This is a genomic window from Microvirga pudoricolor, from assembly GCF_016892705.1.
In the GTDB taxonomy this organism is placed as follows: domain Bacteria; phylum Pseudomonadota; class Alphaproteobacteria; order Rhizobiales; family Beijerinckiaceae; genus Microvirga; species Microvirga pudoricolor.
The window spans coordinates 225,305-339,581 of sequence record NZ_JAFEMB010000002.1 but is presented as its reverse complement, the minus strand read 5'-3'; the positions used below and the strand labels follow the sequence as shown (position 1 = coordinate 339,581).

Genomic DNA, 114,277 nt, shown 5'->3' with positions numbered 1-114,277 from the left:
GCTCAAGGGCGTCGCGTAGCCTCCGATCTTGGACGTCTTGAGCCCAAGTCCGACCAGGCCCTCCAGCAGCTTGATCGCGCAGGCCACGCCATCGAGAACCGGAAGCCCGTGGCGCTCCGACAACTCCGCCGTGAGATCGGCCATTCCGGCGCACCCGAGCACGATGGCTTCGCAGCGGTCCTCGCGCATGGCCGCCTCGATTTCGGCGGAGATTTTCGCCCGCGCATCCCCGGCCTGGTCTTCGAGGGCGAGAACAGGAACCTCGCAGGCTCTGACGCGGGCGCAGCGGGCGGCCAGCCCATACTTCCCGAGATTGTGCTCGATGGCCGGTACGGAGCGCGACAGGGTCGTGATCACCGAGAACCGGCCCGCGATCAGGCTCGCGCAATGAAAGGCGGCCTCGCCGATGCCGATGACGGGTCCGGCCGCCAGCGACCGGGCGGCTTCGAGGCCCGTATCGTCGAAACAGGCGATCGCGTAGCCGTCGAATCCCGCCCGCTCCCCTCGGCTGATCTCCATGAGGAGGCCCGGCACCGAATAGGCCTCGTCGAAATAGCCTTCGATGGAGGCCGGACCGTCTTCCGGATTCACCGCGACAACCTCGGTTCCCGGAGCGGCGGCGGCGGAGGCGGCCAGCCCGATCTTGCGGGTCATCGAGGCCGTTGTGTTGGGATTGACGACAAGAATGCGCATGGGATTCACAATAGGCCCTTGCCGGCGTCCGATCCATGCCTCGCGCGTCGTTTCTGGGCGAAGAGCACCGCGGCGAGCGCCAGGATGATCACCGCGAAGGAGATGCCGGTCGTCACCGTGCCCAGCGCATAGATCACCGGCGTCGTCACGGTGGTTGTCAAACCCTGGAGGGTCAGGGGAAGAGTGTTGTCGGAGCCGACCGCCTGGCTGGACCGGGCGATTTCGTCCCAGGACAGGGTGAAGCCGAACAGGACGACGCCCACGAGGGACGGCGCGATGATGGGCACGAGAACGTGCAGGAAGGTCTGCCAGGACGTGGCGCCCAGGTCCCGCGCCGCCTCCTCATAGGCCGGATTGAAGCGGTTGAAGATCGCGAACATGATCAGGAGGCCGAAGGGCAGGGTCCAGGTCAGGTGGGCGCCGAGACCGGAGGACATGAGCCCCATGGCGGTCTGATAGCCGCTCTGGATGGCGTCGATCTCGTAGCTGTCGCCAAGAGCCTTCACGCTCTGGTCAACGATCTGGAACTCGAGCGCGATGCCGAGGGACACGATAATGGATGGCAGGATAAGGCTTGCGATAGCGGTGTAGAACAGGAGGCTCTGGCCCCTGAAGCTCCTGCGGAAGGCAAGGCCTGCCATGAGCGAGATCGCCACGGTGAGAACGGTGACCAGAGCCCCGAGCTTCAGCGAATTCAGGAGAGCGTCCATGACGTAGGGGACACCGATCCCAGCCCAGAGGTTGCGAAACCAATGGAGCGAGACCCCGTTCAGCGGGAACGTCATGCCGCCGTTCGGTCCCTGGAACGATAGGGTCACGATCGTGATGGTGGGGCCGTACAGAAACAGCACGTACAGCCCGAACAGAAACGACAGCACGTAGAAGCTGCGGGAGCGCCCTTCGCTCATGGTCTTAGAGCTCCTTGCGAATGTCGATGAAGCGAACGAGGAGGGCGATGATCATCAGCACGACCGCGAGCAGAACGACCGCGTTCGCGGCCGCGATGGGGAATTGCAGCGCGCCGATCTGAGTTTGTATCACCTTGCCGGCCGATGCGATCTGCTGGCCGCCCATGATGCCGATGGTGATGAAGTCCCCCATGACCACGGTGATGACGAAGATCGAACCGATGGCGATGCCGGTTTTCGAGAGCGGGATGATCACGTTGGACAAGATCTGCCACCCCGTCGCCCCCGCATCCCGGGCGGCCTCCACGAGGGACCGGTCGATGCGGGACATGGAATTGGCGATCGGCACGATCATGAACACCGTGTTGATGTGCACGAAGGCCAGGATGACCGAAAAGTTCGAATAGAGCAGCCAGTCGAGAGGCTGCTCGACCAAGCCCGCGCCCATGAGGGCTTGGTTCACGAGGCCGTTGCGGCCCAGGAGCGGCACCCACGAGATCATGCGGATCACGTTCGACGTCCAGAACGGGATGGTGCACAGAAGCGCCAGCACGAGGCGCACCGTCGAACTCCTGATCTCGAACGTCAGGTAGTAGGCGATGGTGAACCCGATCACCAGTGTCAGGAGCCAGACCGTCAGACAGAATTTGAGCGTCGACAGATAGGTGCGGAACGTGGTGCACAGGTCCGGCAGGGATTCGACACAGCGGTCGAATGCGTCCCTGTAATTATCCCAGATGAAGGCGGGCTCGATTGAATAGCCGGTGTAGCTCCAAAAGCTGACGACGAGGGTGACGATCAACGGCAGGATGAAGAAGGCCAGGAAGACCGCAGCCAGGGGTGCGGCCTGCCAATAGGACGTCCAACGCGCGTGGTGAAGCATCGCCTGCCTGTCGTCTCAGAAGCGGAGGAGGCGGGGCCGGATTCTCCCGGCCCCGTGGAGCGCGGCGCGGTCAGGCGGCGATGAACTCGTTCCACTTGCGGACCATGTACGCGTTCTCATCCATGATGGAGTTCCAGCAGGCCACGGCGCCCATTCGCTCGCTGTAGGATCCGCCGTCGCGAACCGCACCCGCCTTCTCAAGAAGGCCGCCATCGGGACCTTTGATGTCCTTTTCGGCAGGCTTGCCCTCCATCCAATAGGCCCACTCATAGGGCTCCATGTTCTCCTTGGCGGTGTCGAGGACGGCGGAATAATAGCCCTGCCGGTTGAGATGAGCGCCCGCCCAGCCGGACAGGAACCAGTTCACGAACTCGTAGGCGGCGTCGAGTTCCTTGCCCTTGAGGGTCCTGGGCAGACCGAAGCCGGATGCCCAGGCGCGGTAGCCCTCCTTCAAAGGTTGGAACTTGCACTGGATGCCCTTGAGGCGAACCGCGGTCACGGCCGGCGACCACATGGACTGGATCACCGTTTCGCCCGAGGCCATCAGGTTGACGCTCTCGTTGAAGTCGGTCCAGAACGCCCGGAACTGGCCCGCTTTCTTGGCCTCGATGAGGGTCGCGATGGTGAGGTCGATCTCCTCCTTGGTCATGTTGCCCTTGTCGGCGTATTTGTGCTTGCCGGTGGCTTCCATGACCATGGCGGCATCCATGATGCCGATGGACGGGATGTTGAGGATCGAAGCCTTGCCCTTGAACTGAGGGTTCAGCAGCTCCGCCCAGCTCTCGATGGGGCGACCGACGAGATCGGGCCTAATACCTAAAGTATCCGCGTTGTAGGTTGTGGGAATGAGGGTAATCCACTCCGTCGGCGAAGCGGCGAACTTTTTGGAATTCTGACCTTCCAGATACATCACCTTATTGGGCGCCGTGCCCTGGTTGCCGATCTTCTTGCCGCCGATCTCGCCTTTGGTGATGGCGGGAGCAAGCTTGTCGACGAGCTTGATCTTCTTCGCGTCCAGGCCCATCAGGTTGCCGGACGGGACGAGGTTGCGCAGGCTGAAATACTCCGTATCGACGAGGTCGAAGGAGTTCGGTTGGGTGATGATACGCTTGGTTACGTCGTCCGTGGTGACGGTGACGTATTCGATCTTGATGCCGAGATCCTTTGCGGCGCGCTCGGCGATGGCGGGTGACTGGTTCGTGGCGGTCGATAGGTAACGCAGCGTCACTGGCTCCGCCGCGATGACGGCAGGGAAGCCCGTGATCGCGGTGCCGGCGGCTGCTCCCGCAAGCGCCGCGCCGCCTTTCAGGATCTGTCGCCGGGACAGATCGGTGGTCTTGCCGGTTGTCTTCATCCTGATCCCCTTTGCCTTATTGGGTGTTGACTGGCGGATTTATCGGGCCCCGCCTTCGAGAACGTGGGCGGCTTGAGGCGCCCAGGTGGCCCGGACCCGTTCGCCTTCGCTGATCGGCGCCCCGCGAAAGTCCTGCTCGGGCACGAGTGCGGTCAGGTCGCTTCCGCGATCGTCCACGAGCTGGATCGAGAAGCCGGTCCCTGCATATTCCACCGTCTTCACGGTCGCCTCGCGGGTATTGGAATCGTCCGAGTGACCGGCAATGAGCCTGGTCTGGTCGGTGCGGACTGCGATGGCGCGGTCGCCGAGGTCGATGACGTTGTGGGCGCCGATGAACCGGGCCACGAAAGCGGTTCTGGGCCGGGAGAACAGATCCTCGGCCGTTCCCTTCTGGACGATCCTGCCGCCATTCATCAGGACGACGAGGTCAGATAGAGCCAATGCCTCGTCCTGGCTGTGCGTGACATGGACGAAGGAGATGCCGAGGCTCTTTTGCAGTCGCTTGAGCTCGCCCCGCACCTTCAGGCGCAGGAACGGGTCAAGGGCCGAAAGGGGCTCGTCGAGCAGCAGCACCGATGGGCTCGTGATCAACGCCCGCGCCAGGGCAACCCGCTGTTGCTGGCCGCCCGACAGCTGGGAGGGCCGCCGCTCCGCAAAACGTCCGAGATCGACGATCTCCAGCATGTCCTTTGCCTTGAGCAGGCGCTGCACCTTCGGCACGCCCTTCATCTTGAGGGCGAAGGCGACGTTTTCGGCGACTGTCAGATGGGGGAAAAGCGCGTAGCTCTGGAACATCATCGCCGTTCCGCGCCGGGCAGGGGGCAGAAGGGTCACGTTCGCGTCGTCGAGGAGGATGTCGCCGGACGTCACCGCTTCATGCCCGGCCAGCATGCGCAAGCTCGTGGTCTTGCCGCACCCGGACGGTCCCAGGAGGCAGCAATAGGTCGAGGCCGGGATCTTCAGGTCGATCGCATCCACGGCCAGCGAAGGCCCATAGGCCTTCGTCACATGAGCGAACTCGACCTCGCCTCGGCCTGCCTCTTGAGCCATCAACGCCTCATGGATTGTCGGCTAACCCGGAAGCGTCTTTATAAATCCTGGTTGAAGGTCTTCTCCAGAAGAGGCAGGACCAATTCTAATCAAACGCCTGTATAAAGAATGAGCACTCGCCCATCGATTTTGCACGGCGACGACGAATGCTGGCTTCTACGCTCGATACGTTACGGAATGAGCGCCTCAAACGGTGGCGATGGGGGTGGCCGGCGATCCCACGGCGCCTGTGAGACGTAGGGGAGGGGCAGTCAAGAGAAAGCTGGTCTTGCCGTTCTGGCGCAGCCACCGTGCAAGTTCGCCGAAATACCAGAGCTCGCCGAGATTGAGACCGAGCTTGAACAGGCAATGAGCATGCAGCGGCAGCCCGGGATAAGCGTCGCCTTCGCCAGGCCGAGCCGGATAGGCCTCCACGGCGAAATTGTCGGCGCAGATAGCCACGATGCCGGAATCGGTGATCCAGTTCAACAGCCGGCTATCGCGTCCGTCCAGAACCGGGCAGGATTTCGCCAGGACTTCCCCATCGGGTTTCTTGCCCATTTCCAGGATGAGGTCGGCAAAGCCCGTATAGAGGCAGAGGAAGTCGCCTGTCTCGACGCTCGCCTTCTGGTCGTCGATCATTCCCATGAGGCCGTCATACCCGACGAGTACGCGCTCGCGGCCGTGAACCTTTTCCAGATCGACCAGCACGCCCCGGCCCTGGACCCCGGCCGTCGCCAGGTTCTCGATGCCGATTGCATGCGCCCCCAGATCGCTCTGCGCATCGTCGGGCCCGACCACATGAACGCCGCCCTGGAAGCCATTGTAGTAGACCTTCTCGGCCACCCCGTCCCCGTCGACATCGAACATCTGGCCCACATGGCCCAGGCCGTCCCACTGGGTGGAGTACTGGGTGTAGAGCATGACGGCGTCGTCGGACACCACGTCGGAGAAGCAGCCGCACACCTGAGAGAGGCGGAAGTTGTAGTTGTGCCCGGTCCCACGCTTTTCGTAGAAGAAGCGCGGTTCCTTGCGCAGCGCGAACAGCTCGTTGCCGCCCGGATAGTCCAGCGGCAGGCTCAGGCAGAACGTGAGACCGTGCTCGACCTCCCGGATCGCCTTGAGACGCCGCTCCGGGGTCAGGAGGTTCATGCGTCCGATTTGGTCATCCGGGCCGAAGTCGCCCCAGTTGGATCCTTCGGGGCGCTGCGTCCATCGTTGGTTCGACAAGGTTTCCTCCCTGGGTCGGCGCACGTCTGTCCGGCGCCTTGGTGTCATGCTGCGAGGGGCGGCAGGATCCGCTTGTCCCGGAGGATGCGGAACCAGTCGCGGAACATGTCCTCGGTATCGATGCAGTCCCCAAATCCCGCCTGCCGCAGCTTGATGGTGCTGACAAGAGCGGGAGGCGGCGCGGAGGACTTGGCAAAGGTCGCGAATGTGAAGTCGGCATAGTGGTGCGACTCGCCCAGGACTTCCTTCAGCGCCAGGGGGCGTAAGCCGTACTTGACGACGATGCGGTCCCAGACCGCGTCCTTGCCCTCGAGGAAGGCGGCCAGCGACCGGCGATCCTCCGGCCCGGGCGCGATGCCCAAAGCATCGGCGATGGCCGGCCATACATTCTGCCAGACAAAGACGTCGCCATTGGCGATGTTGAAGGTCTCATTGCGTGCGCCCGGCGCTGTCGTGGCCCAGGCGAGCGCTTTGGCGAGAAGCCGTGCATCGACCGCCTCCAGCAGGTAGGCGGGTCCGCCCGGAAATCCGAAGGGCAGCCCTTCTTCCCGGCAGATGGCCGCATAGACGCCCAGGATCGGCGTGATATTCATGGCGACGCCGACGACGTCGCCGAAGATCACTTGCGGCCGCCAGATGGTGAAGCCCAGATCGGCCGTCGCGGCGATGGCGCGAATGTAGTCTTCCTGAAGCCAGTAGAAATTCTCGTGTGGGTCGCGGGACCAGCTTTCCCGTGCCGGAACGGCGATCGGGTGAAGGTGGACACCATAGGCCTTCGTGCCCTGGAGCAGGCTCATGTGCCGCAGGCCGCGCGCGTTTGCGAGCAGCGACTCGGTGAGGTTCCGCAGCATGGAGAGGTTGATCTCCATCTGTTCGGGGTCGCGCCAGCCCCGCACAAGTCCCGGCTTTTCGTACAGGGCCGTATAGACCACGTGCGTGATGTCCTCCAGCCCGGCAGCCGCCATCCGGCAGGACCCCGCGTCCCGCAGGTCGACAGGCAGGTGACGATACGGTCTCGATGGCATCACGTCGGGAGGCCGGCGCGACAGGGCGACGACGTCCCAGTCGTCGCGTCCGAGGAAATGCTCAAGCGCGGCTTGCCCTACGACGCCGCTGGCTCCCGCGATGAGAACGGTCTTCCTCGCCATCGGCCCGCTCGGCTATCGGCGCTGGTCGAAGCGGCGGCCCACAAGCCCTGCCGCGATGTTGATCTTCTGGATATCAATGGCGCCACCGGCGATGCCCCAGCCGTAGGAATCGCGAAAACGGCGCTCCATTCCGTACTCCTTGGCGTAGCCGTAGCCTCCCATGAGCTGCAGCGCCGCGCCCGTGACCTCGCGGGTTACCTCGTTGACGTAGCATTTGGCCATGGCGGATTCCTGTGCGTCCGGAAGACCGGTCCCCGCATTGGCGGCGGCCCGGTGAATCAGCAAGCGCGCAGCCTCGACCTTGAGAGCCATCTCGGCGAGGCGGATCTGCACGGCCTGGAAGTCCACGATGGCCTTGCCGAACTGCTTGCGGTCCTGGACATAGGCCGTGACCTGTTCCAGCGCGCCTGCCGCCACGCCCAACGCCATCGTGGCGTTGCCCAGCCGCTCGATGTTGAACAAACCCATGAGGCTTGGGAACCCGCCAGGCCCGACCAAGAGGTTGTCCACGGGAACCCGCACATTGTCGAAACTCATGTCGGCCGAGGGCACCCCCCTGAAGCCCATGAGTTCCTCCTGAGCCCCAAAGGTGAGGCCGGGCGTGTCCTTGTCCACGAACACGGCCCCGATTCCCTTGGCGCCGGGTGCGTTGTCAAACCGGCAGAACACCACATAGCCTTCCGAGTGGCCGGCGCCGGAGCACCACCGCTTCGATCCGTCGATAACGATCTCGTCGCCTTCGATGCGCGCCTTGGTGCGAAGGTCGGTGAGGGCCGTTCCCGCGTCCGGCTCGGACATGGAAATGGCCACCAGCATTTCGCCCGCGACGACCTTTGGCACGACCCTCTCTCTGAGGGCAGGCTTGCCGAGCCGCTCCACGATCCGCACGGGACCGGCGCAGCATTCGAAGATCGGGAAGGCGACTCCGACCGACACCTTGGCGAATTCCTCCATGACGATGAAAGCATCGAGATGGGGGAGGCCAAGGCCGCCGAGGTCGGGGTCGGCGTTGATGCCGAGAAAACCCATCTCGGCATAGCGCTTCATCCAGGCCTGGGGCACGGGATGCGCGGTGTGCTCGACCTCCTGAGCGAGCGCGGGCAGCTCGGTCTGCGCGAAGCGCCGGGCGCTTTCTTGCAAGGCGCGCTGGTCGTCGGTCAAGTTGAAGTCCATGGTCCACCCTTCTGGAGTTTTTTGATGTCAATCGCCGCCTGGGACGGTCTTACGATGCGAATTCGCAGCGTCCGTTGGTGAGCACCACCACGTCCCGGGCCTTGATCCTGGCCCGGAAGGCCGCCTGTCCGGCTCCCTCGCGCCAGATGTCGACGGTAATCGTCTCGCCGGGAAACACGGGAGACGAAAAACGTCCGTCCATGAAGGTCAGGCGTTCCGGGGCGTAATCGCAAAGACCAGCGAGGAGCGCGTGCCCCGCGACTCCATAGGTCGCCAAGCCGTGGAGGATCGGCCGGTCGTAGCCCGCCTTGCGGGCGACGGCGGGATCGGAGTGGAGCGGGTTGAAATCACCCGACAGGCGATACACCAGAGCCATCTGCGGGTGGGTCGGCATATCCAGGCTCAGGTCGGGCTCCCGATCCGGGAGAGGATGCGGCGTCCGGGGCGAGGTGGAGCTTCCGCCGAACCCGCCATCCCCACGGCAGAACACTGTCTGCAGGAGGGTGGCGAGCGTCTCGCCCGTGGCGGCGTCGCTGATTTCGCGTTCGGCGAATACGAGCGCGCCCTTGCCGGGCCCCTTATCCACGATGTCGACGATGCGGGTCCGTCCCACGACGTCACCCTCGGGCGGGATCGGACGGTGCACGCGCATGGCCTGCTCCCCGTGAACGACCTTGACCCAATCGATGCCCGTGTCGAGATCACGCATCCAGAAGCCCGGATAGGCGAGCACGTTGGCCATGGTGGGCGTGGCCACGAGCTTCGTCTCGTCCACGAAACGCAACTGGCGTTCGTCGGTCGGATCTAGCCCAAAACCGAGACCGAGGCCGTAGACGACCGTGTCACGCCATGTATAGGCGTGGCGGATCTCGGGGAAGGGAAGTGCGTAAAGCTTGTCGGGATCGAGAGGCATGGTCAGACGGGGTCCCAGGAAAAGACATCGGCGGAGCGCTCGAGCGGGGTCAAGGACGGTCCGAAAGCGCCGGGAAGCTGGTCGGCCAGAGCCTCGGGGGTCCAGCCTCCGCCGCGATGCAGGCCGCGGATCGGGCGCGGTTGGCTCATCAGGAAGATTTCATTGTTCCTCACCGCGAAGACCTGGCCGGAGACGTCCTTGGCGGCGTCGGATCCGAGAAACACCACCATGGGGGCGATCTTCTCCGGCGTCATCTGTTTCAGCTTCGCCACGCGAATCTTGTCCGCCTCCGTCTCCGTCGGAATGGAACTCACCATCCGACTCCAGGCGAAGGGCGCGATGCAATTGGACCGGACGTTGAAACGCTGGAGGTCCATGGCAATGGCGCGGGACAGGCCGACGATTCCGAGCTTGGCCGCCATGTAGTTCGCCTGGCCGAAATTGCCGATGAGCCCGGCCGTCGACGTCATGTGAACGTACGAGCCGGATTGCTGCTGCCGAAAATACGTCGCGGCCGCGCGGCTGACATTGAAGCTCCCGTGAAGGTGGACGTCGATCACGGCGCGCCATTCGTCGGGCGTCATGCGATGGAAGATCGCGTCGCGCAGGATGCCCGCGTTATTCACGACGATGTCGATGCGCCCGAAAGTGTCGAGAGCCGCCTGCACGATCTTCCCGGCGCTCGCGGTGTCGGCAACCGAGTCCCGGCTCGCGACCGCTCGGCCGCCCCGCTCGTTGATGGCCGCTGCAGCCTCGTCGGCTGCCGAGGCATTTTGGTTCTCGCCCGTCAGGGTGACGCCTACATCGTTGACGACAACAGCGGCACCGGCCTCCGCGAGACCGTTCGCAATGGCTTGTCCTACGCCCTGTCCGGCGCCCGTGACGATGGCGACCTTTCCGTCCAACATTCCTGGCATGATCTCAAAACCTTGTTCGTTAAAGAGTTGTGGCCGTCCCCAGGATGGCCGTCGCCTGGCTCGATAGCACGCCGCCATTGGCGTGGGCGAGGGCGAGCTCGGCACCCTCTACCTGTCGCTCGCCACACCGTCCGCGCAGTTGCTCGACCGCCTCGATCACCGTGAAAAGTCCATACATGCCGGGATGATTGCAGGAGAGCCCGCCGCCGTTCGTATTGACCGGCAGGCCCCCGCCCGGCGCGGTAGCGCCGCTCGACACGAAGGCCCCGCCATCCCCCTTGGCACAGAAGCCGAGATCCTCGAGAAACAGGAGCGTCGTGATCGTGAAAGCATCGTAGACCATCACGTGGTCGATATCCGTCGGCTTCACACCGGCCATCGCGTAAGCCCGGCGGCCCGACTCGACCGCCGCCGTCGTCGTGAGATCCGGCATCGCGGCGATCTGACGGTGGCTGACCGCAACTCCCGTGCCGAGAACATAGATCGGCTGGCTCTTCAGGTCCTTGGCGCGATCCGCCCGCGTGATCACGAGCGCGGCTCCTCCGTCCGTCACGAGACAGCAATCGGCGCGGGTCAGTGGATCGCTGACCATGCGTGATGCGAGGATCTCCTCGCGGGCGAGCGGGCCGCGCGCGAAGGCGTCCGGGTTGAGATTGGCCCAGGCCCGCGCCGCGAGCGCTACATCGGCAAGATTCTCCCGCGTCGTGCCGTATTCGTACATGTGCCGCGCCGCCGCGAAGGCATAGCTGGAGATCGGATAGCGGGCTCGGTAGGGCGTTTCGTAAGGTTGGGGGTCAGGCATGGACACGAGACGCCCGCCCGCGCTCAATTGGTTCGAGCCGTAGCAGATCAGGGCAACGTCGCAGAGGCCGTTCTCCAGGGCAGCCACGGCCGACTGAAGGTGGAACAGAAAGGACGCGCCGCCGACCATCGTGCCGTCCGCATGGCGCACCTTGAGACCGAGCCGCTCGGCGACGTTGAGAACGGGCAGGCCCGAGGACGAAATGGCGCAGAAGAGCCCGTCCACATCTTTCAAGCCAAGCCCGCAATCCTCGAGGGCCAGCACGACCGCTTCCTGAAGCTGATCGAAGGGCGTCCGGCCGGGCGCGTTCCAGCGTTTGGTGTTGCCGACGCCCGCAATGGCCGCGCGTCCGCGCAAGGACGAACTCATAGGACGCCTCCATCGGTGGCATGGAACAGGAGGATCGGTTCCGGTGCGGTCTCGATCCGGGCCGTCACGCTCATGCCGATTCGAACGGCCTCGGGAGCCAAACCGTCCACGCGGCTCATCAGGCGCGCGCCTTCGGCCAGGTCGATGAGCGCGACGTTGTAGCTGCCCTCGCGCTCACGGACCACGGTCGACGCATAGACGACACCCCGCCCCGATGCCTCCACCCATACGAGGTCCGATCCGCCACAGGCGGCGCAGACGAGGGCAGGCGGAAAGCGATGGCGCTCGCAATTCCTGCAGCGCTGAATCAGGAAGCGCTCCTGCCGCAAGGCATCGCGCCAGACGTCGTCGGGCCCAGGTCCGTCGAAGCGGGAATCCGTGCTCATCGTGTTTCGTCTCCGCTTCGACCGTGAAGCCAGCGGTCGTAGTTCAGGGCTTCCCGGAACGGGAGTTCCGCAGCCGCCTTCAAGGCTCTCTTGGCCATCGAGGCGGATCTGCCGCCCAGTCTGGACAGGATCGAGTCCAGGCTGCCACCGGGATCGTCCGCTTTTTTGGCGATGCCGGCATCGGCAAGGATATCGAGAAGATCCGTCCGGTCGTCGAAGAAGATCGCTCTGGCCAGAAGCGGGCCGAGGCGGCGATGGGCCAACGCAGCGAGACACGGACCGTCGCGCCAGTGTCCGGAAAGCGCCGCTCCCGCCTCGAGGACAACTTGGTCGCACAAGAGCAGGATCGCGGCACCTTGCGGCCCGATGGAACCCGACGGGGCGGCGATCACGGGGAGGTTCGCGTCCGTCAGGACGCTGATCAGGTCGTTCGCCTCGGATGGATCGGCGAAGGATCCGGAGAAGTCGCCGTCGATCACGAGGACCTGCGGCGGCGCCGCTACGCGCAGCAGACGGCGCAACTGCGACGGCGCGTCGGTCGCACCGGTCGACAGGGTGAAACGGATCGCCTGTTCAGAGAGCGGCGGGGCCATGGCGTTCAGCGTCCCTTAAATTGCGGCGGACGCTTCTGGAGAAAGGCGTTGGTGCCCTCCTGAGCATCCTCCGTGGCCAGAAGTCCCGCCATTAAGGTCACCTCGTATTCCAGGGCGGACTGCATGGACATCCGTCCAGCACTCTTGAGGGCAGCCTTGGCGGCCCGGCTTGCCAGCGGAGCCTTGGCGGCGATCGTCCTGGCCTTGGCGAGTGCCGCGTCGATGACGGCTTCCGCAGGAACCACTTCGTCGACAAGACCGATGCGCCTTGCCTCCCAGACGTCGATGAGTTCGCCCAGAAGCGCTGCATCCGCTTGGGCGCCAGCGCCTGCACGGGGCCGCCATAGCTGTGTTCCCCCGGCACCGGGAATGAAGCCCAGGTTAATCTCCGGTTGGCCGAACACGGCGTTGTCACCCGCAACGACCAAGTCGCAGGCGAGGGCCAATTCGCAGCCTCCCCCCAAACAATAGCCGGCGACGGCTGCGACGATTGGCTTCTCCGCCCGCGCGATGCTCTCGAACGCCCTACGGGTCGGCGAGGCCAGATAAGTCGCCGGTGAGTGTCCCGACAAAACGTCGATATCCGCACCGGCCGAAAAGTTGCCGGGGCCGCCGGTCAGCACGGTGGCACATATTTCGGGGTTCTCGTCGGCCGCGGCGAGACTGGCGGCGATTGCCGTCAGGATCCCAGGATTGAGCGCATTCCGAGCCTGCGGCCTGTCGATCAAGACGACCAGGACCGCGCCATCGCGGGTGGTTCGAACGAAAGAATCCGGCATCCCATCCAAGCTCGCCAAGTACATATTCATTTCCCGTGAGGTTAGATACTCAGCAGTATGTTTGCAAGCCGTTTTGACATTTTGCGGCCCGTATGTCCGACATGACCGCATCGCGGTCCATAAAGCCCATGCGTGTTCCGTGCCTACTTTTGTGCGGTGTGTCGACAATCGAGCACCTGTGCGTTTCCAAGCACAGTAGCTCGGGGAGAACGAAATTATTTATCATCTTTTCAAACGGATAGCTATTCATTCCAATGTGCCGGTTTGTGGGTGGGAGGCTTAAATCCACCATGCGGCGGCGCTGCAGCGCAGCGAGAAAAATCTGGATTATGCGATGTGCGACGAGTTTAGACGTTGGTCTAAGGTCGCTCACGAAACCGCGAAGTGGGTTGACGAGTCTCCATACCCATCAGTATCTTTATCGTAATGAGTGGCCGACCAACGGCGCCTGATCATGGGAGAACATCAATGAGAGCTCTTCGGTTTCTGGCCGTTGCCGCGATAGGCATCCTGGCCGCGACAAATGCCAGCGCCCAACAGAATGCAATCAAAGTCGGCGTGATCCTTCCGCTAAGCGGCGGCGCAGGCCCGCAGGGTCAGCATGTGACGCAGGCCATCCAGGCGATGGCGGCCATCATCAACGAGTCAGGCGGCGTCATGGGCCGTCCCATCGAGATCCTGTCGCGGGACGACGAGTCCACACCGGCCGTCGGCGTGTCACGCGCCAACGACCTGATTTCTTCCGGCGCGTCGGTGATCATCGAGGGCTGGAACAGCCCTGTCGCCTTGGCAATGCAGCCGGTGATCAACCGGGCCGGCATTCTCGACATCACCGCGTTCGCCAGCGCCGACTCCATCCTGTCCGGGGAGGGCAATCCTCTCGCCATCCGCCTCAATGCATCGAACTCCCAGGGCGGCGCGGCCGTGGCAGCCTTGATCGCCAACAAGCTGAAAGCCAAGCGCATCGCGTTCCTGACGGAGAACGACGCCTATGGCAACGGAACCCAGGAATCCATCGAGGCCGAACTCAAGCGTATGAATTACGCCTACGAGAAAGTCGCCGAGGAGAAGTTTCCCTTCAATCAGTCCGACTTCCGCATCGCGCTCACCAACGTGCGTGCGGCCAATCCCGATGCGACAATCGCCATCAACGCCAATGAAGGCCTCGGCATGCCGGCCTTGATCCGCCAAGCCAAGCAGAGCCGCCTTCCAGGGCAGCTCGTCGCCGCCCTTGGAACGGTAGCGCCCAGTGTCATCTCGGTGGCCGGAGACGCCGCAAACGGCGTCATGGGGGTCGACATCTATTTCCCGAATGTCGAGCCGTTCACCTCCTACGAGGCGAACAAGAAGTTCGTGGCGAAAACCGAGGAGATGTTCAAGTACACGCCCGACAAGTTCATGGCGGTTGGCGCCTTCGCCTTGCAGGTCTGGGCCATGGCCGCCAACGAATTGAAGACTCTCGACAAGGAGCCGCTGGCCAAGCGCATTCGCGGCGGATCCTTTAAGGATACGGTCTTCGGTGACGCGACCTTCGAGGCCAATGGGCAGCTCAAATCCCGTATCTATCCCTTCACGGTCCAGGATCAGAAGATCGTCGTCGATCTGGCGCGATAGTACCGATCCGTTATGACCCCGGTCCGAGATGGGCCGACAACGAGGCCATCAAGAAAAGCAAAAGCCGATGAACGGCGCTTTTTCCAGGGAGAGAACTCATGAAGACCATTACGATTCTCGTTGCCGCAGCGATCAGCACCTTCGCGCTCACGGCAGCACAAGCACAGCAGAACCCGGTCAAGGTTGGTGTCATCTTCCCGCTGAGCGGCGGCGCAGGCCCGCAGGGTCAGCACGTGACGCAGGCCATCCAGGCGATGGCGGCCATCATCAACGAGTCAGGCGGCGTCATGGGCCGTCCCATCGAGATCCTGTCGCGCGACGACGAGTCCACACCGGCCGTTGGCGTGTCGCGTGCCAACGACCTGATATCGGCCGGCGTATCGGTGATCATCGAGGGCTGGAACAGCCCTGTGACGCTTGCCACCCAGCCGGTGATCAACCGGGCCGGCATCCTCGACATTACGGCTGTGTCCAAGGCGGACCCCATCCTGTCCGGGGAGGGCAATCCGCTGGCGATCCGTCTTAACAGCTCGAACTCGCAGGACGGTGCCGTCATCGCCAACTACCTCGCCAAGACCGCGAAAGCCAAGCGCATCGCGTTCCTGACGCAGAACGATGCCTACGGCAATGGAGCGCAAGCCTCCATCGAGGCCGAGCTCAAGAAGCTCGGTTATGAATACGAGAAGGTTGCCGAAGAGAAGTTTCCCTTCGCCCAAGCCGATTTCCGTGTTGCGCTCACGAACGTCAAGGCGGCTAACCCCGACGTGACGGTCGCGATCAACGCCAACGAGGGCCTCGGGCTGCCGGCCCTGATCCGCCAGGCCAAGCAGAGCCGCCTCCAGGGCCCGTTCGTGGCAGCGGTCGGAACGGTGGCGCCCAGCGTCGTCTCCGTGGCGGGCGATGCCGCAAACGGTCTCATCAGTGCCGACATTTATTTCCCCGATGTCGAGCCTTTCGCGTCCTTCGATGCGAACAAGAAGTTCGTGGCGAAGACCCAGGAGATGTTCAAATATACGCCTGACAAGTTCATGGCTCTGGGCGCCACTTCCCTTCAAGTCTGGGCGATGGCCGTGAATGAGCTCAAGACCCTCGACAAGGAACCTGTTGCCAAGCGCATTCGCGGCGGCTCCTTCAAGGGCACGGTGTTCGGCGACGTCACCTTCCAGGCCAACGGCCAGCTTCAAAGCAAGCATCTGCCCTTCACCGTGGAAGGCCAGAAGATCGTCATGCTGCCGGCTTCGAACTGAGCGGGGTCCGACGGATGCAGGCGCGAACCCAACCTGTGCTTAAGGTCGAAGATCTCGGCGTCAGCTATGGCGCCCTCGTGGCCCTGGACGGAGTCAGCTGGCAGGTGGCCGCTGGGGAAATCCTCGGCATCATCGGCCCCAACGGAGCGGGCAAGAGTTCGTGCTACGATGCGGTGACGCATCTCGTGCGGCGGCGCGGCAAAGTCGTTCTCCTCGGCGAGGACGTCACTGCCGTTCCGCCCGACCGCCTCGCCGAGCGCGGACTGAAGCGGGCGTTCCAGCAGAACGCCTCGTTTCATGACCTGACCGTCCTCGAAAACATGGTCGTCATGCTCCATGACCGCTACGGCACGGGGCTCCTGCCGTCCATCGCGCTTCCTTTCCAGGAGGCGCGCCGGCGGCGCCGTGCCATGGAGGAGGCGGCCCAGAGGCTTGTCCGCTTCGGCATCCCGGCGGAATTCCATGACCTCAAGCCGGGAAGCGTGCCCTATGGAACGCAGCGGATGCTCTCCATCGCGCTTGCTTACGGCAGCGGCGCCAAGGCCCTGCTGCTGGACGAACCGGCCGCGGGCCTCGGTGGAGCCGACATGAACCGGTTGATCTCACTTCTCAGGGACCTCAAGGCCGAGGGGCTCGCCCTGGTGGTGATCGAGCATCACATGGATCTGATCATGTCCGTGGCGGATCGGATCGTCGTCCTGGAGCAGGGCCGCCCGATCGCCTCCGGGACGCCGAAGGAAATCCAGGCCGACCCTCGTGTCCTCGAAGCCTATCTGGGACGTGTCCAATGAGCACCACACCCGTCATTGAGGCGACCGACCTGAAGGTCGCCTTCGGAGGCAACCTGGCCTTGAACCTGCCACGCCTTGCCGTGCAGGAGAAGGAACTCGTGGGCGTCGTGGGCGCCAATGGGGCGGGCAAGTCCACCCTGGTCAATGCTCTTCTGGGCTGGTCCCGGGGAGCCCCCAAAGTGTCCGGTAACGTCCGGCTCGACGGGCGCGAAATCTCAGGCCTGGAGACCCATGAGCGCGTGAATTCCGGACTCCTGCTGATCCCGGAGGGCAAGCTTGTTTTCGGACAGCTCACGGTGGAGGAAAATCTCGCGGCCCTCGGTGACGTCAAGGTTGGTGACGGACGCAGGGCGTACAGCGTCGATGAGGTTTATTCGCTCTTTCCCCGCTTGCACGAACGCCGCCACCATCTCGGCTCGCAACTCTCGGGCGGCGAGCGTCAAATGCTCGGGATCGCCCGTGCGCTGAGGCTTGGACCGCGGGCGCTCCTCCTCGACGAGCCGTCCATCGGGCTCGCGCCTCGGCTCGTCTCGACCGTGCTCGAAACGGTCCGCTCCCTCGTCAATTCCGGCCTGACGGTGCTGCTCGTCGAACAGAATGTGCGGGCCGCCATCGAGGTCGTTGACCGCCTGATCCTCCTGGAGCGCGGCCGCATCGTCGCCGAAGGACCTGCCGCCGCCATGCGGGACGATCCCCGCATCGCAGAGGCCTATCTCGGAGCCCACGCTGGATGAACCTGACACAGCAACTCATCAACGGCCTGGTTCTAGGCCACGCCTACGCCCTGGTCGCGATCGGCTGGACCGTGCTTCTCGGCGTCGCCCGGCTCGTGAACTTCGCGCACGGGCAGATGTACATGCTCGGAGCCTTCGTGTCTTGGTACACGATCTCGCGGCTCGGGTTGCCCTACGTGGTGGCGATCCCGATCGCCATGCTGGCGGGTGTCATCGTCGGCTACATCATGCAGAGGGTTCTGCTCCAGCTGACCCTCAAGCAGGATCTCGTCTCGATCATGATCGTGACGCTCGGCTTCGGCTACGTGATCCACGGCTGCGCCGCTCTGTTCTTCGGGTCCACGGGCCAGATTCTCGAGACGCCTCTGTCGCTGCAGGACATCTACATCGGCGATCTCTGGTTCACCTATCAGGACATCGCCATCATCATCACGGCGATCCTGTTCTTCATCGCGCTGAAATATGTAATCGACCGCACCCGGATCGGACGTCTGACCCGCATGGTGGCGGAGGATCCGCAACTGGCGCAGCTCGCCGGGATCAACGTGAAACGCGTCTATCTGGCGGTCTTCGCCTTCGAGGGCGCGGCGGTCGCACTCGCGGCAGCCCTCGTGGCGCCGCGCACCCCTATCCTGACATCGATGGGATTCGAGGAAGTCATCATGACCTTCGTGGTGGTCGTGCTGGGCGGGATCGGCAGTGTCCTGGGCAGCTACGTGGCCGGGCTCGCGCTCGGGCTCTTCACCGCCTTGTTCGGCGCCCTCGTGTCTCCGGCCTATACGACTGCGGCAGCCTTTGCCGTTCTCATCGCCGTGCTGGTCCTGCGCCCGGGTGGTCTAGCCGCTAATCCGGGAGGGCGTTGACATGAACTCGGCTTTTCGTCCCGTGCTCATCGCCGTTCTCGCCCTGGCCGGTTTCTTCGTGCCCACCCTCCTGGGAGGCTCGGGAGCGGTCTACAGCGCCTGCGTGCTGATCGCGATCTTCGCGGTGATGTCCTACGGCCTCGACACCGTCGTGTCCGATCTAGGTGAGGTCAGCTTGGCGCACACGGTCTTCTTCGCCGTGGGTGCCTACACGACGGCTCTCCTGTCGACCGGGCCGGGATTCGGGCCCATCGCAACGCTCCTCGGAGCTCTCGTAGTGGTGTCCCTGATCGCCGCTGCCCTCGGCTACATCACCTTGGGCTTGCGAGAGTTCGCATTCTCTCTCGTCACTTACGCCGTGGCGGTGGTTGGCGCGAACCTCGCTCAGAACTGGTCCTTTCTGGGCGGTTCGGACGGGCTTCGCGGCATTCCGGCCTTCAATCTCTCGCTCGGTCCCTTGGCGTTCTCGGCCAAGAACGACCAGGAACTGTGGCCGATCGCCTATATCCTCCTGTTGATCGCCATCTACGTCGTCTATTGCTTCCGGCGTTCGCGCCTCGGACAGGCGGCCATGATGAGCCACCTCAACCCGCGCCTCGCCACCATGTCGGGCATCGACCTGCAGCGCACCCGGCTCCAAGTCTTCCTGTTCTCGGCCCCTGTGACGGCCTCGGCCGGCTGGCTCTACGCCTACCAGCGTGCCTACGTGAGCGCCGACGTTCTTGAAACCTACTTCCTGATCCTCATGCTGACGGCCGTCGTTCTTGTCGGACGGCGTGTTCTGCTGGGCCCTCTGATCGGGGTCGCGCTGATCCAGGTCCAGGAGAAGTTCCTGTCCTTCGGCGGGTATACCGACAAAATCATCCTGGGCAGCGTGTTGGTCATCACCTTGGCGTTCCTGCCGAAAGGTTTGTTGGGGCTGTTCCAGCCCCTGACCGGCCTCTTCGCGCGCCGCCCATCCCCCGTTTCGGAAACAAGACTCTAAGGAAGACGTCCATGGCCGTGATCTGGCAACCCGCCCTCGACGAAGACGCGCAGCGCTGGCAGGCTCTTGCGGCCAGCCTGACCGCCGAACACTTCGAGCCCTTGGCGGAGGAACTCGATAGGGATCAGCGCTATCCCTGGGAAAATGTCCGCAAGCTCGTGGAGAGCGATCTGGCCGGGCTCTTCATTCCCAAGGCTTATGGTGGGCAGGGCGCCAGCCTGCGTTCGACTGTTGCCGTCGTCGAGACCGTCGGGACGGGATGCGGCTCGACGGCCGCCATCCTGTGCGCCGCTCAGCTCGGCGCCTTTCCTGTCCTCCTGGCCGGCCGCGAAGATCAGAAGGCCTTCTATCTCGGCGAGATGGCCAAGGGCACCGGCACCAGCTTTGCCTTGTCGGAGCGCTCGACCGGCTCTGATGCCGCCGCAATCGAAGCGACGGCCGTTCGAGAGGGCGACGGCTGGCGCATCCGAGGCGAAAAGTACTGGATCGGAAACGGCGGCGCTTCCCGCTACTACGTCGTGTTCGCCAAGACGGACCCGAGCGCTGGAGGCCGCGGCATCTCCGCCTTCATGGTGGACAAGGAACAGCCCGGCGCCGTTATCGACGAACTGTCCGACAAGATGGGGATTCGTGGCACTCAGACGTCGAACCTCAAGCTCGACGTAGTCGTGCCTGACAGCGCCAGGGTGGGTGAGGTCAACCGAGCCTTGCGCTTGGCATTCCAGACGCTGAACGTCGGGCGCATCATGGTGGCGGCTCAGTCCCTGGGCATCGCGCTTGCGGCCTATCGCGAGGCGTCCCGGCGCGCCGTGGAGCGGCAAGCCTTCGGCCATCCCATTATCGAGAACCAAGGTATCGGCTTCAAGCTGGCCGACATCGCGACGGAAATCTCCGCCGCCCGTATGATGGTCTACGAGGCCGCTCGGGCTTACGACAGCGGCGAGGACGTCGCCAATCTCGGCGCCATGGCCAAGCTCTATACGTCCGAGGTCGCCCATCGCGCGGCCGACGCAGCGGTGCAGATCTGGGGCGGGTACGGCTATTGCAAGCCCAATGTGGCCGAGCGTCTCTACCGCGACCAGAGGATTTTGGAAATTTACGAAGGAACCTCCGAAATTCAGCGTCTCGTCTTGGCCAGGGCGGTGCGCAAGGAGGTTGAGGATGCTAGAAACAACGTTTCCATCCCAACCCCTAATCGATCGGTCGCATGATGCACAAGAAGGCCCCCATCCCCCTCGACGTCGGCAACGAAGCACGGGAAGAAATCATTCGAGCGGCCGCCGAACTCTTCATGGAGCTCGGATTCACGGCGACCAGCATCGATGCCGTCGCGGAGCGGATGGGGGCCACCAAGGGTCGGGTTTACCACTATTACAAGAGCAAGGCGGACCTGTATTTCGACATCCAGACGGTCGCGATGGAGCGCCTGACGCGCGAGATCGAGCCCATCGCGGAAGGGCCGGGCAGGGCATCGGACCGATTGAGCAGAATGGCCCTGCGGCATACGGAAATCCTCCTGATGGAGCTGCCGATCCAGAAAGTGGCCGTGCAGGGCCTCGAAAAGCAGCTGCTGGCCGCCGGCGCTTCGCGCCATGCCCAGACGCTGCGGTCGGTCATCCGGCTGCGAGACGATTACGAGCAGATCTTCGCGGAAGTCATCGACCAAGGCGTGAGGGAAGGCGACTTCGTCGAGTTGCCCGCGCGCCTGGCCACCAAGCCGTTTTTCGGAGCGCTGAACTGGGCCACGGTCTGGTACACGCCGCGCCGCCTGCAGAAGCACGACGATATCATGGTCATCGCGAAGACGCTTGCCGATTACGCGATGCGGGGAATACTCAAGGAGCAGCCACGTGATGCAAGCCAAGCAACGCCCTTTTTCCGGGGAAATCTGGGACGAGGTTGAGACCTGGTCGAGGGATAAGATCGAGGATCACCAGCTCGCCGCGCTCCGCCGCCAGCTCGAGCGTGTGCAGGACAAAAGCGCCCATTACAAGAAGGTCTTCCAGGACGCCGGATTCGCGGCCGGAGACTTCAAGAGCTTCGATGACATCCGTAAGCTGCCCCTGACCCGCAAGTCGGACTATGTCAAGGGGCTCGACCGGGATCCCCCCTTCGGCACTTTCAGCGCCGTCAGCACCACCGAGGCCGTTCGGGTTCACTTCTCCTCCGGCACGACAGGCCAGCCGTCGCCGGTTCTCTGGACCCAAAGGGACATCGACCGCTGGGCCGACATCTATGCCCGCTATATGTACGCTCAAGGCCTTCGCGCCTCCGACGTCTTTCAGTGCATGTTCAACTACTCGTGGTTCGTGGGTGGCCTGGGCGCAACGCTCGCTGCACAGAGACTCGGAGCTCTCGTGATACCGGGCGGTGCCGTCGATACCAAGCGCCAGCTCGAGACGATCCGCCAGTACGGCACCAAAGCAGTCATGGGCACGCCTTCCTTCATGGCGCATGTGGCCGAGGCCGCGGAGGAAATGGGCTTCGACCTAGCCGGGTCGAGCGTCAAGATGGTCTGCGTCGGCGGTGAGCCTGGCGCGAGCATTCCAGGCACCCGCGAGCGCCTCGAGCGGCTCTGGGGCGCCAAGATGTTCGACTGCTACGGCGCCCTCGAATGCCAGCCCATCGGATGGGAGACCGCGCTGCAGATCGGCCCCCAGCTCGCGGAAGACTATATCTATGTCGAGATTCTCGATCCGACGACCGAGGAGCCGGTCGCGGACGGGGAAAGAGGCGTTCTCGTCCTCACCCATCTCGATAAGGAGGCCTGCCCGCTGGTCCGCTGGTGGACCGGCGACATCGTGGTCCGCGACCGCACGCCCGCTCCGGACGGTCGAACTCATGCGCGGCTCGTCGGCGGAGTCATGGGCCGTGCCGACGACATGCTGATCGTGCGTGGCGTCAACCTGTTCCCGTCCGCCGTCGAGGATATCGTCCGCGCCTTCCCCGGCACGACGAACGAGTATGTCATCGTCATCGACGATTCCGTGAAGGATCCAAAGTCCGGGTTCTTGACCGGTGTCAAGCTTCGCGTCGAGCGGGCCGAAGGTGCGCCTGACGATCTCGGCGAGAGACTCTCCCACAAGCTTCGCGAAGCCCTCCAGGTGCGTTTCGTGGTCGAAGCCTTGCCGGCCGGTACCCTGCCGCGAACCGTCCATAAGGCGAAGCGTGTCATCACGGAGTAGGCCATGCCCCTGCCACAGCCCCTGCGGGGGAAGCGCGTGATCGAGCTGTCGCAGTTCATCGCGGGCCCGACGGCAGCGCAGCTGCTTGCCGATTTCGGTGCCGATGTCATCAAGATCGAAGCCCCATCCGGTGATGGCTCGCGAGGTCTGCCGGGGACCGAATTCGGAAGCGTCTATGCCCGTTCGTTCAACACCTCCAAGGAGAGCGTCGTCGTCGATACGCGTAGCGAGGAAGACCGGGACAAGCTGTTCGCGCTCCTCGCCGATGCTGACGCCATGGTGTGCAACCTGGCGCCAGGCGGTCTTCGTCGTCTCGGCCTTGATGCCGCCTCTATCCGCCAACGGTTTCCCCACCTGATCGCAACGCTCGTGTCCGGCTACGGCCAGGATGATGACCGCACCTGCATGGATACCATCGCGCAATGCGAGAGCGGTTTCGCGTGGCTGAACGGGGCCGAAGACGGAAGCCCGCGCATCTCGACGAGCTGGCCCACTGATTTTTTCTCCGGGATGTATGCGGGGCTGTCAACCGCCATGGCTCTGGCCGACCAAGACCGCGTCGGCGGGACGATCATCGACATCACGATGATGGAGGTCGCCTCCGCGATGCTCCTGGGGCCCGCTGCGCTCATGGTATCGGAGGGCGGCAAGCTTGTCCCCCCAACGGGCAATCGTGACCGCGCCTCGGCGCCGTCCAACATCTATCGATGCCGGGACGGCCACGTCTACATCTATGGCGGGCTCGACTCCTACTGGTCGAAGCTCCGTGACGTCGTCGGTGGCGAAATGCTGACCCTCAGTGAGCGCATCGCCCGCGCGGCCGAATTCGACGCATTGGTATCGGCCTGGACCGAACCGCGAGACCGCAAGGATGTACTGGACGTCATGCGGGATCTGCAGATCCCAGCCGGAATCGTGCGGGAGCCGGGAGAGGCGGTGGAGATGATCAGGGCCGTTCGACCCGGGGCAGTCAGCCGAAGCCTCCCGTCCGGCGAGAACATTCCGGCTTATCCGGCGCTGTTCGACGGCGAGCGCATCTCGCGCTCTCCCGCACCGCAAGTCGGCGGCCAACGCCGCCACAACGACCTGAAGAACCTGGAGACGCCCGCATGAGTGAGCCTGAATTCGACCCCAAACAAGTGTCCGTGTTGCGGAAGGGCCTGTTCGCCGGTCGATCCGCCTTCATCACCGGAGCCGGTTCGGGCATCGGTCGTGCCATCGCGGTACGCTTGGTGGAACTGGGCATGACCGTGTTCGGAACGGGCCGGCGCACGGAGATGCTCGAAGAAACGGCGTCCCTGGTGTCCGGAATGACCGGCACATTCAACCATAAGGCCTGCAATGTTCGCGAGGTGGATGCGATCGAGGCGCTGATCAAAGAGCAGGGCGATGCCAATGGGATCGACCTTCTCGTGAACAATGCGGGCGGACAATTCTTTTCACCGGCGACTGGAATCTCACGGCGCGGCTGGGATTCCGTCATCGACCTCAATCTCTCGTCGATCTTCACGGTCACCAAGGCGGCTTATCCGTACCTCAAGGCCAGCCGCGGCTCGGTGGTCAGCATATCCTTGTCGGGCGTCGACCGCGGCTCCATGGGCCTGTCGCATTCCATCGCCGCCCGCGCGGGGGTTCTCGGCCTCACGCGTTCCTTGGCTCTCGAATGGGCGCAGGACGGCATCCGCCTGAACTGCCTTGGCCCTGGAACCGTCGTGACGGACGGACTGGCGGGGGAGGCCGCGCGGCCCATGCTGGAGCGGCTGGTAGCCGCCACGCCCATGCGACGGCCGACATCCGTGGAAGAGGTCGCCGAACTCGTGGCCTATCTGGCGAGTCCGGCGGGCGCCCTGATGACGGGGCAACTCATTCAGATCGACGGCGCCGCGCACCTTGGGCCAGGGCTTCACATGATGGCGGCCGAGTAAACCCATGCACCCTCTCGATGGAATCAAGGTCCTCGACCTTTCACGCGTTCTCGCCGGTCCCTGGTGCACGCAGACCCTTGCGGACCTCGGCGCCGAAGTGTGGAAGATCGAGGAGCCGACCCGAGGCGACGATACGCGGAGCTGGCGGCCACCCGAGATCGATGGCGAGTCCACGTATTTCATGTGCTGCAACCGTTCCAAGCTGTCCGTGGCGGTAGACCTTCGCCGACCGGAAGGCCAGAAGGCCGTGCGGGAGTTGGCCGCGAAGGCGGACGTGCTCGTCGAGAACTATCGCCGGGGAACGCTGTCCCGCTTCGGGCTTGATTATGAGCAGCTTCGTGAACTCAATCCGCGCTTGATTTATTGCTCGATTTCCGGCTACGGGCGAACAGGATCCCGCGCAGACGAAGCTGGCTACGATTTCGCCATCCAAGCCGAGAGCGGCCTAATGGCGATCACAGGTGAGCCGGACGGCACGCCGATGAAACACGGTGTCGCGATTACCGACATCATCACAGGCATGAACTCCGTCCAGTCCATCCTGGCCGCGTTGATCGCGCGGGAAAAGACGGGAGAGGGACAGCTCATCGACGCGTCGTTGTTCGACTCCGCCGTGGCACTGCTCGCCAATGTCGGCTCCGGTTACCTGCAGACCCAGTCCCCGCCGAAGCGCTACGGCAATGCTCACGCGACAGTCGTGCCTTATCAGCTCTTCGACACCGCTGACGGCGTTCTCGCGCTTGCAGTGGGCAACGATCAGCAATTCCGCGCCCTATGTGTTCAAGTGCTCGAAGACCTGGAATTGGCTGACGACGAGAGATACCAGAAGAACCGCGAGCGCGTCATGAACCGTGAGACGTTGATCCCGCATCTTGCGAAGCACTTCCGGTCGCGCACCACCCTCGACTGGATCGCGCGTCTCAAGCGGGCAGGGGTACCGGCCGGGCAGGTGAGATCGGTGCCAGAGGTTTTCAACGCGCCCGAGATCGCCGAGCGCGGCTTGGTATCGGATGTGTCCGATGCCAAGCATGGGCATGTGCGTTTGACGACGTCACCCCTGCGTCTCATGGGAACACCCGTGCGGATGCCCGAGGCGCCGCCACGACTGGGGGAGCACACGCAGGAGGTTTTGCAGCGTGAGCTTGGAATGAGCGATGCCGATCTGGCGCGGCTGCAATCCGAGACCCAGAGAACATAACAGGCGAGCGGGCGAGACCTCGATGGACGACGCACCCCTCTTCGATCCCTCTCTCGACGGCTGGGTTCAACGCAATGATGAGCCAGGGTTCATCGAGATGGCCGGTCCAATTTGGGAACGACGCGGAGACGATGGGCTTATCCTCGGGTTCGTGGTTCGCCCCATGCATTGCAATCGGCGTGGCGTCTTGCATGGCGGCATGCTGATGACGTTCGCGGACCAAGCTCTAGGCTTGTCGGCCTGGGAGGCCAACGCTGGATCGCCGCAGGCGACGATCCAGCTCGACACCCATTTCATCGCCGCCGTGGATGTCGGGGAGTTCGTGCAGGCTGAAACGCGGATCACGCGCAAGACTCGCTCACTGATCTTCATGAGCGGTAGCATCCATGTGAGCGGTCGGGTGGTCGCTACGGCTCAAGGGATCTGGAAGACTCTTCAAAAGGAAAGAAACGAAAATTGAAAACATTTTCGGAGTAAATTATTGGTTCAATAGTTGCTTTATAGCGCTAACATCGGAGAAGTATTATCGTTGACGGGCTAATATTGTTGATCATAATTTGATGTTCTCTTGGCCTCTTGAACTGAAAGTGGCCGCGTTTGGTTTGACATCAAGGATCAGGATCGATGCCCCAGGACGTTGCTTTGCTTGAGCCGGCTGCCGCCACCAGGCCGGCCAAAGCATCTTCCGCGCCAGCGCGCGTGGCCGTGCTTTGGCGATCACCCTCACTGGGACTCTATGCCAACGCGTCGTTCGACGAGCTTTATACCGGAATCGGTCACAACAACGGCAATTTGGCCTTTGTGTATGCCATCGCCAGTCAGATCGCGAATCCCGTAAAGTTCTTCGGATGGAGTGTCACGGCGGAAACGCTCCAGAAGAACGCCGATATCGTCGTGATCCCGTGTGCCAATCAACTGGGGCATCACACGGATTACGGGTCGATGGCCGAGAATCTTCACAAGTCCGGCCTGCCGGTCGTGGCAATCGGGCTCGGCGCCCAAGCAAACAGCTACGATCACGACATCGAGCTGAGCGAGGGCACATTGAGGTGGGCGCGGGTGATCGCAGCCTCCAATCCCTCCTCGTCCTCATCGAACATCTATACGCGTGGCGCCTACACGAGTGGCCAACTCGACAAGCTCGGTATCACGGGCTCGCTGGCTGGAGGATGCCCATCCCATTTTATCAATCAGGAGCCGGGCCTCGGGCAGAAGATCGCCGCGAATTGGAAGCAGCGCGAACTTCCGCGCGCGATCGCGGTCGCGGCCGGACATCAGGCCTGGGCGAAAACAAGGGAGATCGAGCACCAGCTCATCAGCCTGATGATGGATCCTGTCGCGCCCGGCCAGTACATCGTGCAGTCCATGGGCGAGATGATCAAGATCTCGCGCGGGATCTTCGATGAGAGCGACGCCAAGGCCCTAGCCGAGATCCACAAGCATACGGTCCCGCACTATACGGCCGAAGAGTTCAGGAACTGGTGCCGCAATTACGTCCGCTCCTACTACGACGTTCCGGCCTGGATGGATGTCCTTCGCCAGCATGACCTGACGGTCGGATGCCGCTATCATGGCGTGGCCCTTGGGCTTCAGGCCGCTCGTATGGGTTTGACGATCACCATCGACTCCCGAACACGGGAGCTCTGTGAGAATACCGGCGTACCCTATGTCGATGCGGGCGAGTTGACGATGCCACTGACCCGTTCGCGGCTCAACAAGCTGATCGCTTTCGACCCGGACACCTATGATCGGCATAGAGCCGAGGCCGCGGCCCGCTATGTAGGCTTTCTGGAGGCCAACGGGTTGAAGCCGGCGCAATTCCTCAAACGGATCGCATTGAGTCGATAGTCGGCGCGCGACCCGAGGAATGCGACAAGGCCCCGAAAGGGGCCTTGCCATGGGGGGCGATGCAAGGGTTCAGCTTGCAATTGGCAGAGGAGCTGCAGTCTCGAAGCCGGCGGGGTGGGCGGAGCGCCATCGCCATGCGGTTTCGACGATCGCTTCAAGCTTGTCGAAGCGGGGTTTCCAGCCTGTGTCCCTGATCAGTCGCTCGTTCGATGCAAGAAGAACAGGTGGGTCGCCGGGACGCTGCGGCCCGATCTTGTGGGGGACCTTTCGGCCCGACACACGCTCCACGGCCTTGATCACGTCCAAGACCGAATAGCCCGTTCCATTCCCGACATTATAGCGTCCGCCCTGACCCAACGCGAGACGGTCGAGGACGCGCAGATGAGCATCCGCCAGATCGGTGACGTGCACATAGTCCCGTACGGCGGTGCCGTCAGGCGTCTCGTAAGTGTCGCCAAACACCGTCAGCTCTGGTCCCAAGCCGAGAGCCGCATTGATCGCGAGGGGGATAAGATGGGTTTCAGGCGTGTGATCTTCGCCCAGCCGCCCCTCCGGGTCGGCGCCGGCGGCGTTGAAGTAGCGTAAGGCCGTCCAGTGGAGGCCATGGATCTTCCCGGCCCATTCTAGGCCCTTCTCAGCCATGAGCTTGGATTCGCCATAGGGCGAAATCGGCGACAGGAGCGATTCCTCGTCGATGGGAATACGATCAGGCATCCCGAACAAGGCGGCGGTGGAGGAAAGAACGAAGCGCTTGCAGTCCGACTTGATCGCCGCCTCGGCGACTCGCAGGGTGTTGTTGACGTTCTCGGCAAGATAGTGGAGCGGCTCGCGCATGCTCTCGCCGACCAGGGAGCGCGCGGCGAAATGCAGGACGCCGTCGAACGTCCAACCGGCGAAGATTTCGCGAAGTCGGGATTGATTTCCCAAATCCTCGACAACAAGTTCGACTCCCTTCGGCACCGCGCCCCGGTGACCCATGCTGAGGTCGTCCACCACTACGACGTCGTCGCCGCGCTCATGGAGTGCGAGAACTGTATGGCTTCCGACATAGCCGGCCCCACCTGTAACCAGAAAACGTGCCATAAGAATTGTCCTGAAGCTCACAAGGCGACACCGGGTGCAGCCTATTATAGGGTTGCATCAGCCGGAAAGAAGGTGTTGTCCGTCAGAGGGGCTGGGTCTCGCCGTAGCGGAGGGTACTCGTCCAGGCCTGCTCCAGGCGCCTCAAAGTCTTGAAGGCGATCTCGAGTTCCCGGGCCTCCTGCGAGGTCCGTGCGACGAGGCGCTGGTAGGACTCATCGAGCTTGCGCACATCTTCGCAGAGCTTGCGACCCTTGTCCGAGAGCCGGATGCGGGCGGAGCGTCTGTCGCGCTCCGAGGCATTGCGGTCCACATAGCCGGTCTCGACGAGCCGCTTCAGGTTATACGACGCATTGGAGCCGAGGTAATAGCCTCGGTCGATAAGGTCGCGAACCGACAATTCATCATTGCCGATCGTGAATAGCATCAGGACCTGCGACGGACTCAGATCGTCGACGCCGAGCCGGCCGAGATCCAGGCGGAAGAGATCGAGATAACGGCGGTGGACACGCTCGACCAAACGCACCAGGTCGAGATGTGCAACGGAAGTGGTGTCTTCAACCGTTTCCATGGGCTCCTTGGGGGCATCCTTATGAACTGCCGCCGCAGCCGGGACGGGCTGCGAACCGGACTGTGAGTAAGAGGGAAAGTTCGCAGCCGAGATCTGTACCAGAGCGGTAAGCTCGTCGATAGACTTATGTTCCATTCTGTACCTGCCACGTCTCGAGTGATTGGTTCGAAATTCGAACTATTTCCGAGGCGTTTCCCAAAGATAATGTCTTCTATATTTTGTTATTGATTATCACCGCATTGATCTATTCTAGGGTGACAATCGAGAAAATTAACATATGCTAGTAACGTGATTTGTCGAGCGCTAAATAGATCCGGACAAATTCCTACCTCAGTGCGGTCGATTTGCCTTTCGATTGCCGACTATGCTTGCATTTTGTTCAAAAAGGGGCTTCTCGAATGAGCACCGTTCGAGCTGCAGACATTATTCGGAACGCCCGCAAGGCCTTCTGGTTGGGCCTCCTCTATGCCGGGCTGCTCAGCGCGGTGATCAATATTCTTCAGCTGACCGTTCCGCTCTTCATGCTGCAAGTTCATGATCGGGTGGTGAACAGCCAGAGCATCGATACGCTCGTCATGCTGATCGTCGTGGCCGGCCTTGGGCTCATTCTCTTCGGGATCCTGGATTATGTCCGCGCGCTCACTTTCCAGGTGATGGGAAGCGTTCTCCTGCGCAAGTTGAACCTGCCCGTTCTTCAGGCGGCGGTCGCGGCCTCCCTTCAGCAGGGCGCCGCCCGGGCCGGTCAGGCGGTTCGGGATCTGAACGACATCCGCAGCTTCCTGACCGGCAATTCCATCAGCGTCCCGCTCGAGGCGATCTGGTGTCCGATCTTCCTGGCGGTTCTCTTCGCCCTGCACCCCCTTTACGGTCTGGTTGCCCTGGCCTCGGCCGTCATCCTCTTCGTGCTCAGCCTCTGCTCGGATTTTCTAACCCGCCACACGCTGAAGGCCGCCAGCGAGGCATCGATCAGCGGCATCGCGGATGTCAGCGCCACGCTCCGGCATGCGGAAGCCATCGAGGCCATGGGCATGCTCCCCGCCCTGGCCCGCCGTTGGCGCGGCGGACAGATCCGCGCTCTGGATCTCACGGACATTGCGGCCCGCCGTGGACGGATGATGTCCTCCATTACACGAACGTGCCGTTACATGATGCAGATTGTGGTGCTGTCGGTGGGGGCCGTCCTGGTGATCCGGCAGGAGGTGAGCCCCGGCACCATGGTGGCCTCCAGTATCATCATGGGTCGGCTGCTGCTGCCGTTCGACTCGATGGTGGACGGTTGGCGACAATGGGTGCTCGCCCACGCTGCCTGGAAGAGGGTTTGCAGCCTTCTGGAGAACGAAACTCCGAAACGGGACACCACGCCCACTCCGCGCACGAGCGGAGACCTCACGGTCGACCGGTTGGTCTATGCGGCGCCTGGAATGGATGTACCGATCCTCAAGGGAATTTCCTTCACGCTCTCGCCAGGCGATGTGCTGGGAGTCGTAGGCCCCTCGGCCGCGGGGAAGTCGACCCTCGCGCGCTTGCTGGTGGGCGTGCTCAAACCGACGGCGGGCGGCATCTACCTCGACGGTCACAACGTGTTCCTCTGGGAGCGGGGCTCGTTCGGCGACATGATCGGTTACCTGCCCCAGTCCATTTCGCTCCTGGACGGAACGATCCGGGAGAATATCGCCCGCATGCGAGAGGCCGACCCCCGGCTGGTCATCGAGGCGGCCCGGCAGGCGGACGTGCACGACATGATCGGGCGCCTGCCGCTGGGCTACGACACGCGGATGGGGGACAGCGGCTATCTGCTGTCCGGAGGCCAAAGGCAGCGTCTCGCCCTGGCGCGCGCGATCTACGGCAAGCCCCGTCTCGTGGTGCTCGATGAGCCGAACGCCAATCTCGACACCGAAGGAGAACGCGCGCTGATCCGGGCCATCGATGCGCTGCGCGCCGATGGGACGATCGTCATCCTCATCGCTCATCGCCCATCCATCATGCAAGTCGCAGACAAGCTCCTGGTGCTTCAGGACGGCCGCATCAGCCAGTTCGGGCCACGCGCCGACGTCATCAATCTCGATCGCAAGGACGGAGGCGCGATGGTGACGGAAGCGGACGCGAGCCGGAGAAAGGTTCGTCATGGCCAAAGCTGAGATCGTGGCTCAGGCGTCTCGGTCCGTCATCCCGTCAAGGCCGGACGACAACCGGAACTGGGTCGAGCGCTTCGAGGCGGAGGAGCCGAAGGGCCCCTCGCTCCGCATGCCCGTCATCGCCGGCCTCGTGGCGATCATCGGCGGCGTGGGCGGACTGGCGGGCTGGGCCTTCGCGGCCCATCTCGACAGCGCGGCCATCGCCAACGCGACGGTCATCGTCGATTCCAAGCGAAAGACGGTAAGTCATCTCGAGGGCGGGATTCTCGAAAAGCTGCTGGTTCAGGAGGGTGACGTCGTCCGGGTTGGTCAGCCGCTCCTTCAACTGGACGGAACGCGGGCCAAATCGGAGCTGGAGCAATTACGGGCCAGGCGACTCGGACTGGAAGCCCGGCTCGTTCGGCTCCGCGCAGAGCAGGGTGGCCTGACGGAGTTGGATTTCCCCGCAACTCTCGATGAATCACCGAGCCCGATCGCGTCCGCGGTGGTCACGGCTGAACGGAATGTCTTCCAGGCCAGGCGGGAGATGTTCAGGCGGCGGGTTGAGATCCAGCAGAAGACCGTCGAGCAGCAGAACGCCGAGTTGACCGCCATCAAGGCACAGACGGAGGCCAATACGCGACAGGCCGATCTTCTGGCCCGCGAGATTTCCGCTGTCTCCGGCCTTGTCGAGAAAGGCTATGCGCCGCGTCCCCGGCTCACCGAGCTTCAGACACGGGAGAGCGAACTGGTCGGGCGGGCTGCCGAACTCGTCGGGCGCAAGGCCAAGGCAGAGCAAGCCAGGAGCGCGGCTGAGCTGGAAATTCTGTCGCTCGGAAACGACTTCCAGCAGCAGGTAGCGTCCGACCTTCAGACAAGCCAGCTCGAGCTGGCAGACACCATGGAGAGGATCAGCGCCGCGGGCGACGTCCTCAAGCGCGTGATCGTGGTCTCGCCCCAGAACGGCGTCATCACCGACATCCGGACCCGAACTCCAGGCGGCGTCATCGGGGCCGGGCAGGCGATCCTCGACATCGTGCCGGAGCATGAGCCGTTGATCGTGGAGGCGAAGGTCGGTTTGCGCGACATCGACTCGGTGCGCACCGGTGCTCCGGTCCAAGTGCGCCTCACGGCCTACAATAACCGCAGTACGCATCCTCTGACCGGCGAGGTGACCTACCTCTCAGCCGATCAGCAGATCGACGAGCGAAACGATTCCGCATTCTACATCGCCCGCGCATCGATCTCTCCCGAAAGTCTGGCAGCCAATCCCGACGTCAGGTTGTATCCGGGGATGTCAGCCGAGGTTCTGATCATCAATAAACCGCGCAGGGCGATCGACTACCTCCTGTCGCCCATCACCGAGAGCTTCAATCGATCCTTCCGCGAGGAGTGAAGGCTCACTGAGCGCAACCGCTCATCGTTCCCCCACCTTGCCCCGACAGCCCCGCTGCCGGGGCCTTTTTAATTTTGAAGGATCTAAAAATACTACATAAAACATGTTTCGAATTTCATATTAATATAGATACAAAATATAAATTTAAATATAGCGTATTGTACCAAGTACAACTGCTTCAGAAAACTATCCTTAAGGATGATTTTATTGATGGATTGCGCTTTACAACCTATAAATGTTCCTGCAGTGTTGCGTTGCGGTAGGCATTAAATACTGATTCAGGTCTCTCGGAACTGAAATCTACTCACAGCCTGGCCGTACAACCAGTCAGACCAAAACACCGGCGGATCGGTTCCGCACGGCCAGACTCCAAGGAGACAGGTATGGCAACTCTAGAGGGCGGCGCATACGACGACGTTCTGCTCGGCACGCGTTCCCCGGACGTCATCTTCGGCCACGGCGGCGATGATTTTGTGTTCGGCGGCGGCGGCAACGACGCGATCTTCGGCGAAGCCGGCGACGACATTCTGTTCGGCGGCGATGGGAACGATGTGCTCTTCGGCGGCGCGGGCAACGACATTCTCTTCGGCGGCGCCGGAGCCGACCTGCTTCAGGGCGGCGCCGGCGACGACATCATCTTCGGCGGCAACGACGCCGACATACTCCAGGGCAACGCGGGCGACGACTACCTGCGCGGCGGCAACGGCAACGACATCCTCCAGGGCGGCGACGGGAACGACATCCTCGATGGCGAGTCCGGCGATGACCTGCTTCAGGGCGGTGCCGGCGACGACATCCTGCGCGGCGGCTCGGGCGACGACATCCTTCAGGGTGGTGCCGGGGACGACATCCTCTCGGGTGGCCTTGGCAAGGACGTGTTCGCGTTCTCCGGCGGCGGCGGCAACGATGTCGTTCTCGACTTCAAGGTCGGCGAGGATATCCTGCAGATCTCGAAGGGCATCAACGGCACGGACATCCAGTCGGCCGACGATTTGGCGGGCCGCCTGCATCAAGTGGGCGACAATACGCTCGTGGACCTGGGCAACGGCGACACGATCACGCTCGTCAATGTGGACGCCGACGACGTCCAGACCAATCCGGGCGATTACTTCACCGTCCATTGACAATGATCCGGGGCCGTCGCTCTCCGCGACGGCCCCGTCCCAACGGGGCTTACGCATCGCATGGCGCTGCTTGACGCAATCGAGACCGAACACGACGTGGATCATCAGGATGGACCACGGGCCGCGCTCCTAGGCCAGGGCGTGGTTCTTGTCGTCTGGGATGTCGCCATGCCCGGCTTGCTCTTACCCTCGCTCGCGGCGGATAACGGGACGGCCGTTGCGCCGACAGCGTCCCTCAAGCTTCCTCTCGTCAATGGCGGAACGCGACTTGTTTGGGTTCTGCGCCGCCACGTTGCCGGTCTGTCCCTGACCCTGTCCACGGGGCCGAAGGGCCTCACCAGCGGCATCCATCTTCGCGCGAGCGGAGACCTCGATGCTGCTTCTCCATTCTCGCTTCTGAGCGATACGACAGCTCCCGGGCAAGCAGCCCTGCTATCCGCCCTCGTGGGCGTTTGGAGCAATCTCTTCAAGCTCCAGCGCGATCCCGTCTACAACCGGACCGTTCGCGCCCTGCTGCGGGCGCTCGCATCGGACACCCCCATGGCGTCGGTCGTTGCACGTGCGCCCGAAGACGCGGTCGTGCTGCGGGCGGTGCTGGACAAACCTGGCGCCGCGGACGATCAAGTCTATCTGGTGTCGTCCAGCGGCATGGCCCGCATCCGCTCGCGCCCCCATCGCATGCGGGGCCGGCAGGGCTCGTCCGACGTCTTCCATTGCCTGGCGCCTTCCCCCTTGGCTACGGGCAAGGACGCTTTCCTCGCTTTCGCCGGTCAAAGCGGGCTTCGCGTCCGGGCGGTGCAGCCGGCTCAGGCGGCCGTTCACCCGCTCGCCCAATGGCTGAGGGAGCACGCCAAGGGCGCGCCGGGCTTGCGTGAGCATCTCCTGGCCGAGATCGCCGCACAGTCCGAAGCCGGGCGTTCGGCCGCCATCGAAATCCAGATTTCGGCACCCCTCGACCCGCAACGTGTCTCGGGAGGCGCTTCCGGCCTGTCCGCCGAGGTGACATGCGCCCTCGCGACAGAGGCCGGAACATTGGTGGCGGGGTGGGTGCACGACCCCTCCCAGCTGACATCCGGATTGGCCGCCGCCGGTGCGGATGGGGCGATGCGCGAACTCACGCCCGCTCTTCATCGCTACCCTTTGACCGTGCATGCGGCTGACCGCCCGCCATTCGCCGCCTCCGGCTTCGTGGCGCTGTCTCCGGCGGACCGGCCGTCAGGCGTGCCCCTGCTTCAACCGCGCTTCCGGCTGCTCATGAAATCGGGTGCCTACCACCCTCTCGTGCCGAGGCGTCAGCCAGCCGACCCCGTTGAGGCCCGCGCGCAGGCGCTCCGGGCGGTTCCGCCCCAGTTCGTCGACGAAAGGCTGCTTGCGGACGTCATCGCGCCCGTGGTGGCGAATCTGCACGCCCGGGCCGGAGCCCAGCGGCCGGCCCCTCGGCTCATCGCGATCGGGACACCGTCGAGTCGGCCCAGGATGTCCGTGGTCATTCCGCTCTACAAGGTTCTCGACTTCCTGCGATTCCAGATCGCATCCTTCGCCACGGACCCGTCGTTCCGGCGCTCGGCCGAATTGATCTACGTGCTCGACTCTCCCGATCAGGCGACCGAGGTCGAGCAGATCCTGAGGGGCCTCCATCTCATCTACGGATTGCCCGTCACACTCGTGGTGATGGCCCGCAATGCAGGGTACGCCCATGCCTGCAACACGGGCGCGGCGTTCGCGAAGGGCGACGTGCTGGCTCTCGTCAACTCGGACATCATTCCGACCGCCCCGGGCTGGCTCGACGGACTGGCCTCCAAGCTCGACGCCCGCCGACGGATCGGGATCGTCGGGCCGAAGCTGCTGTTCGAGGACGGGTCGTTGCAGCACGCGGGCATGTACTTCGAGCGTGACCATCAGGGCCGCTGGCTGAACCATCACTACTTCAAGGGAATGCCGCGCCACTATGCCCCCGCGACGCAGGAGCGTCTTGTGCCGGCCGTGACCGGTGCATGCCTCGTCATGCCGCGGTCGTTGTTCGAGCGGGTGAATGGGTTCACCGAGGATTACGTCATCGGCGACTACGAAGACAGCGACCTTTGCCTGAAGGCCGTCAGCCTGGAGCGCCGGATCCTCTACGTGCCGGATGTGGAACTCTACCACCTCGAGCGCAAATCCATGGCCCAGAACGCCGATTACATGCGCGGCATCGCTTGGCAGTACAATTGCGCACTCCATGGCGCCCGTTGGGGAACGCTCATTACCGACATCATGAAAGGGCAGGTCCGCGCGGGCCGGCCGAGGAGCAAAGCTGCATGAACGCGCAGGCCGGCATCAAGAATGCATCCCAAGAGGCTTCGTTGCCGCAGGACGAGAACCAGCGGCTCTCCTGGCTGATGCGATCCATCGAAGGCAACCGCTTCCTGCCCGCGCCGGATCCGGAAAACGTCTTCGTCGGGGACGGGGACTACCGCGCCATCGGGGCCGAGTATCTGGGGCACTTCGTCAGGATCGGTGGATTGCGTCCTTCCGACCGCGTCCTCGACATCGGCTGCGGCATCGGCCGCATGGCCGTTCCCCTCACGCAGTATCTCGATCCCATGAGCGGCCGCTACGAGGGCGTCGATCCCGTCAAGGAGGGGATCACGTGGTGCACGCAGAACATCACGCCCGTCTACCCTCACTTCCGCTTCTGCCAGATCGACTTGGCGCACGAGTTGTATAATCCGGGCGGATCTCTTGCGGGCCAAGATGTGGTGCTGCCGTTTGCCGACGCCAGCTTCGACTTCATCGCGATGGTGTCCGTGGCGACTCATCTTCCGCCGAAGGAGATCGACGCATACGCCCGGGAAGCCGCACGACTTCTGGCACCCGGCGGGCGCCTTTTCATGACGGCCTTCCTGGTCTTGCCCGAGGATCTCGAGCGGGCCGGCGCGCGGCCGAAGTTCACGGCCGGCAAGGACGAGGGAACCTGGTACGGGGATCCCTCGGCTCCGCTGGGCGCGATCGGCTTCGATCCCCTGATCGTGGACGGTGCCGTCGAGAAGGCCGGCCTGGAGACGCTGAGCATCGGGCTCGGCCACTGGCGCGGAACCGAGAGCACTCACTACCAAGACATCGTCGTCGCCGGCAGGCCTGGGAAAGCGGCTTGACATGCGGGTCCTGGTCGTCGCCCACAACCACCCCGACCTGCATCCCGGCGGAACCGAGATCTTCGCCCACGATCTTTTCCGCGTCTATCGGACGCGGCCGGACACGGACGCTCTCTTCCTCGCGGCCACAAACCGCGTCCATCGCGAACCGAGGCCCGGAACGAGTTTCCAGGCGGTCGGAGACGCGCCCGACGAGGTCGTGCTCTGGTGCGGGCATTTCGACGCCTTCTATCTCAGCCAGATCGACACCTTCGGTGTCGTGCCCCATCTGGTCAGCCTCTTGGAAGAGTTCCGGCCCGAGGTCGTCCACATCCATCATGTCCTGCTGATGGGAGCGGAGTTCATCGCCCTCGTACGACGCATCCTCCCGGATGCCCGGATCGTCATGACCCTCCACGATTACTACGCCATCTGCGCGCATGACGGGCTGATGATGCGCACCAAAGGGCGCGAACGCTGCGATAGGTCCTCTCCCAACCGGTGCCAGTCGTGCTTTCCGGAGTTGTCGGCGGATCGCTTCCTGCTTCGGGAGACCCACCTCAAGACTCTGTTCGCCCAGGTCGACCGGTTCATCGCACCCAGCGCCTTCATCCGGCAGCGCTTCATCGAATGGGGGCTGTCGCCCGCCAGGATCGAGGTTCAGCCCAATGGCCGGCCCAAGGCAGAGGTTGCGCCGCATCGTACGTCCCACGACGGCCGCCGCGCGGTTTTCGGCTATTTCGGCAATCTCAATCCCTGGAAGGGCGCGTCCGTGCTGCTTCAAGCGAGCCGGAGGCTCATCGCCGAGGAACTGGATGGTTTCGAATTGCGCATTCATGGGGGCGCGCCCTTCCAGGCCGAGAGCTTCTTGAGCGAGATCGACGCACTGGCGCAGGAGACCGCCCCGAACGTCGTTCGCCTCGGCGCCTATAAACCCCGCGATATTCCCAGCCTCATGACCATGGTGGATTGGGTGGTGGTTCCCTCCATCTGGTGGGAGAATGCGCCCCTTGTCATCCAGGAGGCCTTCCATCATCGCCGGCCCGTGATCGTCAGCGGGATCGGCGGGATGGCTGAAGCCGTGCGCGACGGGGTCGACGGCTTGCACGTCCGCCCCGACGATCCGATGGCGTTGGCCCGGACGATGAGGGTCGCGGCCGACACGCCCGGACTCTGGGACCGTCTGGTCTCCTGTATCAAGCCGCCTCCATCGATCGAGGAGGTGGCTGAAAGGCATCTCGCCCTTTACGGCGAACTCGCCGGAACCCCGCAATCGCAAGCGAGCGCCGCATGAGCACGGCTGAAAACAAAATTCCCGTGGCCGCTCCGGTTGCCGGGCCCGACATCCAAGGGCGACTCGATGCCGTCGACGGACGAAGGCTCTACGGATGGGTTTGGGACCGGACCCAGCCCCAGGAGCGTCTTCTCGTTCGTGTCCTCTTCCGCGGCAGGACGATCTCGTCCACCACGGCCGACAGGCCGCGCATCGACCTGAGGCGCAACGGGATCGGCGACGGCGGATATGCCTTCGAGGTCGAACTGCCCGAAGCGGCCGCCGCGGAGCCGGAGGGGCTGGAGGTCGTCGCGGTGTCGCGTTCGACCGGCGAAGAGGTCGTGCTGCCCGTGCCGAGCCAGAACGAGCGCGTGACGGAAGCCGCCATCAACGCCCCGCTCAGCCGGGTCATGGACCAGCTCGAGGTACTCATCGCGGCCCAGCGCCGTTCGCAGTTCATCCTGCGCGAGGCCGCGGAGTTGATGCGGGGGACCGCCGAACAGGTGGAGAAAATGTCGTCCAAGGAGGATGGCATCGGCGCCGCCCTCGACGTGACCCGGGCCGGGCAGGGCGAACTGGCCCAACGCATCGCCGATATCGAAGTTTTCCTGATGCGGTTCGACCGGATGATCGCGGGCTTCGACGACCGGATCAAGGACCTGACCAAGACCGCCGACCGGCCCATGCGCCGCGCCGTCGGCCTCATCGTGGCGCTCACGGTCATATCGGCCGCCAGCGCCGTCTCCACTCTCGCGATCGCGCTTCGCTAGGACGGCTCATGACCCTATCAGCACGGCCTGCTACCCCACGTGACCCGGATATGGCCCCCTCCCGCAGCGAACTCCTGGCCGGCGTCGCCCTGGCCCTCGACCAGCTCGGGCTTCCGACGGACGGCGAGACCGCGATCGCGTCTCCCATCGGGGAGGACCTCCTCCTGGTCAGTGGGGTCACGGACGCGATGCCGGACATCGTTCCGGTACTCCTCAACGGCGACCCGGCTCTATCCATGAAAGCCGGGGTCGTGACGTGGCCCCGGCCTGACGCTCCCGCCGAAGCCAGGCTGGGATTCGTGGCTATCGTGCCCGTGAAGGTCGTCGGCCGGGTGCGCGTCCGGTCCATCGTCATGCGTCGGAAGGGTTATCCGGCGCGCTACACCCTCGTGCGACGGGCGCTGCCGCTTCCGAGCCTCATGACCATCCTGTCGCAGGACGCCGCCGCCGGTTTTCCCCAGGTCGCCGACGGCGTCGCCCAGGCGCTCATATCGGGCAAGCCGAGCCCCAAGCGGCTGGCGGCCGCGCTGGCGGTCCTGACCGCCGCCGCCCGGGACGACGGCTTCATCGAAGTCATGGGCGCCCTCGACACCGGCGACGTGTTCCTGCAGGGGTGGTGCAACGAACTTCCGGCCGACAAGACGCGGCTCCTGATCGCCCATGACGGGATCGTGGCCGCAGACTTCCGCAGCGCGCGGGTCGAGCGCCAGGATCTCGGCGGGGCAGGGCATGGCTTCGCGGGCATCCTGCAATCCGGTGAGAAGCCCCTCGACCCCCGAAAGATCGACCGGGTCTTCTTCCGGGGGAAGGACGGCTGGCATGCGCTGGACGTCTACGAGCGCCGGGTCCACCTCGTTCCCACCGATGTGCCGGCCCATATCAGGGACGTCCTGCCCCGAGCCGCCGCAGGGCCCGACACCATCACGGTGCTTCGCCGGGCCGGAGAACGCTTCGACGGCCGCGATACCGTGTCGACCTCCGGAAAACCCGTTCGGATCGGCATGGACATGGTGCTGGAGCTCCCCTCCGGCGGCATGCTGGTCGGCGGCTGGATGCTGGACCCAGGGCGGCTGGTCGCCTCCGTGACCCTCCATGCGGGCGGGCAATCGGGGGTGGTCGACAGGACTTGGACCCGTCTTCCGCGCACGGACGTCACCACGTCGTTCCAGCATGACCATGCCTTCATGGGCCTCTTGGACCCGCAGCGGCACGACCATGGCTTCCTCGCGTTCGTCCCAGGCTTGGTCAGTGCGGGCGGGCCGGTCTACTTCGAACTGTCCCTGGGCGAGGACGGTGCGACCTTCTACCCATTGAAGCCGACCCTCACGCCGTCCCGCAGGGCCTTGGACCGGGTGATGGCGGCTCTCGATCCGCGCTCGGCCGCCGCCACGATGGCGATCGAGACCCATATCGGCCCGATGATTCAAGGGGGAGACCACCCACGCCCGAGCGTGGTGGACGTTCGGGATTTCGGGTTCGACGAGACCGCGAGCGGCACCGGCCTCATCGTCGGGGGAGGCAGCGACGCGGAGGAAATTCTCATAACCCTGTCGCTGCTCGCCCTTGATCCCGATACCTGCGCGCTGCCGATCATCGTGTCCGCGCCCTTGGAGACCTTCGGCAGGATCGCCGCCGAGGTCCAGCGGATGGCCGGGTTCTATGGGCTGGCGGTCCGGCTTGTCGCTTGCGAGGGCGCACAGGATTCCTGCGATGGCCTGGAGGCCGCGACGACCCGCGCGGGACAGCTCGACGCCTTCCTGTTCCTGTCGGCGGGCGTCCTGCCCCGCCAGAAGGGATGGTTCTCGCTTCTCGAACAGGCTTACCGGGGACGAAGCGGCAAGGCTCTGGTCAGCCCTACGATTGTGTTCGAGGACAACTCGATCTGCTTCGCGGGAACGAGGCTCGATCCGGACAAGCGGCAGCTCATGGACCAGTTCCTCGGCTACCCGCGGGACGTGATCCAGGGGGCCGAACCCGCCGAGGTGATCGCCGGCTCCGCGTCCTGCTGCATCCTGTCTCGAGGCGCGTTCGAGAAGATCGGTGGGTTCAGCCGCTCCTACGTGAGCGCGAAGGAGAAGGGCCGCGACCTCTGCCTGAAGCTCAAGCTCGCGGGGACGCCCTCCGTCTGGCTTCCGGATGTCGAAATGGTCTCGGCGGACGGCTCCGCCACGGGTTCCGGGCTGCCCTGGCAACGCCTGACCCAGCGGGTGGACCGGTGGAGCTTCGACCGGCGCTGGTTGCTTCTCATTGCCAATATGCGAGGTGCAGAATGAGCAAACGTCCCTTCCGGGTCCTAGTCGTTTCCCACGGCCACCCGAGCCTGTCCCTCGGGGGAGCCGAGATCGCCTCCTACAACCTGCACAAGGGCCTCAATGAGATCGAGGACGTAACGTCACGGTTTCTCGCCCGGGTGGGCCACCCCGTGGTGCGGCACGGCGAGACCGCGCTCCTGAGCCTGCGCCAGAAGGAAGGCGAGATCCTCTACCACGCGGACGATTACGACCATTTCCTGCTGTCCAACCACAATACGGAGGAAGTCGAGCGCGATTTCCTGCGCGTCGTCCGGGAATTGAAGCCCGACGTCATCCATTTCCACCATTTCATCGGCCTGGGGCTCGAATGCCTCTATGCGGTGCGGCGAGCGCTGCCCGACACGATCATCGTCGTGACCTTCCACGAGTATCTGTCCATCTGCCATCACCACGGCCAGATGGTGAAAACGCGAAACGCGGCCCTGTGCAAGCAGGCCTCGCCTGCCGATTGCAACGCCTGCTTCCCGGAGATTTCCCCGGCCCGCTTCCTTCGCCGGGAGCATTTCGTGCGCGGGATGCTGGAGGTGGCCGATCACTTCATCTCGCCGAGCCATTTTCTGGTCGACCGCTATGTCGAGTGGGGACTCGAGCGGGCGAAGTTCACGGTTATCGAGAACGGCCTCGACATCGTCGAGCCGGCCGCCCCGCGACCCTTGGCGCCGGGGGGACGAAGGTCGCGCTTCGCCTATTTCGGCCAGATCACGGCCTTCAAGGGCGTCGATGTGCTGCTGGATGCGGTATCGCGCATCCCGGACGCGGTCTGGGGCGACGACGCGCAGCTCATGATCTTCGGCGGCAACCTGGAGCGACAGCCCAAGCCGTTCCAGGACAAGGTGGAAAGACTGATCGAGCGCGCCGGATCCCGCGTCCGTTTCTACGGGGCCTATCAGAACGGCGAGATGCCGCGCCTGATGCGCTCCATCGACTGGACCATCATCCCATCGATCTGGTGGGAGAACTCTCCGATCGTGATCCAGGAATCCTTCTTTCACGGCCGCCCGATGATCTGCAGCAATATCGGTGGCGTGGCGGAGAAGATCACGGACGGGGTCAACGGTCTTCACTTTCGTGTCGGCTCGTCCGAGGACCTCATCGACCGCATGGTCGAAGCGCTCACGGACGCAACACTTTGGGATCGTATGCGGGCCGGAATCCGGCGGCCCATCGGGTCGGACGAATGCGCCCGCCAGCATTTGGATCTCTACCAGACCATCGCCGAAATCCGGCAGCTCGACAACCGCCCTGCGCTGTCCGCGTAAGGTGCGCAACCCATCCCATCGAACCAGGAGATCAACCCATGGCTAAAATTCTCGTCATGAGCCCGTCCGGTGAAGTCTACGACCACGACAATGTGCGCTGGTACGGCTACAAGGACATCCAGAACCACATCAACCACTACCACAACATCGGCGACGCCTTCGTGTTCGATTCGTCGCTCAAGTTGCTCAACTTCGAAAAGCTCAGCCCCCTGAAGATCATGGAGCCGAAGCTCGACGACATCGACCGGATCAACGAGGAATACGACTACGTCTTCCTGCGCGGCTCGAACTACGTTCATAACGACATGCAATGGGATCAGGCCGTGAGCGTGCTCAAGCGCCTCAAGATCCCGGTCATCGCCTTCGGCATCGGGGCTCAGGCTCCCGTGAAGGGCAAGATCGAGCTGTCCCAGGATACCAAAACGGTCCTGAGGCTCATGGCGGATTCGACGACGTCCATCGGCGTTCGGGGTGCGTACTCGGCCCAGGTTCTATGGGATCTCGGCATCCGCAACGTGCGCATCATCGGCTGCCCCACGGCCTTCCGGCGCAACAACCCGAACATGCAGATCAAGTTGCCCGCCTTGGACAAGATCCGCACAGCCGGCATCACCATGCGGCGGGAGGTTTCGCCCTCCTACGCCCAGAACATCGAGCGCTACCTCACCTTCCACCGGGACCTGGTCAAGAATCTGGCCGAGCGGTTCGATGTGGTTCTCATGGCTCAGGGTGAGGTCGAGGAGAAGAAGATCGTCTTCGGCTCGCCGGAACAACGGGAAGAGGCTTTCGCGGCGCTCCGGGCGAATAAGTGGGTGGCCGACTGGTACCTGGACGAGACCATGGAAAAGCTCCACCGGGAGCGCCTGTTCTACTCCGACGTGGTGGCCGACTACGAAGACCTCGTGCAGCACAAGGATCTCGTTCTGGGATATCGCCTGCACGGCAATCTCATGGCGCTGGCCAATGGGACGCCGTCGATCTACTTCACGTACGACAGCCGTACGGTGGAGTTTGCGGAAACGTTCCAGATCCCGAGCTTCGACGTGTTCTCGGGCAAGGAATTCAGCCTGGAGCAATATTGGGACCAGTCCCTGTTCGACAAGTTCAACCGGGCCTATCATCACACCTATCGCGAGATGCGCCAGTTCCTGGTCGAGAACAATGTCGACAACAAGATGGTCGACGTCATGCAAAAGGTCGAAGAGCCGGTGCGAAAGGTGGCCTAATGGCCGTGCAGGCAAGATCCCTCATCGGGCTCGCGGCCTTCGTGGCAGCGAGCCTGGTTTGGGGAGCGGTGCGGGCCGGGGAGGGCTCTCCCCTGCGCATTGTGCCGACGGGAGACGTAGAGACGGTCTTCGACTGGTCTCGCGATGCGTGTGTCCGAACGAACGTTCCGGATGCCCCGGCGCGAGCGTTCAAGGACTCGCAGGGGACCGTCAACCTCATCATCAGCCACAACGACAACAGGCTCATGGCCGGGCCGGCCTTGGGCGCCGTGAAGCCCCGTTGCGGCGTCATCTACGAGGGCCGGGAGTCCAAGCGGCTCTCCGATTTCGACGACCTCAGCTGGATCGGAGGGGTCCATACCCGCGACGGGCGAACCGTGTATGCGCTGGCCCATACCGAACTGCGAGGAGATCGAACGCCGGGCCAATGCCCCGCGGGCCGCTACAGCCCTTGTCTGCTCAACACGGTGACGGCCCTGGTGTCGCGGGACGGCGGCCGCCTCTTCGAGCCGATCAAGGGCGACAGGCCGCCCGTCGTCGCCACGCTGGGCTATGGCTTTCCGACGGATCGTTCCGCCCGGGTCGGATATTCCAATCCGACCAACATCATCGAGCGGGACGGTTGGTACTACGCCTTCATCTTCGCCGATGCCTATCGCGGCCAGAAACGCGGAAACTGCCTGGTCCGCACGCAGGACCTCGGCGATCCTGCGTCATGGCGGGCTTGGGACGGAAGGGCCTTCACCGTCTCTTTCACCGACCCCTTCCAGGGCGAGCGTCAGCCCCCCTTGGAGCACGTCTGCGAGCCCGTGGCGCCGCATCTGATCGGCCGCATGATCGGCGGGATCGCCACGCATCGCGGGACCGGGGCGGTCATCGCCGTCTTCGGCGACAGGCGACGCAGCCCGGACGGGTCCGTCACGGAAGGAATGTTCGCCTCCGTCTCGAGGGATCTCGTGACCTGGAGTCCGCCGGCTCTCGTGATGGAGGCGCGCCTGCTTTGGAGTCGGCCTTGCCCGGCCTCGACGAGCTATTTCTATCCGTCGATCATCGATCCCGACGCCCGAACGCCGTCCTTCGAGGATGTCGGCGACTCGGGCTATCTCTACATGACCCGCTATCAACTGCGCGACTGCAAGGTCACTTGGGACCGGGATCTGGTTCGCGTTCCGGTGGCCGTGCGCTAGCCTGCCCGGCGAGACTCACGGCATCCCAAACGAAGATGGATCCGTCTGGTTGCCGCTCCGCCTGCCACCGGTAGACCCCCGCACGCCCTTCGAGCCTGAGTTGCCTCAGCGCGAGCCACGCATCCTCCTCACGTTCCGTCCAGACATAGACGTGCCGCCTTCCAACGGAAAACTGAACGAATGCACCGTTCCCGGAATCGATGTCTCCACTGTGATTCATGCGGGGCAGCCTAAGGCGCGATCCTTAAGGGCAGGTCATCGGCGGGCCGCGTCAGACGAGGGCGACGGTCTTCACGGCGGGAAGCTTTCGGAGTTGCTCGGCGATGTGCATGGCTTCGTCGTGCGAAATGCGCTCGAACGCGACGGTAATCTCATCGGTATCGCTCTGGTCCAGCTGGCAGGAGATGAACTGGCGAACGGAGTCGGAGCGGTACCCGAGCGCCTGGCGCACGGCGTCGATCGTGAACGCGCCGTGCTGAGCCTGTATCTGGATCTGAACCGTCTGCCGCTTCTGCCTGTACCAAGCTTCGAGCGGCTTCAAGACCACGAGGATGACCAGGATGATCACGGTCGCGGCCGTTGCGGCCAGGTAGAGGCCTCCTCCGACCGCAAGCCCGATACCCGCCACCGTCCAGAGGCTCGCGGCTGTCGTGAGGCCCCGGATGATCTCACCGCGCAGCAGGATCGCCCCGGCGCCCAGGAAGCCGATGCCGGAGACCACCTGGGCGGCGATGCGGGACGGGTCGAGGGATACGTTGGGCGTCCCGAGCACATCCGAGAAGCCGAAGGCCGAAACGATCATGATGAGGCAGGAGCCCACCGCCACGAGCATGTGCGTGCGCAGGCCGGCCGCCCAGAGCAGGCGCTCCCGTTCGAAACCGATGGTGCTACCCAGAACGGCGGCCAGGAGCAGGCGGCCTACCATTTCGAGATCGGAGAGTTGCATGGATGTGCCTCGCGACAGGTCGGCTTCAGTTCCGGGGCCCCGGAGATTCCGGTCGATACGAAACGGGGGCTACGGCGTTCGCGTCGATCCCGGCCGCAAGGGCCTTCGTGAAATCGGAAAGCCCGCAGGCGGCAGGCGCCGGCGGACATCCCGCAAGGGTGAGCGCAATCGTCTCCGGGCCCGCGGATGCGCCCGTGAGCGGCGTCAGGTTCCGGATCTGATCCAGGTTCTGGGCCAGATAGGACAGGCGCACCGAGAACGAACCGGTGGCGGTATCGCGCAGGCGCTCGAACAGGTAGGCCCCGGCCGGAGGCGTGTCGTTGTCGGGATAGCCCTGCAGGGACCACCGGACTCCCATGGCCGCCTGCATCGTGGCGATGTTGGTGTCGTGCCCGACGATGAGCACGAGCTTCGACGAGGGTGGACCGCCCGGCTGAGCGAGGGGCGTGTCCTGCCGCAAGGCCAAGGAGACCTGATTCAGGAGTTGGGATGCGTTCGGCCGGGCGATGGCCGGTATCCGCAGGCTCGCGTCATAATAGGCCGTGTGGAGTGCCAGAATGGCTTTCACGGCATTGGCGTCGGGCACACGTCCCCAGGCCACCCGGTCCAGGGGAAAGCCGTTGGCATATTCCATGCGAACCACCTCCCCGACCGTACCGGCCCAGTCCAGGGGACCCTTGAGGGCCACGGAACGGCCCTTGCTGACGGTTGCGATGGACCAGGGCAGGTCGACCAGGGAGCATCCGGCCTGTAGCTTCGCCTTCGCGCAAGCCTTCGGGGTCGGCCCGCGCAAGACCTTGGCCAGGCGCTGGAAATCGTCCGCGTAGCGCTCCTTGGCGGCCTCAAAACTTCCGCCGAGGGCCAGCATCATTTCGGCCTGCGCTTTGGCCCGGTCAACAGGCGCAACACCTGACGCGATTGGGTGGAAAAGAGGACCGGCCTCTTTGGCGTTGAATCCCGCCTTCAGTCCACACCCTGGGTACAAGCCTTCCAGCAGCGCATTGGCCGTGGCCTTGGTGCGCTCCGACTTGTCGGCCCAGGCGAAGACCTCGCCGGCGGAGGGACATCCGGCTGCCAGGAGGCCGGACTCGCCGAGGCGGGCTCTGTAAAACCCGCCCATGAGGGTTGCCGCAGTGGCTCCGCGCGGCGTCAGATCACCGTCCGGGACGGGCCAGGACGGCCATGGGTCGACCGATAGCGGATCGAGCGCCTTCTGGCTGGTGGGCGGACGCACGCCGTGCCGGCTGACAATCACGGCCTTGTCGACGAAGGGTTCGGCGCGGACGGGAGTAGTCGGGCTCAGGCAGGCGAGGCCCGAGGCCGCGACGAACATCCATCCAGATCGCATCACAGGCGCCTTCCGATACGGGAACGCGGGGACATTGGCATGGGTCCCGTGAAGGGGCAATCGTGTATCGGCCCATGGAAGAGGCCCGGCCTCGGGCCCACAGCCGCCGACGCCCGTGAGATCGCTGACGAAGAGGAATGGCCCGTCGCGGCGCGGTGAGTAGGACAAAAGCCCAACTGGACACAAGCTCACTTCGTGTGGTTATGTACCGTTATTATGAATCATGACGGCTATCACCTTGATTTCAGCCTCAAGTTTGCTGCCCGACTCTATGGATGGGCCGCAACGATTGCTGTGCCGACAGTTCTGGGCTGGCTGTATTTCTGAAGGCAGTGCCTGCCGGGCGATCGGCCGTGGCCTGAGACCGCCCTGGGCATGAGGCCGCCCGTGTCGCTTCTCGAGAAGGCAGGAGGCGGCTATTTCTGCTCGCGCTGCAATTCGCGCTCCACCCGGCGCAGAGCGAGGAGAAGTTCTACATGGTGGTCGGGCAGGGGGCCTTTTTCGATTTCGCTAAAGGTGTTTTGGAGTTCGCTGCCGATATGGCGTTGGACGTCGAGGTCGAGAGGGCGATGATCCGTGCCACGGTTTGCGCCGTCATAGTTCATCTTGAAAACTCACTGCCTGATACGCGTTCATCATTCGGTTACCATAGTTTGCATTTCATATAGTAAACAAAGAGTTAACGCCTTCTTCCTTTTGGGAAGGTATTGATCGTCGGAGAGACGCGGCCCCTTCGTGAGGGGCTGGACGCTCGAGGGCTCCGGTCGTGGCGTTTCAGGGCAGCAGATCCCGCTCGAAGCTGAAGCGCGAGCAATTCCGCCCGGCTGCCTTGGCGTCGTAGAGCGCCCGGTCCGCGCGGTAGAGGATGGTCGTCCGGTCGTCGTGGGGCAGCGCTTCCGTAACCCCCGCGCTGAAGGTGTAGGGAAGGTCCAAGGCGCCCTCGATCAGCTTGACCGGGGGCAGGCTGCCGCGGATATCCTCGACGATCCGGACGGCGTCGTTCAGGCGTGCGTCGGGCAGGAGTATCAGGAACTCCTCGCCGCCCATGCGGCCGAGCCGGCCCTGCGGCAGCCTGTCCGCGCATCCGTCGGCAAAGTGCTGGAGAACCACGTCGCCCGCGTCGTGACCGTAGGTATCGTTGACGCTCTTGAAATAATCGAGGTCGATCACGGCCAGGCAGAGGCCCGCTCCCGAGAGCTTGTTGGCCGCCAAGCTCTCGTCCAGCAACTCCAAGATATGCCGCCGGTTGGCCAAGCCCGTCAGGGGATCGGTGCGAGACGCCAGCAGCGCCTCCTCGTGAGCATGCCGAAGCGTCTTCTCGTTGTGCTTCAAGGCGGTGATGTCGGCCCCGACCGTCAAAACCCAGCCGTTCGCCAGGGTCGTCTGGTCCATCCAGAACCACCGACCGTCCAGGAGGTCGGTCTCAAAGGATTTGCGCGTGTCGCTGCGCCGCCTCAGGTAGGTGCGGGCAATGAGAGCCTCGACGTCACCCCCATCGACCTTGACTCCGATGCCTTGACGGGCGCCGTAGCGGAGGATGTCGGAAAAGCTGTAAGATCCCTCGAAGTCCTTGATGAAGATGTCCCAATAGGTCTTGTTGGCGTAACGAAGGCAATCGTCCGCATCGTAGATGGAGATCGCCTGTCCGCTATCCGTCAGGGCATCCAGGAGATGCGCGAGGGATCGATCATCGAGGTCGGTGGGATGCCAGGGCATGGTTAGTCTCTCGTGAGAGAGGCTATACCATTGGATCGGGATGGGCTGTCAAACGGTCGATGCGGACCGATGCGAGCTGACCTCGCTTCTCAGGACATGGCCCCCAGGACCAGCGCGACGCCGAGGACGGCCGCCGCCGCAAGGCTGATGTCCCTTACAATCAAGACCAGCTCGGATCGGTCCAACATTACAACGCCCACGAGAACGAAACCGGCGATTCAACACCTTTTCACCGCCTAGGTTCCTGCTCAGCTTATAGACCTTCGTCGGAGCTTGGCGGCGTGCGGCAGGGCACAACCCTGAAGGCAAGAAAAAGGCCGCTGGGGGCAGCGGCCTGAAGTCTATGAGGGGCAGGACAGCCCTCCAGAGGAACGATGCGTCAGGGAGGAAACGCATCAAAAGCGAAATGGGGATGTCACCTCGCATGTTCATCCTCTCACAACGCGACCCAGCCATGTGTGCGCTGCATCACATGCCGATCTCGTCAGGTCATGCTGCCGGAGCCGAGCGCCGTGGCGGGGCACCTCCCACGGATTGAACGGAAAGCGAGCCGGAGCGAATCCCCGAGGCCAAGCCTTGGCCGATGTCGCGGGTCTGCAGCCAGGCATGGAGGAAGCCGGCATTGAAGGCATCGCCCGCTCCTGTGGTGTCGAGCACCGGGACGGCTGGGGCGGCGGCCGCATGCCGCGCGGAACCCAGGGCGGCTCGGGCGCCGGCCGCTCCCAGCTTGAGAACCGTCAGCGGGAAGGCCTCTTGAAGCGCCTCGAGCACCGGGGCATGCCCCCGTTCGCCCGTCAAGGCCTCGCCCTCTTCGAGGTTCGGCAGGAACACGTCGATGCCGCGGCAGGCTTCGAAGAACCCGGAGCCTGTACGGATCAGCTCGTCGTCCCAGCTCGGGTCGAGCGAAACGGTCAGGCCGTGGGCATGAGCCAAGGCCACCAGATCGGGATTGTCCTTGAGAGTGGCATATTCCGCGATGTGGAGATGCTTGGCGCCCGACGACGCGAATGCGCGCTCCAAGGTCGAGGGCCGGGAGAACCCGGCGCGCCGGGACACGAAGGCGCGCTCGCGATCCTTCACGAGGGCGACCGTGGGCTGCGGGCCCGCATCCTCGGAGTGCTCCACGTAGGCGTGATCCACGCCGCTGGCCTGGATCTCCTCGTGGATGCCCCTCGACAGCAGGTCCGTTCCGAGCCGCGTCAGCAGGATGGCGGGCCGCCCGAGCGCCGCGAGGTGTGCGGCCGTGATGTAGGCGCCGCCTCCGGCCGCGATGGCGACGTCATCGGCGAAGCGCTCGCGGCCCAGGGAGGGCAGGTCGCGCAGGCCGGTGAAGATGATGTCGCAATAGGTCCGCCCAAGGCACAGGATGGGCGCGCCGGCCGTGCCGGTCATCGGGCCGCCAACGCTTTTTCCGACGCCTTGTCGAAATAGTAGAGGCGGTCCGCGGGTGCGTGAAGGGTCAGGTGCTCCCCGATGGCGGGGATCTGCCGGCCTGGGGCCGAGCCGATCACGGTCTGCCCTCCCTCTTCGAGATGCACCAGGGTCTCCGAACCCAGGGTTTCCACCACGGCCACGGTGCCGGAGACGGTCAGGCCGCCATCGGTCGCGGGACCGGGAACGAGATCCTGCGGACGGGCGCCCACGAGGATGTCGGAGGACGGAGCGACGGTTCGGGGAACGGCAACGGATCCTCCGCCCGCCAGGACCGCCTTGTCCTCCCGCAGGTTGGCGGGCAGGAGGTTCATGGTGGGGCTCCCGATGAAGCGGGCCGTGAACACGTCGACCGGCTTCTCGTACAGTTCCAACGGCGTGCCGACCTGGAGGATATGGCCGTCGCGCATCACCACGATCCGGTCGGCCATCGTCATCGCCTCGACCTGATCGTGGGTCACGAAGACGGAGGTCGTGCCGAGCTTGTGGTGCAGGCGCTTGATCTCGATGCGCATCTGCGTGCGCAACTGGGCGTCGAGGTTCGAGAGAGGCTCGTCGAACAGGAAGGCGGCCGGATCGCGCACCATGGCGCGCCCGATGGCGACGCGCTGGCGCTGGCCGCCGGACAGCGCCGAGGGGCGGCGGTCCAGAAGGTGCGTGAGACCGAGGGTCTGGGCCACCTGCTCGACGCGGGCGCGCTTCTCCGCCTTCGAAAGCTTGGCGCGATACAGCCCGAACGCGATGTTGTCGGCAACCGACATGTGCGGATAGATCGCGTAGTTCTGGAACACCATGGCGATGTTCCGGTCCTTCGGCTGGAGTTCATTCACCACCCGGCCGTCGATGCGGATCTGGCCGCCGGTGATCTCCTCGAGGCCCGCGATCATGCGAAGGGTCGTGGACTTGCCGCAGCCGGACGGCCCGACGAGAACCACGAACTCGCCGTCGCGGATCGACAGGTCGATGCCGTGGACGACCTGGGTGCGCCCATAGGCTTTGACCAGTCGGTCGATGTCGATGGTCGCCATCAGCGAGCTCCCAGTAATGCGGAAAATCGGGATTGAAGATCCTGTGCCGACGCGGCCTCGCGCTCCTGAGCGGAGAGCATGCGGTCGCGGATGCCCGCGATGGTCTCGCCGTAGCCCGCGAGCGCTTCGGAGAGCGCTTCGGGGGCGGGCCCGCCGAAGCGATCGCGCACGGCCACGAAGTTCTCAGGGGACACGATCTCGGCGAACCGGGCCTGCTCGACGGTGGGCGCCCGGCCCGCGCATGCCTCGAAGGCGTCCAGGAAGGCGTCGAATCCGTCCGTCGCGATGTCGCCGCCGATCTTGACGACGGCCCGGGCCACGTCAGAGGCGATCTCATGGGCCTCGCGGAAAGACAGGCCTTCGAGCCGCACGAGGCTGTCGGCGAGTTCCGTGATCGTGATGCAGCTCCGGCGGATGTTCTGCCGCACGCGGTCCTCGTTCACCTGAAGGGCCGGAACGATGGCCGCCAGCAGATCGAGCACGCGGCCGCCGCTCTCGAAGGCGCCATAGCCGAAGCCCTGGCTTTCGCCTTCGCTGTCGTTCATGTCGGTGAAGGGGGTGTTGTGCATGATGGTCAGCACCGCGTGGGCCCGGCCGACGGTTTGGGAGGCGAGGTGCCGCATGTGCTCGATCGGCACGGGGTTGCGCTTCTGGGGCATGATCGAGCTGATCTGCACGAAGGCGTTGGGCACATAGACCTGGCTGACCTCGAAGCTCGTCCAGAACTGCAGGTCCTGGATGAAGCGGCCGAGGTGAAGGAAGGTCAGCTCGATGGCCGCGTAAGTCGACGTCGTGTAGTCGACGGACGCGATGCAGCCGTAGGAGTTCTGGAGCGGCTGGCTGAAGCCCAGCAGGTGAGCCATCAGATGCCGGTCGATGGGAAACCCGCTCGTGGTGATGGCAGCGGCCCCCATCGGGCTGCGATCGACGATATCCCGCGCGGCCTCCAGGCGGGCGATGTCGCGCAGCAGCGTTTCGAGCACGGCGCAGAGATAGTGGCCGAAGGTCGTGGGCTGTGCGGGCTGGCCGTGCGTATAGGCCACGATCAGAGTGCTCTTCTCCCGTTCGGCCACGGACGCGAGCGTCTCGGCCAAATGCAGGAGACGCTTGAGGAGCGGGTCGATCCTGTCCTTCAACCCGAGCTTGAACAGGGTGTGGTCGATATCGTTGCGCGAGCGGGCCGTGTGAAGGCGTCCCGCAAGATCGGGGCCGAGGCGCTTGCGCAATTCCTTCTCGATCAGGAAGAAGAAGTCCTCGACCTCTCCCGTATAGGTCAATTCCTTCGGGTCCACCTCCCGGTCGATCGCCACAAGGGCTTCGGCGATGGGCCTTGCCTGTTCGGTGGAGAGAATGCCCGTCTCGTGAAGCATCACCAGATGAGCGCGGTCGATGGCTCGGAACGCGTCCACATGATGGTCTTTCGCACCGTCGAAGAGAGGGCGCAGCACGGTTTCCTTGTAGACCGGATCGGGGAAGGTCGAAGGATCGTAGGGAGGGGGTGCGGTCATCGGCTCAGCCCTTGAGTCCCGCCAGCATGACGCCGCGGACGATGTAGCGTTGGAGGAACAGGAAGATGATCAGCGTCGGCAGCGTGGCGATGCTCGCGCCGGTCATGATCTTCTCCCATTGGATGGATTGCTCGACCGCGAAGCTGGAGAGCCCCACGGGCAGCGTATAGAGTTCGGCGCTCGTGGTGACGATCAGGGGCCAGAAGAAGGCGGTCCAGTTTCCCAGGAAGGTGAAGATAGCCAGTGCCGACAGAGCCGGCGTGACGAGCGGGAGCGCAATTTTCCACCAGATCGTGAATTCGTTGAGGCCGTCGATGCGCGCGGCCTCCAGGAAGTCGTCGGGCACGCCCTCGAAGAACTGCTTCATCAGGAAGGTCCCGAAGGCGGTCATCATGCCCGGGAACATGATGCCCCAGTAGGAATCGAGCCATCCGAACTGGCTTGCCATGAGGTACCACGGCAGCACGAGCATCTCCGTGGGGATCATCAGCGTCGACAGGATCGCCACGAAGACGATGTAGCGCCCCCGGAACCTGAACTTCGCCAGCGTGTAGCCGACGAGGCTGTCGAAGAAGACGTTCGAGACCGTCACGGAGAGCGCCACGATGGTCGAGTTGGCGAGCCAGCGCAGGAACCGTCCGTCGCCCAGGATCTGCCAGTAGTTCTCCAGGGTCGGCGCCGCCGGGACGATGCGCAGGTCGTAGACCTGGGAGGCATCCTTCAGGGATGTGGACAGCATGAAAAGGAGGGGCGTGACCATGATGACGCCACCGATGAACAGGAGCGTCCAGGCGACGACCCGACCAGGCTTGACCTTGCTCATGGGCAGGGCCGGAAGGGATTGGGCGGCGGCCATCAGCGATCCCTCATGATGCGCAGTTGGACTAGGGAGATCACCAGGAGGATCAGGAACAGCACCACGGTCTGCGCGGCCGCATAGCCCATCTCGTAGGAACTGAAGGCCGTCTGGTAGATCATCAGCACGAGGGGCTTGGTGGAGTTGAGCGGGCCGCCGGGATCGTTCGAGTTGATGTTGTAGACCTGGTCGAAGATGCGCAGGAACCCGATCGACGAGAACACGACCAGGAACACCAGCGTCGGCTTGAGGAGCGGGATCGTGATCTTGCGCAGGATCGCGCCTTCCGACAGCCCGTCGATGCGCGCGGCCTCGTAGTAGGTGGACGGGATGGCGCGCAGGCCGGCCAGGAAGATGATGATCTGGAATCCCAGGCCCGCCCAGATCGCGGGCGCCAGCACGGCCGGCAGGGCCTGCGTGGTGGAACGCAGGAAGGGCTGCTGCGGCAGGCCGAACGTGGCGAGAATGTCGTTGATGACCCCGATGGGAACCGGCTGGTAGAACCAGCGCCACACCCAGGCCATCGCGGCCGCCGTCGTGAGGAACGGCAGGAAGTAAAGGGCGCGGATGAACGAATGCATGAACCGCACGCGGTCGAGATAATAGGCGACGACGAAGGAGAGCAGGAGGCTGATCGGCGTCCCGAGAAGCAGGTACGCGAACGTATTCCGAAACACCTGCCAGAACAGGGGATCGCTCCAGAGCCGCCGATAGTTCTCGAAGCCCACATAGCTCGCCGGCCTCATGACGTTCCAGTCCGTCGCGGACAGGTAGAAGGCCTGGACCGTGGGCCAGAAACGGATGACGGTATAGAACAGCACCGGCACCGCAAGGAAAGCCCAAGCCCAAAGGACTTGCTTCTGGCTGAGGCTCAGCCTCGACCAGAGGCCGCCTGCGGCGGCCTCCGTTCCCGTTGCGCTCATGGGATTTTCCTTGGGGTCTGCCTCAAGATGCCCTCGCGGGCGGATCGACCAGCGCTCAGCGCTTGGCCGCGCGATCCAGGATCGCCTGCTCGGCCGTTGCCGCCTTCGCAAGTGAATCCTTGGGCGTCTCGCCGCCGATCAGCACACGGTTCACCATGTCGATGGCGACCTGGCGCTGCGCCATCTCGTCCTTGAACTCGGTGGTGTGGGCATATTCCAGGCCCTTGAGGAACGGACCGTAAATCGGGTTCGCGAGATTCTCGGGCGTGAGCGCCGCGGCGCGCCGGGCCGGCAACTCGCCTACCACCTCGAGCCAGACCTTCATGGCCTCGGGCGAGGAAATGTAGGCCAGGAACTTCTCGGCGGCCGCCAGTTTCTCGCCCTGCGCCTTCGTGGTGATGGCGTTGGCGAAATAGCTGGCATAGTTGCTGCGCTCGCCCTTCGCGTTGGCGGGCAGTTCCGTGACGCCCCATTCGAACGCCTTGATGGTGTTGAAGGAGCCGAGGCGGAAGGTGCCGTCGATGGTCATGGCCGCGAGGCCGCCGCGGAACGCCGCCTGGCCTTCGTCCATGAAGCCCACCTGGCCGACTTTCTTGGTCTTCTGCAGATCGATGTAGAACGTGAGAGCCTTCAGGCCCGCCTCGTCGTTGTAGGCGACCTTGGAGTCGTTGTCCGTGTAGGGCTGGCCGCCGTTCTGGCGGATCAGAACCTCTCGCCACCATTGGTGATCCTGGCCCGTCATGTCCATGGTGACGCCGGCCTGGGTGAGGTTGCCGCCGCCGTCGCGCTTGGCGGTCTTCTCGGCCGCCGCGACGAACTCGTCGAGGGTCTTGGGCGGGTTCGCGGGATCGAGCCCCGCGTCCTTGAAGATCTTCTTGTTGTAGAACAGGGCGAGCGAGCGCACGGCGGTGGGCAGGCCGTAATAGTCGTTGCCGCGCTTCATGGCGCTCACGATCGGGAAGAAATCACGCTCGATGTCGGCCGCCGGGAAAGCGGAGGCGCGAAGGGGCTGGATCATCTTTCCGGAGATGAAATTGTCGGTCCAGCCGTAGAAGAGCTGCACGACGTCAGGGCCCTGGCCCGCCATGATCGAGGCCGCCACCTTCGTCTGGTAGTCGGCATAAGGGAAGGTGGTCTGCTTGACCTTGATGTCGGGGTTCGCCGCCTGGAACTTCTGGATCAACTGATCCATCGCCTTCACGCGGGTCTCGAAGACGTATTGCCAGTATTCGATCTCGACCGCTTTCGCGCCCGTGGCCGCCAGGACCGTGGCGCTCATCGCGACGCTCGCGAGCAGATGTTTCAAACGCATTTCCCTCTCCGTTATTGCCGAGCCTGCGGCTGCATCGGTCATCGTATGGGCGACCGCGTGGAATGCCGAGCCGGCCCGAAGGCTCACCCAGAGCCGTGGCTCTGTCAATAACATAATTCACTTGAGTTATTCTTTGTTGGGGTTCATCTTCCGGCCTGGGAGAGCTGAGATGGCAAAGAACAAGGCCGCGGCGCAGTCGACGATCGGGACCAACCCCGAGCGCAATCGTTCCCATAACCGCCGCGTGGTTCTCGACGTCGTCCGGCAATGGGGTCCTCTTGGCCGCATGGAGATCTCCCGCTACGCGCATCTGAGCACGCAGGCGGTGTCCAACATCGTCGACGACCTCGTCACGGACGGCCTCCTCATCAAGCTGGGGCGGTTGCGGGCCGGGCGCGGCCTTCCCCCGATCCAGTTCGCGGTGAACCCCGACGGCGGCATGACCGCCGGCATCGAGGTTGCTGCCGACCATATCGCGACGCTTCTGGTGGATATCGGCGGCAAGGTGCGGGCGCAGCGAACGAAGTCGCTGGATCGCAACGATCCGGCAACCGTCCTGCCGGCCATCCGGGCGGAGATCGCGGCGGCGCGGGCCCAGCTCGCGGGCACCGTCCCACAATTGCTGGGGGTGGGTGTCGTGATGCCGGGTCCCTTCGACGTGGACGGCATGACGTCGGTCGGTCCCACCACCCTGTCGGGCTGGCTCGGCTTCGACGCGGCCGCCGGCCTGAGCGATGCGCTCGGCGCACCCGTTACGGTCGACAACGACGCCAATGCGGCCGCCGTCGGCGAGCGGCTTCACGGGGTCGCCCGCGACCTCAAGACCTTCTGCCTGATCTATTTCGGACGCGGCCTCGGACTTGGCATCGTGATCGACGGGCATCCGGTGCGTGGGGCGCGCGGCAATGCGGGCGAGATCGGTCATATTCCCGTCGCGCGCGACGGCGAACCCTGCTCCTGCGGCCAGCGTGGATGCCTGGAGGCCTATGCGTCCGTCCACGCGCTCACGGGGCGTCTCGAGCGGGCCGGCATTCGCAACGCCGCCTATGCGGATATCGAGCGCCTTCATCGCGAGGGGCATCCGGTGGTCGCCACCTGGATTCGCGATGCCGCCCGATATCTGGCGCCGCAGGTCGCGATGCTGGAGAACCTCCTCGATCCGGAGGCCATCATCCTCGGAGGCGCGCTTCCCACCGCGCTCCTGGAGGACCTCGTCCGGGCGATGGAGCCGCTGCCGCTCTCGGTGGCAAGCCGCCGCAACCGCAGCGAGGCGCGCCTCCTGCTGGGCCGCACGGGCCGCATGACAGCCGCCCTCGGCGCCGCGGCCCTTCCTCTTCTCGAGACGATGACGCCGCGCCTCGACACGGCCCGCGCGCGGGCCGCAGAACTGCAAGACCAGGAGAATCTCATTGCCGGATGACCACCGCCGCCTTGCCCGAGCCGTCCACGAGCCCGCGCTGGTCCGCCTTCACCGCCACCTGAGCCGCCTCGCATCCGTGGTCACGGTCATGAACACGGGCGCCCATCCGGACGACGAGGCCAACGGCCTGCTGGCGGCCCTGCGCTTCGCCTACGGCATGCGGATCGTCGTTGCCTGCTCCACACGGGGGGAGGGCGGACAGAACGCCCTCGGGCCGGAGAGAGGCGGCGCGCTGGGGGTCTTGCGCACCGCCGAGATGGAGGAATCCGCGCGCCGGATCGACGCCGACATAGCCTGGCTGGGCCATGGACCGGCTGATCCCGTGCACGATTTCGGCTTCTCCAAGAACGGCCCGGACACGCTTCGGCGCTGGGGCGAGGAGCGGCTCCTGGAACGGCTCGTGCGCGCCTACCGCCGGTACCGGCCCGACATCGTGATCCCGACCTTTCTCGACGTGCCGGGGCAGCATGGACACCACCGCGCCATGACGCAGGCGGCGGAAGCCGCCCTCGCGATGGCGGCTGACCCCGCCACGTTTCCGGCGCACGCTGCTGAGGGCCTGGAGCCGTGGCAGGTCTCCAAGTTCTACCTGCCCGCCTGGTCAGGGGCGGGTTATGCCTATGACGACGAGGTGCCGCCGCCGCCGGCCACGCTCGCTGTCGAGACGGCGCGCGATGCCGTCACGGGCCTCACCTTCCGCCAGCTCGGGGAATGGTCCCGTGCCGCCCACGCATCCCAGGGCATGGGCGTCTGGCGGGACAGCGCCACCGACCGGTGGGAGTTGCATCTCAAGCACCGCGCCGGGGGGGCACCGGTTCGCGAGACCGACATCCGCGACGGCTTGCCGGCGAGCATTGCCGACCTCGCCGGCGAGGGGGGGCTGACCGGTTCTGGGACCGCCGAGCTCCGGGGGGCCGAAGACCGTATCCGCGAAGCGGTCGGATCCTTTCCGGATCGTGGGCGGATCGCCGCCTCCCTGGCCCATGCGGGCCGGCTGATCGGATCGGCACTCGCGGGAGCGGATCCTGTCTCGCTGGGGTGCATCGGACATCGCCTGCGCCGCAAGCAGCGGGAGATCGACGCTGCCCTGTTGGAGCTGAGCATGGGCTCCGTGCGCGCCGACGTCACCGGCCCGGCCCATCCGGGCGCGACGCTCACCCTGGACGTCCATGCTGACGCTCCCGGCTGGTCGGATCTCCGGATCGCGCCGCGCCTTCCGCATGGTTTCCAAGCCGTTGAAACAGGTGGCAACGGCGGGTTTCGGCGGTTCGCGATAACGATCCCGGCGGATGCGGCGCTCACGGGCAACTACGCCGAGACCTTCGATCCGATGGGCGGCAACGGGCCCATCGGTCTTGGGATCACGGGCACGGTCGACGGCCATCGAATCGCGGTGGACCGCGACCTGGACGAGGCCGTCTCGGTCGTGCCCCGGCACTCGCTGTCCATCGACCCGGCTCTCGTCGTGCTCCGGCAAGGCGGAGGGCAGGGGCCCTTCGCGGTCGAGACCGAAGGGACGCCCGCGACCGGATGGGACACGCCGCCCGGCTGGGAGGTTCGCCAGGAGTGCGCCCGGTGGATCGTAGAGCCCCCGCAGGCTGGGCCTGTCGGGCTCGCGAGCCTCGTTCCGCTGGTGGACGGCACGCCTGCCAGTGCAGTCCGGCCCTTGTCCTACCCTCATATCCGGCCGGCCGCGTTCGTCGCTCCGGTGGACCTCAAGGTGCTGACCCTGGATGTGGCGCTGCCCGGGGGCGTCCGCATCGGCTATGCGGGCGGAGGCAGCGATGGGGTGGGCGACCACCTTCGGCGGCTTGGCCTCGACGTGACCGACCTCGACGCCGCGGACCTGTCCGCGGGCGACCTGTCAGAGTTCACGACTCTCGTGGTCGGCATCTTCGCGTTCGGCCTGCGCCCGGACCTGAGAGCCGCCACGGACAGGCTCCGCCGCTTTGTGGAGGCGGGGGGCCATCTGGTGACTCTCTACCATCGGCCGACGGATGCCTGGGACCCGGACCATACGCCGCCCCGCCGTCTCGTGATCGGAAGCCCATCCCTGCGCTGGCGCGTGACGGACCCATCGGCCCCCGTCACGATCCTGGCTCCCGATCACCCGTTGCTGACCTCCCCGAACCGGATCGGTCCCCAGGACTGGGCCGATTGGGACAAGGAGCGGGGCCTCTACTTCGTGTCCGAGGCGAGCCCCGAATATGAATCGCTCATTGCCGTGAACGACCCGGGCGAGGCTCCGCTGAAGGGCGGCCTCGTGTCGGGGCGCATCGGCCGTGGCCGCCACACCCATGTGGCCCTGGTCCTGCACCACCAGATGGACAAGCTGGTTCCGGGCGCCTTCCGGCTCATGGCCAATCTGGTCCAGCCCGCCTGAACCCATGGCCGAAGCCCCGGAAACGGTTGCAGCCGAGCCCTCCGTGCCGCTCTGGCAAAGCGCCGGTTGGCTGCTCATGGACATGGCCTTGGTCACCACCATGCAGGCTATCGTGAAGGCCGAAGGGGCGACCTATCCGGCCGTTCAGCTCGTCTTTCTGCGGTCCCTGGTCGGGCTCGTGTCCGTCGCGCCCCTGGCCTGGCGCCATCGCCGGGAGCTGGCCCGGCTGTCCCATCTGCGAAGCCATCTGATCCGGGTGGCGTCCAATTCGGCCGCCCTGACCTTCAGCTTCGCGGCTTTCGCGTCGCTGCCGCTTGCCCTGGTCACGGCCATCGGGTTCACGCGTCCGCTTCTTCTTTTGGTGTTGGCGGCGTTCCTGCTGGGCGAGCGCGTCAGCCGGATCCGGTACACGCTGACGGCCGTCGGGTTCGTCGGGATCCTCGTGATGGTCGGGCCGAGTTCCGTGCCCTGGAACCTCGGACTGGCCGCCGCCTTCGCGTCCGTTCTGTTCGGCTCCATTGCGGTGATCCAGACCAGACGCCTCGCGGGCGAGAACACCGTCATGCTGATGCTGTTCTACACCATCGGCCTGGCGGCCCTCACATCCGTTCCGGCGGCCTTGGTCTGGGTGCCCATCCCCTGGGACAGGGCGCCCGGCATCCTCCTGGTCGGGATCCTGGCCCAGCTCGGGCAATATTGCTGGCTTCAGGCCTATCAGAAGCAGGAGGCGCGGCTCCTGGCTCCCATCGGATACCTATCGGTCGTATTCTCGGCCTTCGCGGGCTGGCTCTACTTCGGAGAAGTCCCGACCCTTTCCCTCTGCATCGGCGGCGCCATCGTCATCCTGACCACGGCCCTGGCGTCGCCCCTGGAGCGCTGGATCGGCAAAGCCTCCCGGTAGGATTGCCCAGATGCCGCGCTCCCTCGGTCTGGCCGCAATTGCCTGTCAGTGGTACACCTCACCCGGTTTCTTCGCCCTAGGCATCGCTCGGACTGAATGCTGTTCATGTTCTCCAGGCTCGGACGCGCCCTCACGCCCGCCCTCGCGCTCGCGGGGATCGTCCTGGCGTCCGCCCTCGCAGGCACGAGCGTGCAGGCCGCCGCGAGCACCGGAGTACCGAAGCACGAGGCGCCGATTCCGCCGGCGACCCTGGCGCTGATGCAGACCAAGAACACCGGCCCGGCCAGCCCGATGCTGATCCGCCTCTACAAGCGGGAAGCGGAGCTGGAGGTTTGGAAGCGTGGCGCGGACGGCCGGTACGGGCGTCTGAAAACCTTTCCGATCTGCCGGTGGTCGGGTCAGCTCGGGCCGAAGCGCAAGGAGGGCGACAGGCAGGCCCCGGAGGGGTTCTACGCCATCACGCCCAAGCTGATGAATCCGAATTCCAGGTACTATCTGTCCTTCGACACGGGTTTTCCCAATGCCTACGACCGGGCGCAGGGCGCGACGGGCACCGCTCTGATGGTGCACGGCACCTGCTCGTCGATGGGCTGCTACGCCATGACGGATGCGGGCATCGCCGAGATCTACGCCCTCATGCGGGAGGCGTTCAGAGGTGGCCAGAAGGCGGTTCAGCTCCAGGCCTTCCCGTTTAGGATGACGGCCGAGAACCTCGTCGCGCATCGCCTGGACCCCAACATCGCGTTCTGGCGCCAGCTCAAGGAAGGCTCGGACCGCTTCGAGGCGACGCGCCAGGAGGTTGATGTGCGGGTCGCGGCGGGCCGTTACGCGTTCCAGCCGTCCAAGGACCCGGACAGTGAGGCGAATATCCTGGCTTGGCGCGCCATGGAGGAGGATCACGACGCCGTCCTGCTGGAGGAGGGCCGGGCGGCGATCCGGACCACCTATGCGGATGGCGGCCAGCACCCGACCTTCGCGGCCTTGTGGCGCCGCGGTGTCTCTCTCGGCGAGGTCAGCCGGCCCGAAGCGCTCGCTTTCGCCGGGCAGGTGAGGGTGCTCCAGCCCGCCCGTCCCCTGCGCCGGGACTGCCCCGCGGACGGGCCTTGCCCAAATCCCTCGACGCAGGCCGGCATCGTGCTGGCCACCGCCGCGCCGGATGTCTTCCCCGTCGCCTCCCTGGCGCAGAGCCCGGTCCTGTGGATGCCGGAGCTGCCGTCGCTCCTGTCGGCCTCGACGGCGGGCGGCGATCCCGCCATCTTGCGGCCTAGCCCCCTCATGATCGCCGGAGCCCCGCCGATCATGTCCCCCGGCTGGACATCGCCTTGAGCCTGGCTCAGGCCTGACGGACGATGAGTTCGTGCGGCAGCAGGTCCTCCGAGGGCCCTTCCCCCGCCCAGAGATTCTTCAGCTGATCCACCACCTTCTCGCCGAACGCGACATAAGGGATGTGAACCGAAGTCAGCCAAGGCGCGATCCAGGCGTTGAGAGCGTTGTCGTCGACCCCGACAAACCTGCAATCCTGGGGAATGCGGATGCCGTTTTCCTGCGCGAAGCGGTACGCCCCGTAGGCCATCAGGTCGCTCGGGCAGAACAGGCCCGCCGGCCAGTCCTGTCGCCCGGCTTCGCCTTCGACGAGGGCCCGGACGGCGGCATAGCCCGCCTCGAGATGGCGCAGGCCCGGGGCCGCCGCGCTGCGGATCGATGGCCGCGGACATCCCAGTTCGGTCAGGCGCGTGACGAAGCCCTCGACGCGGTCGCGCGTGGCGGATGATCCCTGGCTGGGGTGAATGAGAGCCAGATCCCGGATCCCCCTGGCCCAGAGATGGTCCGCCGCGTCCGCTCCGGCGCCACGGTTGTCGATGCCCACGAAGGAGCCGCCGCCATCTGGGTTGCGGCGGCCGACGAAGACGACCGGATCGCCGCGGGAGACGGCCTCCGACAGGCCTTCGCTTCGCACTGCGTTGACCACCACGTAGCCCTGCACCACCTGCGAACGCATGGCATGCAGGTACTCGTCCTGGAGGTCGGCCCTGTCATGGGTATCGCACAGGATCATTACGTAGCCCGCCGAGCGCAAGGCCGTCTCGACGGAATCCGCGATGGCCGCCATGGCGGGGTTGTCGAGATTGGGGGACAGCATGGCCACGATCCGGCTCTCGCGCCGGCGAAGGGTTCTGCCGATATGGTTCGGCCGGTAGCCCAGCGCCGCCACCACCTTCTGCACGCGTTCCACGGTTTCGGCCGAGGCGCGGCGGGTTTCCCCATTCACGATCCGGGACACCGTCGCCATGGACACGCCGGCCGCGCTGGCCACGGTGGCCAGCGAAACGGGGTTTTGCCGGAGCGGTCTCTGCTTGGTCATGCGACCTTCTTCACCACTTTGAGCGCCATGTCGACGCCGCAGGGCCCATCGTCCCAAGGCCTAGCCTAAAGGATAATAGACGGTTTAGGCAAACGTTTGCCAAAACATGACCGGACATGGGTGGGACCGGCCGTGCGGATGGCTTCGCCGCCCGTTCGCGTGCCTAGGGCTGCGCATTCGCCCGCGCATCTCGCGCCCCTATGGCGCCACAGATTCAAGACAAAGTCCGTCACAACGATAACGAACGGGAGGAATTGATGAAGGCAACAAGAAGGATGCTTCTGGGCTGCGCCCTCGTGGCTGCAAGCCTGGGCTTCAGCCAAGCGCAGGCGCAGACGACCCTGCGCATGACCTGGTACTCGGACGGCAACGAAGGGGAGGTGATGAACAGCCTCCTGCGCCGCTTCGAGGAGCAGAACAAGGACATCAAGGTCGTTCTCGACCAGGTGCCGTTCAAGGCCATCAACGAGAACCTGCCGGTGCAGCTGGCGGCCGGGCAGGGGCCCGACCTCGCCCGCGTGGCCGATCTCGGCGGCGTCGCCCGCTACATGCTCGACCTGCGCCCGCACCTGAAGGATCCGGCTTATTTCGAAGCGAATTTCGGGCCCTTCCTCGAGTGGATGCGCCTGCCGGGCGACACGTCCTCGATTCCCGGCTACATGACCCAGCTCACCCTGACGGGGCCGTTCGTCAACAAGACCCTGTTCGAGCAGGCCAACATCCCGATGCCCGCTCCCAAGGCGACCTGGGAGGATTGGGCCAAGGCCGCCAAGGACGTGGCCGCCAAGGTGCAGGCCCCGTTCCCGGTGGCCATCGACCGTTCCGGCCACCGCTTCTTCAGCCTCGCCATCACGCAGGGCGCGCAGGTGTTCAACGACAAGGGCGAGCCCGCTGTGGTCGATGACGGCTTCAAGAAGGGCGCGCAGCTCGTCTACGACTGGCACAAGAACGGCGTGATGTCGAAGGAGCTGTGGGGCTCGGTGGCGGGCACCGCCTATCGCGGCGCCAACGACGAGTTCAAGAACGCCCAGGTCGTCATGTACGAGTCGGGCTCCTGGCAGATCGGCCAGTTCGACAAGACCATCGGCAACGCCTTCGACTGGGTGGCCGTCCCGACCCCGTGCGGCCCGGCCAACTGCTCCGGCATGCCCGGCGGCGCGGCGCTCGTGGGCATCAAGACGACCCAGCATCCCAAGGAGGTCGCGCGCCTGATCGAGTTCCTGGCGAGCGAGCCGGTGGCCGAAGAGTTCTATGCGCGCTCCCTCTTCGTGCCGGGTCACCTGGGCCTCGCCAAGAAGGGCCTCGACTACAAGGACGCCTCGCCGCAGGGCAAGGCAGCCCTCAAGGTCTTCAGCGAAGGCGTCTCCGGTTTGTCGCCCGTGGCCAACAAGCTCCAGGGCTATGTGAACAACCGCGTGATCTTCAACGCGGTGATCAGCCGGCTGGGCCAGGCGATCGCGGGCGAAGCGACCCTCGACGAGGCCTACAAGCGCATCACGGCGGATGTCGAGCAGCAGATCGCCGAGCGCAACAAGAAGTAACGGCTGAAAACGATGTCCCGGACGATCCCGTCCGGGACAGCTCCGTTGCGGTTCGAGGCAGCATGACCCTCTCGTCAAAGAATCCTCCGGCGTCCTCCGCTTTGGCAGGCAGCGCCCAGACGCGTCGGACGAGCCCTTTCCTGCGGCAGGTCGCGCGGATCGTCGACTGGCCCATGGCGGCCCTGCAGCGGCTCATCGGCGAGCGGCGGATGCCTTACGTCTTCCTGCTGCCGAACCTGTTCTTCTTCGGCCTTTTCGTCTTCGTGCCGATCGCCATCAATTTCTGGTATTCGGTAACCGGGGGACCGGCCCTTTTCCCGTCCGAGCGCCCCTATGTGGGCTCCGGCCAGTATTCCTACCTGTTCGAATGCGGCTCTTACGCCGATCCCAGCAGTTGCCGCGAGGACCATTTCTGGCGCGGCGTCTACAACACCGTGACGTTCAGCTTCTTCCAGGTCGTCGCGATGGTGGGGCTGTCGCTTCTCACCGCCGTGGTCCTCAACATGAAGATCAAGGGCCGCGGCTTCTTCCGGGCGGTCTACTTCTTCCCGGTGCTCCTCTCGCCGGTGGTGGTCGCGCTCATCTGGAAGTGGATCCTGCAGCGGGACGGCATCCTGAACGCCTGGATCACGGCCATGGGCGGGGACCGGGTTCTGTTCCTCACCGAGCCGACCTGGGCGATGTTCTGGGCCATCTTCGTGTCGGTGTGGTCCCATATGGGGTTCTACACCCTCATCCTCCTTGCCGGCCTGCAGGCCATCCCGTCCGACATCTACGAAGCCGCCGAGATGGACGCGACGCCGCGCTGGCGCGTGTTCTGGCGCCTCACCCTGCCGCTTCTCTGGCCCAATCTTGTCGTGGTGATCGTGCTCGCACTGATCCGGGCCGTGCAGACCTTCGACGAGGTGTTCGTCCTGACGGGCGGCGGTCCCGGGACCTCCACCTTGATGGTGGTGCAGTACATCTACGAAACCGCGTTCTCGAACCAGGTCCAGAATTTCGGCCTCGCGGCGGCGGCGTCCGTGGTGCTCGGCATCGTGCTCTTCGCATTGACGCTGGCGCAGCTCGCCTACACCCAACGCAAGTCGTCGTGAGGCCATCATGAGCATCGCAACCATCGTCACCGCCCGCCGCGACGCCAAAAGCTGGCACTGGACCGACATCGCCGCCTACGCCTATCTGATCCTGGGCGTTTTCCTGATGTTCGGACCCGTCCTCTGGCTCGGCCTGTCGTCCTTCAAGACGCAGGCGAGCCTGCTTGAATTCCCGCCCTCCCTCCTGCCCATGTCGCAGAAGGAAGTGACGTTGCCGGGATTCCCGCAGCCCCTGCCGCTGTTCACCGTCACCATGGAGGATGGGAGCAGCCGTGTGCTCGCGCAGGTGCGCCGGGTCGGCATCCAGGCCCAGATGGTCGATCCCGCTGACCCGACGCAGCAGTTTCGCGTCGCGATCGACAAGCGCGTGCCCGTGCGCGAGTTCGCGCTGGCGACGGAGAACTACACCGAGCCCCTGGAGCGCTTCGCCTTCCCGCAATTCCTCGCCAACTCGGTTTTCGTGACCGTGGTGGCGACGCTCATCACGCTGCTCATCAACTCCATGGCGGCCTATGCGCTGTCCATCTACGAGTTCAAGGGCAAGAACGCCGCCATGCTGGCCGTGATCGGCACGCTGATGATCCCGATCACGATCATTCTCGTGCCGGTCTACCTGGTGGTGACCAAGCTCGGCCTCGTCAACTCGCTCTGGGCGGTGATCCTGCCGGGCGCCGCGACGCCGACGGGCGTGTTCCTGCTGCGCCAGTACATGCTGACGCTCCCCCGCGACCTCATCGAGGCGGCCCGGATGGACAAGGCCTCCGAGTGGCAGATCTATTGGCGCATCGTCATGCCGCTGACCCTGCCGGCCCTGGCGGTCCTGACGATCTTCTCGATCATGTGGCGCTGGAACGAGTTCCTGTGGCCGCTCGCCGTCCTGACGAAGACGGAGGTCTATACCCTGCAGATCGGTCTCAACGCCTTCCAGGGCGAATTGCAGACCCAATGGCAGTATCTCCTGGCGATGACCGTGATGACGCTGACCCCGGTCGCCGTCGTCTTCGTGTTCCTGCAACGCTTCATCACCACCGGTATCGCCAATACCGGGATGAAATAAACCGTTCGGTTGATTCATGGCTGACCTCGAGCTCTCCGGTATCGTGAAGTCCTATGGCGCGGCGACGATCCTGCACGGCGTCGATCTCGCGATCGAGGACGGCGAATTCGTCGTGTTCGTCGGGCCTTCGGGCTGCGGCAAGTCCACGCTTCTGCGGGTCATCGCGGGCTTGGAGCAGGTGAGCGGCGGCGAGATCCGCATCGACGGCCAGACCGTGACCAATGTGCCGGCCTCGGATCGCGGCCTCGCGATGGTGTTCCAGTCCTATGCGCTCTACCCCCATATGAGCGTGTACAAGAACATGGCCTTCGCGCTCGAGAACATGGGGCTTGCGCGCGAGGAGGTCGACCAGCGTGTGCGCCGCGCGGCCGAGATGCTGCGGTTGACCGAGTATCTCGACCGCAAGCCCAAGGCGCTCTCGGGCGGGCAGCGCCAGCGCGTCGCCATCGGCCGCGCCATCGTGCGCGACCCCAAGATCTTCTTGTTCGACGAGCCCTTGTCCAACCTGGACGCGGAGCTGCGCGTTGCCACCCGCAAGGAACTCGCCGCTCTCCATGCCGAGATCGGCGGCACGATGATCTACGTCACGCACGATCAGGTCGAGGCCATGACCCTGGCCGACCGCATCGTGGTGCTCCGAGCCGGCCGCATCGAGCAGATCGGCACCCCGCTCGACGTCTACAATCACCCCGCGAACCTGTTCGTGGCGGGCTTCATCGGGTCGCCCCGCATGAACCTGCTACCGTCTCGCGTCACCGCCCCCAACCAGGTGACGATCGGCAACGAGACGCGCCCGGTCTCGGTGCCGTCGACGGGATCTGCGCCCGTAGGCTCCGACATCACCCTCGGGGCGCGGCCCGAACATATCGACGTCGTGCCGGAAGCCGAGGCGGACGTGGTCATCGCCCTCGATCTCGTCGAGCAGCTCGGCGGGGAAACCTACCTTTACGGTTCCGCCCCCGGGCTGCCGCAGATCACCGTGCGCCAGGACGGGCAGGCCGGACACGAGCGTGGCCAGAGGCTTGGCCTGCGCCTCAAGCGAGAGGCGCTTCACCTTTTCGATGCGGACGGACACGCGATCCGCATTCGCTGACAGTGCTGAGGAGACAGTTTCGATGAAGGCGTTGACCGAGGCCCGCTATCGCGGCCGCGACGGGATCTGGGCCGTGTTCGATATCGGTTTGGGTGCGGACCTGCGGGTCGGGATCCTGGAGAAGGATATCGGCCGGGTGGTGATGAAGGCGGATGGCGGCTATCGCCTCGACCGTGGCTGGACCATCGCGCCGGGCGGGCTCGAGCCCCCCTACGAGGGGCGGCCGCGGGATTCGAACGAGGGCTTTGCCTGCCCCGAAGCGGCCGTGACCGAGCGGGACGGGCAGGTGGTCGTCGAAGGCGCCGGTTTGTCGGCTTTGGTCACCCTCTCGCCCTTCGGGATCGCGTGGCGCCGCGCGGGCGAGGAGCGTCCCTTCCTGTCGGATCGTACGACCCAGGCCTATTTCCTGTCGCGCAAGACCGGAGCGATCCAGCACGTCATGGCCCGGCACGAGGGCGAGCGGCACTACGGCGTCGGCGACAAGGCCGGCCCCCTCGATCACACGGGACGGCGCTTCAAGATCGACGCCGTGGACCCTTGCGGCTTCGATGCGGAGCTCAGCGATCCGCTCTACAAGATGATCCCGTTCGTCCTCGTGGACGGCCCTGCCGGCGCCCATGGCGTCTTCTACGACAACCTGGCCGTCGGCGAGATGGATCTCGGCTGCACCATCGACAATTATCACGGCCTGTTCCGCTCCTACAGCGCCGGTGACGGGGACCTCGACTACTACGTGCTCGCGGGACCGACCGTGCCCGAGGTGGTGCGCCGCTTCTCCTGGCTCACGGGCGGGCAGGCCTTCGCGCCGAAATGGTCGCTGGGCTTCGCCACCACCTCGATGACCATCGCGGACGCGCCGGACGCGGATGCGCGGATCACGGACTATATCGAGAAGTGCCGCCATTACCGGATCCCCTGCGATAGCTTCCATTTCGGATCCGGCTACACCTCCATCGGCCATCGCCGCTACGCCTTCAACTGGAACCGGGCGAAGTTCCCCGATCCGGCCGGCACCATGGCGCGTCTGAAGGAGGCCGGCATGCAGCCGGTCACCAACCTCAAGCCATGTCTTTTGGACGATCACCCGCGCCTCGCGGAGGCCCGGCAACAGGACATTCTGGTCCGTGACGGTTCCACCGGCGAGCCCGCCATCGCGCAGTTCTGGGACGGGCTTGGATACCACGTCGACTTCACGAATCCCGGCGGCCGGGCCTGGTGGCGCAACGGCATTCAGACCGCCCTTTTGGATTATGGGGTCGTGACGGTCTGGAACGACAACAACGAGTACGAGATCTGGGACGAGGACGCCGTCTGCGACGGTGACGGGCGTCCCTTCGCTCAGCAGCTCGCGCGCGCCGCGCAGCCCTTGCTCATGACGAAGCTGTCCTACGAGGCGCAAGCCGAGCATTCGCCGGGCAAGCGGCCTTACTCGGTCACCCGTGGCGGTTCCGCGGGCATCTGGCGCTACGCCCAGACCTGGTCCGGCGACAACGAGACGGCCTGGAAAACCCTGCGCTACAACCTCACCCAAGGGCTCAACATGAGCCTGTCGGGCATGTTCAACATCGGACATGACGTCGGCGGCTTCCACGGCCCGAGCCCGAACCCGGAATTGTTCTGCCGCTTCGTGGAGTTCTGCGCCCTGTGGCCCCGCATGGTCATGAATTCCTGGAAGGACAACGGCGTCGTCAACCTCCCCTGGATGCATGAGAGCGTCATCCCGCAGGTGCGCGAGGTCATCACCCTGCGCTACCGGCTGATGCCCTATCTCTACACCCAGATGTGGCGGGCCTCCCGAGCGAACGAGCCCGTGGTGCGTCCTCTGTTCTACGATTTCCCGGGCGACGCATCGGCTCTGAACGTCCAGGACAGCTACATGCTGGGGCCCGATATTCTGGTGGCCCCCGTGCTGGACGAGGGCGCGACCGGGCGCAGCGTCTACTTGCCCGACCATCCGGGTGGCTGGTTCGACTTCCACGACGGCCGGCATTTCGAGGGCGGTCGCACGATCTGGGTCGAGGCGCCCCTCGGACGCCTGCCGCTCTTCGTCCGCTGCGGGGCCATGATCCCCGTGACCCGGCAGACGGACCGCGTCGACCCGAGCCTCGACACGCAGCGCGACCTCCTGGTCTTCGGATCGCCCGCCGGCGAATCCGAAGGGTTCCTCTATGAGGACGACGGCGATACGACCGACTGGAAAGGGCAGGGCCGGATGGAGCTTCGGTTCCGCTTGCTCCGCGAACAGGCTGGCCTGACCCTGTCCGTGGACGCGGACGGATCCTACAAGCCCGCCTTCGAGGCGATCACGGTGCGGCCGGTCGCCGGCTTGGATCAGCTCCGCATCCGGTCGGAGGGCGCAACGGTCCGGGTCGTGCAGGGCGAGAAAGCCTACTAACATCGTGGGCCCATGAGTCGGATGTCAGACAGCGGGAGAGGATGATCGATGAGGCAGGCGTGGCGGTGGTTCGGACCCAATGACCCGGTGACGTTGGATACGGTGAGGCAGGCCGGAGCCACCGACATCGTGTCCGCCCTCCACCACGTTCCGCCCGGAGAGGCCTGGACGCTGGAGGATGTGGAGCGTCACCGCAGCATCATCGAGACCACGCCTCCCGGCCGGTCGCCCCTGTCCTGGTCCGTCATCGAGAGCATCCCGGTGGCGGACGACATCAAGCGTCACGGCGCCGGAGCGACGCAGTCGATCGCGGCCTGGATCGCGAGCCTGGAGGCGGCGGCGAAAGGCGGCCTGAAGATCGTCTGCTACAACTTCATGCCCGTCGTGGACTGGACCCGCACGGATCTCGATTGGCCCCTCCCCACGGGCGCGACCGGCCTCCGGTTCGAACAGGACGCCTTCGCGGCGTTCGATCTGTACATCCTCCAGCGTCCCGGCGCCGAGAACGATTACGATCAGGGCGCCAGAGAGCGCGCGAAAGCGCTCGCGGACGCCCTGGACGATGCGGCGGTCGAGCGCCTGACGAAGACCATCGCGGCCGGTCTGCCGGGATCGACGACCGACGCCCTGAGTCTCGACGCCTTTCGGGAGCGGCTCGCCGCTTACCGGGGCATCGATGCGAACAAGCTCCGCCAGCATCTCATCGAGTTCCTGGAGAAGGTCGCCCCCGTGGCCGAGAAGCTGTCCGTGAAGCTCACGCTCCATCCGGACGATCCGCCGCGGCCGCTCTTCGGCCTGCCCCGCGTCGCCTCGACCGGGGACGATTACGCCGCCCTGTTCGGCGCGGTTCCGTCCGAGGCGAACGGCATGTGCTTCTGCACCGGCAGCCTCGGCGTGCGGGCGGACAACGACTTGCCGGCCTTGGCGCATCGTTTCGCGTCCCGCATCCATTTCGCTCACCTCCGGGCGACCAAGAGGGACCGAGACGGCTTGAGCTTCCATGAGGCGGACCACCTGGACGGCGACGTCGACATGGTGGCGGTGCTGGACGTGCTCCTGCGCGAGGATCGCAAGCGTCCAGATGGGGGCAAGATCCCCTTCCGGCCGGATCACGGACACCGCATGGTCGACGACCTGACCTCGGGCCGCCGGGTCAATCCTGGCTATACGGCGGTCGGGCGGCTCAAGGGCCTCGCGGAACTGCGCGGTGTGATGCGGGCGCTGGAGCATCCGGCGCGGACGAATTGAAGGGTGGGCGGAGCGCGTTTTCGGCGCCGCTCCTTGCCCGAACGAAGTGTGAAGGGACGGTGGAATGGCACGTCGGACAATCGGGGAACTCCGCAGCCAGCGCTGGTTCGCGTCCGATGACATGCGCGGCTTCGCCCATCGTCAGCGCACGCAGCAGATGGGCATGCGGCGGGAGGAATTTCTCGGCAAGCCAGTGGTCGCCATCGTCAACACCTGGAGCGACATCAGCCCCTGCCACGCCCACCTGCGCGACCGCGCCGAGGCGGTGAAGCGCGGGGTCTGGCAGGCGGGGGGATATCCGGTGGAGATCCCCGCCCTGTCGGTCGGCGAGGTCATGGTGAAGCCCACCACCATGCTCTATCGCAATTTTCTCGCCATGGAGGTGGAAGAGATCCTGCGCTCCCACCCCGTCGACGGCGCCGTGCTGCTCGGCGGCTGCGACAAGTCCACCCCGGGGCTTCTGATGGGCGCCATCAGCATGGACATCCCGGCCATCTATTGCCCGGCCGGTCCTATGTCGAACGGCCAGTGGCGCGGCCAGAAGACGGGCGCGGGCACGCATACCAAGAAATACTGGGACGAACTCAGGGCCGGCAACATCTCGCCGCAGGACTGGGTCGATCTGGAAAGCCGGATGACCCGGTCCGCCGGTACCTGCAACACCATGGGAACGGCGTCCACCATGACGTCCATCGTGGACGCCATGGGCCTGACCCTGCCGGGAGCCTCTTCCATTCCGGCCGTGGACAGCGGACATGCGCGCATGGCATCGGCCTGCGGCACGCGGATCGTCGACATGATCTGGGAGGACCTGAAGCCGTCCCGTCTCCTCGGCGCGGGCAGCTTCCGCAATGGCCTCGTGGCCTATATGGCGCTGGGCGGTTCGACCAACGCCGCCGTTCATCTCGTCGCGATGGCCCGCCGCGCTGGTATCGACCTCGGCCTCGACGAGATGTCCGACATGGCCGGAAAAGTCCCGGTCTGCGCCAACCTCTTCCCCTCCGGCGAGTATCTGATGGAGGATTTCTACTTCGCGGGCGGACTCCTGGCCCTTCTCAACAAGCTGGACGCTCACCTCGACCGTGACGCCCCGACCGTGAACGGACGCACGCTCGGAGAGAACATCGCCGGAGCCGAATGCTGGAACGACGACGTGATCCGGGACCCGAGCAACCCGGTGGTGCCGCTGTCCCGCGGCAAGACCCTGGCGGTGCTGCGCGGCAACCTCGCGCCCAATGGGGCCGTCATGAAATCCTCGGCCGCGAATCCGCGTTTCCTGAAGCATGTGGGCCCTGCGATCGTGTTCGACAGCCCGGCTGAGATGAACCGGGCGATCGACGACCCCGACCTCGATGTGACGGAAGACAGCGTTCTGGTGCTCCGCAATGCCGGGCCCGTCGGCGCGCCGGGGATGCCCGAGTGGGGCAATCTGCCGATTCCGAAGAAGCTGTTGAAGCAAGGCGTGCGCGACATGGTGCGGGTCTGCGACGGACGCATGAGCGGCACCCATTACGGAACATGCATCCTGCATGTGGCGCCCGAGGCAGCGGTGGGAGGACCCCTGGGCCTTCTCAGGACAGGCGACATCGTCGAGCTCGACGTGGCGGCCGGACGCCTCGACATGCGGGTCGACCCGGCCGAACTGGAGCGCAGGCGCGCCGAATGGACACCCACGGCTCCCGTCTACGGACGGTCCTTCGCGGCGCTGTACCAAAGGCACGTCTCCCAGGCCGACCAGGGGTGCGACTTCGACTTCCTGAGCGCTCCTGGCCCGGTGGCCGAACCCGCGATTTTCTGAGGATCCGATGGTCGACATCCAGAACCGATTCAAACGCTGGCTGACAGGCGAGGGCCCCAGGCCCCCGCTCGGAACATGGCTCATGGCCGCCGCGCCCGCCACGGCCGAGGCCATGGGGTACACGGGCTTCGACTTCCTGGTCGTGGACATGGAGCACGTTCCCATCGAGGTTTCGGACCTGGCCCACATCCTGCGCGCCGTCGGCTGCACCCCGGCGGACGCGGTCGTGCGCATCGCCTGGAACGATCAAGTCCTGGTCAAGCGGGTGCTCGACGCGGGGGCCCAGACGATCATGGTACCGTTCGTGCAGAACGCCGAGGAGGCACGGCAAGCCGTGTCGTTCGCCAAGTATCCGCCTGAGGGTGTGCGGGGTGTTGCCGCCGTACATCGCGGATCCCGTTTCGGGAAGGCGACCGATTACCTGAAGCGAGCCAACGGTGAAGTGGCCGTCATCGTCCAGCTCGAAACCCCGGACGCCATCGCGCGCCTGCCCGAGATCGCGGCCGTGCCGGGGGTCGATGCGCTCTTCGTCGGACCCGGCGACCTATCCGCCGCCATGGGGCATATCGGCAATATCGGACATCCCGAGGTGCAGGGCCTGATCGAGGAGGCCGCGAAAGCCTCGCACGCGGCCGGAAAGCCCGTCGGCATCGTCGGCCCCAACCCCGAGATGGTGCGCCGCTTTCTCGATTACGGCTACGACTTCGCGGCCGTCGCGTCCGATATAGCCATGATGACCGGGCGGGCGACGGACTGGCTCGGAAACTTGCGGGATCAGCCGGCGCAGGCGACCGCGCCAGCCGCGGCTTATTGAGCACGGCCATGGCGCTCTCCCTGGCCCTCGACGTCCGAGCCGAGCTCGGCGAATGCCCGATCTGGTCCGTCGACGAGCAGGCGCTCTTCTTCGTCGACATCAAGGGCAGGGCGCTCCACAAATTCAGCCCCGGCACGGGCGCGCACACCGTGGTTCCCATGCCGGAGGATATCGGCTGCATCGGGTTCCGAAAGGGTGGCGGCTTCATCGCCGGCTTCCGGTCCGGCCTCTGGACGCTGGATCCGCAGGGGCGGCGCGAAACGATGCTCTCGGAGAACCCGGAGGATCAGCAGACGAGCCGCTTCAATGACGGGCGTGTGGATCCTGTGGGCCGCTTCTTCGCCGGCACCATCGACGAGCCTAAAGATGGCGGCAAGGCCCATCTGTACCGCTACGACCGCAGAGGACTTGCGGTGATGGCGGGCAGTCTGTTGACATCGAACGGCGTCGCGTTCTCGCCGGATGCCCGCACGCTCTATCACGCAGACACCCCCACCTTCACGGTCTGGCGCTACGCCTACGATCCGGCGACCGGGGACGCGACGGGCAAGCAGATCTTCGTCCGCCTGCAACCGACCGAGACGGACCGAGGCCGCCCGGACGGTGCGGCGGTCGACGCGCAGGGCTGCTACTGGACCGCCCTTTTCGATGGCGGCCGCATCCAGCGGTATAGCCCGGCTGGCGAGTTGCTGGCGGAGCACCCGGTGCCGGCCCGTTGTCCCACCATGGTGGCGTTCGGCGGCCCCGATCTCAAGACACTCTATGTCACGTCGGCTCGGACGGGCCGTTCAGCGGAGGAGCTGGCGCGCCTTCCGCATTCGGGCAGCCTGTTCTCGATGCCCGTGGATGTGCCCGGCCTTCCTGAAAACTCCTTCGATCCCACTGTCTAGGCTGCAGGAACGATGCCGTTCGATTACACAACCGCCCTCTACCGCTCCTTGCAAGGCCGCTCCGTCGTGATCACGGGCGGCGCGTCCGGGATCGGCGAGGAGATGGTGAGGGCCTTCGTGAGCCAGGCCGCGCGGGTCTCTTTCCTCGATATCGACCGGGAGGGAGGGGAAGCTCTCGCGTCTTCCACCGGAGCGTTGTTCCTGCCTTGCGACGTGACAGACATCCCGTCCCTTCGCGACACGCTGGCGCGGATCGAGAGCGAGCGTGGAAGCGTCGACGTGCTGGTCAACAACGCCGGCAAGGACGACCGGCACGATCTCTCCGAGGTGGAGCCGGAATACTGGCGGCGTGCCCTGGCGCTCAATCTCGACCATCAGTTCTTCGCCACGCAGGCCGTTGCCACAGGGATGGCCAAAAGGGGCGGCGGGTCCGTCCTCATGCTGGGATCGATCTCCTGGATGCGCGGCCGGCCCGGCATGGTCGGCTACACGACCGCCAAGGCTGCCATCAACGGCATGACGCGCACCCTGGCCCGGGAACTTGGCGCCTCCGGAATTCGCGTGAACTGCATCGTGCCGGGCGCGATCCTGACAGAGCGTCAGGAGAAGCTTTGGCTCACGCCGGAGCTGAACCAGCAATTCATCGATCTCCAGGCCCTGAAGTATCGCCTCGACCCCAGCCACGTGGCCAAGCTGGCCCTTTTCCTCGCGTCGGACGAGAGCAGCGGCTGCACCGGAGCCAATTTCGTCGTCGATGCCGGCCTGACCCAGAACTGAGCGCCCCATGCACCTCCACCCAGTTCCCAACGGCTTCGATCTCATCCTCGACAACAGGCCCATCCTTCGGCACCGGCACGATGCTCCGTGCCTTTTCGTCGGACGGGGCGAGGAACGGATGGACATGTACCGCGGCAATTTCGACATCGAGGACTATGTCGTGGAGCGGACCCCCCTGCGCCACACCGCCGTCTCGGGACAGGACATCGCATTTTCGTCATCGGCCGGAGAGCCTGCCCGCCTGATCCTCACCGTGACAGGGCAGGGCGCGGACGCCGTCATCGCCTTCTCGTCGCAGGATTCCTCGATCAATCGCGTCTGGTTGCGGGTCGCGGCCGAAGCGGACGAACACATCTGGGGCGGTGGCGAGCAGATGTCGTATTTCGACCTGCGCCGACGCCGGTTCCCGATCTGGACCTCGGAACCCGGCGTCGGCCGCGACAAGTCGACCGAGATCACGTTCAAGGCCGACGTGACCGGCAAGTCGGGCGGCGACTACTGGAACACCAACTACCCGCAGCCGACCTACCTTTCTTCCCGGCGTTACGCCTTGCATGTGGAGACCACCGCCTACTCAGTGCTCGATTTTCGGCGCGAAAGCTTCCACGAGATCGAAACCTGGGCGGTTCCGGATCGGATCGAATTGACGGCGCGACCGACATTCATCGACCTCGTGGAGGCCCTGTCCGCCCGCTTCGGCCGGCAGCCGCCCCTGCCCGAATGGGTCTACGACGGTGCCATCGTCGGCCTGAAGGACGGTGCCCGTTCCTTCGAGAGGCTCGACGCCATCGTCAGGGCGGGGGCGAAGGTCTCAGGCCTCTGGTGCGAGGATTGGGTGGGATTGCGCCACACGTCTTTCGGGGCGCGCCTGTTCTGGGATTGGAGGGCCAACGAGGAGCGCTACCCGGACCTGCCCCAAAGGATCGCGCAACTGCGGGAGCGGGGCATCCGCTTCCTGGGCTACGTCAATCCCTACCTGGCCGTCGATGGTTCACTGTTTCCCGAAGCGGAGGCCGCCGGCTATTTCGCCACGGATGGCGGCGGGAAGACGGCCCTCGTCGATTTCGGCGAGTTCGATTGCGGCGTCATCGATTTTACGAATCCGGACGCCGCCGCCTGGTTCGCCGATCGGGTGATCGGCCGGAACATGCTCGATTACGGGCTATCCGGGTGGATGGCCGATTTCGGGGAGTACCTGCCCATCGACGTGAAGCTTGCCAATGGGGTCGACGCCTGCCTGATGCACAATGCGTGGCCGACGCTCTGGGCTGAGGTGAATGCCCGTGCGGTCGCAAGCCGTGGACAGACCGGCGAGGCGCTGTTCTTCATGCGCGCGGGCTACACGGGCGTCCAGAAGTACTGTCCCTTGCTGTGGGGAGGCGATCAGTCCGTCGATTTCAGCCGCCACGACGGACTCGTGACCGTCATCTCCGGCGCCCTGTCGTCAGGTCTCCTCGGGAACGCCTATCACCATTCCGACATCGGCGGTTACACCAGCCTGTTCGGCAATGTGAGAACCGCGGAACTGTGCATGCGGTGGGCCGAGATGGCTGCCTTCACGCCGGTGATGCGAACCCATGAGGGCAACCGTCCCCGCGATAACCTGCAAATCGACCAGGATGAGGAGGTTCTGGCCCACTTTGCCCGGATGACCCGCATCTACGTTCATCTGGCGCCTTACCTGAAATCCCTGGTAGCCGAGGCATCGGCGCGAGGCGTGCCCGCGCAACGCCCGCTCTTCCTTCATTTCGAGGACGATCCGCGCACCTACACGATCCAGGACGCCTATCTGTATGGGCCAGACCTGCTCGTGGCGCCCGTTTCGCAGGCAGGCGCGAGCCAATGGAGCGTCTACCTGCCCGGCGGAGCCGACTGGGTGCATCCATGGTCCGGGCGCAGGTTCACGGGCGGACAAGACGTCACGGTCGATGCGCCCTTGGGCCAGCCGCCGGTCTTCTACCGTGCCGGCTCCTCGTGTTCGGATCTGTTCTCAGCGCTCTCGGGCCTCTGAGGAGCCTCCTCCATCCTCTCCGCCGCAGGAACATCGGGGCTGCCCTCCGCGCGGTCACGGTACAAAGCCGCTCGGGCAAGCAGCATCAGGGTCACGGGCGTCGTGAGCGTGATGAAGACCGCGATCAGGACTTCGTGCACGACGGGCCGCGTCTCCAGCACGCTGAAGTAGAGAGCGGACCCGCACAAGATGGTTCCCATGCCCATCGTTGCCCCGAGCGTCGGCGCGTGGGTGCGGGCGTAGAAGGTGCCAAGGCGCAGAAGCCCAAGCGATCCGACCAGGGTAATGGCCGATCCGCCCAGCACGAAGAATGCGACAAGGATCGCGGCCCAGACGGGAAAGTCGTGTGCGAGTGTCATTCGATGACCTCGCCGCGCATGAGAAACTTGGCGAGAGCCACGGTCGCGACAAAGCCCAGGAGGCTGATCACCAAGGCAGCCTCGAAGTACAGGCTGCTGCCGGATCGGATACCGAACGTCACCACCATGAGCATCGCGTTTACATAAAGCGTGTCCAGCCCAAGGATTCGGTCCTGCGCGCGCGGGCCCGTCACGAGGCGGAACGTGGCGCAGCACATGGCAAGGCCCAGCAGGATCTGAGCGAGAACGAGGGACCACGTCAGAAGGAATTCGCTCATTCGAAGATCTCCATCAGCAGACGTTCATACCGGCCCTTGATCGTCCGTATCCAAACCGTCTCGTCCACCAGATCCAGGACGTGGAGAAGCAAGGTTCCCTTCGCCGCATCGTAGTTGAGCCAGATCGTGCCGGGGGTCGATGTGATGATGATGGACAGGACCGCCAGTCCCTGAGGGCTTTTCATGTCGAGCGGTATGGTCATGAAGCCCGCATTCAAGCCCGGTTTGCGCGCACTCAGGATGATGGTGCCCACCGCCAGGTTGGAGCGCACGATATCCACCAGGACGATGCCGGCAAGGCGGAACACCGCGACGGGCCGGCGGATGCGGGGCTTCTGCGGTCTGAGAGCTGCCATCATCCACGCGGCGAGGATCGCCAGGACGGACCCGAGGATGATCTGCCCGGGCGAAACGCTCTGGTTCAGCAAGAGCCAAAGGGCCAGCAAGGCGGCCGTCAGGAGGGGATAGGGCAGAAGCCAGCTCATCGGGCATTCTCCCCGGGACCCGTCCCGGACGGGTGACCCGAAAGCACGCCGCCGACGTATTCCTGCGAGGCCCGCAGCGATTGCGTCGTCGCTTCCATGTATCGCATGGCCGGACCGCCCGCGACCGTCAGGCCGAGACACAGCAGCAGCAGCCCCAGGACCGGAGCCATCTCGATGACCCGTACCCTCGGAACGCTATCGTCCATGCGCGCCCAGAACGATGTGATGCCGCTCCGTGTCATGGCGATCAGGGTCGCCAGTCCAGAGATCGTGAGAAGGGCGATCAGCGTCCAACTCGACGCCGAGACGCCGTTTCCGTCCGTTTTCAGCATGGCCGCCATCATGCCGAACTTCGCGAGAAATCCTGACAGAGGCGGTAGCCCCGCCAGCAGCAAGGCGCAAGCCACGAAGCTGCCGCCCAGGATGGCCACCGTCGCTGGGATGGCCACCCCCACCTCCGCCTCAAGGTCGTCGTCGGTTTCCCCGTAGGCTTCCATCGTGACCGAGAGGACGTCGGCCCCGGGATCCCGCAACCGCTGGACCAGCTCGACCAGCAGAAAGAAGGCCGCGATGCCCAAGGTGGAGCTGACGAGGTAGAACAATGCCGAGCCGATGACCGCTCCGTTGCCTGTGCCGATGGCCGCGATCAGGGTTCCGGAAGAGACCAGAACGCTGCATCCGGCGAGCCGCGGCAGGGATTGCGAAGCCAGCACCCCAACGGTCCCGAAGGCGATCGTGAGCATTCCCCCAATCAGAAGCCCGTTGGCTCCAAACCCCGCCAGCGGGCCGGCATCCGTATCGAACATCAGCAGCCACAATCGCAGGACGACATAGATTCCCACCTTGCTCATGATGGCGAAGAGGGCGGCGGCAGGGGCGGAAGCGGCCGCATAAGTGGTGGGAAGCCAGAAGTTGAGCGGCCACATTCCGGCCTTCATGAGGAAAGCGGTTCCCAGGATGGCGGCGGCGGCCGCCAGAAGTCCCGCATCGTCGGGCGAAAGCGTTGGGATCCGGCTGGCGAGATCCGCCATGTTGAGCGTCCCCGTCACGCCGTAGGCCAAGCTGACGCCGATCAGGAACAGCAGCGAGGCCGTGAGATTGATCGCGATATAAGCGAGTCCGGCCTTGACCCGGGCGCTTCCATCTCCGTGCAGGACGAGAGCATAGGAAGCCGCGAGCAGAATCTCGAAGAACACGAAGAGATTGAAGAGGTCGCCTGTCAGAAATGCGCCGTTCAACCCCATGAGCTGAAGCTGGAAGATGGTGTGAAAGCGGGGGCCGGCCCGGTGCCAGCGCGCGAGGGAATAGAGCAGCGACGCAAGGCCGAGCACGCTCGCGAGCACCAGCATCAGAGCGGAGAGCCGGTCCAGCACGAGCACGATTCCGAAGGGAGCCGGCCAGTCGCCCAGGCGGTAGGTCCGTACGCTGGATCCGGCGGGCATCGTGTCCACTTGCAGGAGCAGGAGGATGGAGACGACCAGCAGGCAAACGACCGATGCAATACCGATTCCGGCCTTGAGCCTGCGGCTTCGCTCCGCCATGAGCAGCATCGCGGCTCCGGCCATCAGCGGCAGCACGATCGGGATGATGATCAGGTGATCCAGGAGGCTTGGCATCACGACTCCTCCCGTCCGTCGACGTGGTCCGTTCCGGACAGGCCGCGCGAGGCGAGCATGACCACCAGGAACAGGGCCGTCATGGCGAAGCTGATGACGATGGCGGTCAAGACGAGTGCTTGCGGCAGCGGATCGGCATAGAGCGAGGGATCGACGGCGTCCGGATTTTCGAGGACTGGCGCCGCCCCGACCCGGAGCCGGCCCATGCCGAAGATGAACAGGTTCACGGCATAGGACAGGAGGGACAGGCCGATGATTACCTGGAAGGTGCGTGGGCGCAGGAGCAGCCAGACCCCCGATCCGGTCAGGACGCCGATGGCGAGTGCGAGGATGAGTTCCATCACACATCCTCCTTCATCATGTCGGTTGCGGCCGGCAAGGGCGGACGGGCGATCCGCGGCGCCCTGACGGATTGGTGCGCCAGGGCGATCAGGATGAGCACGGTCGCGCCGACGACGACCGCGAAGATGCCGAGATCGAACAGGAGGGCTGAGGCGGCCGGCACCTTTCCGATCCCCGGGACCGTCAGATACTGGAAGAAGGATGTCAGGAACGGGTAGCCGAAGAGCCAGGATCCCATCCCGGTCGCCGCCGCGCAAAGCATCCCGAGGCCCATCCATCGGATCGGAAGCACGCGCAGCCGCGCCTCGACCCAGCGTGTACCACCGGCCATGTACTGCAGGATGAGGGCGATCGACATGGTGACGCCGCCTGCGAAGCCTCCGCCCGGCAGATCGTGCCCGCGCAGGAAGAGGTAGATGGCGACCAGCCCGATCGCCGGAAAGAGCCATTGCATGATGATGCCCGGGATCGTGATGTAATCGGACAGGGTATCGCCGACCGCCCGGTCGGGGCTCGCGCTGTCGTGGGCGTTCTGCTCTCTCTGCTGTTCCGGAGCCTCGACACTCTCGGGAGCCGGCCGGAAGCGACGCAGCAAGGAGAAGACCGTGACCGCCACGATGGCCAGCACGACGATCTCGCCGAAGGTGTCGAAGCCGCGGAAATCGACCAGGATGACGTTGACGATGTTGCGGCCGCCGCCCTCGGAATACGCCTTCTCGACGAAGAAGCGGGATATCGTGTCCGGGAGAGGGCGCGTGAGCACGGCATAGGCGATGAGCGTCATGCCGGATCCCGCCGCAACCGCCAGCATGAGGTCGCGTCCCCGGCGGACCCTGGAGCCTAGCGAAAGAGCGTCGCCTTCACCCTCGAACCGTTTCGGAAGCCAGCGCAGGCCCAAGAGGATCAGCACCGTGGTGACGATCTCGACCAGGAGCTGCGTAATAGCGAGGTCGGGCGCCGAAAACCAGACGAACGTAATGCACGTGATCAATCCGGCCCCGCCGAGCAGAACCATGGCGGCGAGCCGGTGGAACTTGGCCTGGTAGGCCGCGCCGATGGCGCAAAGGCCGCCGACGATCCACAGCAGGAGGAAGGCGGGATCCAGAGCCGTGCCCTGGTGGGACCCCATGGCCAGGCCGAATCGATAGAGCGGCCAGAGCGCCGCGACCACCGCGAACGCCACCAGGAGCCGGAGCTGGGGCTGTAGCCGATAGGTGCCGAACAGCCGCTCCAGCGAGCGGGCCCAGCGCCACGACACCTCGACGAGGATACGCTCGAAGATCCGCTGGCCCTTGAGCCTGCGCACGAGCGGGGGTCCCTCCACGCCTTTGGCGAGGTATCCCTGCAGCAGCAGGTAGAGGACGATGCCGCTCACCAGTGCGATCACGCTCATGAGCAGGGGCTCGTTGAAGCCGTGCCAGATCGCGAGGCTGTAATAGGGCGTATTCGGCCCCAGAACGGCGTAAACCGCTGTCGACAGGAAGGGCTTGATAGTCATGGCCGGCACGATACCGACGAGCAGGCATACGGCGACCAGTAGCTCGATGGGGAACCGCATCCAGTGCGGGGGTTCATGCGGAGTCCGCGGGAGGTTCGTGGCGGGGGGGCCGAAGAAGACGCCGTGGATGAACCGCAGGGAGTAGGCCACGCTGAAGGCGCTGGCCAGCATGGCGAAATAGGGAAGGGAGTGATCGAGAAGCGAGTCGATGTGGAACGCGGCCGCCTCGGCGAAGAACATTTCCTTCGACAGGAAGCCGTTCAGCAGCGGCACGCCGGCCATCGCGGCCGCAGCCACCATCGCTAGGGTGGCCGTGATGGGCATGAAACGGAAAAGACCGCTCAACCGCCTGATGTCGCGCGTTCCGGTCTCGTGGTCGATGATGCCGGCCGCCATGAACAGGGACGCCTTGAAGGTCGCGTGGTTCATGGTGTGGAAGATGGCCGCGACGGCCGCGAGAGGGCTGCTGAGACCGAGCAGGAGCGTGATGAGGCCGAGATGGCTGATGGTCGAATAGGCCAGGAGCCCTTTCAGGTCCTGCTGGAAGATCGCCGCATAGGCTCCCAGGAGCAGGGTGCACAGGCCCGCCGACACCACGATATAGAACCAGGCTTCTGTCCCCGACAACACCGGCCAGAGCAGGATGAGGAGGAAAATGCCGGCCTTCACCATGGTGGCCGAGTGGAGGTAGGCGGAGACGGGGGTCGGAGCCGCCATGGCGTGCGGCAGCCAGAAGTGGAAGGGAAACTGAGCGCTCTTCGTCAGGGCCCCGAGCAGAACGAGGATCAGCGTGGGCAGGTAGAGGGGGCTGTTTCTGATCTGGTCGCCGGACGACAGCACCTGATCGAGATCGTAGCTGCCCACGATGTGGCCGATCAGGAGGACGCCGACGAGCAGGCACAGGCCGCCCGTGGCCGTGACCGTGAGAGCCATCCGGGCGCCATCCCGGGCGCTGGCGTTGTGATGCCAGTAGCCGATGAGGAGGAACGAGAACAGGCTGGTCAACTCCCAGAAGAAGACCAACTGGATGAGGTTGCCCGAGAGCACGATGCCCATCATGGCGCCCATGAACGCGAGCAGGAATGCGAAGAACCTGGGAACCGGGTCCGCCGGCGACATGTAGTAGCGCGCGTAGAGCACGACCAGGCAGCCGATCCCCGTGACGAGTACGGCGAAAAGCCAGGTGAACCCGTCCAGCCTCATGGAAAAATCCAAGCCGAGGGTCGGAATCCACTCGACGCCGATGCGCAGGACGCCCCGGTTGCGAACCGCCGGATACTGCAAGGCCGTGAGGATCGTGCAGGAAAGGGCGATGCCCCCCGCCAGGAAAACGGCCCCGTTACGGGCATTTTGGCGGAGCATGGCGGCGATGAGGCTTCCAATGAAAGGAAGGATGACGATGGCCAGGAGGGGCATGCCACTGGACATGGGTGAAGTGATCTCCTTCCGGGTGGGAGCGCGCAGTACTCCAGCTTTTGTCTGATACAGCCCAATATGGTTGACATGTCGCGCATGTATAGAGGCCGACCGCAGAAAGGCGCTTGTCGGCTGGCACCAGACACCGGGCCGGAGACGCCGCTCGGGAGGATCGAGGGCGGCGCCCTGGACGGCCATGGGTGTCCGGGCGGGGGTGGAGGTCCTGGGTTACGAAATCCGTTCCCGGCCATCGAGGGCCGACAGGGTTCCCAGGCTTGACCTTACGCTGCAACGGAATGACCGCGTGGCCCTTCGCAAACAGGGCGATCGCCCGGAGCCGCCCGTTCCCATCGGTCTGTCGTTGAGCCGCAGGGGCAGACGCCAAAGCCGGGAGAATTTTGGCTCATAACAACCGCCGCGCCTCGCCAGGTCACAAAATTGTGAGCGCGCGAGTCTGACGTCCGACCGCGTCCGTTCCGTTAAATCTGTCCCGCCGGGCGCATCGTCAGACCGATTGCCGAAACAATCGCCCAACGATCCGGCAATGAGTGGAGGCGATGCTCTCAGGCTAAGCGCCGGGATGCACCCTGGAGCATCAGTCAGCCCGCCCTTGTCTCAACTTAAAGGATAAAATGGGCGGCCTCACTCAATGAAGGATTGCGCGCCTGTCGTCCCTGCAGAGCGTTGGCTTTTGTCTCAAACCGGCCGATGAACGGCTGGGTCAGCTGGAGCTGGAATCATTCCGGCATGAATTGCAGCCATGACCTCGACAGCTCCGTTTGTCCGTCCATTCTCGATGCTGCGGCGGCTTGGATGTCGGTGCGTTCAGAATGGTCTGGCAAAAAAGCTGGAGGCCCAGAGGTCGTTCCCGGGTCTCCAACTCCATGAGCTGCAGCGGCGTTAGTAGCTGGAGAACTTATAGTTCAGACCAGCACGGATGACACCGAACTCGCCCTTGTCGGTCCGGTTGTAATACCCGGAATACAGGTAGCTGTTGCTGTCGGAGTCGAGGCTGACATATAGCCCTTCGATGCGGGCTGTCAGGTTGTCGGTGAAGGCGTATTCGAAGCCAGCGCCCAACGTCCATCCCGTATTCGTACTATTGCCGTTGTCGTAGTAGTAGTTTGCGACGCCCGGAAACACGAAGCTGTTACGGTTGCCGACATCGCCATAGGCAAAGCCGCCCGTGGCGTAGATCAGCGCGCGGTCGAACGCGACACCGGCACGCACGCGAAGAGTGCCAAACCAGTTGCCCGAGTCACTGTTGCCATAGACCGAGCCGAAGTATCCGCCATTGCTGCCAATGTCGGCGTATTGGATGTCCGTCTCAGCACCGATGACAAACTGACCGACCTGGTAGTTGTATCCGATCTGGCCACCCCCGACGAAGCCGCCGTCGTCTCCGCCGCCACCACCGTAATAGCCAAGCAACGGGTCATAGTAACCGTTGTTGTTGCTGCTGGTGTTCCAGCCATAACCGGCGTTCACGCCGACATAAAACCCGGTCCAGGTAAAGACTGGAGCCACGGCGATTATCGGAGCTGGAGCAGCGCGGGAGGGAAGGTCAGCGGCGCTCGCTCCAGCGGCGAGCGCCGACAAGGCAATTGTTGCCAATAATAGTCTCTTCATCACAGCTCTCCTTGAGTGATCGAGCAATGCCACTTCACATCAGTTCAACAAGCATTGCTATTGTATTTATGCAACATTCACAAATAATATTCGGCGAATACCGATATTTATATTAGTAATTTACAATATATATTGGACTGAATGCATGATAAAAACACTCAATCAACGTTCAGATTTCACTTATTTGTTTCTAGTTTCGCATCAACTTATCTAATTTTCTGCATTTCCTAAACCTCTCTCAAGAAACGGCAGCCGAGCTTCTGGCCACAGCTGCCAATCTGGGCCGTCGGAGGTCTCTCGATATTGTATAGGCCCCCAACTGCGTGTTGACCTGCCGGTTGCCGGTCTTGAATGCCCAACTAAAACCGCCCCCGGCCAGGCTCCCCATTTCTGCGCCCGTTCGGCGAGATCGCCGCCTGCGCCGCCGTGTGATCCGGCTTCCACGGCATGTGGCAGACGTGACGAGCTCCCCATCCCTGTGGAGGCAGCCAAAGGGAGACTTATGCGCCAGGCTTGTGCCATCCCCAGAGGCGCAGGTCTCAAAATCATACCTTGGGCCCGGTCCATCGCGGTTCAGTACCGTAAGCTCAAGCCGAGCACGGGTCCGTGCTGGACCATGTCGAACTCGTAGCGGCGATGGCCGGCGCCCTGCGTATAATTCACCGATAGCGCCCGATAACCGATCACCCCCGAGATCGTGACGCCGTCATAGGTGTCGAAGTCAAAGCCGTAGCCGCCCATGGCCTGCCACGAGAACTCGCTTCCGAGGCCGAAGCCGCCGATGTCGCCGCGCATGAAAAGCTCATGGCCCGGCGCCACTGCGTAGCGCACCCGGCCGCCGATTAAGGGATCGAGCCAGTCAACGGAACCGGAGCGGGCAAAAGCACGTCCGTTCACCCAGGCGAGATCGCCGACCGCTGCGGTGAGGTCAGCCGCGAACGAGAGGTCCGCTTCCTGATGCCAGTAGCGGACCCCGCCAAGGACATCCAGCCCGAGATCGCCGACGCGAGCGATCTCGTAGGACGCCCCAACCTCCGCGATGGCCATCTGGATATCCAAGTTGAACGTGCGGCTAACGGCAGCCGTCACGCCCGGCGCAGGTGCGCGAGCCCTGACGCCGTCGCGTTTGAACCCAATGCTGCTCCAGACCACATCGCCATAGAGCGCGAACCGGCCGTTGCGAGCTTCGACGTTGCCCATCAGGCCCACGAGGGTATCGCTCCTCTCGAGGATATCGACGAAACTCGCATTGACCCTGACGGAGCGGCCGCGCACGGTTTGGGTGCCTGACAAGGCGGTAAGCCAGCCATAGGGTGTGGTGCGGAAGTTCCACGACGATGGAACGGGAAGAGTTTCGATAGAGGGTCGCGCTTGTGCCAGTTCGGCCGCGCGGAGAGTGCCGCTTATGAGGACAAGTCCGCAAAGCCCAAGGAACAACATCCTACACAGGAACCGGACGCGCTCGACAGGTCGTGTGGTCTGAGCAATCCCTATCACCAGGACCTCCTCGCAACCCAACCGGCATAACAGAGCACATCCCTGCTCAGTTTGCTATCTGACAGCATTCCTAGACCATATCGTAAAGTATCGCGTTTGTACGAAGTCGATGTCGGTTGTAATGGCCGAGGCCAGAAGACCCCGGCATATTGTGATGGTGGGCGAGATTACTTGACGTTAACATTAAGGCGGCGGATGGAAATTCCAAACTTCTCGTCAATGCTTTAGTCCGTCGCTGTGATCGCAACGCTGCCTGTTCCACGGTCGTTCGCCTCCTGCTCACGGGTCTTAGGGGGCCGTCGGATATTCATGTTTAGAAGTCGTCGGACCCGTCCTTGCATCGATAGCCGATGAAGCATTGTGGGTTGTTCGAGCTTGGAACCCAGGCCGGCTCCGGGAACTGGTCGACGAGGCACTGCGCCGCGCTCCTGACGAAACGGGCGTAGGTGGATGGTGAGGTGTCGAGAACTACCGCTCCGTCCTTCATGACAAGCTGACGGTTGGCGCCGCAGGTGCGCTGAGACGTCGGCGGTCCGACCTGGGCGAGGGCCGTCGTAGCCGTCAGGGCGAAGATGGTGATGGCAAGTGCGCTTCTCGACATGGCTTCCTCCTCTGGTTTGAGCGGTAAGGCCGTCTGCGCTTCTAAGCGCGATCGCTGACCTTCCTGACCGGCGGGACCGTCCAGGTGCCATCGATGATCGAGGGTGTGCTCTCGTCGGGCCAATACATCCGGAACATCAGGATGAACTTTCCCGCCGGCGCCGGCAGCCAGTTCGATTCCTTGTCCGGCCCCGGCGAGTCCTTCTGGATGTAGAGGTCGACGGATCCGTCCGAGTTGGCTTTCAGGTCCTGGCGGGCACTGATCGAGTAACGGTCGATCGGATTGGACACGAAGAAGTAGCCGCCGTTGTACATCGTCAGCGACCAGAAGCCCTCGACCGGCGGCAAGTGACCCTTGGCAAAGCGCATGACGTACTTGTTGGCTCCGTCATAGGCCTGTCCGTCACCGTCCTTCTGCGAGGTCGGATAGACTGCATCCTGCGGACGGTTGGCGCCAAGGCCGATAGCAGTGATAAGAGCCCGCATCAGGTAGTCAGTGCCGTAGATGCCGGTCTTGGTGGTGAAGGCCCAGCCGTCGATGTCTCGGACATCCTTATTGATCTTGAACTGGATCATGATCCGGTCGTTGGCGATCTCCGGGATGCGTTTGGCGAAATCTGCGCGCAGTTTGCTTGCGTCGAAGTCCTGTCCGGAGACGAGCCCGATCTTGGCGAACTTCGCAAGGGCGGGAGCATCGGCGGCCGAGGGCGGATTGGTTTTCATCAGCTCGGCCAGAAGGGTGAAGTAGGCAACCGCATCCAAGCGGTTCACCTGATCGCGCACAGCGGTCTTCATGTCGATCGAGGGATCGACCTTGCCGGCGGGCGGCATATACGGCTTGCCATAGGCGCTGAGCGGCACCAGCTTGACCTGGTCCTGAAGCGCGTGCACCTCGGCGTAATCCTCCGGTGTCCCGGTGCAATAGATGCGGCCGAGCAGCCAGACGATATTGGTGGGGGACTTGTACTGCTTGACGCCGGCCGGCAGCGTGCCGGACCAGTCCGGCCCCGTGATGGCATAGGTCTGGGCAGCCGTGCCCGTGGTGCGTTTGCCCGGAACCTGGAACACCGTCGTCCAGCCGTCCAGCATCGGCATCAGGAAATAGCGGTCCTTCATATCCGGTAGGCTCAGAATCCAGGGCTCCTGTCCGACATCGAAGAAGGCCGTGGTGTAGAGCGTGTCGGCATTGGGGGCAGTGACATCGCGGAACGTCGCGTCGGGATACTGCCGCATCTTGATGAGCTGGCCCATTGGGGCTCGCGTGCCTTCGGGGGCCGCTACGTTTGTGATGACCCGTCGTGTCATCTCCATGGTGACCAGCGGATAGCCGTAGATATAGGCGTCGGTGGCAAGCCAGAAGTCCTCAAGCCCTTCATCGATGCCCGACAATTCGCCCAGATAGGCTTGGCTGCCGGTGCTCATCGTGGTTCCGGCAAGGAGGCTCAAGGCACCGATGGCCGCCTGTCGGCGGGTCAGATCCACTGTCATGACATCTCTCCCTCGCGTTCGGCGGCTTCCTCCCCGACGCTTCCGTGAGCGAATTTTCTGGGGTCGCCATGTCGGGACGCTAGCAACGGCGGAGGTTTTGCGCCTGTAGCATCGTGTAGTTTACATGTTGGAGGCGCCGGTCACCGCCGAGGCAGTGATAAGTAAATCACTGCCTCAAGGGCGGACCGCGCCGCCGTCGGCGATCCTGGACAGCGCCAGGGTTTGGTCAGCGCTGCGGTGCCGCGGCCTGGAGAGCGAGTTCGGCCGCCGTGCGATCCGGCACAGGAAAGCCGGCCTTGCGGGCACCTTCGGCGAAGTGGGCCGCGTCTTCGGGTCGATAGTTCCGCTTGGCCATCTCGTCGTCCCAGTGCGCGAAGATGGTCGGCCGCATGCGCAGGAAACGGTCGCGCGCTTCCTTCGCCTCCGATGCCTTGCCGAGTTGGGCATAGATGACAGCGGCCACGAAATGGTAGAGGGGAAACCGATCGAGCGCTGCCTGCCGGATCAGGGTTTCGGCTCTCTCATAATCACGCTGCATGTAGGCATAGACGGCCAGTGTCCCGCTGTAATAGCCAGGATGACCTGGATTGCGGGCCATCGCCTCCTCGAGCAACTCGGCGCCGCGCGCCCAGGCCCCGGCTTGACCCAGGCGTGTGCCGAACTCGCCCAGCAGCTCGGTGTCGTTCGGGTTCAGAGCCACCGCCTTCTCACCGACCTCCAAGGCCTCCTTGGGCTGACGGGCAAAGAACAGCGCCATCATCAGAGCCTGAAGGCCCCGTACATTCTCTGGATCGAGGCGGATCGCGCGCCGGGCGGCCTCGAGCGAGCGTTGGATTGGCGAGATCGAACCCGACCTCGCGTTGAATCCGAACCGATCCTCGTCGAGATACAGGACCGACAGCATCGCCCAGGCGGTGGCATAGTCGGAATGCAACGCCACGGCCCTCTCGAGACAAGCACGGATGGTGGCATGGCTCTCCTCGGACAGCGCGACCCGGTAATCGTAGAATTTCAGCGTGCAGGCATAGGCCTCCAGATCATCCGGCACTTGCGGGCGGGAGCGGGCTTGGTCGGCGCGCTGGATGACGCCGTAGGGCTGCGCCACCGCGGTGGCGACCTGGCGCGCGACGTCATCCTGTATCGTCAGGAGGTCGCGCAGGTTCGTGTCCTCATCATAGATCTGGGACCACAGGACGGACCCTGTGCCTGCCTCGACGAGCCGACCCGTGATGCGCAGGCGTTTCGCCGTGGTCCTGACGCTTCCTTCCAGCACGTACCGCACCCCCAGGGCTTGACGGATACCGGCAGCATCGGCTCCCGGCGGGATATTGCGGGACGTCTCCCGGCCGAGGACCGTGATCTCCTTGAAGCGGGCGAACTGGCTCAGAACCTCCTCGGTCAGGCCATCTGCGTAAGTGCTGGCGTCCGGAGATCCGCCTAGCGCCGCGAATGGCATCACGATGAGGGTAGGCCTTTCGGGAGGCATTGTGGCGGATGCCTGGGATGCGGGCGATACCCCGTTGCGCCAAGGGGCCCAGAAGACCAGTCCGGCCAGCAAGGCGAGTGCGGCAGAAGCCGCGAGAAGCAACGGTGTCCAGCTCCGCGACGGTAGCCCGGCGGCAGGTTCAAGCGCCTCTGCGGCAGGGTGAGGTTCCACACCCGGCTGTGCGCGCCAGGCGAAGTGCGGAACGTAGCCCCCCTTGGGAATGGTGATGATTACCGAGTCCGTCAGTCCGTCCGAGAGATAATAGCGTTCCAGGGCCCGGCGCAACCGTCCGGCCTCGATGCGCACGACGGGGTCGCCCTGGGCATCGAAGTTGGAGCCTCGCTCGAACACCTCCGTACCAATGGCATAGGCCTTGATGCGCTCGGCGCGGCCCGCGAGCGTCTCCTCCACAACGTAGCGCAGGAACCGGCGGGCTCGCGCGGAACAATCGAGGCCAGGGCTGGCGAGGAGGACCTCAAGCTGGGCACGCACGTCTTCCGTCGCTGGCGGAAACCGCGCCTGCGCGGAGGCATCGCTCGTGCCTTCGCTTCCACCGAACATGGACCGGCCTCTTGGTTCGGGACCCTCAGGACACCCCTTCTGCCGTAACCTACAGTAACCTACACCCCCGGCCTCGCGCCAGAGCCGTGGTCCTCAAGGCGCATCGAGGTGGCAGGGTTCGGCTAAACCAGCGGGCGCAGCACGCAGGATAGGGGCATCCGCCCCTCGGAGGCCACGCGCTTCGTGGCCGTTAGCTGGACAGGATGACACCCCGCTCCTTGCCTATGCGAGGCGGCTCCGCGCGTGCCTACAGTATATTACTTCCCGAACCGACCGCCCCCGGTGACGATGACCGATGCCGGATCAGGCATCTGTGCCTTTCGAACCCCGGCAACGGGATCCTGCCATGCATCACGCCGTCCAGGCCGCCATTGCCCGCTTCCCCGATCGGGGACATGCCATCGCGGAACTGGCCACGGCCGACGATGGCTTCCTGTCCCTGTGCGAGGATCTGGTCGAGGCGCAGGAAGCCGTTTTGCACTGGGAGCGGTCGACGTCTCCGTTGGGGGCGGCACGCAGCGACGAATACCGCGAGTTGGTGAAGGAACTCGTTGCCGAACTCGAAAGGACGCTCGATCGCAGCACCGGCGCTTAGTGAACCACTGCGCCATCGTACGGTCGACACGCCCTTACCAAGGTCGGACAGCACGACGACATTGCTTACGGGAATCCTCAGCCTCTCAGCACGAATGCTCCTGAGACCGACCGGCGGATCCGCTTCGGGAGGCGGACACGAAAATGAGCACGGTTGACGCGGAGACTCCGATCAGAAGCCGTTCATCCTGTTCCAAGCGCGGACCTGGTCTTTCGTGTAGACCCTCGGAGGCCCGTAGCCGCGACCGGGGGCGTAGGCCGGCCGAGGCCCATAGCCAGGACCGCGCGGGCCATCATAGTAGGCACCAGGAGGCGGTCCGTACGCACGCCGAGGTGGGCCGTAGTAGACCGGTGGTGGAGGCGGCGGAGGATAATAGGCCCGAGGCGGAGGTCCATAGTAGGGCGGCGGCGGGGGCGGCCCGTCATCGAAGTAGAATTGAGACTGCTGAACGAAAGCAGGGCCAGCGTCGACCGCACTATAGCCCGGATAGGGTGCCGCTTGTACGCAGCCGGACAGCAGGCTTGCTCCTGCGATACCTAAGATCCACTTCGCGACGGACATAATCCTATCCTCCGAGGTCGTCCCATAGCCCGACGATGAGGAGATGATGGGCCCAGTATTCTGAACAAGGGCTGATGATCCTTGTGATGGTTCGTTCAGGACAAAGACGCGTAGTCCCTATGAGAACTGCCGAGAGGCTCCGACGCGGCAGTGGGCAAAGCCGTCAAAGCAGGGCGGATCTTGCTAACCGCATCGATATTCGAATTCGGTATGAATGAGGCTTAGCTCAGTGGCCTTCGTCACTCGGCAGTTCGGAGCCTTCTTGTCCGCGAGGAACCTCTTTGCCGCCACGTTGTATCGAACGCTCTCAAAGCCTGCGAGGTATCGGCTTGGGGGATCGGGGCGGCAGAACACAGCCGATAGCTCGCTTGCCCCGTACGCCATCACCATGAATGCCGGCTGCTGTGCCCCGGGCCGGTCGTAGACCGTATAAGTCCGGCAACTCACGGCCACCCGCTGACCGCCTGACTTGTCGTAGTCGCCGATTTCCGAAAGGTTCGCACAGCCCGCAAGGACCGCTGGCAGCAAGCTAAGCAGTATAATCCTGGTCACGTGGGCCTCCCAAGACTGGATGTGCCCTCGGTTCTATGGTTCCGCTCAGCTCATTCAATGTCCAGTCTCGGTGCCAAGCTTTTACCCGCGGTTGGAATTCTCCGGATCCAGCTCGGCGAGCCTACCTCGATACGGCCCGTCCTTCGGTCTGGACCATTGGTGTTGGCCGCACGGCAGCGCCAGGGGATCCCAGGCCGGTGAAGGCATGCGGATCAGCCGAGCCGGCGCTCTCGTCCTCTTCCGGCAGGACACCAAAGCCGCTCAGCAGGACGCGATCGCAGCCGTGATTCCCGGCGAAGGCAGGCCGAAATAGCCATCGCGATAGCCGACCAGCATGTCGCAGCCTTCGTCCGACGTCGGCTCAAGGGGACAGAATGCGGGAAGATTGCCCATGGCACACCCTGAAAACGTCCAGGGGAACGTTCAACGTCAAAGCAGCCAATCGTCGCTGAAACCCTTGCTGAGCAAGGAAACTACAGGATCAGAAAGTGGGGTGGCGGAGACGGAGGGATTCGAACCCTCGATACCCTTTTGGGGTATGCTCATTTAGCAAACGAGTGCCTTCAGCCGCTCGGCCACGTCTCCGTAGCCGGAGTTCTTAGGGTCTGGCGCTGGGCTGGTCAATCCTCTTCGAAAGTTCATCCGAACAAAACCGGGGTGGCTTCTCGGGGCCCGGCGAACCGCGGGCTTGTTCTCGCGCGGCCGGGACGATTAGAACGGGGGCGAAGGCCTGTGGTCCGACCATGGCGTCGAAGGCGGCCGGGGAGGCATGACGATGAGAAGAAGCCTATGGGCCGCCCTGGCAGTGCTGGGGGTATGCGGGTCCCTGAACGCGGCCGCGGCCGAGACGGTAAGGGCGATGCCCGAGGACGAGTGCCAGGCGCTGGCCCGGCTGGTCGAGGCCGATCTGGGGGTGAAGCCGGCCGTCAGTGCCGGGTCCGTGAAGCGGGCGCCGGAGATTGCGGGCCGCGCGTGCCGGGTTCGCTGGAAGGGGGCGGGCCTCGACAAGGGCGACCAGATGCAGATCGTTGACCGGTTCTTCGCGCACTTTCTCGACTGGCAGCCCGATTTCCTGATCTCGGCCAGCGGCCCGAACCTGGAGATCCAGGGATTCCGCAAGGACCGGCAGCTCATCGTCATGAGCGCCCGGTGGGATGCGCCCAACGGAACCTGCAAGGCGGACGCCCCTGGGGCGAGCTGCCAGGTGCCGGCCACTGAAAGAGTTTGGACCATCGACATCGACGGGATGACGTCCCAGCCATGACAGGATGATCGGGCGAATCGAAGTCTGCGCGATCAAGCTGCTGAAATCATGGGCTTTTCGGATTTGGCGCGTCTTGGCGCCACCAGGAGTTCGCTAGGATCCGTCGGCAGGAGTTGCATGCCGTTGTCGTCGAGGGACACGCGCAGGCGCGGGAACACCTCCTTGATGTGGGCCAGATCGCCCTTGAAGGCCTGCTTGAAGCTGCGCAGGCTGGCGTTGTCGGCTCCGAACTGCTTGTGGAGGTTGTCCCAGGTCAGGCGCAGGGGTCGTTGCACCGTTCGCAGCCGGTAGCCCATCCAGAACAGCATATCGAGCTTGCGGGCCGATCCCGCGAAGGCGCGGGCGGCCCGGATGTCGACCGGAAGCGCGTGCTGGATCAGGTTGTCATAAAATTCCGTGTGAAACTGGACGGTGTTGGACCAGAGCAGCCCTTGGTCCGAACTGCCGGTCAGCCAGATATCGAGCTGACGGAAGGGCGGCACGTTGATGGTGCTCGACCGGGCGGCGCCGTCCCAAAGGCCGATCTGCATGGTGCAGGCCGCCAGGCGGTTGAGCTGCTCCTTGAACTGCCGGAGGGTCCCTCGGTCGCCGCCGGTGACCGGGAAGCCCATCTGCTTGATGAAGCCCGACAGGCTGTCGGCCACCTCCACCTTGGCGCTGCGCTGCCTCACGGCTTCGGTGCAGAGGTGAAGGAGCAGCAGGCGTGCTTTGGGGCCGTAGGGAAGGCCTTGGATCTCCATCTGGCCCGTTCGGGGGTCCTTCAGGCGTCCGGCCATGATGCTGAGGGTGTTGCGTCCATATTCCCGGAAGAATTCCCGCTCGCCCTTCGGCTCCCGGTAGGGCAGGCCGCAGAGGGCCAGAACGCTGTGGATGTGCTGGATGTTGTCCGGCGCGCTCGGCTCGTTCTCGATGACCTCGCGCACGGCGTCCCGGCGTCTCTGATCGCGGCTCATGGCGGCCCGGCGGTGAGCGAGGCCGGTTTCTGCCTCGCGTTCCTTGTCGCGCAGAGCCTGCTTGTGGGCGATATGCTCCACGAGCGTCTTGAACATGAAGTGTCCGCGGGCTTTCTCGATTTCCGCCAGCAGGTCGGCGTCACGGATCGTTGCGATCTGCTCGTCTATGCTCATAGGGTCCTCGGATGAGCTGAGCCGCAACGCGGGCTCGCTGACTCGCAACGACTCCCATTCCGAGTCGGATCCATGGGCTTTCGCAGAATCCGGAGTTATCCAAAGCTTTAACCAAGTCCTTGGAAATGAGTCGGTTTCGGGCAAATTTCGGTCGCGCAGAGTTCGATACGGGTGCAGGCGCGCAGAGTCCGATACGGATCCGGATTTCGAATCACATCCACGCAGAGTTCGATACGCTTCGAGGGGGCTGGGCGCGGCATGCGGGTCGGTTCAGGGGACCTGCGCAGAGTTCTATGCGAGAGCCCCGTCAGCAAGGCCTGAAAACTCAAAGGTTTGCGCGATCGGCCCCGCTGAATCCGATGCGGAGGCGCGCTGAATCCCATGCGGAGCGGCCCGATTCCGACGCCGAGTTCGATACGCACCCACGCCGAGTTCAATGCATCGTCGCGCAGAGTTCAATACGACAATAGTGGTTAAAGCACTGGCAAAGCTGGAGAATTCGCCGTCCCATATAGATGACTCATAGACTCTCTGAATCTGAATTGATTCAAATAATCTTCCTATAGGCGAAACGGGATCTTCTTTTTGGAGGAAGGGGAATGGCACGCCCTCTCTGACGGGATTCACGAAATCGACGCCTCCTTTTCGGCGACACCCGCGCGCGGTGCCCGTTATAAAGGGGCATGTTTCTACCCAGCGACGATACCCTCTTCGCGGCCCTCCTGGCCCGCGATCCGGCCTATGAAGGCTTTGCGTTCGTGGGCGTGCGGACGACCGGCATCTTCTGTCGCCTGACTTGCCCGGCCCGCAAGCCGAAGCGCGCCAACGTGACGTTCTTCGGAAGCCGCGACGCAGCCGAGAAAGCGGGGTTTCGCCCATGCCTGAGATGCCGACCGTTGGATGCGAAAAGGCCCGTGAGTGACGCCGTCGAGATCCTGCGGAGCAAGGTCGAGGCCGAGCCCGAGCGGCGCTGGAGCGCCGCCGACCTGAAGGCCTTCGGATATGACGCCTCGACGGTGCGCCGGGCGTTCCAGAGAGAGTACGGCATGACCTTCGCCCGCTATGCGCGCTCGACGCGGCTGGGTCATGCCGTCGGCACGCTGCGGCAGGGTGGAACGGTGATGGAAGCCCAACTCGACGCGGGTTACGAATCCGGAAGCGGCTTCCGGGAGGCCATCACCGGATTGATCGGCAATCCGCCGGCCCGCATGGCCCTGTGGTCGATCCTCACGGCCCGGTGGATCGACACCCCCATCGGGGCGATGTTGGCCATCGCGGACGATGCCGGCCTGCATCTCCTGGAGTTCGCGGACCGGACGGCCCTTCCGGGAGAGATCGACCGCCTGCGCAAGACCGTCGGTCCGGTCTGCTTCGGGCGGAACACGATGCTCGACCGGGTGACGGAACAGGTCGAGCGCTATTTCGCGGGCGCGTCGCTTGCGTTCGACATGCCCGTGGTCCAGCGCGGCAGCTCGTTCACGTCCCACGTCTGGGAGGCTCTGCGGGCGATTCCGGCGGGTGAAACCCGCAGCTATGGGTATCTCGCCCAAGCCATCGGCCGCCCCGACGCCGTCCGGGCGGTCGCCCGCGCCAATGGGGCCAATCAGGTCGCCATTATCGTGCCCTGTCATCGCGTGATCGGCGCGGACGGGTCGATGACCGGTTACGGCGGCAAGATCTGGCGCAAGCAATGGCTCCTCGAACATGAGCGCCGGGCCACTGCCACAGCCATCAAACCGTGAGGATCCCATGACGAACCAACTCCAGCGCGCCGAAGCCTTTCGGGCCCTGCATGTGCCGGGCCACCCCGTCGTTCTGTTCAATGCCTGGGATGCCGGCAGCGCCAAGATCGTGGCGGCCAGCGGCGCGAAGGCCCTGGCGACCGGCAGTTGGTCCGTCGCGGTCGCCAACGGCTTCGCGGATGGCGAAGCGATGCCCTTCGAACTGTGTCTCGCGAACCTGAGGCGCATCGTCGAAGCCTCCGATCTTCCCGTCACCGTCGACCTGGAGAGCGGCTACGGCGCGGATCCCCGGGCCGTGGGCGAAACCGTCTCCCGGGCCTTGCAGGCCGGCGCGATCGGCTGCAACCTCGAGGACAGTTTCCCGGAGGACGGGTCCCTGCGCGCGCCGGACGACCAGGCGGCGCGGCTCAAGGAGGCCAGGAGGGCGGCCGATGCCCTCCGCATCCCGGCCTTCCTCAACGCCCGCACGGACGTCTTCCTCCAGGCTCCTTCCGACGAGCACGACGACCGCCTGGTCGACCTGGCCTTGGAGCGCGGCCGGGCCTACGCCGACGCGGGCGGGGACGGCTTCTTCGTCCCAGGGCTCGCCGACGAAAGGCTGATCGGTCGCGTCGTGGAGGGTTCGCGGCTTCCCGTGAACATCATGGCCGGGCAGGCGACGCCGCCCGCCGCGCGGCTCGGCGAACTGGGCGTGGCCCGCATCAGCCACGGGCCGGGTCCCTATCGCCTGGCGATGCAGGCCCTGGAGAAGGCCGCCAGGGCCGTCTACGAGGCATGATGGCGGCGCGGATTCGCCTTCGCGGTTCGGCGCCATAGTTATCCGCCCGTGGCGGCCTCGAACCAGCTTGACGCATGAACGCATTGTTTTCCGAACCGGACGAGCATCTGACGACCGCCTTCGATGCCCTGCGCAGCGCCCTCGCGGCCCATGGGCCGTTGCCGGCGGAGCGCCGGGCTGAGGCCCTCGAAGACCTCGCCCGCATGGTCATCCGGCACGGCACGGACCTGGCTGAGGCGATCAGCCGGGATTTCGGCCACCGCTCGGCCGATGAGACCCGGCTGGCGGAACTGTTTCCCGTGGTGACGGCAGCCCGTCACGCCCGGCGTCACCTGCGCGCCTGGATGAGGCCGGAGCGCCGCCCGATCGGCATGATGTTCCGGCCGGGCAGGGGTCGCGTGCATTACCAGGCGCTCGGCCTCGTCGGGATCATCAGCCCCTGGAATTACCCGGTGCAACTCACCCTGCTGCCGCTCGTCGGCGCGATCGCGGCGGGGAACCGGGTGATGATCAAGCCGTCGGAGCTGACGCCGGAGACCTCCTCTCTGCTGGCATCCCTGTTGGGAGAGCTATTCCGGCCCGACGAGGTCGCCGTCGTGCAGGGCGGGCCGGAGGTCGCCAGGGCATTTTCCCGCCTGAAATTCGACCACCTGTTCTTCACCGGCTCGACGGCGGTCGGGCGCGAGGTCATGAAGGCGGCGGCGGAGCGCCTTGTGCCCGTCACACTGGAACTCGGGGGCAAGACACCCGCCATCGTGGGGCCGGATTATCCGCTCGCGAAGGCTGCGGAGCGGATCGCCGTCGGCAAGCTGTTCAATGCCGGCCAGACTTGCATCGCGCCGGACTTCGTTCTCGTCCACGCCTCGCAGGAGGCCGCGTTCGCCGACGCCTTCGCGGCCGCGGCCCTGCGCTTGTATCCGACCTTCGAGGGCAATCCCGACTACAGCGCGATCATCAGCGAACGGCACCGGGAGCGCCTGCTGGGCATCGTCGAGGATGCGCGGCGGCTCGGCGGCCGCGTCAGGAGCCTGGACGCCGAAACCGGGCCTGGGGGCCGCACCCTCGCGCCGGTGATCCTCACCGGATTGCCGGACGAGGCGGCTGCCCTGCGGGACGAGATCTTCGGCCCCATCCTGCCCATCGTCCCCTACCGCAGCCTGGAGGATGCCTACGCCTACATCAATGCGCGGCCGGGTCCCCTCGCGCTCTACCTCTTCAGCGACGACCGGCAGACCGTCGCCCAGACCCTCGAGCGCACGGTCTCCGGGGGCGTCACGGTGAACGACACGCTTCTGCATTGCGTGCAGGAGGAGCTGCCCTTCGGGGGTGTCGGGGACAGCGGCATGGGCGCGTATCACGGCGAGGCGGGATTTCGAACCTTCAGCCATGCCAAGGCGGTGTTCCACCAGTCCCGGTTCAACGGCAGCGCCCTGACGCGTCCGCCTTATGGGCGGCGCGTCGAGAGGCTGCTCAAATGGGTGCTTCGGTAGGACCCGATCAGTCGAGGGGAACGACGATCTCGCAGACAAGCCCCGCCGGCTCGTAATCCATGGTCAAGCCACCGTTCAGCTCGCCTTCGACGCTGCGCCGGATGAGGCGCGATCCGAACCCCTGATGGGCCGGTTCGGTCACGGGCGGCCCGTTCGTCTCTGTCCATACGAGGCGAAGCTGCGGGCGGCCGCTCTCCGCCGATTCGATGACCCAGCGCAGCTCGATCTGGCCGGACGCGTTCGAAAGGGCGCCGTATTTGGCGGCGTTCGTGACGAGTTCATGGATGATGAGGCCGAAGCTGATGACCATGCGGGCCGGCAGGTTGACGCGGGGGCCGCGCAGGAAGACGCGGCCGCCGTTCTCCCGCCGATAGGGCGCGAGTTCCTGCTCGGCGATCGCATGCAAGTCTGCGTCGCGCCAGGAGTTGCGGGTCAGAAGGTCGTGCGTTTTCGACAGCGCCAGGAGGCGGCTCTCGAAGGCCTTCTTGAAGGTTGCCGAATCCTTCGAGGATCGCAGCGTTTGGCTGGCGATGGACTGCACCGTCGCGAGCGTGTTCTTGACCCGATGGTTCAGCTCGTCGAGCAGGAGCTGCTGCTGGTCCTGGGACAGCTTGCGGGCGGTCACGTCCTGGATCACCCCGATGGTCGTCACGGGTTGCCTGAAGGTGTTGAAGAAGGTGCGCCCCCGGGCGCTCACCCAGCGCACCTCGCCGTCCGGCCGCCGGATCCGGTACTCGTCCTCGTACTCGCCGTCCCGCGAAACGGACGCGCGCAACTTGGCGACCGCCGCGTCCGCCTCGTCGGGATGCAGATAGCTCTGCCACTCGGCAACCGTCACGGAGCCCTTGTCGGAAGGCTGGCCGAAGAGCTGGGCCAGTTGCGGTGACCAGCCGCTGGTCTTGGTGTCGTGATCGAACCACCAGGTGCCCATCTGGCCCGCGTCGAGGGCGAGGCGGGCGCGCTCCTCGCTGGCCTGGAGCGCCTTCTGGCGCTCGGATACGTCGTTCATGAGATCGTTGAAGGCGCTCGCCAGCATGCCGAATTCGCCGGCCGCGGGGCGGATGCCGATGCGGGCGTCGTAATTGCCCCGGCGCCAGGCGCGCACGGCCTTCAGCATGGTGTCGAAGGGTTTCGTCACGAACGCCCGGCCGATGAGGCCCGACAGCGAGAGAGCCAGGAGCAGGGCAGCGGCGATGAGCAGGAAACCCCGCTTCGCCGCCCGGTTGATGCCGTCGAAGGCGACCTTGGACGAGATCCCGGCGCTGACGTAGACGCCCCGCGCCAGGGTGGCCGGCACGTAGCCAATCACCCGTTTCACGCCGTCCTGGCTCAGGGCCTCGAAGGCCCCGGACGCGGGAGCCGACACGTAGCTCATGTAGCCGTCCGGGATGCGGGTCCCGATGAAGCGCTCCGACAGGGGCTGGCGGGCGATGATGACGCCGTTGCGGTCGGCGATGGTGAGGGACCCGTCCTGGGGGACGGCCCGCGCACTCAGTTGCTGGCCGAGCCAATCCAGGTCGAGGGCCGCCACCACGACCCCGCCGAGGCTGCCGTCGGCTTCCTGGAACGCGAGGGCGAGAGGCAGGATCGGCCGCGTGGACGGCGCGTTCAGACGCACGCGGGTGAAGTCGCCCACTACGAGGTCGCCCGTCTTCAGGGCATCGCGAAAGTACGGCTTGTCGGCGAATCCGTCGTAGGTGGCCGAGCCGTGTTGGCAGCGGGCGAGGCCGTTCGGGTCGAGCACGACCACGGCGTCGAGATAAGGCACCTTCGCCCGGAGATTGCCGAGATAGGATGTGCAGGCGGGCCCGTTGAAATCCCGCACCGACGGCACTTCCTCGACGGCCACGAGCAGACTGCGCACGCCCTCGAAGATCCGCTCGATCTCGGAGGCCGCGAGCTGGGCCTGGCGCAGGGCGAGACCGTTGATCTCCGCTTCTCGCGCGCGTCGCAGCGAGACCTCGGTGTAGGTCCAGATCACGATCGCCGGCAGGACCGAGATCAGGGCCACCAGGAGCAGGCGCCTTGTCAGACTCATTCAAGAACCAGGGTCGATGGGCTTCGAACGGCGAAGCTTGGGAGCATCAAGCTTGAATACTAGGGCGGTAAAAAGATAGGCCCATCCGGGTCCGCTGCACAGGTGGATCGGGCTTGCGCCCCAGGCGTGGAGATGTCACGAGCACGTCATGGCTCCTCCGCTTCTGACCCTTCAGGATGTCGCCCTCACGTTCGGCGGCACCCCTCTCATCGAAAACGCCGAACTGTCCATCGCGCCCGGCGAGCGCGCCTGCCTCGTGGGACGAAACGGCTCCGGCAAATCGACGCTCCTGAAGATCGCCGCCGGATTCATCGAGCCCGATCGGGGCACCCGTTTCGTCCAGCCCGGCGCGACGATCCGCTACCTGGCCCAGGAGCCGGATCTGAGCGCCTACCCGACCACGCTCGCCTATGTGGAGGCAGGCCTTGGACCCGGGGACGAGCCCTATCGGGCGCGGTATCTGCTGGAGCAGCTCGGCCTGACGGGCGAGGAAGATCCCAGGCGGCTTTCGGGCGGGGAGGGGCGGCGCGCGGCGCTCGCCCACGTGCTGGCGCCCGAGCCGGACATCCTGATGCTCGACGAGCCGACCAACCATCTCGACCTGCCCGCCATCGAGTGGCTGGAGAGCGAGCTGAAGGGCTTACGCTCCGCCCTCATCCTCATCAGCCACGATCGGCGGTTCCTCGAGAGCCTGTCCCAGGCGACGGTCTGGCTCGACCGCGGCATCACCCGCCGGCTCAACCAGGGCTTCGGAGCCTTCGAGTCCTGGCGGGACGGCGTGCTGGAGCAGGAGGAGCTGGAGCACCACAAGCTCGATCGGAAGCTCGCCATGGAAGCCGATTGGCTGCGCTACGGCGTGACGGCTCGGCGCAAGCGCAACGTGCGGCGGCTGGCCAACCTGCACACCATGCGCCAACAATACAAGGATCACAAAAGGGCTGTCGGGACCGTGTCGATGACCCTCGCGGAGGCCGAGCAATCGGGTACCCTCGTGGTGGAGGCGGATGGTGTCTCGAAGGCCTTCGACGGGCGGCCCATCGTGACGAACCTGTCCTTACGCCTCCTGCGCGGCGACCGGCTGGGCATCGTCGGTCCGAACGGGGCCGGCAAGACGACGCTCATCAACCTCCTGACGGGCAACCTCGCGCCGGATTCCGGCACCGTGAAACTCGGGGCCAACCTCCAGATGGTGACCCTGGACCAACGCCGGGCGAGCCTCGATCCCAACGCCACGGTGGCGGAGACGCTCACGGGCGGGCGCGGCGACACGGTGACCATCGGGGGGCAGACCAAGCACGTCGTCGGGTACATGAAGGACTTCCTGTTCTCGCCCGAGCAGGCCCGGACCCCCGTGAGCGTGCTCTCGGGCGGCGAGCGAAACCGCCTCATGCTGGCCCGGGCCCTTGCCCAGCCCTCGAACCTGCTGGTTCTCGACGAGCCCACCAACGACCTCGACCTCGAGACCCTGGACCTGCTCCAGGAAATGATCACCGATTACTCCGGCACGGTCCTGCTGGTGAGCCACGACCGCGACTTCCTCGACCGCACGGTCGGATCCGTCCTCGTCTCCGAGGGGGAGGGAAAATGGGTCGAGTATGCGGGCGGCTACAGCGACATGATCGCCCAGCGCGGGGCGGGCGTTCAGGCCCGGGCGGCCGAGCGGGACGCGAGGCCGAAGGCCGCGAAGGCTCCGCCTCCGTCCGAGGCGTCCCAGGCCAAGCGCAAGCTCAACTTCAACGAGCAGCACGATCTCAAGACCCTGCCACAGCGGATGGCCGAGATGGAGGCCAAGATCGCCAAGGTGCAGGAGATCATGGCCGACCCGACCCTGTATACCCGCGACCCGGCCGGATTCCAGAAGGCGGGCGCGGCCCTGTCCAAGCTTCAATCGGACCTCGCCGCCGCAGAGGACCGGTGGCTGGAAGTCGAGATGCTGCGGGAAGAGCTCGGCGGCTGAAGGATTCTCAGGCGCGGCCGGGCTGCTCGAAAACCAGGCAGGTGGTGCTTGCCGTCGCGTAGAGGCGGCCGCCCGCATCCACCACCTTCCCCTCGGCCACCGCCTGCCGGCGCCCGAAATGGACGACGCGTCCCTCTCCGCGGACGGCTCCGACCCCGACCGTCAGGGCGCGCAGGAAGTTCACCTTGATTTCGAGGGTGGTATAGGCCCCGCCCAACGGCGCCTGGGAGTGGACCGCGCATCCCATGACCGAATCGAGCAGGGTCGCGATCATGCCGCCATGAACCGTGCCGATGGGGTTGTAGAGATGCTCGCCGACCGGAAGACCCATGACGACGAAGCCAGGCTCGACCCGATCGAGGGTGATGCCGAGCAGCGCAATCGCGGGCGGCGGCGGCAGCTCGCCTCGCGCCAGGGCCTTCAGATAGTCGATGCCCGCCAGGGCAAGGCCCGCCCGCGCCGCCGCCTTCGGGTCCGACCAGTGCACGATGCGCTGCCGGGTTGGAGAGGGTTCGTCGTGCATGGACGGTGCTCCATCAGGCCCGCGCGGGCGCCGGACCGGGTGCGGCCGCAACCGTCTCCGTTCCGGACCGTCCGAGCGTGAGCACGGCGAGCGCCGCGAGAAAGCATAGGGTGCCGGCAATGAAGAAGGCGGGCAGGTAGGTGGCGAACTCGGTGCGGGAGAACCCGGCCCCATAGGCCGCCGTTGCTGCGCCAAGCTGGTGTCCGGCGAAAACCCAACCGAAGACCATGTTGGCCCGCTCCCTTCCGAAGCGCTCCACCGTGAGCTTGACGGTGGGCGGCACGGTCGCGACCCAGTCGAGACCGTAGAAGACCGCGAACAGGGACAGGCCGTAGAGGGTGAAATCCGTGAACGGCAGGTAGACCAGGGACAGGCCGCGAAGGCCGTAGTACCAGAACAGGAGCCAGCGGTTGTCGTAACGGTCGGAGAGCCATCCCGACGCGATGGTGCCGATGAAGTCGAACAGGCCGATCATCGCGAGGATCCCGGCGGCGCCGACGGCCGCGAGGCCGAAATCGCCGCACAGGGCTACGAAGTGGGTTTGGATCAGGCCGTTGGTGCTGGCACCGCAGACGAAGAACGTTCCGAACAGAATCCAGAAGGTTCGGGTCGCGGCCGCGTCGCGCAGGGCGATCAGCGGAGAGGTGACCAGATCCCGCAGGCGCTGGGACTGTGCCGGGGCGGGGATGATCGCCGCGTCGCCATAGGGCGGCAGGCCGAGATCGGAGGGCCTGTCCTGCATCAGCGCCAGGACCATCACGATGGCAAGCGCAATCAGCCCCAACATGAGGGCCAGGGGCGTGCGCCAGCCGTAGAGCTCCGTGAGCTGCGCCAGGAGCGGCAGGAAGACGAGCTGTCCCGTGGCGGTGCTCGCGGTCAGGAAGCCCAGGACGAGGCCGCGGCGCTTCGAGAACCAGCGCGTTGCCACCGTGGCGCCCAGCACCAGGGCGGTGAGGCCCGTGCCGAAGCCCACGACCACGCCCCAGAGGAGCACGAGCTCCCAGATCGTCGTCATCCAAAGGGAGCCGAACAGCCCGCAGGCCACGAGCCCCAGCGCCGTCACGGCGACCCGCCGGACGCCGAAGCGGTTCATGAAGGCCGCCGCGAACGGTCCCATGAGGCCGAAGAGCACGAGCCGGACCGCCAGGGCGGCGGAAATGTCGGCGGTGTTCCAGCCGAATTCCTTCTGCAGCGGCAGGATGAAGACGCCGGGAGCGCCGACCGCGCCCGCCGTCACCAGCATGGTCAGGAAGGTCATCCCGGCGACTGCCCAGCCGTAATGGATGTGGCGGCGCGCGAGGGCGCGGGAGAGAACAGTGGTTTTCATGTCGAGAGCTCGCGAGACGGACGAAGGGGCGCAGCGGGGAGGACGAACGGGGGAGGGCCCGCGCCCTTGCTCCCGCGCGACTTGATGCAGCCGGTGTCGGGTGCGGCCCCATGCGGCTGCGACTCAATCGAAGCGGAATGCATCAGCAATCAACCTTTGCCGTCGGCCAGGGAGGGCACGTCAAATTAGATGACGGTCGTCATGTTTGCTTATTCATGATGGTCGTCATATAATCTGTCAATCCCCTGAGATCCCGGATGGAGCGGCGCCGTGAGAGTATCCAAGGAGAAGGCGGCCGAGAGCCGTCAGCGTATCGTCGACGCGGCGAGCCGGCTCTTTCGGGAGAAGGGCTTCGACGGCATCGGCGTGTCGGACCTCATGAAGAGCGCCGGACTGACGCATGGCGGGTTCTACGGTCACTTCGCGTCCAAGGAAGACCTCGTGGCGCAAGCCTGTGCACAAGCCCTCGCGGGCTCGCAGGCCAAGTGGAAGGGGTTGCTCGAAGCCCAGTCGGCCGACCCTCTCGCGGCCATCGTGGAATCCTACCTCTCGACAGCCCACCGCGACCACCCTGGGCGCGGCTGCACCATGCCGGCGCTCGGATCCGACGTCGCCCGGCAGGGGCCGGCCGTTCGCAAGGCTTTCACGGCTGGAGTGCGCCCTTTGCTGGACCTGCTGGCGAGGGCGATGCCGGGCCGGTCGGAGCGGGCGCGGCGGGAGCGGGCTCTTGCTGCCCTGGCAGGATTGGTCGGAGCCATGGTCCTGTCGCGGGCCGTCGACGATCCGGCGTTGTCCGAGGAGATTCTCGACGCGTCCCGTCGCGAAATCGCCGGCTGGGGCGCTCAATCCGGTTCGGTAGCGGGACAATAGAAAAACTTTCTCACAGGGCCCAGGAACCGGAGATGATCTTGTTCCGTTCTTGAGTGTCCGCTCGACACCCAACGTCGAACCGCGTGAGGAAATTCCCATGAACCTGAAAGTTGCCCTCGTCTCCGGTGTCCTGGCGCTCGGCCTCGCCGGCTGCATGACCCCTATGACATCCGCCCCGCCGCCCGTGGCCGTCGTCTCGACGGCCCAGTTCGTGCCGTCGGCGACCTCATCGAACACCTTCGAGATCCAGTCGAGCCGCTTGGCCCTCCAGCGCTCGCGCGACCCCGAGGTGCGCCGCTTCGCGCAGCAGATGATCCGGGACCACAACATGGCCGGCCGCAAGATGATGGCCGCCGCCCGCGCTTCGGGCATCACGCCGCCGCGTCCGATGCTGAACGACAAGCATCAGGCCATGCTCGACAGCGTCCGCACGGCATCCGACTTCAACGCCGCCTATCTCCAGGCCCAGCTTGCGGCGCACCAGGAGGCCGTGGCCCTGTTCACGAGCTATTCCAACACGGGTGACGACGCCCAGATGGTGGTCTTCGCGAAGGAGACCCTGCCCACCCTCCAGATGCACCTGGATCACGTCCAGTCGATGACCGGCGCTGCTCCCAGGGCGATGTGATATCAACCGTTCGAGAAGGATCCTCTCGACAGAAAGGGCCGCCCGGCGACGGGCGGCCCTTTCTCGTTAGTGGGCCGTCGAGGCCCGGAATGCCGGTCGCTTCGTCAGATCATCGAGATGAACAGCAACCCGATGGCAAGGCCGACGCCGAAGAATGCCCAGACGGAGACCGGTTCGCGTTCGTAGGACGTCAAGTCCTTCTCGGCGGATTCCAGCGTGTCGCGGGACTGGATCTGTTCCATGATGCGCTCTCCTTCTCGCATCGGTTCGCCGCTTCGTCCGGGAACCGGCGGGAAGCCGTCCGGCCTCGAGTGCCAACCTTCAACTGCCGCAACGTTACCGGCATCGCCGCCATGGTGGCGTGAGCGAGCGCACACTCGCGGCAATCGGGGGGCGACGTGGAATCTCGGCCGGTCAATGTCCGGCTTGGATGAGGGCGACGATCAGGAAGACCAAGCCACAGGCGAAGGCGAACCGGTTGATCCAGACGCCGAGCCAGCTGCTGGACAGGAAACTGTAGAACGAGTTCCTCTCCTCGTCGGGCTCATCCATCATTAATCCCTGCCACGCTCCCGCAAGCCACTTAGGAGCCGGAGATAGCGGACGCCACCTCAACTTTAGGTTAATAGATCGGCATTTTAGACCGATCGTGGCCGCCAGTTAGACTTGAGTTTGCAGTCTATCTCCCGAATTAGCAATCGGATTCACTGTTGAAAACTTCGTTAATGCAACCTTAGATATTTCCCTTCGGACGAAGTGTTCAATCGTGCGCGACCCGCTTGTAAAAGACGGTCGTGTCGCACAGACCACCCTGGGGCCAGAGGGCGTAGTCCGGGATGACGCCCAGTCTGGTCCATCCCAGCCGCGCGTAGAGGCGCTCCGCGTCGCCTCCCGTCACCGTATCGAGCACGAGCAGGGACTTGCCCGCTGCGCCGGCTGCCTGTTCGGCGGCGCGCATGAGCATGGCGCCCACCCCCCGCCGTCGCGCCCGACGGTGCACCAGCATCTTGGCGATGTCCGCCCGGTGGGGCTGGTTCTCGGGCTCGGCGAAGACGACCTGCACGGTGCCGACGATGCTGCCGTCCGCCTCGTCCTGGGCCGCGAGCAGAAGGCGGCCGCCACGTTCCACGCCATCGGCCACCCCCCGCCAGAAGGCCTCGGCGCGCTCCCGGGTGAGCGGGGTCATGAAGCTCACCGATGCGCCTCCTTCGACGCAGTCCATCAGCACCGCCGAGAGGGCACCGATCGCCGACATGGCTTCCTGCGAGGTGAGGGCCGCAACGCGAATCGTGCTCCCGGTGACGGATCGGGCCTTGGTGTGCTCTTTCATGGAAGCCTCATCAGGATGAGTGGCTCGGCGACGCATGGCGCGGATCCCTGGCGATGGCCACGAGATAGCGCGCCTCCCGAGGGCCGGGATTGTGGAAGATCGTCGGCGCGTCCAAGTGCATGGAAAGGCAGTCGCCCGCCTCGAGGCTGAAGGTTCGGCCGTCGCCCGTGAGGTCCAATCGGCCCTCGATGAGCCAAATCTGCTGGCCGAGACCGCGTGGATGGGCGGCGGCCTCGTAGGCGACCCGCGCGTCTGCGGGCAGACGGACTTCCGCAAGCTCGATGGGCGAAGGATAACCGGGCGCCGAGAGAGCCCGGCGCAGGTAGCCGCTGCCGGGGTCCTGCCAGACCGTCTGATCGGCATGACGCGCCAAGGGCGATGCATCGGGACGTTTCTCGTCCGCGAACAGGGATGCCAGGGCGATCCCGAGGCCGGACGCCAGCCGGTCGAGGATCGCCGCGGTGGGACTGCTTTCGCCGCGCTCGATGAGGGACAGCATGGAGCGGCTGACACCCGTCCGGTCCGCGAGTCCTTCCAGGGTCAGACCCTGCTCGAGGCGAAGGCCCCGCAAGCGGCCGGCGATGCGCGCGTTGATGTCCTGACTGTTTTCCATGATATTGGATTATCCGTCCAATATCATGGAGTCAAGGTTTCGCTTGGCCTCGGCGGCTCGAAAGGCGGGAGAAGGGAGGCCCTACACCTCGCGCTCGTAAGCGACGACCTGCTGCTCGATGGCGCCGAAGATCGTGTGCCCGCCCTTGTCCTTCATCTCGATGCGGACGGTATCGCCGAAGCTCAGGAACGGGGTTGTGGCGGACCCGTTTCGGAGGGTCTCGACGGTGCGCTGCTCGGCGATGCACGAATAGCCGACCCCGCCCTCGGAAATGGGACGGCCAGGGCCTCCGTCCGTGTCCCGGTTGGAAACCGTGCCGGAGCCCACGACGGTGCCGGCGGCCAGCGGGCGGGTCCTGGCCGCGTGGCTGATGAGGGTTCCGAAGTCGAAGGTCATGTCGGTGCCCGCGTCGGGGCAGCCGAACGGCTTGCCGTTCAGGGTCGAGCGCAGGGGGAGGTGGAGCTTGCGGCCATCCCACGCATCCCCGAGTTCGTCCGGGGTCACGGCGGTGGGCGAGAGGGCGGAGGAGGGCTTGGACTGGAAGAAGCCGAAGCCCTTGGCGAGCTCGCCCGGAATGAGGTTGCGCAGGGAGACGTCGTTGACCAGCACAACGAGCCGGATCTGCGACGCCGCCTCGTCTGGGGTGGCTCCCATGGGCACGTCGCCCGTGATCACGGCAACCTCGCCCTCGAAATCGATCCCGTGCGCCTCGTCGTCCATCAGGATCGGGTCGCGGGGCGCCAGGAAGGAGTCGGAGCCGCCCTGATACATCAGGGGATCGGTCCAGAAGGAGGCAGGCATCTCGGCCCCGCGGGCTTTGCGCACCAGATCGACATGGTTCACGTAAGCCGAGCCGTCGGCCCATTGATAGGCGCGGGGCAGGGGAGACGCGCAGTCGTGCTCGTGGAAGCGGAAAGTCGGAACCGAACCGTGCTCGAGTTCCTCCGCCAGATCGCGCAGGCGGGGTTCGACCTTTTCCCAATCATCCAGGGCTTGTTGCAATGTCGGAACAATGAAAAAAGCATCTGTTGCACGGGTCAGGTCGCGGGAGACGACGACGAGTCGGCCGTCACGGCCTTGCTTGAGGGACGATAGTTTCATTCTCACCAGCCGGTTTCGTTTCGTTGAACGCACCACCCAAAATATGACGGAGGTTAAGCCCATGACGACCCCTACTATGAAACGACGTAGCTTCCTGACGGGAGCGGGCCTTGCCGCCGCCGCGACCACCGTCGCCGCTCCGGCGATCGCCCAATCGGCGCCCGAGATTCGCTGGCGCCTGACATCGAGCTTCCCGAAATCCCTCGATACGATCTTCGGAACCGCCCAGACCTTCGCCAAGTACGTGGCGGACGCCACGGACAACAAGTTCCAGATCCAGGTTTTCGCCCCAGGCGAGATCGTCGGCGGCCTTCAGGCCATGGACGCCGTGCAGAACGGCGCCGTCGAATGCGCCCATACGCCGACCTATTACTACATCGGCAAGGAGCCTTCGCTGGCGATCGCCACAAACCTGCCCTTCACCCTCAATGCGCGCCAGCAGAACTCCTGGTGGGCCTTCGGCGGCGGGCGCGAAATCATCAACGAGGTTCTGGCGCGTTACAACTGCGTGGGATTCGCCTGCGGCAATTCCGGCACCCAGATGGGCGGCTTCTTCCGCAAGGAGATCAAGGAAGTCGCGGACCTGAACGGCCTGAAGTTCCGCATCGGCGGCCTGGGCGGGACGGTTCTGACCAAGCTCGGCGTCGTGCCGCAGCAGATCGCCCCTGGCGACGTCTACCCGGCGCTGGAGCGCGGCACCCTGGACGCGGCCGAATTCGTGGGCCCCTATGACGACGAGAAGCTCGGCTTTCTGAAGGTCGCGAAATATTATTATGCGCCGGGCTGGTGGGAGGGCGGCGCCATGCTCCACCTCCTGGTCAACCAGCAGAAATGGAACGAGCTGCCGAAGACCTACCAGGCGATCCTGGCGCAGGCCTCCGCCGCCGCCAACGGATGGATGCTGGAGAAATACGATGCCGTGAACGGGCAGGCGCTCCGCCGCATGATCGGCGCCGGGGCCGAGCTGCGCACCTTCTCGCAGCCCATCATGGAAGCCTCCCTCAAGGCCGCCAACGAGGTCTACGGCGAGCTCTCCGCCAAGAACGCGGACTTCAAGAAAGCCTACGATTCGGTCGTCGCCTACCGGACGGACGTGCTGCCCTGGTGGCAGCTCAACGAATACGCCTTCGACACCTTCATGATCCGGACGCGCGGGCGCTCCTGATCGACCGGCGGAGGCCGCGCCCACCCGGCGCGGCCTCCGTTCCCGCCCCAACTGACCTCGAACGGGTCCGTCCGGCCGCGCCCGGCCCTCTCTTCTTTCCCACCAGGTCTTGCCCAAGCCCCCGGGCGATCTAGTTGCTCTTGCAACGAATGTGATCTATTGGTTGCACCGGCAACGGTTAGGTGGGTGATGGCGCGTCGGTCGGCACTGCGAAAGCAGGAGGAAGCCCAGCCTCTGGTGATCCTCGAAGAGTTTCTGCCCTACAGGGTCAACGTCCTGGCGGCCCTGACGGCGAACGCCCTTTCGCAGATCTACGAGAAGCGCTTCGGCCTCACGATTCCCGGCTGGCGGATCATCGTGACCCTTGGGCAGTACGAGTTCCGCACCGCCCGCGACATCGCCAATCACGGCGTCATGCACAAATCCACGGTCTCCCGCGCTGTCGCGGTGCTGGAGAAGCGGGGCCTCGTCCTGCGCAAGGCCAATGCGGACGACCGGCGCGAGGAACTGCTCGAGCTGACGCCGGAAGGACGGGCGATCTACGTGGCCCTGGCCCCCGAGGCCCTGGCCTTCGAGGAGCGTCTCCTGTCCGTGTTGGCGCCCGAGGAACAGAAGACCTTCTTCGGCTTGGTGGACAAGCTCGGCCGCCATGCCCGCTCCCTCGGTCCGGAGCCGGGAGAGGAGGCATGAAGCTCTACGGCTATTTTCGGTCCTCGGCGGCCTACCGAGTCCGGATTGCCCTCCACCTGAAGGGGCTGTCCTACGACGCGATCCCGGTCAACCTTCTCAAAGGGGAGCAGACGGGCGTCGCCTACAAGGCCGTGAATCCCCAGGGCCGCGTGCCGGTCCTTTCCGTCGACGACATCATCCTCACCCAGTCGCCGGCGATTCTCGAATACCTGGAGGAGGTCCATCCGGATCCCCCGCTGCTCCCGTCGGATCCGCTGGAGCGCTCCCGGGTTCGCGCCGCCGCGAGTTTGATCGGCTGCGACATCCATCCCCTGAACAACACGAGCGTCCTCGGTTACCTGAAGAGCCGACTCGGCCAGGACCAGGCAGGCGTGTCGGCCTGGTACGCCCATTGGATCCGCCAGGGCTTCGAAGCCCTGGAAACGATGATCCGCCCCGGCCCCTTCGCGTTCGGGTCCCGGCCGACACTCGCGGATCTCTACATCATTCCGCAGGTCTACAACGCGCGCCGCTTCGACGTGCCGTTGGAGGACTATCCGCGGATCGTGGCGGTCGACGCCGCCTGCGCGGAACTCGACGCCTTTCGTGAGGCCGCCCCGGAACGCCAGCCGGACGCGGTCTGACGGACCGGCCGTGACGACGCGTCCGCCCTCCTTCGAGGCGGACGAAAAACAGGAGGAAGACATGGGACCTTTCCCGCACGACGCCCCGCCCCCGGCAATCTCGGATGACAACCCGATGGGAACCGACGGTTTCGAGTTCGTGGAGTATTGCCATCCGAACCCGCAGGAACTCGACAGGCTGTTCAAGACCATGGGCTTCAGCCTCGTGGCGAAGCATCGGTCCAAGAACGTGACCCTCTACCGGCAGGGGGACATCAACTTCGTCCTCAACGCGGAGCCGGGATCCTTCGCGGAGCGCTTCGCCAAGGACCATGGCCCGTCCGCGCCCGCCATGGCTTTCCGGGTGGTCGACGCCAAGCAGGCCTTCGACCGTGCCATCTCCCTTGGGGCGAAGCCCGTGGAGATCAAGGTCGGCGCCAACGAGCTGGCCATCCCGGCGATCGAGGGAATCGGTGGACTCCAGATCTATCTGGTCGACCGCTACGGCCAGAAGGGCTCCATCTACGACGTGGATTTCGAATGGCTCGGCGAGCCGGACCCGAAGCCGAAGGGCGTCGGCCTCCACTACATCGACCATCTGACCCACAACGTGTACCGGGGACGGCTGAACGAGTGGGCCGGCTTCTACGAAAAGCTCTTCAACTTCCGGCAGATTCGCTACTTCGACATCGAAGGCAAGATGACGGGCCTGCATTCGAGGGCCATGACCAGCCCCGACGGCAAGATCCGCATCCCGATCAACGAGGATGCAGGCGAGACGGGCCAGATCGAGGAATACCTCCAGGAGTACAAGGGCGAAGGCATCCAGCACGTGGCCCTGGGTTCCCTGGACCTCTACGAGTCCATCGAGCAGCTCATCGAGGCGGGCCTCGAATTCATGCCGGCCCCCAACGAGATCTACTACGGCCGAATCGACAAGCGCCTGCCCAAGCACGGCGAGCCCCTGGAGCGGCTGCGGCGCAACGGCATCCTCATCGACGGCGAGGGCGTGGTCGAGGGCGGCTTCACGAAGGTCCTGCTCCAGCGCTTCGGCAAGACCGCCATCGGGCCGATCTTCTTCGAGTTCATCCAGCGCAAGGGTGACGACGGCTTCGGCGAGGGCAACTTCAAGGCCCTGTTCGAATCGATCGAGGAGGACCAGATCCGGCGCGGTGTCCTCAAGGCGGCCGAGGCCTGAGCGGCGAAACCCGGCGAGGCGACTCGCCTCCGGCAGCTGGATTCGCTCCCTGCCGGAGGTTCTCCCGTGACCCGAGTCCCACGGCGCGTGGGACCGCAGAAGACCGCGTGGACCGCCGGCAACCGGCTGGCCTGCACCCCATCGGCTTCGCTCGGTGCATGGCCTTTCCTCCAAAAAGCCCTGAAATCTTAACGGCTTGTTAAATTCCATTCGATGGAACGGCCGTTCACACCAAAGTGTATCGTCAGAACGTTGCTTTGATGCAACATCGTTCCAGAAAGGCCCTCGATCGGCCCGTTTTCCGCCTCCATTCGGTTGCCTGCCAGGCTTGCCTGGATAATGTGACATTCGCGACGGGGGCACCCCGGTCGTTGTTCGGCCGCCAAGAACAAATCAGTCGGGCGGTTGAGCACCAGGGGAAATGGGACGTCCGTTAGCTTCATTGAAGCTGTCGAGGCACAAAAGCCCGGCCCCCCAGGGTCTCGAAAACTTTGGAGGTCATCAATGAAGCTCGTTAAGAGCCTTATCCTCGGATCTGCTGCCGGTTTCGCAGCGGTTGCCGGGGCTCAAGCAGCCGACCTGCCCGTCAAGAAGGCGGCGCCGGTCGAGTACGTGAAGGTCTGCTCCACCTACGGCGCCGGCTTCTTCTATATCCCGGGCACGGATACCTGCCTGCGCGTCTCCGGCCGTGTTCGTGCGGATTACCGCTACAACACCCCCGGCACCCGCGCTTCGGACGCCGTCGGCTTCTTCACCCGCGGCCGCATCCAGCTCGACGCCCGCACCAACACCGCTTACGGCCTGCTCCGTTCGGTGGTGCGCTACGAGCTGAACCGCGGCCTGGGCTTCCCGGGCTCCGGCACCAACGGCACGATCACGAACACGTCGAACCTCGCTCAGGCGTTCGTTCAGTTCGGCGGCCTCACGGCCGGTCGCGTCACGACGTTCTTCGACAACGGCGACCTGCCCACGGGCCACATGGGCACCCTGCGCTTCTCGGATTCGCCTGACGTCGACCTGATCGCCT

General features: G+C 64.7%; 101 protein-coding genes and 1 tRNA gene (2 of these 102 cut by a window edge). 53 read left to right on the top strand and 49 right to left on the bottom strand.

Annotated elements, in window-relative coordinates:
* The 14 genes from ILT42_RS10550 to ILT42_RS10485 all read right to left on the bottom strand — a co-directional run.
* Window positions 1–693: the 5' portion of an aspartate/glutamate racemase family protein gene (locus ILT42_RS10550; protein ID WP_229428562.1), read on the bottom strand. Its footprint begins 48 nt before the window's first position; 693 of the gene's 741 nt are visible here — the first part of the coding sequence; the start codon lies at window positions 691–693; the stop codon falls past the left edge of the window.
* A gap of 5 nt (window positions 694–698) precedes the next feature.
* Window positions 699–1,601, bottom strand: a complete 903-nt coding sequence (locus tag ILT42_RS10545) for an ABC transporter permease (protein WP_204215552.1) — start codon at window positions 1,599–1,601, stop codon at window positions 699–701.
* A 4-nt stretch (window positions 1,602–1,605) separates the two neighbouring features.
* On the bottom strand, window positions 1,606–2,484 hold the full coding sequence (locus ILT42_RS10540) for an ABC transporter permease (protein WP_204215551.1): 879 nt from the start codon (window positions 2,482–2,484) through the stop codon (window positions 1,606–1,608).
* Between the two features lie 70 nt (window positions 2,485–2,554).
* Window positions 2,555–3,838, bottom strand: coding sequence for an ABC transporter substrate-binding protein (locus tag ILT42_RS10535; RefSeq protein WP_204215550.1), 1,284 nt, complete (start codon window positions 3,836–3,838; stop codon window positions 2,555–2,557).
* A 39-nt stretch (window positions 3,839–3,877) separates the two neighbouring features.
* Window positions 3,878–4,888 carry an ABC transporter ATP-binding protein gene (locus ILT42_RS10530; RefSeq protein WP_204215549.1) on the bottom strand — a complete coding sequence of 337 codons (1,011 nt, stop codon included), beginning with the start codon at window positions 4,886–4,888 and terminating at the stop codon, window positions 3,878–3,880.
* A gap of 186 nt (window positions 4,889–5,074) precedes the next feature.
* Window positions 5,075–6,097, bottom strand: a complete 1,023-nt coding sequence (locus ILT42_RS10525) for a cyclase family protein (RefSeq protein ID WP_204215548.1) — start codon at window positions 6,095–6,097, stop codon at window positions 5,075–5,077.
* Window positions 6,098–6,141: 44 nt separating this feature from the next.
* Window positions 6,142–7,245 (bottom strand): SDR family oxidoreductase, encoded by a 1,104-nt coding sequence (locus ILT42_RS10520; protein WP_204215547.1) that lies wholly within the window; start codon window positions 7,243–7,245, stop codon window positions 6,142–6,144.
* A gap of 12 nt (window positions 7,246–7,257) precedes the next feature.
* Window positions 7,258–8,418, bottom strand: a complete 1,161-nt coding sequence (locus ILT42_RS10515; protein ID WP_204215546.1) for an acyl-CoA dehydrogenase family protein — start codon at window positions 8,416–8,418, stop codon at window positions 7,258–7,260.
* A 49-nt stretch (window positions 8,419–8,467) separates the two neighbouring features.
* The gene (locus ILT42_RS10510) at window positions 8,468–9,331 is read right to left on the bottom strand and encodes a MaoC/PaaZ C-terminal domain-containing protein (protein ID WP_204215545.1); all 864 of its coding nucleotides are present in this window, start codon (window positions 9,329–9,331) and stop codon (window positions 8,468–8,470) included.
* Between the two features lie 2 nt (window positions 9,332–9,333).
* On the bottom strand, window positions 9,334–10,248 hold the full coding sequence (locus tag ILT42_RS10505; RefSeq protein WP_204215544.1) for an SDR family NAD(P)-dependent oxidoreductase: 915 nt from the start codon (window positions 10,246–10,248) through the stop codon (window positions 9,334–9,336).
* A gap of 19 nt (window positions 10,249–10,267) precedes the next feature.
* Entirely contained in the window at window positions 10,268–11,419 is a 1,152-nt protein-coding gene (locus tag ILT42_RS10500; RefSeq protein ID WP_204215543.1) for a thiolase, read from the bottom strand.
* A complete protein-coding gene (locus tag ILT42_RS10495) occupies window positions 11,416–11,805 on the bottom strand; it encodes a Zn-ribbon domain-containing OB-fold protein (protein WP_204215542.1) in 390 nt (129 codons plus the stop codon). Before ILT42_RS10495 ends, ILT42_RS10500 begins: the two co-directional genes overlap by 4 nt.
* On the bottom strand, window positions 11,802–12,398 hold the full coding sequence (locus ILT42_RS10490; protein ID WP_204215541.1) for a hypothetical protein: 597 nt from the start codon (window positions 12,396–12,398) through the stop codon (window positions 11,802–11,804). The genes ILT42_RS10495 and ILT42_RS10490 overlap by 4 nt, the downstream gene beginning before the upstream one ends.
* 5 nt (window positions 12,399–12,403) lie before the next feature.
* On the bottom strand, window positions 12,404–13,177 hold the full coding sequence (locus tag ILT42_RS10485) for an enoyl-CoA hydratase/isomerase family protein (protein WP_204215540.1): 774 nt from the start codon (window positions 13,175–13,177) through the stop codon (window positions 12,404–12,406).
* A gap of 468 nt (window positions 13,178–13,645) precedes the next feature.
* Between ILT42_RS10485 and ILT42_RS10480 the strand changes: the two genes are divergently transcribed.
* From ILT42_RS10480 to ILT42_RS10415, 14 genes are all read left to right on the top strand, one after another.
* Window positions 13,646–14,791, top strand: coding sequence for an ABC transporter substrate-binding protein (locus tag ILT42_RS10480; protein WP_204215539.1), 1,146 nt, complete (start codon window positions 13,646–13,648; stop codon window positions 14,789–14,791).
* Window positions 14,792–14,889: 98 nt separating this feature from the next.
* Window positions 14,890–16,038, top strand: a complete 1,149-nt coding sequence (locus ILT42_RS10475; protein WP_204215538.1) for an ABC transporter substrate-binding protein — start codon at window positions 14,890–14,892, stop codon at window positions 16,036–16,038.
* 35 nt (window positions 16,039–16,073) lie between these two features.
* Entirely contained in the window at window positions 16,074–16,829 is a 756-nt protein-coding gene (locus tag ILT42_RS10470) for an ABC transporter ATP-binding protein (RefSeq protein ID WP_204215537.1), read from the top strand.
* A complete protein-coding gene (locus ILT42_RS10465) occupies window positions 16,826–17,563 on the top strand; it encodes an ABC transporter ATP-binding protein (RefSeq protein ID WP_204215536.1) in 738 nt (245 codons plus the stop codon). Before ILT42_RS10470 ends, ILT42_RS10465 begins: the two co-directional genes overlap by 4 nt.
* Entirely contained in the window at window positions 17,560–18,426 is an 867-nt protein-coding gene (locus ILT42_RS10460; RefSeq protein ID WP_204215535.1) for a branched-chain amino acid ABC transporter permease, read from the top strand. Before ILT42_RS10465 ends, ILT42_RS10460 begins: the two co-directional genes overlap by 4 nt.
* Before the next feature lies 1 nt (window position 18,427).
* Window positions 18,428–19,411, top strand: a complete 984-nt coding sequence (locus tag ILT42_RS10455) for a branched-chain amino acid ABC transporter permease (protein WP_204215534.1) — start codon at window positions 18,428–18,430, stop codon at window positions 19,409–19,411.
* Window positions 19,412–19,422: 11 nt separating this feature from the next.
* Window positions 19,423–20,622 carry an acyl-CoA dehydrogenase family protein gene (locus ILT42_RS10450; RefSeq protein WP_204215533.1) on the top strand — a complete coding sequence of 400 codons (1,200 nt, stop codon included), beginning with the start codon at window positions 19,423–19,425 and terminating at the stop codon, window positions 20,620–20,622.
* On the top strand, window positions 20,619–21,314 hold the full coding sequence (locus ILT42_RS10445) for a TetR/AcrR family transcriptional regulator (protein WP_204215532.1): 696 nt from the start codon (window positions 20,619–20,621) through the stop codon (window positions 21,312–21,314). Before ILT42_RS10450 ends, ILT42_RS10445 begins: the two co-directional genes overlap by 4 nt.
* On the top strand, window positions 21,265–22,596 hold the full coding sequence (locus ILT42_RS10440; RefSeq protein WP_229428592.1) for a phenylacetate--CoA ligase family protein: 1,332 nt from the start codon (window positions 21,265–21,267) through the stop codon (window positions 22,594–22,596). Before ILT42_RS10445 ends, ILT42_RS10440 begins: the two co-directional genes overlap by 50 nt.
* 3 nt (window positions 22,597–22,599) lie before the next feature.
* Entirely contained in the window at window positions 22,600–23,709 is a 1,110-nt protein-coding gene (locus ILT42_RS10435; RefSeq protein ID WP_204215530.1) for a CoA transferase, read from the top strand.
* Window positions 23,706–24,521: an SDR family NAD(P)-dependent oxidoreductase gene (locus tag ILT42_RS10430; RefSeq protein WP_204215529.1), complete on the top strand. Its 816-nt coding sequence runs from the start codon at window positions 23,706–23,708 to the stop codon at window positions 24,519–24,521. Before ILT42_RS10435 ends, ILT42_RS10430 begins: the two co-directional genes overlap by 4 nt.
* A gap of 4 nt (window positions 24,522–24,525) precedes the next feature.
* On the top strand, window positions 24,526–25,719 hold the full coding sequence (locus ILT42_RS10425) for a CaiB/BaiF CoA transferase family protein (protein WP_204215528.1): 1,194 nt from the start codon (window positions 24,526–24,528) through the stop codon (window positions 25,717–25,719).
* Between the two features lie 22 nt (window positions 25,720–25,741).
* Entirely contained in the window at window positions 25,742–26,179 is a 438-nt protein-coding gene (locus ILT42_RS10420; RefSeq protein ID WP_204215527.1) for a PaaI family thioesterase, read from the top strand.
* Between the two features lie 164 nt (window positions 26,180–26,343).
* On the top strand, window positions 26,344–27,567 hold the full coding sequence (locus tag ILT42_RS10415) for a polysaccharide pyruvyl transferase family protein (protein WP_204215526.1): 1,224 nt from the start codon (window positions 26,344–26,346) through the stop codon (window positions 27,565–27,567).
* Between the two features lie 69 nt (window positions 27,568–27,636).
* Here the strand turns inward: ILT42_RS10415 and galE are convergent, their stop codons facing one another.
* Together galE and ILT42_RS10405 are read right to left on the bottom strand one after the other, a co-directional pair.
* A complete protein-coding gene (gene galE, locus ILT42_RS10410) occupies window positions 27,637–28,650 on the bottom strand; it encodes a UDP-glucose 4-epimerase GalE (RefSeq protein WP_204215525.1) in 1,014 nt (337 codons plus the stop codon).
* Between the two features lie 82 nt (window positions 28,651–28,732).
* Window positions 28,733–29,218: a MarR family winged helix-turn-helix transcriptional regulator gene (locus tag ILT42_RS10405; RefSeq protein WP_204215524.1), complete on the bottom strand. Its 486-nt coding sequence runs from the start codon at window positions 29,216–29,218 to the stop codon at window positions 28,733–28,735.
* Between the two features lie 398 nt (window positions 29,219–29,616).
* On the opposite strand from ILT42_RS10405, the gene ILT42_RS10400 reads away from it, so the two are divergent.
* The 11 genes from ILT42_RS10400 to ILT42_RS10350 all read left to right on the top strand — a co-directional run bounded on the left by ILT42_RS10400 (window position 29,617) and on the right by ILT42_RS10350 (window position 44,992).
* Complete coding sequence (locus ILT42_RS10400) at window positions 29,617–31,356, top strand: type I secretion system permease/ATPase (RefSeq protein WP_204215523.1); 1,740 nt, start codon at window positions 29,617–29,619, stop codon at window positions 31,354–31,356.
* Window positions 31,343–32,728: an HlyD family type I secretion periplasmic adaptor subunit gene (locus tag ILT42_RS10395; protein WP_204215522.1), complete on the top strand. Its 1,386-nt coding sequence runs from the start codon at window positions 31,343–31,345 to the stop codon at window positions 32,726–32,728. The genes ILT42_RS10400 and ILT42_RS10395 overlap by 14 nt, the downstream gene beginning before the upstream one ends.
* Window positions 32,729–33,111: 383 nt before the next feature.
* Complete coding sequence (locus ILT42_RS10390; RefSeq protein WP_204215521.1) at window positions 33,112–33,852, top strand: calcium-binding protein; 741 nt, start codon at window positions 33,112–33,114, stop codon at window positions 33,850–33,852.
* Window positions 33,853–33,912: 60 nt separating this feature from the next.
* Entirely contained in the window at window positions 33,913–36,153 is a 2,241-nt protein-coding gene (locus ILT42_RS10385) for a glycosyltransferase (protein ID WP_204215520.1), read from the top strand.
* Window positions 36,150–36,986: a class I SAM-dependent methyltransferase gene (locus tag ILT42_RS10380; RefSeq protein WP_204215519.1), complete on the top strand. Its 837-nt coding sequence runs from the start codon at window positions 36,150–36,152 to the stop codon at window positions 36,984–36,986. Before ILT42_RS10385 ends, ILT42_RS10380 begins: the two co-directional genes overlap by 4 nt.
* Before the next feature lies 1 nt (window position 36,987).
* Window positions 36,988–38,259: a glycosyltransferase family 4 protein gene (locus tag ILT42_RS10375; RefSeq protein ID WP_204215518.1), complete on the top strand. Its 1,272-nt coding sequence runs from the start codon at window positions 36,988–36,990 to the stop codon at window positions 38,257–38,259.
* Window positions 38,256–39,008: a hypothetical protein gene (locus ILT42_RS10370; RefSeq protein ID WP_204215517.1), complete on the top strand. Its 753-nt coding sequence runs from the start codon at window positions 38,256–38,258 to the stop codon at window positions 39,006–39,008. The genes ILT42_RS10375 and ILT42_RS10370 overlap by 4 nt, the downstream gene beginning before the upstream one ends.
* Window positions 39,009–39,058: 50 nt before the next feature.
* Entirely contained in the window at window positions 39,059–41,281 is a 2,223-nt protein-coding gene (locus ILT42_RS10365; protein WP_204215516.1) for a glycosyltransferase family 2 protein, read from the top strand.
* The gene (locus tag ILT42_RS10360) at window positions 41,278–42,579 is read left to right on the top strand and encodes a glycosyltransferase family 4 protein (RefSeq protein WP_204215515.1); all 1,302 of its coding nucleotides are present in this window, start codon (window positions 41,278–41,280) and stop codon (window positions 42,577–42,579) included. The genes ILT42_RS10365 and ILT42_RS10360 overlap by 4 nt, the downstream gene beginning before the upstream one ends.
* 38 nt (window positions 42,580–42,617) lie before the next feature.
* Window positions 42,618–43,805: a polysaccharide pyruvyl transferase family protein gene (locus tag ILT42_RS10355; protein ID WP_204215514.1), complete on the top strand. Its 1,188-nt coding sequence runs from the start codon at window positions 42,618–42,620 to the stop codon at window positions 43,803–43,805.
* A complete protein-coding gene (locus tag ILT42_RS10350; RefSeq protein WP_204215513.1) occupies window positions 43,805–44,992 on the top strand; it encodes a hypothetical protein in 1,188 nt (395 codons plus the stop codon). The genes ILT42_RS10355 and ILT42_RS10350 overlap by 1 nt, the downstream gene beginning before the upstream one ends.
* Window positions 44,993–45,263: 271 nt before the next feature.
* Here the strand turns inward: ILT42_RS10350 and ILT42_RS10345 are convergent, their stop codons facing one another.
* The 10 genes from ILT42_RS10345 to ILT42_RS10300 all read right to left on the bottom strand — a co-directional run bounded on the left by ILT42_RS10345 (window position 45,264) and on the right by ILT42_RS10300 (window position 56,060).
* Entirely contained in the window at window positions 45,264–45,938 is a 675-nt protein-coding gene (locus ILT42_RS10345) for an MgtC/SapB family protein (protein WP_204215512.1), read from the bottom strand.
* A gap of 25 nt (window positions 45,939–45,963) precedes the next feature.
* Window positions 45,964–47,286 (bottom strand): histidine-type phosphatase, encoded by a 1,323-nt coding sequence (locus ILT42_RS10340; protein ID WP_204215511.1) that lies wholly within the window; start codon window positions 47,284–47,286, stop codon window positions 45,964–45,966.
* Between the two features lie 416 nt (window positions 47,287–47,702).
* Window positions 47,703–47,891 carry a hypothetical protein gene (locus ILT42_RS10335; RefSeq protein WP_204215510.1) on the bottom strand — a complete coding sequence of 63 codons (189 nt, stop codon included), beginning with the start codon at window positions 47,889–47,891 and terminating at the stop codon, window positions 47,703–47,705.
* Window positions 47,892–48,060: 169 nt separating this feature from the next.
* A complete protein-coding gene (locus tag ILT42_RS10330) occupies window positions 48,061–49,002 on the bottom strand; it encodes a sensor domain-containing diguanylate cyclase (protein ID WP_204215509.1) in 942 nt (313 codons plus the stop codon).
* A 489-nt stretch (window positions 49,003–49,491) separates the two neighbouring features.
* The gene (locus tag ILT42_RS10325; RefSeq protein ID WP_204215508.1) at window positions 49,492–50,394 is read right to left on the bottom strand and encodes a carbohydrate kinase family protein; all 903 of its coding nucleotides are present in this window, start codon (window positions 50,392–50,394) and stop codon (window positions 49,492–49,494) included.
* Complete coding sequence (locus ILT42_RS10320; protein WP_204215507.1) at window positions 50,391–51,461, bottom strand: ABC transporter ATP-binding protein; 1,071 nt, start codon at window positions 51,459–51,461, stop codon at window positions 50,391–50,393. Before ILT42_RS10320 ends, ILT42_RS10325 begins: the two co-directional genes overlap by 4 nt.
* Window positions 51,461–52,969 carry an argininosuccinate lyase gene (argH, locus tag ILT42_RS10315; RefSeq protein WP_204215506.1) on the bottom strand — a complete coding sequence of 503 codons (1,509 nt, stop codon included), beginning with the start codon at window positions 52,967–52,969 and terminating at the stop codon, window positions 51,461–51,463. Before argH ends, ILT42_RS10320 begins: the two co-directional genes overlap by 1 nt.
* A gap of 4 nt (window positions 52,970–52,973) precedes the next feature.
* Complete coding sequence (locus ILT42_RS10310; RefSeq protein WP_204215505.1) at window positions 52,974–53,825, bottom strand: carbohydrate ABC transporter permease; 852 nt, start codon at window positions 53,823–53,825, stop codon at window positions 52,974–52,976.
* Window positions 53,825–54,748, bottom strand: a complete 924-nt coding sequence (locus ILT42_RS10305; protein ID WP_204215504.1) for a carbohydrate ABC transporter permease — start codon at window positions 54,746–54,748, stop codon at window positions 53,825–53,827. The genes ILT42_RS10310 and ILT42_RS10305 overlap by 1 nt, the downstream gene beginning before the upstream one ends.
* Before the next feature lie 55 nt (window positions 54,749–54,803).
* Complete coding sequence (locus ILT42_RS10300; protein WP_204215503.1) at window positions 54,804–56,060, bottom strand: extracellular solute-binding protein; 1,257 nt, start codon at window positions 56,058–56,060, stop codon at window positions 54,804–54,806.
* A 169-nt stretch (window positions 56,061–56,229) separates the two neighbouring features.
* Here ILT42_RS10300 and ILT42_RS10295 point away from each other — a divergent pair, with 169 nt between their 5' ends.
* From ILT42_RS10295 to ILT42_RS10280, 4 genes are all read left to right on the top strand, one after another.
* Entirely contained in the window at window positions 56,230–57,480 is a 1,251-nt protein-coding gene (locus ILT42_RS10295) for an ROK family protein (RefSeq protein WP_204215502.1), read from the top strand.
* The gene (locus ILT42_RS10290) at window positions 57,470–59,863 is read left to right on the top strand and encodes a PIG-L family deacetylase (protein ID WP_204215501.1); all 2,394 of its coding nucleotides are present in this window, start codon (window positions 57,470–57,472) and stop codon (window positions 59,861–59,863) included. Before ILT42_RS10295 ends, ILT42_RS10290 begins: the two co-directional genes overlap by 11 nt.
* Window positions 59,864–59,867: 4 nt before the next feature.
* Window positions 59,868–60,764: a DMT family transporter gene (locus ILT42_RS10285; RefSeq protein WP_204215500.1), complete on the top strand. Its 897-nt coding sequence runs from the start codon at window positions 59,868–59,870 to the stop codon at window positions 60,762–60,764.
* 105 nt (window positions 60,765–60,869) lie between these two features.
* Complete coding sequence (locus ILT42_RS10280; RefSeq protein ID WP_204215499.1) at window positions 60,870–62,090, top strand: L,D-transpeptidase family protein; 1,221 nt, start codon at window positions 60,870–60,872, stop codon at window positions 62,088–62,090.
* A gap of 7 nt (window positions 62,091–62,097) precedes the next feature.
* Here the strand turns inward: ILT42_RS10280 and ILT42_RS10275 are convergent, their stop codons facing one another.
* Window positions 62,098–63,126 (bottom strand): LacI family DNA-binding transcriptional regulator, encoded by a 1,029-nt coding sequence (locus tag ILT42_RS10275; RefSeq protein WP_204215498.1) that lies wholly within the window; start codon window positions 63,124–63,126, stop codon window positions 62,098–62,100.
* Window positions 63,127–63,383: 257 nt separating this feature from the next.
* On the opposite strand from ILT42_RS10275, the gene ILT42_RS10270 reads away from it, so the two are divergent.
* The 11 genes from ILT42_RS10270 (at window position 63,384) to ILT42_RS10220 (ending at window position 77,844) form a co-directional block, all read left to right on the top strand.
* Complete coding sequence (locus ILT42_RS10270) at window positions 63,384–64,667, top strand: ABC transporter substrate-binding protein (RefSeq protein WP_204215497.1); 1,284 nt, start codon at window positions 63,384–63,386, stop codon at window positions 64,665–64,667.
* A gap of 62 nt (window positions 64,668–64,729) precedes the next feature.
* Complete coding sequence (locus ILT42_RS10265; RefSeq protein ID WP_204215496.1) at window positions 64,730–65,761, top strand: carbohydrate ABC transporter permease; 1,032 nt, start codon at window positions 64,730–64,732, stop codon at window positions 65,759–65,761.
* A gap of 7 nt (window positions 65,762–65,768) precedes the next feature.
* The gene (locus ILT42_RS10260; RefSeq protein ID WP_204215495.1) at window positions 65,769–66,818 is read left to right on the top strand and encodes a carbohydrate ABC transporter permease; all 1,050 of its coding nucleotides are present in this window, start codon (window positions 65,769–65,771) and stop codon (window positions 66,816–66,818) included.
* 16 nt (window positions 66,819–66,834) lie between these two features.
* On the top strand, window positions 66,835–67,911 hold the full coding sequence (locus ILT42_RS10255; RefSeq protein ID WP_204215494.1) for an ABC transporter ATP-binding protein: 1,077 nt from the start codon (window positions 66,835–66,837) through the stop codon (window positions 67,909–67,911).
* 22 nt (window positions 67,912–67,933) lie between these two features.
* Window positions 67,934–70,306: a glycoside hydrolase family 31 protein gene (locus ILT42_RS10250; protein WP_204215493.1), complete on the top strand. Its 2,373-nt coding sequence runs from the start codon at window positions 67,934–67,936 to the stop codon at window positions 70,304–70,306.
* A 48-nt stretch (window positions 70,307–70,354) separates the two neighbouring features.
* On the top strand, window positions 70,355–71,554 hold the full coding sequence (gene uxuA, locus ILT42_RS10245; RefSeq protein ID WP_204215492.1) for a mannonate dehydratase: 1,200 nt from the start codon (window positions 70,355–70,357) through the stop codon (window positions 71,552–71,554).
* A 64-nt stretch (window positions 71,555–71,618) separates the two neighbouring features.
* Window positions 71,619–73,352 carry an L-arabinonate dehydratase gene (gene araD / locus ILT42_RS10240; protein WP_204215491.1) on the top strand — a complete coding sequence of 578 codons (1,734 nt, stop codon included), beginning with the start codon at window positions 71,619–71,621 and terminating at the stop codon, window positions 73,350–73,352.
* Between the two features lie 7 nt (window positions 73,353–73,359).
* Window positions 73,360–74,166: an HpcH/HpaI aldolase family protein gene (locus ILT42_RS10235; protein WP_204215490.1), complete on the top strand. Its 807-nt coding sequence runs from the start codon at window positions 73,360–73,362 to the stop codon at window positions 74,164–74,166.
* Between the two features lie 8 nt (window positions 74,167–74,174).
* On the top strand, window positions 74,175–75,056 hold the full coding sequence (locus ILT42_RS10230; RefSeq protein WP_204215489.1) for an SMP-30/gluconolactonase/LRE family protein: 882 nt from the start codon (window positions 74,175–74,177) through the stop codon (window positions 75,054–75,056).
* A 12-nt stretch (window positions 75,057–75,068) separates the two neighbouring features.
* On the top strand, window positions 75,069–75,833 hold the full coding sequence (locus tag ILT42_RS10225) for an SDR family NAD(P)-dependent oxidoreductase (RefSeq protein ID WP_204215488.1): 765 nt from the start codon (window positions 75,069–75,071) through the stop codon (window positions 75,831–75,833).
* A gap of 7 nt (window positions 75,834–75,840) precedes the next feature.
* The gene (locus ILT42_RS10220) at window positions 75,841–77,844 is read left to right on the top strand and encodes an alpha-glucosidase (RefSeq protein WP_204215487.1); all 2,004 of its coding nucleotides are present in this window, start codon (window positions 75,841–75,843) and stop codon (window positions 77,842–77,844) included.
* On the opposite strand, the gene mnhG is transcribed toward ILT42_RS10220, so the two are convergent.
* The 11 genes from mnhG to ILT42_RS10165 all read right to left on the bottom strand — a co-directional run bounded on the left by mnhG (window position 77,790) and on the right by ILT42_RS10165 (window position 91,099).
* Window positions 77,790–78,203, bottom strand: coding sequence for a monovalent cation/H(+) antiporter subunit G (mnhG, locus tag ILT42_RS10215; protein ID WP_204215486.1), 414 nt, complete (start codon window positions 78,201–78,203; stop codon window positions 77,790–77,792). The genes ILT42_RS10220 and mnhG overlap by 55 nt on opposite strands.
* A complete protein-coding gene (locus ILT42_RS10210; RefSeq protein WP_204215485.1) occupies window positions 78,200–78,481 on the bottom strand; it encodes a K+/H+ antiporter subunit F in 282 nt (93 codons plus the stop codon). The genes mnhG and ILT42_RS10210 overlap by 4 nt, the downstream gene beginning before the upstream one ends.
* Window positions 78,478–78,966: a Na+/H+ antiporter subunit E gene (locus ILT42_RS10205; RefSeq protein ID WP_204215484.1), complete on the bottom strand. Its 489-nt coding sequence runs from the start codon at window positions 78,964–78,966 to the stop codon at window positions 78,478–78,480. The genes ILT42_RS10210 and ILT42_RS10205 overlap by 4 nt, the downstream gene beginning before the upstream one ends.
* Complete coding sequence (locus ILT42_RS10200) at window positions 78,963–80,582, bottom strand: monovalent cation/H+ antiporter subunit D (RefSeq protein WP_204215483.1); 1,620 nt, start codon at window positions 80,580–80,582, stop codon at window positions 78,963–78,965. Before ILT42_RS10200 ends, ILT42_RS10205 begins: the two co-directional genes overlap by 4 nt.
* Window positions 80,582–80,923, bottom strand: coding sequence for a Na+/H+ antiporter subunit C (locus ILT42_RS10195; RefSeq protein ID WP_204215482.1), 342 nt, complete (start codon window positions 80,921–80,923; stop codon window positions 80,582–80,584). The genes ILT42_RS10200 and ILT42_RS10195 overlap by 1 nt, the downstream gene beginning before the upstream one ends.
* Entirely contained in the window at window positions 80,923–83,850 is a 2,928-nt protein-coding gene (locus ILT42_RS10190; RefSeq protein ID WP_204215481.1) for a monovalent cation/H+ antiporter subunit A, read from the bottom strand. Before ILT42_RS10190 ends, ILT42_RS10195 begins: the two co-directional genes overlap by 1 nt.
* A gap of 888 nt (window positions 83,851–84,738) precedes the next feature.
* Window positions 84,739–85,467, bottom strand: a complete 729-nt coding sequence (locus tag ILT42_RS10185) for an outer membrane protein (protein WP_204215480.1) — start codon at window positions 85,465–85,467, stop codon at window positions 84,739–84,741.
* A gap of 573 nt (window positions 85,468–86,040) precedes the next feature.
* Window positions 86,041–86,760 (bottom strand): hypothetical protein, encoded by a 720-nt coding sequence (locus ILT42_RS10180; protein WP_204215479.1) that lies wholly within the window; start codon window positions 86,758–86,760, stop codon window positions 86,041–86,043.
* A gap of 517 nt (window positions 86,761–87,277) precedes the next feature.
* Window positions 87,278–87,565 carry a hypothetical protein gene (locus ILT42_RS10175; RefSeq protein WP_204215478.1) on the bottom strand — a complete coding sequence of 96 codons (288 nt, stop codon included), beginning with the start codon at window positions 87,563–87,565 and terminating at the stop codon, window positions 87,278–87,280.
* 41 nt (window positions 87,566–87,606) lie between these two features.
* Window positions 87,607–89,046 carry a DUF1254 domain-containing protein gene (locus tag ILT42_RS10170; protein WP_324617732.1) on the bottom strand — a complete coding sequence of 480 codons (1,440 nt, stop codon included), beginning with the start codon at window positions 89,044–89,046 and terminating at the stop codon, window positions 87,607–87,609.
* A gap of 232 nt (window positions 89,047–89,278) precedes the next feature.
* Window positions 89,279–91,099, bottom strand: coding sequence for a hypothetical protein (locus tag ILT42_RS10165; protein WP_204215476.1), 1,821 nt, complete (start codon window positions 91,097–91,099; stop codon window positions 89,279–89,281).
* Window positions 91,100–91,445: 346 nt separating this feature from the next.
* Here ILT42_RS10165 and ILT42_RS10160 point away from each other — a divergent pair, with 346 nt between their 5' ends.
* Window positions 91,446–91,694 carry a hypothetical protein gene (locus tag ILT42_RS10160; protein WP_204215475.1) on the top strand — a complete coding sequence of 83 codons (249 nt, stop codon included), beginning with the start codon at window positions 91,446–91,448 and terminating at the stop codon, window positions 91,692–91,694.
* A gap of 1,374 nt (window positions 91,695–93,068) precedes the next feature.
* Here ILT42_RS10160 and ILT42_RS23065 read toward each other — a convergent pair.
* Together ILT42_RS23065 and ILT42_RS10155 are read right to left on the bottom strand one after the other, a co-directional pair.
* Entirely contained in the window at window positions 93,069–93,200 is a 132-nt protein-coding gene (locus tag ILT42_RS23065) for a hypothetical protein (RefSeq protein WP_267874440.1), read from the bottom strand.
* A gap of 101 nt (window positions 93,201–93,301) precedes the next feature.
* Window positions 93,302–93,392, bottom strand: a tRNA-Ser gene (locus tag ILT42_RS10155).
* Window positions 93,393–93,582: 190 nt separating this feature from the next.
* On the opposite strand from ILT42_RS10155, the gene ILT42_RS10150 reads away from it, so the two are divergent.
* Window positions 93,583–94,071, top strand: a complete 489-nt coding sequence (locus ILT42_RS10150) for a hypothetical protein (RefSeq protein WP_204215474.1) — start codon at window positions 93,583–93,585, stop codon at window positions 94,069–94,071.
* A 32-nt stretch (window positions 94,072–94,103) separates the two neighbouring features.
* On the opposite strand, the gene ILT42_RS10145 is transcribed toward ILT42_RS10150, so the two are convergent.
* Complete coding sequence (locus ILT42_RS10145; protein ID WP_204215473.1) at window positions 94,104–95,198, bottom strand: replication protein RepA; 1,095 nt, start codon at window positions 95,196–95,198, stop codon at window positions 94,104–94,106.
* 683 nt (window positions 95,199–95,881) lie between these two features.
* Here ILT42_RS10145 and ILT42_RS10140 point away from each other — a divergent pair.
* From ILT42_RS10140 to ILT42_RS10130, 3 genes are all read left to right on the top strand, one after another.
* Complete coding sequence (locus ILT42_RS10140; protein ID WP_204215472.1) at window positions 95,882–96,940, top strand: bifunctional transcriptional activator/DNA repair enzyme AdaA; 1,059 nt, start codon at window positions 95,882–95,884, stop codon at window positions 96,938–96,940.
* Between the two features lie 7 nt (window positions 96,941–96,947).
* Window positions 96,948–97,718: an isocitrate lyase/PEP mutase family protein gene (locus ILT42_RS10135; protein WP_204215471.1), complete on the top strand. Its 771-nt coding sequence runs from the start codon at window positions 96,948–96,950 to the stop codon at window positions 97,716–97,718.
* Between the two features lie 74 nt (window positions 97,719–97,792).
* Window positions 97,793–99,208, top strand: a complete 1,416-nt coding sequence (locus ILT42_RS10130; protein ID WP_204215470.1) for a coniferyl aldehyde dehydrogenase — start codon at window positions 97,793–97,795, stop codon at window positions 99,206–99,208.
* Between the two features lie 7 nt (window positions 99,209–99,215).
* Here the strand turns inward: ILT42_RS10130 and ILT42_RS10125 are convergent, their stop codons facing one another.
* Window positions 99,216–101,246: a sensor histidine kinase gene (locus ILT42_RS10125; RefSeq protein ID WP_204215469.1), complete on the bottom strand. Its 2,031-nt coding sequence runs from the start codon at window positions 101,244–101,246 to the stop codon at window positions 99,216–99,218.
* 148 nt (window positions 101,247–101,394) lie between these two features.
* Here ILT42_RS10125 and ILT42_RS10120 point away from each other — a divergent pair, with 148 nt between their 5' ends.
* A complete protein-coding gene (locus ILT42_RS10120; protein ID WP_204215468.1) occupies window positions 101,395–103,203 on the top strand; it encodes an ABC-F family ATP-binding cassette domain-containing protein in 1,809 nt (602 codons plus the stop codon).
* Window positions 103,204–103,210: 7 nt separating this feature from the next.
* On the opposite strand, the gene ILT42_RS10115 is transcribed toward ILT42_RS10120, so the two are convergent.
* Both ILT42_RS10115 and ILT42_RS10110 read right to left on the bottom strand, forming a co-directional pair.
* Window positions 103,211–103,726, bottom strand: a complete 516-nt coding sequence (locus tag ILT42_RS10115) for a PaaI family thioesterase (protein ID WP_204215467.1) — start codon at window positions 103,724–103,726, stop codon at window positions 103,211–103,213.
* Between the two features lie 13 nt (window positions 103,727–103,739).
* The gene (locus ILT42_RS10110) at window positions 103,740–105,053 is read right to left on the bottom strand and encodes an MFS transporter (RefSeq protein WP_204215466.1); all 1,314 of its coding nucleotides are present in this window, start codon (window positions 105,051–105,053) and stop codon (window positions 103,740–103,742) included.
* 270 nt (window positions 105,054–105,323) lie between these two features.
* On the opposite strand from ILT42_RS10110, the gene ILT42_RS10105 reads away from it, so the two are divergent.
* On the top strand, window positions 105,324–105,923 hold the full coding sequence (locus ILT42_RS10105; RefSeq protein WP_204215465.1) for a TetR/AcrR family transcriptional regulator: 600 nt from the start codon (window positions 105,324–105,326) through the stop codon (window positions 105,921–105,923).
* Window positions 105,924–106,020: 97 nt separating this feature from the next.
* Window positions 106,021–106,551, top strand: a complete 531-nt coding sequence (locus ILT42_RS10100) for a DUF4142 domain-containing protein (protein WP_204215464.1) — start codon at window positions 106,021–106,023, stop codon at window positions 106,549–106,551.
* 104 nt (window positions 106,552–106,655) lie between these two features.
* On the opposite strand, the gene ILT42_RS10095 is transcribed toward ILT42_RS10100, so the two are convergent.
* The 5 genes from ILT42_RS10095 to ILT42_RS10075 all read right to left on the bottom strand — a co-directional run bounded on the left by ILT42_RS10095 (window position 106,656) and on the right by ILT42_RS10075 (window position 109,595).
* On the bottom strand, window positions 106,656–106,793 hold the full coding sequence (locus ILT42_RS10095; RefSeq protein WP_204215463.1) for a hypothetical protein: 138 nt from the start codon (window positions 106,791–106,793) through the stop codon (window positions 106,656–106,658).
* 172 nt (window positions 106,794–106,965) lie between these two features.
* Window positions 106,966–107,103: a hypothetical protein gene (locus ILT42_RS10090; protein ID WP_204215462.1), complete on the bottom strand. Its 138-nt coding sequence runs from the start codon at window positions 107,101–107,103 to the stop codon at window positions 106,966–106,968.
* Between the two features lie 208 nt (window positions 107,104–107,311).
* Window positions 107,312–107,881, bottom strand: coding sequence for a GNAT family N-acetyltransferase (locus tag ILT42_RS10085; protein ID WP_204215461.1), 570 nt, complete (start codon window positions 107,879–107,881; stop codon window positions 107,312–107,314).
* A 10-nt stretch (window positions 107,882–107,891) separates the two neighbouring features.
* Window positions 107,892–108,494: a helix-turn-helix domain-containing protein gene (locus ILT42_RS10080; RefSeq protein ID WP_204215460.1), complete on the bottom strand. Its 603-nt coding sequence runs from the start codon at window positions 108,492–108,494 to the stop codon at window positions 107,892–107,894.
* Between the two features lie 81 nt (window positions 108,495–108,575).
* Window positions 108,576–109,595: a fumarylacetoacetate hydrolase family protein gene (locus ILT42_RS10075; RefSeq protein ID WP_204215459.1), complete on the bottom strand. Its 1,020-nt coding sequence runs from the start codon at window positions 109,593–109,595 to the stop codon at window positions 108,576–108,578.
* Between the two features lie 76 nt (window positions 109,596–109,671).
* Between ILT42_RS10075 and ILT42_RS10070 the strand changes: the two genes are divergently transcribed.
* The 5 genes from ILT42_RS10070 to ILT42_RS10050 form a co-directional block, all read left to right on the top strand.
* Window positions 109,672–110,760, top strand: coding sequence for a TRAP transporter substrate-binding protein (locus tag ILT42_RS10070; protein ID WP_229428590.1), 1,089 nt, complete (start codon window positions 109,672–109,674; stop codon window positions 110,758–110,760).
* A gap of 189 nt (window positions 110,761–110,949) precedes the next feature.
* Window positions 110,950–111,450, top strand: a complete 501-nt coding sequence (locus ILT42_RS10065; protein ID WP_204215457.1) for a MarR family winged helix-turn-helix transcriptional regulator — start codon at window positions 110,950–110,952, stop codon at window positions 111,448–111,450.
* Entirely contained in the window at window positions 111,447–112,073 is a 627-nt protein-coding gene (gene maiA, locus ILT42_RS10060; RefSeq protein WP_204215456.1) for a maleylacetoacetate isomerase, read from the top strand. The genes ILT42_RS10065 and maiA overlap by 4 nt, the downstream gene beginning before the upstream one ends.
* A gap of 61 nt (window positions 112,074–112,134) precedes the next feature.
* Entirely contained in the window at window positions 112,135–113,250 is a 1,116-nt protein-coding gene (gene hppD, locus ILT42_RS10055; RefSeq protein ID WP_229428561.1) for a 4-hydroxyphenylpyruvate dioxygenase, read from the top strand.
* Between the two features lie 504 nt (window positions 113,251–113,754).
* Window positions 113,755–114,277 carry the start of a porin gene (locus tag ILT42_RS10050; protein ID WP_204215455.1) on the top strand. The gene runs 749 nt beyond the window's last position, so the window shows 523 of its 1,272 coding nt (coding positions 1–523); the start codon lies at window positions 113,755–113,757; the stop codon falls past the right edge of the window.

Excerpts from the sequence above, each read along its gene's own strand:
- ILT42_RS10545 (WP_204215552.1), bottom strand. The coding sequence starts at position 1,601 with ATGAGCGAAGGGCGCTCCCGCAGCTTCTACGTGCTGTCGTTTCTGTTC.
- ILT42_RS10540 (WP_204215551.1), bottom strand. The coding sequence starts at position 2,484 with ATGCTTCACCACGCGCGTTGGACGTCCTATTGGCAGGCCGCACCCCTG.
- ILT42_RS10535 (WP_204215550.1), bottom strand. The coding sequence starts at position 3,838 with ATGAAGACAACCGGCAAGACCACCGATCTGTCCCGGCGACAGATCCTG.
- ILT42_RS10530 (WP_204215549.1), bottom strand. The coding sequence starts at position 4,888 with ATGGCTCAAGAGGCAGGCCGAGGCGAGGTCGAGTTCGCTCATGTGACG.
- ILT42_RS10520 (WP_204215547.1), bottom strand. The coding sequence starts at position 7,245 with ATGGCGAGGAAGACCGTTCTCATCGCGGGAGCCAGCGGCGTCGTAGGG.
- ILT42_RS10515 (WP_204215546.1), bottom strand. The coding sequence starts at position 8,418 with ATGGACTTCAACTTGACCGACGACCAGCGCGCCTTGCAAGAAAGCGCC.
- ILT42_RS10510 (WP_204215545.1), bottom strand. The coding sequence starts at position 9,331 with ATGCCTCTCGATCCCGACAAGCTTTACGCACTTCCCTTCCCCGAGATC.
- ILT42_RS10505 (WP_204215544.1), bottom strand. The coding sequence starts at position 10,248 with ATGCCAGGAATGTTGGACGGAAAGGTCGCCATCGTCACGGGCGCCGGA.
- ILT42_RS10500 (WP_204215543.1), bottom strand. The coding sequence starts at position 11,419 with ATGAGTTCGTCCTTGCGCGGACGCGCGGCCATTGCGGGCGTCGGCAAC.
- ILT42_RS10495 (WP_204215542.1), bottom strand. The coding sequence starts at position 11,805 with ATGAGCACGGATTCCCGCTTCGACGGACCTGGGCCCGACGACGTCTGG.
- ILT42_RS10490 (WP_204215541.1), bottom strand. The coding sequence starts at position 12,398 with ATGGCCCCGCCGCTCTCTGAACAGGCGATCCGTTTCACCCTGTCGACC.
- ILT42_RS10485 (WP_204215540.1), bottom strand. The coding sequence starts at position 13,177 with ATGCCGGATTCTTTCGTTCGAACCACCCGCGATGGCGCGGTCCTGGTC.
- ILT42_RS10480 (WP_204215539.1), top strand. The coding sequence starts at position 13,646 with ATGAGAGCTCTTCGGTTTCTGGCCGTTGCCGCGATAGGCATCCTGGCC.
- ILT42_RS10475 (WP_204215538.1), top strand. The coding sequence starts at position 14,890 with ATGAAGACCATTACGATTCTCGTTGCCGCAGCGATCAGCACCTTCGCG.
- ILT42_RS10465 (WP_204215536.1), top strand. The coding sequence starts at position 16,826 with ATGAGCACCACACCCGTCATTGAGGCGACCGACCTGAAGGTCGCCTTC.
- ILT42_RS10460 (WP_204215535.1), top strand. The coding sequence starts at position 17,560 with ATGAACCTGACACAGCAACTCATCAACGGCCTGGTTCTAGGCCACGCC.
- ILT42_RS10455 (WP_204215534.1), top strand. The coding sequence starts at position 18,428 with ATGAACTCGGCTTTTCGTCCCGTGCTCATCGCCGTTCTCGCCCTGGCC.
- ILT42_RS10450 (WP_204215533.1), top strand. The coding sequence starts at position 19,423 with ATGGCCGTGATCTGGCAACCCGCCCTCGACGAAGACGCGCAGCGCTGG.
- ILT42_RS10445 (WP_204215532.1), top strand. The coding sequence starts at position 20,619 with ATGATGCACAAGAAGGCCCCCATCCCCCTCGACGTCGGCAACGAAGCA.
- ILT42_RS10440 (WP_229428592.1), top strand. The coding sequence starts at position 21,265 with ATGCAAGCCAAGCAACGCCCTTTTTCCGGGGAAATCTGGGACGAGGTT.
- ILT42_RS10435 (WP_204215530.1), top strand. The coding sequence starts at position 22,600 with ATGCCCCTGCCACAGCCCCTGCGGGGGAAGCGCGTGATCGAGCTGTCG.
- ILT42_RS10430 (WP_204215529.1), top strand. The coding sequence starts at position 23,706 with ATGAGTGAGCCTGAATTCGACCCCAAACAAGTGTCCGTGTTGCGGAAG.
- ILT42_RS10425 (WP_204215528.1), top strand. The coding sequence starts at position 24,526 with ATGCACCCTCTCGATGGAATCAAGGTCCTCGACCTTTCACGCGTTCTC.
- ILT42_RS10420 (WP_204215527.1), top strand. The coding sequence starts at position 25,742 with ATGGACGACGCACCCCTCTTCGATCCCTCTCTCGACGGCTGGGTTCAA.
- ILT42_RS10415 (WP_204215526.1), top strand. The coding sequence starts at position 26,344 with ATGCCCCAGGACGTTGCTTTGCTTGAGCCGGCTGCCGCCACCAGGCCG.
- galE (WP_204215525.1), bottom strand. The coding sequence starts at position 28,650 with ATGGCACGTTTTCTGGTTACAGGTGGGGCCGGCTATGTCGGAAGCCAT.
- ILT42_RS10405 (WP_204215524.1), bottom strand. The coding sequence starts at position 29,218 with ATGGAAACGGTTGAAGACACCACTTCCGTTGCACATCTCGACCTGGTG.
- ILT42_RS10400 (WP_204215523.1), top strand. The coding sequence starts at position 29,617 with ATGAGCACCGTTCGAGCTGCAGACATTATTCGGAACGCCCGCAAGGCC.
- ILT42_RS10395 (WP_204215522.1), top strand. The coding sequence starts at position 31,343 with ATGGCCAAAGCTGAGATCGTGGCTCAGGCGTCTCGGTCCGTCATCCCG.
- ILT42_RS10390 (WP_204215521.1), top strand. The coding sequence starts at position 33,112 with ATGGCAACTCTAGAGGGCGGCGCATACGACGACGTTCTGCTCGGCACG.
- ILT42_RS10385 (WP_204215520.1), top strand. The coding sequence starts at position 33,913 with ATGGCGCTGCTTGACGCAATCGAGACCGAACACGACGTGGATCATCAG.
- ILT42_RS10380 (WP_204215519.1), top strand. The coding sequence starts at position 36,150 with ATGAACGCGCAGGCCGGCATCAAGAATGCATCCCAAGAGGCTTCGTTG.
- ILT42_RS10375 (WP_204215518.1), top strand. The coding sequence starts at position 36,988 with ATGCGGGTCCTGGTCGTCGCCCACAACCACCCCGACCTGCATCCCGGC.
- ILT42_RS10370 (WP_204215517.1), top strand. The coding sequence starts at position 38,256 with ATGAGCACGGCTGAAAACAAAATTCCCGTGGCCGCTCCGGTTGCCGGG.
- ILT42_RS10365 (WP_204215516.1), top strand. The coding sequence starts at position 39,059 with ATGGCCCCCTCCCGCAGCGAACTCCTGGCCGGCGTCGCCCTGGCCCTC.
- ILT42_RS10360 (WP_204215515.1), top strand. The coding sequence starts at position 41,278 with ATGAGCAAACGTCCCTTCCGGGTCCTAGTCGTTTCCCACGGCCACCCG.
- ILT42_RS10355 (WP_204215514.1), top strand. The coding sequence starts at position 42,618 with ATGGCTAAAATTCTCGTCATGAGCCCGTCCGGTGAAGTCTACGACCAC.
- ILT42_RS10350 (WP_204215513.1), top strand. The coding sequence starts at position 43,805 with ATGGCCGTGCAGGCAAGATCCCTCATCGGGCTCGCGGCCTTCGTGGCA.
- ILT42_RS10345 (WP_204215512.1), bottom strand. The coding sequence starts at position 45,938 with ATGCAACTCTCCGATCTCGAAATGGTAGGCCGCCTGCTCCTGGCCGCC.
- ILT42_RS10340 (WP_204215511.1), bottom strand. The coding sequence starts at position 47,286 with ATGCGATCTGGATGGATGTTCGTCGCGGCCTCGGGCCTCGCCTGCCTG.
- ILT42_RS10335 (WP_204215510.1), bottom strand. The coding sequence starts at position 47,891 with ATGAACTATGACGGCGCAAACCGTGGCACGGATCATCGCCCTCTCGAC.
- ILT42_RS10330 (WP_204215509.1), bottom strand. The coding sequence starts at position 49,002 with ATGCCCTGGCATCCCACCGACCTCGATGATCGATCCCTCGCGCATCTC.
- ILT42_RS10325 (WP_204215508.1), bottom strand. The coding sequence starts at position 50,394 with ATGACCGGCACGGCCGGCGCGCCCATCCTGTGCCTTGGGCGGACCTAT.
- ILT42_RS10320 (WP_204215507.1), bottom strand. The coding sequence starts at position 51,461 with ATGGCGACCATCGACATCGACCGACTGGTCAAAGCCTATGGGCGCACC.
- argH (WP_204215506.1), bottom strand. The coding sequence starts at position 52,969 with ATGACCGCACCCCCTCCCTACGATCCTTCGACCTTCCCCGATCCGGTC.
- ILT42_RS10310 (WP_204215505.1), bottom strand. The coding sequence starts at position 53,825 with ATGGCCGCCGCCCAATCCCTTCCGGCCCTGCCCATGAGCAAGGTCAAG.
- ILT42_RS10305 (WP_204215504.1), bottom strand. The coding sequence starts at position 54,748 with ATGAGCGCAACGGGAACGGAGGCCGCCGCAGGCGGCCTCTGGTCGAGG.
- ILT42_RS10300 (WP_204215503.1), bottom strand. The coding sequence starts at position 56,060 with ATGCGTTTGAAACATCTGCTCGCGAGCGTCGCGATGAGCGCCACGGTC.
- ILT42_RS10295 (WP_204215502.1), top strand. The coding sequence starts at position 56,230 with ATGGCAAAGAACAAGGCCGCGGCGCAGTCGACGATCGGGACCAACCCC.
- ILT42_RS10285 (WP_204215500.1), top strand. The coding sequence starts at position 59,868 with ATGGCCGAAGCCCCGGAAACGGTTGCAGCCGAGCCCTCCGTGCCGCTC.
- ILT42_RS10280 (WP_204215499.1), top strand. The coding sequence starts at position 60,870 with ATGTTCTCCAGGCTCGGACGCGCCCTCACGCCCGCCCTCGCGCTCGCG.
- ILT42_RS10275 (WP_204215498.1), bottom strand. The coding sequence starts at position 63,126 with ATGACCAAGCAGAGACCGCTCCGGCAAAACCCCGTTTCGCTGGCCACC.
- ILT42_RS10270 (WP_204215497.1), top strand. The coding sequence starts at position 63,384 with ATGAAGGCAACAAGAAGGATGCTTCTGGGCTGCGCCCTCGTGGCTGCA.
- ILT42_RS10265 (WP_204215496.1), top strand. The coding sequence starts at position 64,730 with ATGACCCTCTCGTCAAAGAATCCTCCGGCGTCCTCCGCTTTGGCAGGC.
- ILT42_RS10260 (WP_204215495.1), top strand. The coding sequence starts at position 65,769 with ATGAGCATCGCAACCATCGTCACCGCCCGCCGCGACGCCAAAAGCTGG.
- ILT42_RS10255 (WP_204215494.1), top strand. The coding sequence starts at position 66,835 with ATGGCTGACCTCGAGCTCTCCGGTATCGTGAAGTCCTATGGCGCGGCG.
- ILT42_RS10250 (WP_204215493.1), top strand. The coding sequence starts at position 67,934 with ATGAAGGCGTTGACCGAGGCCCGCTATCGCGGCCGCGACGGGATCTGG.
- uxuA (WP_204215492.1), top strand. The coding sequence starts at position 70,355 with ATGAGGCAGGCGTGGCGGTGGTTCGGACCCAATGACCCGGTGACGTTG.
- araD (WP_204215491.1), top strand. The coding sequence starts at position 71,619 with ATGGCACGTCGGACAATCGGGGAACTCCGCAGCCAGCGCTGGTTCGCG.
- ILT42_RS10235 (WP_204215490.1), top strand. The coding sequence starts at position 73,360 with ATGGTCGACATCCAGAACCGATTCAAACGCTGGCTGACAGGCGAGGGC.
- ILT42_RS10230 (WP_204215489.1), top strand. The coding sequence starts at position 74,175 with ATGGCGCTCTCCCTGGCCCTCGACGTCCGAGCCGAGCTCGGCGAATGC.
- ILT42_RS10225 (WP_204215488.1), top strand. The coding sequence starts at position 75,069 with ATGCCGTTCGATTACACAACCGCCCTCTACCGCTCCTTGCAAGGCCGC.
- ILT42_RS10220 (WP_204215487.1), top strand. The coding sequence starts at position 75,841 with ATGCACCTCCACCCAGTTCCCAACGGCTTCGATCTCATCCTCGACAAC.
- mnhG (WP_204215486.1), bottom strand. The coding sequence starts at position 78,203 with ATGACACTCGCACACGACTTTCCCGTCTGGGCCGCGATCCTTGTCGCA.
- ILT42_RS10210 (WP_204215485.1), bottom strand. The coding sequence starts at position 78,481 with ATGAGCGAATTCCTTCTGACGTGGTCCCTCGTTCTCGCTCAGATCCTG.
- ILT42_RS10205 (WP_204215484.1), bottom strand. The coding sequence starts at position 78,966 with ATGAGCTGGCTTCTGCCCTATCCCCTCCTGACGGCCGCCTTGCTGGCC.
- ILT42_RS10200 (WP_204215483.1), bottom strand. The coding sequence starts at position 80,582 with ATGCCAAGCCTCCTGGATCACCTGATCATCATCCCGATCGTGCTGCCG.
- ILT42_RS10195 (WP_204215482.1), bottom strand. The coding sequence starts at position 80,923 with ATGGAACTCATCCTCGCACTCGCCATCGGCGTCCTGACCGGATCGGGG.
- ILT42_RS10190 (WP_204215481.1), bottom strand. The coding sequence starts at position 83,850 with ATGTCCAGTGGCATGCCCCTCCTGGCCATCGTCATCCTTCCTTTCATT.
- ILT42_RS10185 (WP_204215480.1), bottom strand. The coding sequence starts at position 85,467 with ATGAAGAGACTATTATTGGCAACAATTGCCTTGTCGGCGCTCGCCGCT.
- ILT42_RS10175 (WP_204215478.1), bottom strand. The coding sequence starts at position 87,565 with ATGTCGAGAAGCGCACTTGCCATCACCATCTTCGCCCTGACGGCTACG.
- ILT42_RS10165 (WP_204215476.1), bottom strand. The coding sequence starts at position 91,099 with ATGTTCGGTGGAAGCGAAGGCACGAGCGATGCCTCCGCGCAGGCGCGG.
- ILT42_RS10160 (WP_204215475.1), top strand. The coding sequence starts at position 91,446 with ATGCATCACGCCGTCCAGGCCGCCATTGCCCGCTTCCCCGATCGGGGA.
- ILT42_RS23065 (WP_267874440.1), bottom strand. The coding sequence starts at position 93,200 with ATGGGCAATCTTCCCGCATTCTGTCCCCTTGAGCCGACGTCGGACGAA.
- ILT42_RS10150 (WP_204215474.1), top strand. The coding sequence starts at position 93,583 with ATGAGAAGAAGCCTATGGGCCGCCCTGGCAGTGCTGGGGGTATGCGGG.
- ILT42_RS10145 (WP_204215473.1), bottom strand. The coding sequence starts at position 95,198 with ATGAGCATAGACGAGCAGATCGCAACGATCCGTGACGCCGACCTGCTG.
- ILT42_RS10140 (WP_204215472.1), top strand. The coding sequence starts at position 95,882 with ATGTTTCTACCCAGCGACGATACCCTCTTCGCGGCCCTCCTGGCCCGC.
- ILT42_RS10135 (WP_204215471.1), top strand. The coding sequence starts at position 96,948 with ATGACGAACCAACTCCAGCGCGCCGAAGCCTTTCGGGCCCTGCATGTG.
- ILT42_RS10130 (WP_204215470.1), top strand. The coding sequence starts at position 97,793 with ATGAACGCATTGTTTTCCGAACCGGACGAGCATCTGACGACCGCCTTC.
- ILT42_RS10125 (WP_204215469.1), bottom strand. The coding sequence starts at position 101,246 with ATGAGTCTGACAAGGCGCCTGCTCCTGGTGGCCCTGATCTCGGTCCTG.
- ILT42_RS10120 (WP_204215468.1), top strand. The coding sequence starts at position 101,395 with ATGGCTCCTCCGCTTCTGACCCTTCAGGATGTCGCCCTCACGTTCGGC.
- ILT42_RS10115 (WP_204215467.1), bottom strand. The coding sequence starts at position 103,726 with ATGCACGACGAACCCTCTCCAACCCGGCAGCGCATCGTGCACTGGTCG.
- ILT42_RS10110 (WP_204215466.1), bottom strand. The coding sequence starts at position 105,053 with ATGAAAACCACTGTTCTCTCCCGCGCCCTCGCGCGCCGCCACATCCAT.
- ILT42_RS10100 (WP_204215464.1), top strand. The coding sequence starts at position 106,021 with ATGAACCTGAAAGTTGCCCTCGTCTCCGGTGTCCTGGCGCTCGGCCTC.
- ILT42_RS10095 (WP_204215463.1), bottom strand. The coding sequence starts at position 106,793 with ATGGAACAGATCCAGTCCCGCGACACGCTGGAATCCGCCGAGAAGGAC.
- ILT42_RS10090 (WP_204215462.1), bottom strand. The coding sequence starts at position 107,103 with ATGGATGAGCCCGACGAGGAGAGGAACTCGTTCTACAGTTTCCTGTCC.
- ILT42_RS10085 (WP_204215461.1), bottom strand. The coding sequence starts at position 107,881 with ATGAAAGAGCACACCAAGGCCCGATCCGTCACCGGGAGCACGATTCGC.
- ILT42_RS10080 (WP_204215460.1), bottom strand. The coding sequence starts at position 108,494 with ATGGAAAACAGTCAGGACATCAACGCGCGCATCGCCGGCCGCTTGCGG.
- ILT42_RS10075 (WP_204215459.1), bottom strand. The coding sequence starts at position 109,595 with ATGAAACTATCGTCCCTCAAGCAAGGCCGTGACGGCCGACTCGTCGTC.
- ILT42_RS10070 (WP_229428590.1), top strand. The coding sequence starts at position 109,672 with ATGAAACGACGTAGCTTCCTGACGGGAGCGGGCCTTGCCGCCGCCGCG.
- ILT42_RS10065 (WP_204215457.1), top strand. The coding sequence starts at position 110,950 with ATGGCGCGTCGGTCGGCACTGCGAAAGCAGGAGGAAGCCCAGCCTCTG.
- maiA (WP_204215456.1), top strand. The coding sequence starts at position 111,447 with ATGAAGCTCTACGGCTATTTTCGGTCCTCGGCGGCCTACCGAGTCCGG.
- hppD (WP_229428561.1), top strand. The coding sequence starts at position 112,135 with ATGGGACCTTTCCCGCACGACGCCCCGCCCCCGGCAATCTCGGATGAC.